At 42.2% G+C, this 115343-nt stretch carries 111 protein-coding genes, 1 other RNA gene, 12 pseudogenes and 1 other annotated feature (1 of these 125 running past the window's edge); of the genes and pseudogenes, 37 read left to right on the top strand and 87 right to left on the bottom strand.

Annotation, left to right across the window (positions count from 1 at the left end):
• The first annotated feature begins 368 nt into the window (after positions 1-368).
• From QA442_RS08615 to QA442_RS08605, 4 genes are all read left to right on the top strand, one after another.
• The gene (locus tag QA442_RS08615) at positions 369-602 is read left to right on the top strand and encodes an SMI1/KNR4 family protein (protein WP_251199139.1); all 234 of its coding nucleotides are present in this window, start codon (positions 369-371) and stop codon (positions 600-602) included.
• An 8-nt stretch (positions 603-610) separates the two neighbouring features.
• Positions 611-703: an SMI1/KNR4 family protein gene (locus QA442_RS22205; protein ID WP_375542143.1), complete on the top strand. Its 93-nt coding sequence runs from the start codon at positions 611-613 to the stop codon at positions 701-703.
• 162 nt (positions 704-865) lie between these two features.
• Positions 866-1243 (top strand): MerR family transcriptional regulator, encoded by a 378-nt coding sequence (locus QA442_RS08610; RefSeq protein WP_069839547.1) that lies wholly within the window; start codon positions 866-868, stop codon positions 1241-1243.
• 284 nt (positions 1244-1527) lie between these two features.
• Positions 1528-2271, top strand: coding sequence for an SDR family oxidoreductase (locus QA442_RS08605; protein ID WP_095432898.1), 744 nt, complete (start codon positions 1528-1530; stop codon positions 2269-2271).
• 199 nt (positions 2272-2470) lie between these two features.
• Here the strand turns inward: QA442_RS08605 and QA442_RS08600 are convergent.
• A pseudogene (locus tag QA442_RS08600) lies at positions 2471-2608 on the bottom strand (N-acetylmuramoyl-L-alanine amidase); the annotation flags it as partial.
• An 82-nt stretch (positions 2609-2690) separates the two neighbouring features.
• Positions 2691-3512, bottom strand: coding sequence for a multidrug efflux transcriptional regulator BltR (gene bltR / locus QA442_RS08595; RefSeq protein WP_095432897.1), 822 nt, complete (start codon positions 3510-3512; stop codon positions 2691-2693).
• Between the two features lie 110 nt (positions 3513-3622).
• Between bltR and blt the strand changes: the two genes are divergently transcribed.
• Together blt and QA442_RS08585 are read left to right on the top strand one after the other, a co-directional pair.
• On the top strand, positions 3623-4825 hold the full coding sequence (gene blt, locus QA442_RS08590) for a multidrug efflux MFS transporter Blt (protein WP_095432896.1): 1203 nt from the start codon (positions 3623-3625) through the stop codon (positions 4823-4825).
• Between the two features lie 199 nt (positions 4826-5024).
• Positions 5025-5483, top strand: coding sequence for a spermine/spermidine acetyltransferase (locus tag QA442_RS08585; protein ID WP_095432895.1), 459 nt, complete (start codon positions 5025-5027; stop codon positions 5481-5483).
• A gap of 203 nt (positions 5484-5686) precedes the next feature.
• Here QA442_RS08585 and QA442_RS08580 read toward each other — a convergent pair whose 3' ends face one another.
• The 6 genes and pseudogenes from QA442_RS08580 to QA442_RS08555 form a co-directional block, all read right to left on the bottom strand.
• A complete protein-coding gene (locus QA442_RS08580; RefSeq protein ID WP_040082384.1) occupies positions 5687-6151 on the bottom strand; it encodes a (2Fe-2S)-binding protein in 465 nt (154 codons plus the stop codon).
• Positions 6144-6986 carry an FAD binding domain-containing protein gene (locus QA442_RS08575; protein WP_095432894.1) on the bottom strand — a complete coding sequence of 281 codons (843 nt, stop codon included), beginning with the start codon at positions 6984-6986 and terminating at the stop codon, positions 6144-6146. The genes QA442_RS08580 and QA442_RS08575 overlap by 8 nt, the downstream gene beginning before the upstream one ends.
• A complete protein-coding gene (locus tag QA442_RS08570) occupies positions 6973-9303 on the bottom strand; it encodes a xanthine dehydrogenase family protein molybdopterin-binding subunit (protein ID WP_095432893.1) in 2331 nt (776 codons plus the stop codon). The genes QA442_RS08575 and QA442_RS08570 overlap by 14 nt, the downstream gene beginning before the upstream one ends.
• 5 nt (positions 9304-9308) lie before the next feature.
• Positions 9309-9929: an NTP transferase domain-containing protein gene (locus QA442_RS08565; RefSeq protein ID WP_095432892.1), complete on the bottom strand. Its 621-nt coding sequence runs from the start codon at positions 9927-9929 to the stop codon at positions 9309-9311.
• Positions 9926-10960 carry an XdhC family protein gene (locus QA442_RS08560; RefSeq protein ID WP_095432891.1) on the bottom strand — a complete coding sequence of 345 codons (1035 nt, stop codon included), beginning with the start codon at positions 10958-10960 and terminating at the stop codon, positions 9926-9928. Before QA442_RS08560 ends, QA442_RS08565 begins: the two co-directional genes overlap by 4 nt.
• Before the next feature lie 67 nt (positions 10961-11027).
• Positions 11028-11515 (bottom strand): annotated as a pseudogene (locus QA442_RS08555) (FUSC family protein); the annotation flags it as partial.
• A 25-nt stretch (positions 11516-11540) separates the two neighbouring features.
• On the opposite strand from QA442_RS08555, the pseudogene QA442_RS08550 reads away from it, so the two are divergent.
• Positions 11541-12233, top strand: a pseudogene (locus tag QA442_RS08550) (LppY/LpqO family protein); the annotation flags it as partial.
• 284 nt (positions 12234-12517) lie between these two features.
• Here QA442_RS08550 and QA442_RS08545 read toward each other — a convergent pair.
• The 3 genes from QA442_RS08545 to QA442_RS08535 form a co-directional block, all read right to left on the bottom strand.
• The gene (locus QA442_RS08545; RefSeq protein WP_095432890.1) at positions 12518-13555 is read right to left on the bottom strand and encodes a flavin-containing monooxygenase; all 1038 of its coding nucleotides are present in this window, start codon (positions 13553-13555) and stop codon (positions 12518-12520) included.
• Positions 13556-13642: 87 nt separating this feature from the next.
• Positions 13643-14578 carry a cation diffusion facilitator family transporter gene (locus QA442_RS08540; RefSeq protein ID WP_095432889.1) on the bottom strand — a complete coding sequence of 312 codons (936 nt, stop codon included), beginning with the start codon at positions 14576-14578 and terminating at the stop codon, positions 13643-13645.
• Between the two features lie 532 nt (positions 14579-15110).
• Positions 15111-16085 (bottom strand): LacI family DNA-binding transcriptional regulator, encoded by a 975-nt coding sequence (locus QA442_RS08535; protein ID WP_095432888.1) that lies wholly within the window; start codon positions 16083-16085, stop codon positions 15111-15113.
• 233 nt (positions 16086-16318) lie between these two features.
• On the opposite strand from QA442_RS08535, the gene QA442_RS08530 reads away from it, so the two are divergent.
• From QA442_RS08530 to QA442_RS08505, 6 genes and pseudogenes are all read left to right on the top strand, one after another.
• On the top strand, positions 16319-17623 hold the full coding sequence (locus tag QA442_RS08530) for an ABC transporter substrate-binding protein (RefSeq protein ID WP_255220426.1): 1305 nt from the start codon (positions 16319-16321) through the stop codon (positions 17621-17623).
• Between the two features lie 12 nt (positions 17624-17635).
• Positions 17636-18574, top strand: coding sequence for a carbohydrate ABC transporter permease (locus QA442_RS08525; protein WP_069149932.1), 939 nt, complete (start codon positions 17636-17638; stop codon positions 18572-18574).
• Positions 18571-19419 (top strand): carbohydrate ABC transporter permease, encoded by an 849-nt coding sequence (locus tag QA442_RS08520; protein WP_069149933.1) that lies wholly within the window; start codon positions 18571-18573, stop codon positions 19417-19419. The genes QA442_RS08525 and QA442_RS08520 overlap by 4 nt, the downstream gene beginning before the upstream one ends.
• Before the next feature lie 31 nt (positions 19420-19450).
• Positions 19451-20707: an MFS transporter gene (locus QA442_RS08515; RefSeq protein ID WP_095432887.1), complete on the top strand. Its 1257-nt coding sequence runs from the start codon at positions 19451-19453 to the stop codon at positions 20705-20707.
• Positions 20700-22199, top strand: a complete 1500-nt coding sequence (locus QA442_RS08510; RefSeq protein WP_095432886.1) for a glycoside hydrolase family 32 protein — start codon at positions 20700-20702, stop codon at positions 22197-22199. The genes QA442_RS08515 and QA442_RS08510 overlap by 8 nt, the downstream gene beginning before the upstream one ends.
• 83 nt (positions 22200-22282) lie before the next feature.
• Positions 22283-22425: pseudogene (locus QA442_RS08505) on the top strand (acetyltransferase); the annotation flags it as partial.
• A gap of 250 nt (positions 22426-22675) precedes the next feature.
• On the opposite strand, the pseudogene QA442_RS08500 reads toward QA442_RS08505, so the two are convergent.
• The 5 genes and pseudogenes from QA442_RS08500 to aadK form a co-directional block, all read right to left on the bottom strand.
• A pseudogene (locus tag QA442_RS08500) lies at positions 22676-23243 on the bottom strand (cysteine hydrolase family protein).
• A gap of 229 nt (positions 23244-23472) precedes the next feature.
• The gene (locus QA442_RS08495) at positions 23473-23844 is read right to left on the bottom strand and encodes a YrdB family protein (RefSeq protein ID WP_095432908.1); all 372 of its coding nucleotides are present in this window, start codon (positions 23842-23844) and stop codon (positions 23473-23475) included.
• A 45-nt stretch (positions 23845-23889) separates the two neighbouring features.
• Entirely contained in the window at positions 23890-24045 is a 156-nt protein-coding gene (locus QA442_RS08490; RefSeq protein ID WP_176465956.1) for a hypothetical protein, read from the bottom strand.
• A gap of 329 nt (positions 24046-24374) precedes the next feature.
• Positions 24375-24878, bottom strand: a complete 504-nt coding sequence (locus QA442_RS08485; protein ID WP_071581490.1) for a DinB family protein — start codon at positions 24876-24878, stop codon at positions 24375-24377.
• Positions 24879-25165: 287 nt separating this feature from the next.
• Positions 25166-26020: an aminoglycoside 6-adenylyltransferase AadK gene (gene aadK, locus QA442_RS08480; RefSeq protein WP_071581491.1), complete on the bottom strand. Its 855-nt coding sequence runs from the start codon at positions 26018-26020 to the stop codon at positions 25166-25168.
• Between the two features lie 242 nt (positions 26021-26262).
• Here aadK and QA442_RS08475 point away from each other — a divergent pair.
• The 4 genes and pseudogenes from QA442_RS08475 to QA442_RS08460 all read left to right on the top strand — a co-directional run.
• Positions 26263-26373: pseudogene (locus QA442_RS08475) on the top strand (LysR family transcriptional regulator); the annotation flags it as partial.
• 100 nt (positions 26374-26473) lie between these two features.
• The gene (locus tag QA442_RS08470) at positions 26474-27517 is read left to right on the top strand and encodes a nitronate monooxygenase (protein ID WP_095432885.1); all 1044 of its coding nucleotides are present in this window, start codon (positions 26474-26476) and stop codon (positions 27515-27517) included.
• Positions 27518-27848: 331 nt separating this feature from the next.
• The gene (gene murI, locus QA442_RS08465; protein ID WP_069149941.1) at positions 27849-28646 is read left to right on the top strand and encodes a glutamate racemase; all 798 of its coding nucleotides are present in this window, start codon (positions 27849-27851) and stop codon (positions 28644-28646) included.
• A gap of 396 nt (positions 28647-29042) precedes the next feature.
• Positions 29043-29750 carry a YrpD family protein gene (locus QA442_RS08460; RefSeq protein WP_041521391.1) on the top strand — a complete coding sequence of 236 codons (708 nt, stop codon included), beginning with the start codon at positions 29043-29045 and terminating at the stop codon, positions 29748-29750.
• A gap of 439 nt (positions 29751-30189) precedes the next feature.
• On the opposite strand, the gene QA442_RS08455 is transcribed toward QA442_RS08460, so the two are convergent.
• The 5 genes and pseudogenes from QA442_RS08455 to csn form a co-directional block, all read right to left on the bottom strand.
• The gene (locus tag QA442_RS08455; RefSeq protein WP_095432884.1) at positions 30190-31599 is read right to left on the bottom strand and encodes an MDR family MFS transporter; all 1410 of its coding nucleotides are present in this window, start codon (positions 31597-31599) and stop codon (positions 30190-30192) included.
• 150 nt (positions 31600-31749) lie between these two features.
• Positions 31750-32217 carry a MarR family winged helix-turn-helix transcriptional regulator gene (locus QA442_RS08450; protein WP_049141100.1) on the bottom strand — a complete coding sequence of 156 codons (468 nt, stop codon included), beginning with the start codon at positions 32215-32217 and terminating at the stop codon, positions 31750-31752.
• A 302-nt stretch (positions 32218-32519) separates the two neighbouring features.
• On the bottom strand, positions 32520-33275 hold the full coding sequence (locus tag QA442_RS08445) for a metal-binding protein ZinT (RefSeq protein ID WP_095432883.1): 756 nt from the start codon (positions 33273-33275) through the stop codon (positions 32520-32522).
• A 153-nt stretch (positions 33276-33428) separates the two neighbouring features.
• Positions 33429-33671, bottom strand: a pseudogene (locus QA442_RS08440) (sigma factor-like helix-turn-helix DNA-binding protein); the annotation flags it as partial.
• 195 nt (positions 33672-33866) lie between these two features.
• Positions 33867-34703, bottom strand: a complete 837-nt coding sequence (gene csn / locus QA442_RS08435; RefSeq protein ID WP_095432882.1) for a chitosanase — start codon at positions 34701-34703, stop codon at positions 33867-33869.
• 443 nt (positions 34704-35146) lie between these two features.
• Between csn and QA442_RS08430 the strand changes: the two genes are divergently transcribed.
• Positions 35147-35410: a CD3324 family protein gene (locus tag QA442_RS08430; protein WP_040082356.1), complete on the top strand. Its 264-nt coding sequence runs from the start codon at positions 35147-35149 to the stop codon at positions 35408-35410.
• A 136-nt stretch (positions 35411-35546) separates the two neighbouring features.
• Entirely contained in the window at positions 35547-36359 is an 813-nt protein-coding gene (locus QA442_RS08425; RefSeq protein ID WP_095432881.1) for an alpha/beta hydrolase, read from the top strand.
• A gap of 286 nt (positions 36360-36645) precedes the next feature.
• Here QA442_RS08425 and QA442_RS08420 read toward each other — a convergent pair whose 3' ends face one another.
• The 4 genes and pseudogenes from QA442_RS08420 to QA442_RS08405 form a co-directional block, all read right to left on the bottom strand.
• Positions 36646-37002 (bottom strand): SH3 domain-containing protein, encoded by a 357-nt coding sequence (locus QA442_RS08420; protein WP_069839573.1) that lies wholly within the window; start codon positions 37000-37002, stop codon positions 36646-36648.
• 51 nt (positions 37003-37053) lie between these two features.
• A complete protein-coding gene (locus QA442_RS08415; RefSeq protein ID WP_069839574.1) occupies positions 37054-37413 on the bottom strand; it encodes an SH3 domain-containing protein in 360 nt (119 codons plus the stop codon).
• 323 nt (positions 37414-37736) lie between these two features.
• Positions 37737-37847, bottom strand: a pseudogene (locus QA442_RS08410) (hypothetical protein); the annotation flags it as partial.
• Positions 37848-37995: 148 nt separating this feature from the next.
• Positions 37996-38112, bottom strand: a pseudogene (locus QA442_RS08405) (VOC family protein); the annotation flags it as partial.
• Between the two features lie 67 nt (positions 38113-38179).
• Here QA442_RS08405 and QA442_RS08400 point away from each other — a divergent pair.
• The 3 genes and pseudogenes from QA442_RS08400 to QA442_RS08390 form a co-directional block, all read left to right on the top strand.
• Entirely contained in the window at positions 38180-38377 is a 198-nt protein-coding gene (locus QA442_RS08400; protein WP_014480384.1) for a hypothetical protein, read from the top strand.
• A gap of 15 nt (positions 38378-38392) precedes the next feature.
• On the top strand, positions 38393-38692 hold the full coding sequence (locus QA442_RS08395; RefSeq protein WP_014480385.1) for a spore coat protein: 300 nt from the start codon (positions 38393-38395) through the stop codon (positions 38690-38692).
• Positions 38693-38804: 112 nt separating this feature from the next.
• Positions 38805-38997, top strand: a pseudogene (locus tag QA442_RS08390) (DJ-1/PfpI family protein); the annotation flags it as partial.
• 43 nt (positions 38998-39040) lie between these two features.
• Here the strand turns inward: QA442_RS08390 and sacC are convergent.
• The 7 genes from sacC to levR form a co-directional block, all read right to left on the bottom strand.
• Complete coding sequence (gene sacC / locus QA442_RS08385) at positions 39041-41044, bottom strand: levanase SacC (protein ID WP_255220427.1); 2004 nt, start codon at positions 41042-41044, stop codon at positions 39041-39043.
• Positions 40983-41129 carry a hypothetical protein gene (locus QA442_RS08380; RefSeq protein WP_231516504.1) on the bottom strand — a complete coding sequence of 49 codons (147 nt, stop codon included), beginning with the start codon at positions 41127-41129 and terminating at the stop codon, positions 40983-40985. Before QA442_RS08380 ends, sacC begins: the two co-directional genes overlap by 62 nt.
• Positions 41130-41230: 101 nt before the next feature.
• The gene (gene levG, locus QA442_RS08375) at positions 41231-42058 is read right to left on the bottom strand and encodes a PTS fructose transporter subunit IID (protein ID WP_040082343.1); all 828 of its coding nucleotides are present in this window, start codon (positions 42056-42058) and stop codon (positions 41231-41233) included.
• A gap of 22 nt (positions 42059-42080) precedes the next feature.
• Positions 42081-42890, bottom strand: coding sequence for a PTS fructose transporter subunit IIC (gene levF / locus QA442_RS08370; RefSeq protein ID WP_069839581.1), 810 nt, complete (start codon positions 42888-42890; stop codon positions 42081-42083).
• A 16-nt stretch (positions 42891-42906) separates the two neighbouring features.
• Positions 42907-43395: a PTS fructose transporter subunit IIB gene (gene levE / locus QA442_RS08365; RefSeq protein WP_095432879.1), complete on the bottom strand. Its 489-nt coding sequence runs from the start codon at positions 43393-43395 to the stop codon at positions 42907-42909.
• Positions 43395-43835 carry a PTS fructose transporter subunit IIA gene (gene levD, locus QA442_RS08360; protein WP_071581499.1) on the bottom strand — a complete coding sequence of 147 codons (441 nt, stop codon included), beginning with the start codon at positions 43833-43835 and terminating at the stop codon, positions 43395-43397. Before levD ends, levE begins: the two co-directional genes overlap by 1 nt.
• Positions 43836-44024: 189 nt before the next feature.
• On the bottom strand, positions 44025-46832 hold the full coding sequence (gene levR, locus QA442_RS08355) for a transcriptional regulator LevR (protein ID WP_095432878.1): 2808 nt from the start codon (positions 46830-46832) through the stop codon (positions 44025-44027).
• Between the two features lie 625 nt (positions 46833-47457).
• On the opposite strand from levR, the pseudogene QA442_RS08350 reads away from it, so the two are divergent.
• Positions 47458-47526 (top strand): annotated as a pseudogene (locus QA442_RS08350) (hypothetical protein); the annotation flags it as partial.
• A 38-nt stretch (positions 47527-47564) separates the two neighbouring features.
• A complete protein-coding gene (locus QA442_RS08345) occupies positions 47565-48953 on the top strand; it encodes an amino acid permease (protein WP_279474014.1) in 1389 nt (462 codons plus the stop codon).
• Between the two features lie 83 nt (positions 48954-49036).
• Here QA442_RS08345 and QA442_RS08340 read toward each other — a convergent pair whose 3' ends face one another.
• Complete coding sequence (locus tag QA442_RS08340; protein WP_095432877.1) at positions 49037-49669, bottom strand: LysE family transporter; 633 nt, start codon at positions 49667-49669, stop codon at positions 49037-49039.
• A 153-nt stretch (positions 49670-49822) separates the two neighbouring features.
• Here QA442_RS08340 and QA442_RS08335 point away from each other — a divergent pair, with 153 nt between their 5' ends.
• From QA442_RS08335 to QA442_RS08315, 5 genes are all read left to right on the top strand, one after another.
• A complete protein-coding gene (locus QA442_RS08335; protein WP_014664770.1) occupies positions 49823-50650 on the top strand; it encodes a TrmB family transcriptional regulator in 828 nt (275 codons plus the stop codon).
• A gap of 194 nt (positions 50651-50844) precedes the next feature.
• Positions 50845-51345, top strand: coding sequence for an RNA polymerase sigma factor SigV (sigV, locus tag QA442_RS08330; protein ID WP_095432876.1), 501 nt, complete (start codon positions 50845-50847; stop codon positions 51343-51345).
• Positions 51345-52202 (top strand): anti-sigma-V factor RsiV, encoded by an 858-nt coding sequence (rsiV, locus tag QA442_RS08325; protein WP_095432875.1) that lies wholly within the window; start codon positions 51345-51347, stop codon positions 52200-52202. The genes sigV and rsiV overlap by 1 nt, the downstream gene beginning before the upstream one ends.
• Before the next feature lie 113 nt (positions 52203-52315).
• The gene (gene oatA, locus QA442_RS08320; protein ID WP_071581502.1) at positions 52316-54220 is read left to right on the top strand and encodes a peptidoglycan O-acetyltransferase OatA; all 1905 of its coding nucleotides are present in this window, start codon (positions 52316-52318) and stop codon (positions 54218-54220) included.
• Between the two features lie 133 nt (positions 54221-54353).
• Positions 54354-54650 carry a YrhK family protein gene (locus QA442_RS08315; protein ID WP_069149956.1) on the top strand — a complete coding sequence of 99 codons (297 nt, stop codon included), beginning with the start codon at positions 54354-54356 and terminating at the stop codon, positions 54648-54650.
• Positions 54651-54890: 240 nt separating this feature from the next.
• Here QA442_RS08315 and cypB read toward each other — a convergent pair whose 3' ends face one another.
• From cypB to QA442_RS08280, 7 genes are all read right to left on the bottom strand, one after another.
• Positions 54891-58055, bottom strand: coding sequence for a bifunctional cytochrome P450/NADPH--P450 reductase CypB (gene cypB / locus QA442_RS08310; protein WP_095432874.1), 3165 nt, complete (start codon positions 58053-58055; stop codon positions 54891-54893).
• 15 nt (positions 58056-58070) lie between these two features.
• Positions 58071-58655 (bottom strand): transcriptional regulator FatR, encoded by a 585-nt coding sequence (gene fatR / locus QA442_RS08305; protein ID WP_071581504.1) that lies wholly within the window; start codon positions 58653-58655, stop codon positions 58071-58073.
• Positions 58656-58875: 220 nt separating this feature from the next.
• On the bottom strand, positions 58876-59418 hold the full coding sequence (locus QA442_RS08300) for a class I SAM-dependent methyltransferase (RefSeq protein WP_095432873.1): 543 nt from the start codon (positions 59416-59418) through the stop codon (positions 58876-58878).
• Positions 59419-59605: 187 nt separating this feature from the next.
• The gene (locus QA442_RS08295) at positions 59606-59764 is read right to left on the bottom strand and encodes a hypothetical protein (protein ID WP_134975278.1); all 159 of its coding nucleotides are present in this window, start codon (positions 59762-59764) and stop codon (positions 59606-59608) included.
• A gap of 155 nt (positions 59765-59919) precedes the next feature.
• Positions 59920-60069, bottom strand: a complete 150-nt coding sequence (locus QA442_RS08290) for a YrzI family small protein (protein ID WP_004399102.1) — start codon at positions 60067-60069, stop codon at positions 59920-59922.
• Between the two features lie 391 nt (positions 60070-60460).
• Positions 60461-61261 (bottom strand): formate/nitrite transporter family protein, encoded by an 801-nt coding sequence (locus QA442_RS08285; protein ID WP_069839591.1) that lies wholly within the window; start codon positions 61259-61261, stop codon positions 60461-60463.
• Positions 61262-61522: 261 nt separating this feature from the next.
• Complete coding sequence (locus tag QA442_RS08280; RefSeq protein WP_014664781.1) at positions 61523-61891, bottom strand: Na-translocating system protein MpsC family protein; 369 nt, start codon at positions 61889-61891, stop codon at positions 61523-61525.
• Between the two features lie 315 nt (positions 61892-62206).
• On the opposite strand from QA442_RS08280, the gene fdhF reads away from it, so the two are divergent.
• Both fdhF and QA442_RS08270 read left to right on the top strand, forming a co-directional pair.
• On the top strand, positions 62207-65149 hold the full coding sequence (fdhF, locus tag QA442_RS08275; RefSeq protein WP_095432907.1) for a formate dehydrogenase subunit alpha: 2943 nt from the start codon (positions 62207-62209) through the stop codon (positions 65147-65149).
• A gap of 20 nt (positions 65150-65169) precedes the next feature.
• Positions 65170-65652, top strand: coding sequence for a helical membrane plugin domain-containing protein (locus tag QA442_RS08270; RefSeq protein ID WP_095432872.1), 483 nt, complete (start codon positions 65170-65172; stop codon positions 65650-65652).
• 33 nt (positions 65653-65685) lie between these two features.
• Here QA442_RS08270 and QA442_RS08265 read toward each other — a convergent pair whose 3' ends face one another.
• From QA442_RS08265 to QA442_RS08245, 5 genes are all read right to left on the bottom strand, one after another.
• On the bottom strand, positions 65686-65916 hold the full coding sequence (locus tag QA442_RS08265) for a YrhC family protein (protein ID WP_095432871.1): 231 nt from the start codon (positions 65914-65916) through the stop codon (positions 65686-65688).
• 82 nt (positions 65917-65998) lie between these two features.
• A complete protein-coding gene (locus QA442_RS08260; RefSeq protein WP_095432870.1) occupies positions 65999-67138 on the bottom strand; it encodes a bifunctional cystathionine gamma-lyase/homocysteine desulfhydrase in 1140 nt (379 codons plus the stop codon).
• 1 nt (position 67139) lies between these two features.
• The gene (locus tag QA442_RS08255) at positions 67140-68063 is read right to left on the bottom strand and encodes an O-acetylserine dependent cystathionine beta-synthase (protein ID WP_103749958.1); all 924 of its coding nucleotides are present in this window, start codon (positions 68061-68063) and stop codon (positions 67140-67142) included.
• Positions 68064-68124: 61 nt separating this feature from the next.
• The gene (mtnN, locus tag QA442_RS08250) at positions 68125-68820 is read right to left on the bottom strand and encodes a 5'-methylthioadenosine/S-adenosylhomocysteine nucleosidase (RefSeq protein WP_095432338.1); all 696 of its coding nucleotides are present in this window, start codon (positions 68818-68820) and stop codon (positions 68125-68127) included.
• Between the two features lie 20 nt (positions 68821-68840).
• A complete protein-coding gene (locus QA442_RS08245; RefSeq protein WP_095432339.1) occupies positions 68841-69482 on the bottom strand; it encodes a class I SAM-dependent DNA methyltransferase in 642 nt (213 codons plus the stop codon).
• Positions 69483-69674: 192 nt separating this feature from the next.
• Between QA442_RS08245 and QA442_RS08240 the strand changes: the two genes are divergently transcribed.
• Positions 69675-69878: a YrzA family protein gene (locus QA442_RS08240; RefSeq protein ID WP_014477495.1), complete on the top strand. Its 204-nt coding sequence runs from the start codon at positions 69675-69677 to the stop codon at positions 69876-69878.
• A gap of 36 nt (positions 69879-69914) precedes the next feature.
• On the opposite strand, the gene QA442_RS08235 is transcribed toward QA442_RS08240, so the two are convergent.
• From QA442_RS08235 to QA442_RS08175, 13 genes are all read right to left on the bottom strand, one after another.
• Positions 69915-70610 (bottom strand): YrrS family protein, encoded by a 696-nt coding sequence (locus QA442_RS08235; protein WP_095432340.1) that lies wholly within the window; start codon positions 70608-70610, stop codon positions 69915-69917.
• 64 nt (positions 70611-70674) lie between these two features.
• Entirely contained in the window at positions 70675-72429 is a 1755-nt protein-coding gene (locus tag QA442_RS08230) for a peptidoglycan D,D-transpeptidase FtsI family protein (protein ID WP_095432341.1), read from the bottom strand.
• A gap of 53 nt (positions 72430-72482) precedes the next feature.
• The gene (greA, locus tag QA442_RS08225; protein WP_004399078.1) at positions 72483-72956 is read right to left on the bottom strand and encodes a transcription elongation factor GreA; all 474 of its coding nucleotides are present in this window, start codon (positions 72954-72956) and stop codon (positions 72483-72485) included.
• A gap of 250 nt (positions 72957-73206) precedes the next feature.
• Positions 73207-73842, bottom strand: a complete 636-nt coding sequence (gene udk, locus QA442_RS08220) for a uridine kinase (protein WP_003225916.1) — start codon at positions 73840-73842, stop codon at positions 73207-73209.
• Between the two features lie 6 nt (positions 73843-73848).
• Positions 73849-75117 carry a peptidase U32 family protein gene (locus QA442_RS08215; RefSeq protein ID WP_003229802.1) on the bottom strand — a complete coding sequence of 423 codons (1269 nt, stop codon included), beginning with the start codon at positions 75115-75117 and terminating at the stop codon, positions 73849-73851.
• A gap of 18 nt (positions 75118-75135) precedes the next feature.
• Positions 75136-76065: a peptidase U32 family protein gene (locus QA442_RS08210; RefSeq protein ID WP_095432342.1), complete on the bottom strand. Its 930-nt coding sequence runs from the start codon at positions 76063-76065 to the stop codon at positions 75136-75138.
• Between the two features lie 5 nt (positions 76066-76070).
• Entirely contained in the window at positions 76071-76724 is a 654-nt protein-coding gene (locus QA442_RS08205; protein WP_040082308.1) for an O-methyltransferase, read from the bottom strand.
• A gap of 151 nt (positions 76725-76875) precedes the next feature.
• Positions 76876-77958: an endolytic transglycosylase MltG gene (mltG, locus tag QA442_RS08200; protein ID WP_095432343.1), complete on the bottom strand. Its 1083-nt coding sequence runs from the start codon at positions 77956-77958 to the stop codon at positions 76876-76878.
• Positions 77959-78099: 141 nt separating this feature from the next.
• A complete protein-coding gene (locus tag QA442_RS08195; RefSeq protein ID WP_014664792.1) occupies positions 78100-78381 on the bottom strand; it encodes a DUF1292 domain-containing protein in 282 nt (93 codons plus the stop codon).
• Positions 78382-78398: 17 nt separating this feature from the next.
• The gene (gene ruvX / locus QA442_RS08190; RefSeq protein ID WP_003229795.1) at positions 78399-78815 is read right to left on the bottom strand and encodes a Holliday junction resolvase RuvX; all 417 of its coding nucleotides are present in this window, start codon (positions 78813-78815) and stop codon (positions 78399-78401) included.
• A gap of 7 nt (positions 78816-78822) precedes the next feature.
• Entirely contained in the window at positions 78823-79089 is a 267-nt protein-coding gene (locus QA442_RS08185) for an IreB family regulatory phosphoprotein (protein WP_003225903.1), read from the bottom strand.
• An 84-nt stretch (positions 79090-79173) separates the two neighbouring features.
• Positions 79174-81810 carry an alanine--tRNA ligase gene (alaS, locus tag QA442_RS08180; RefSeq protein ID WP_095432344.1) on the bottom strand — a complete coding sequence of 879 codons (2637 nt, stop codon included), beginning with the start codon at positions 81808-81810 and terminating at the stop codon, positions 79174-79176.
• A 329-nt stretch (positions 81811-82139) separates the two neighbouring features.
• Positions 82140-83201 (bottom strand): AI-2E family transporter, encoded by a 1062-nt coding sequence (locus tag QA442_RS08175; RefSeq protein WP_040082305.1) that lies wholly within the window; start codon positions 83199-83201, stop codon positions 82140-82142.
• A gap of 102 nt (positions 83202-83303) precedes the next feature.
• Between QA442_RS08175 and QA442_RS08170 the strand changes: the two are divergent.
• Positions 83304-83586: pseudogene (locus QA442_RS08170) on the top strand (amino acid ABC transporter permease); the annotation flags it as partial.
• Positions 83587-83620: 34 nt separating this feature from the next.
• Here the strand turns inward: QA442_RS08170 and QA442_RS08165 are convergent.
• The 8 genes from QA442_RS08165 to cymR all read right to left on the bottom strand — a co-directional run bounded on the left by QA442_RS08165 (position 83621) and on the right by cymR (position 90405).
• Complete coding sequence (locus QA442_RS08165) at positions 83621-83752, bottom strand: DUF3918 family protein (RefSeq protein ID WP_014664797.1); 132 nt, start codon at positions 83750-83752, stop codon at positions 83621-83623.
• A 21-nt stretch (positions 83753-83773) separates the two neighbouring features.
• Positions 83774-83965, bottom strand: coding sequence for a hypothetical protein (locus QA442_RS08160; RefSeq protein ID WP_003225893.1), 192 nt, complete (start codon positions 83963-83965; stop codon positions 83774-83776).
• Positions 83966-83976: 11 nt separating this feature from the next.
• Positions 83977-84501: a PRC-barrel domain-containing protein gene (locus QA442_RS08155; RefSeq protein ID WP_095432345.1), complete on the bottom strand. Its 525-nt coding sequence runs from the start codon at positions 84499-84501 to the stop codon at positions 83977-83979.
• 56 nt (positions 84502-84557) lie between these two features.
• Positions 84558-86954, bottom strand: coding sequence for an SF1B family DNA helicase RecD2 (gene recD2 / locus QA442_RS08150; RefSeq protein ID WP_040082303.1), 2397 nt, complete (start codon positions 86952-86954; stop codon positions 84558-84560).
• A 24-nt stretch (positions 86955-86978) separates the two neighbouring features.
• On the bottom strand, positions 86979-87599 hold the full coding sequence (locus QA442_RS08145; protein WP_231516582.1) for a tetratricopeptide repeat protein: 621 nt from the start codon (positions 87597-87599) through the stop codon (positions 86979-86981).
• Between the two features lie 85 nt (positions 87600-87684).
• On the bottom strand, positions 87685-88800 hold the full coding sequence (gene mnmA / locus QA442_RS08140) for a tRNA 2-thiouridine(34) synthase MnmA (RefSeq protein WP_004398509.1): 1116 nt from the start codon (positions 88798-88800) through the stop codon (positions 87685-87687).
• A 27-nt stretch (positions 88801-88827) separates the two neighbouring features.
• Positions 88828-89970, bottom strand: a complete 1143-nt coding sequence (locus tag QA442_RS08135; protein WP_095432347.1) for a cysteine desulfurase family protein — start codon at positions 89968-89970, stop codon at positions 88828-88830.
• Positions 89971-89988: 18 nt separating this feature from the next.
• Positions 89989-90405: a cysteine metabolism transcriptional regulator CymR gene (gene cymR, locus QA442_RS08130; protein WP_003225879.1), complete on the bottom strand. Its 417-nt coding sequence runs from the start codon at positions 90403-90405 to the stop codon at positions 89989-89991.
• A gap of 202 nt (positions 90406-90607) precedes the next feature.
• On the opposite strand from cymR, the gene QA442_RS08125 reads away from it, so the two are divergent.
• Positions 90608-91873 carry a replication-associated recombination protein A gene (locus QA442_RS08125; RefSeq protein ID WP_095432348.1) on the top strand — a complete coding sequence of 422 codons (1266 nt, stop codon included), beginning with the start codon at positions 90608-90610 and terminating at the stop codon, positions 91871-91873.
• A 39-nt stretch (positions 91874-91912) separates the two neighbouring features.
• On the opposite strand, the gene QA442_RS08120 is transcribed toward QA442_RS08125, so the two are convergent.
• The 5 genes from QA442_RS08120 to QA442_RS08100 all read right to left on the bottom strand — a co-directional run bounded on the left by QA442_RS08120 (position 91913) and on the right by QA442_RS08100 (position 96631).
• Positions 91913-92677 carry a tRNA threonylcarbamoyladenosine dehydratase gene (locus tag QA442_RS08120; protein ID WP_014664803.1) on the bottom strand — a complete coding sequence of 255 codons (765 nt, stop codon included), beginning with the start codon at positions 92675-92677 and terminating at the stop codon, positions 91913-91915.
• Between the two features lie 81 nt (positions 92678-92758).
• Positions 92759-92951, bottom strand: a non-coding RNA gene (ssrS, locus tag QA442_RS08115) — 6S RNA.
• 60 nt (positions 92952-93011) lie between these two features.
• Positions 93012-94790 (bottom strand): aspartate--tRNA ligase, encoded by a 1779-nt coding sequence (aspS, locus tag QA442_RS08110; RefSeq protein WP_069149972.1) that lies wholly within the window; start codon positions 94788-94790, stop codon positions 93012-93014.
• A 13-nt stretch (positions 94791-94803) separates the two neighbouring features.
• On the bottom strand, positions 94804-96078 hold the full coding sequence (hisS, locus tag QA442_RS08105) for a histidine--tRNA ligase (RefSeq protein ID WP_071581517.1): 1275 nt from the start codon (positions 96076-96078) through the stop codon (positions 94804-94806).
• 90 nt (positions 96079-96168) lie between these two features.
• Positions 96169-96401 (bottom strand) — a binding site (T-box leader).
• Between the two features lie 59 nt (positions 96402-96460).
• Positions 96461-96631 carry a YrzK family protein gene (locus QA442_RS08100; protein ID WP_014664807.1) on the bottom strand — a complete coding sequence of 57 codons (171 nt, stop codon included), beginning with the start codon at positions 96629-96631 and terminating at the stop codon, positions 96461-96463.
• Positions 96632-96763: 132 nt separating this feature from the next.
• Between QA442_RS08100 and QA442_RS08095 the strand changes: the two genes are divergently transcribed.
• On the top strand, positions 96764-98320 hold the full coding sequence (locus tag QA442_RS08095) for an N-acetylmuramoyl-L-alanine amidase family protein (RefSeq protein WP_095432349.1): 1557 nt from the start codon (positions 96764-96766) through the stop codon (positions 98318-98320).
• Positions 98321-98346: 26 nt separating this feature from the next.
• Here the strand turns inward: QA442_RS08095 and dtd are convergent, their stop codons facing one another.
• The 8 genes from dtd to comN form a co-directional block, all read right to left on the bottom strand.
• Positions 98347-98787 (bottom strand): D-aminoacyl-tRNA deacylase, encoded by a 441-nt coding sequence (gene dtd / locus QA442_RS08090; RefSeq protein ID WP_071581519.1) that lies wholly within the window; start codon positions 98785-98787, stop codon positions 98347-98349.
• Positions 98788-98799: 12 nt separating this feature from the next.
• The gene (gene relA, locus QA442_RS08085; RefSeq protein ID WP_003229747.1) at positions 98800-101004 is read right to left on the bottom strand and encodes a GTP diphosphokinase; all 2205 of its coding nucleotides are present in this window, start codon (positions 101002-101004) and stop codon (positions 98800-98802) included.
• A gap of 168 nt (positions 101005-101172) precedes the next feature.
• On the bottom strand, positions 101173-101685 hold the full coding sequence (locus QA442_RS08080) for an adenine phosphoribosyltransferase (protein WP_014477521.1): 513 nt from the start codon (positions 101683-101685) through the stop codon (positions 101173-101175).
• Between the two features lie 5 nt (positions 101686-101690).
• Complete coding sequence (recJ, locus tag QA442_RS08075; RefSeq protein WP_095432350.1) at positions 101691-104051, bottom strand: single-stranded-DNA-specific exonuclease RecJ; 2361 nt, start codon at positions 104049-104051, stop codon at positions 101691-101693.
• A gap of 66 nt (positions 104052-104117) precedes the next feature.
• Positions 104118-104441 carry a LapA family protein gene (locus tag QA442_RS08070; protein ID WP_095432351.1) on the bottom strand — a complete coding sequence of 108 codons (324 nt, stop codon included), beginning with the start codon at positions 104439-104441 and terminating at the stop codon, positions 104118-104120.
• A gap of 74 nt (positions 104442-104515) precedes the next feature.
• Complete coding sequence (locus tag QA442_RS08065; RefSeq protein ID WP_095432352.1) at positions 104516-105013, bottom strand: cation:proton antiporter regulatory subunit; 498 nt, start codon at positions 105011-105013, stop codon at positions 104516-104518.
• Positions 105014-105170: 157 nt separating this feature from the next.
• Positions 105171-107384 carry a protein translocase subunit SecDF gene (secDF, locus tag QA442_RS08060; protein ID WP_095432353.1) on the bottom strand — a complete coding sequence of 738 codons (2214 nt, stop codon included), beginning with the start codon at positions 107382-107384 and terminating at the stop codon, positions 105171-105173.
• Between the two features lie 38 nt (positions 107385-107422).
• Positions 107423-107719: a post-transcriptional regulator ComN gene (gene comN, locus QA442_RS08055; protein WP_014664815.1), complete on the bottom strand. Its 297-nt coding sequence runs from the start codon at positions 107717-107719 to the stop codon at positions 107423-107425.
• 115 nt (positions 107720-107834) lie between these two features.
• Between comN and spoVB the strand changes: the two genes are divergently transcribed.
• The gene (spoVB, locus tag QA442_RS08050; RefSeq protein WP_040082292.1) at positions 107835-109391 is read left to right on the top strand and encodes a stage V sporulation protein B; all 1557 of its coding nucleotides are present in this window, start codon (positions 107835-107837) and stop codon (positions 109389-109391) included.
• A gap of 3 nt (positions 109392-109394) precedes the next feature.
• Here spoVB and QA442_RS08045 read toward each other — a convergent pair whose 3' ends face one another.
• On the bottom strand, positions 109395-110051 hold the full coding sequence (locus tag QA442_RS08045) for a DUF421 domain-containing protein (protein ID WP_095432354.1): 657 nt from the start codon (positions 110049-110051) through the stop codon (positions 109395-109397).
• A 197-nt stretch (positions 110052-110248) separates the two neighbouring features.
• On the opposite strand from QA442_RS08045, the gene QA442_RS08040 reads away from it, so the two are divergent.
• On the top strand, positions 110249-110638 hold the full coding sequence (locus QA442_RS08040) for a TIGR04086 family membrane protein (RefSeq protein ID WP_168781261.1): 390 nt from the start codon (positions 110249-110251) through the stop codon (positions 110636-110638).
• 53 nt (positions 110639-110691) lie between these two features.
• Here QA442_RS08040 and yajC read toward each other — a convergent pair whose 3' ends face one another.
• The 7 genes from yajC to bofC all read right to left on the bottom strand — a co-directional run.
• Positions 110692-110958 (bottom strand): preprotein translocase subunit YajC, encoded by a 267-nt coding sequence (gene yajC, locus QA442_RS08035; protein WP_003237527.1) that lies wholly within the window; start codon positions 110956-110958, stop codon positions 110692-110694.
• 37 nt (positions 110959-110995) lie between these two features.
• Positions 110996-112141 carry a tRNA guanosine(34) transglycosylase Tgt gene (gene tgt, locus QA442_RS08030; protein WP_095432356.1) on the bottom strand — a complete coding sequence of 382 codons (1146 nt, stop codon included), beginning with the start codon at positions 112139-112141 and terminating at the stop codon, positions 110996-110998.
• A gap of 26 nt (positions 112142-112167) precedes the next feature.
• Positions 112168-113196, bottom strand: a complete 1029-nt coding sequence (queA, locus tag QA442_RS08025) for a tRNA preQ1(34) S-adenosylmethionine ribosyltransferase-isomerase QueA (RefSeq protein WP_071581523.1) — start codon at positions 113194-113196, stop codon at positions 112168-112170.
• A 29-nt stretch (positions 113197-113225) separates the two neighbouring features.
• Positions 113226-113426: a DUF2905 domain-containing protein gene (locus QA442_RS08020; RefSeq protein WP_014664822.1), complete on the bottom strand. Its 201-nt coding sequence runs from the start codon at positions 113424-113426 to the stop codon at positions 113226-113228.
• On the bottom strand, positions 113419-114423 hold the full coding sequence (gene ruvB / locus QA442_RS08015; RefSeq protein WP_040082286.1) for a Holliday junction branch migration DNA helicase RuvB: 1005 nt from the start codon (positions 114421-114423) through the stop codon (positions 113419-113421). Before ruvB ends, QA442_RS08020 begins: the two co-directional genes overlap by 8 nt.
• 10 nt (positions 114424-114433) lie before the next feature.
• A complete protein-coding gene (gene ruvA / locus QA442_RS08010; RefSeq protein WP_014664824.1) occupies positions 114434-115039 on the bottom strand; it encodes a Holliday junction branch migration protein RuvA in 606 nt (201 codons plus the stop codon).
• Positions 115040-115177: 138 nt separating this feature from the next.
• Positions 115178-115343 carry the 3' end of a sporulation cell-cell signaling protein BofC gene (gene bofC, locus QA442_RS08005; protein WP_040082284.1) on the bottom strand. It continues 347 nt past the right edge of the window, so only the last 166 of its 513 coding nucleotides appear in the window; its start codon lies off the right edge, out of view; it ends in the stop codon at positions 115178-115180.

The following is a 115343-nucleotide window of genomic DNA, read 5'->3' as shown; positions in this document are numbered from 1 at the left end:
TGAAAGATGATAACGAAGGGCAGCAAAACCCTTGGTATCATTGATACGGCCGAGAGGACTTGAACCTTCACGGATTATTCATCCACTAGGCCCTTAATAAAGTGGGAGTACATATTCAGTTACAAATGCCTGTTATTTCACGCATTTGTCGTCATTCATTACACTCATTTACATTTTTTTATTCATTTTGGGCACAAGTTCAGCAATCCATCCGAATAAAAAAGGAAGGTCTAATCACCTTCCTTTTTATGCATTAACTCGACCAGCGACAATTTTTAAAACTCCATTTGAAGCATTGTCTTCATCCACGAAGTGAGTTTTTAATAAGCCAATCTCCAAACCAAAACCACTAAATTCTCCATTGAGAGATGTACCTCACAAACAGTCAAATTGAGTATGTAGAAGAAAAATTAAAAATCAAGTTCCCGACAGATTACAGAGAGTTCATTAAAGACCAAAATGGATGTTTCCCTATAGATAAAAAGGTCGTTTTATTTCAAGATTCTCGAGAATCAATCAACAATTTACTGAGCATCGGAGATCCTACTCGACCAATTGATCTCCTTATTACAATTGATAATGTTAAAGTAAAGACCAGTTAGTTGATAAGATTATACCTTTTGCTACAGATGCAGGGGGAAACCTCTTTTGTTTTGACTACAGATATCTTCTCCATGAACCCGTAATTGTTTTTTGGATCTGAGATCGCTAATGAAAGTATAGCTTTTTATTTCGAATACCCAACAGTATACTCTTATTTAAAAGCTTGTTGAATCCGCTTAATAATCAGTAATTAATGCCAGTAATATAGAAGTGGATGAGGAAAAAAGGTTAGAGTTTACTTCGATGATTGGAGGATAAAACGATGTTCAAGATTAAAGAAATTTCGGAGAAAACCGGAATTACCCCACATACTCTTCGATTTTATGAACGAGAAGGAATACTGCCATGCGTCAAGCGCGACTCGAGTGGCAATCGATTGTATGACGAAGAGAGTATGGAATGGTTGAATTTTATTCTGGCGCTGCGAGCGACGGGCATGCCACTTGCCGAAATCAAGAAATATGTGGATTTATATCGGGAAGGCGAGAACACACTTACCATGCGTAAACAAATGATGCTTACGCACAAGGAAAAAGTGGAGAAGGAACTCTCGAAGACTATTAAATATTTGGAGCAAATCAATTACAAGCTGGCACTTTATGACATGCAGGAAAAAGAATTGAACAAGATGCTACCCTAGGATTCCGTCGTGCAACATTTCGCTCTAAAGTGGAGAGCGTTTTACGGGATGAAGACGTGTTTTTTTGATTCATACATTAGAGTGAACTCTAATGTATTTTATACATTCATTCCCTTTTTCACCCTCTTTTATTATCCTCATCACCTAAAAACCATGGATATGTGGGGATTACGCCTATGAGAAATATTTTAATTATTGAGGCTTGACTTATAGCAAACTCGAATTGATAACCTAGAATCAAGCCAGCGATGAGTGGCTAATAAAAGGACAAAGGGGAATCACACATGAATGCAAAAGTAGCAATCATTACAGGTGCAAGCAGTGGAATGGGAGCGGCTACAGCTAAACTTCTCGCTCAACACAATATTAAAGTTATGCTGGCCGCTCGCCGAGAAAACCGATTGCAGCAGTTGCAAGAAGAAATCCGTAACGCTGGGGGCGAGGCCAGCTACAAGGTGACTGATGTCACTTCGCGCGCTGACGTTGAAGCATTGGCGGATGAAACCATTAAAGTCTATGGTCAAATCGACATATTGATTAATAATGCTGGCATAATGCCTCTTTCGTTCTTCAGAAATTTGAAGGTTGACGAATGGGAGAGAATGATTGATGTGAATATTAAAGGCGTCCTCTACGGGATGGCGGCGGTATACAAACATATGGAGGACCGTAATGAGGGACATATTATTAATTTCTCGTCCATTGCGGGACACATCATCTTCCCTTCAAGCTCTATTTATAGTGCGACCAAGCATGCTGTACGGGTTTTAACAGAAGGTATGCGAATGGAATTGGGACACACGCAAAATATTCGGACGACGCTCATCTCTCCCGGCGCGGTGGAGACCGAACTGTACGATACCATAACCGATAACTCCATTTATCCGGCATTGGAGAAATTGGGGAGCCAGGAATGGAGTCAACTTGATCCAATCGACATTGCAAGAACCATACTGTTTGCTATCCAGCAGCCGAAGAAAGTAACCATTAACGAACTGATTGTTCGCCCCACGTCTCAAAGCTTATAAAAAAGAGCAGTAAGTTCAAGCTATTCCAAAACAGAGTAGATTTTTGGAGAGAGAGCCTCTGATATGAGGGTTCAAGCACCTTGCAAGTTAAACAACCAGTCATCGATAATCAATCGGTAACTGGTTGTTTTTTAAATGATTTCGAAAACACCCTGTATAGCTAGGGATTTTCGAAACCATTAAAAAAGCCCCTTACGAGTTCTTTAAGCAACTGCGCCACAAACTTGATGGCCAGATTTTCAGCAGCGTAGTATTTAGCGCCTCCTGAATCGTTATCGCATATGTCAACGCCGATAGACTTGCGGTTCCCAGTGCCGTTTGTACCGTCACCTGTATGTGGGCTCGCTTTTATGTAACCAGTTTATATTCTTCTTGGGCACACAATAGTAACAATTTTTCCATATCAACATCTCGTAATCTTACACCTCCTTAACTTGAAGGAGGATTTTGGCGTATGTATTTTCATACCCGTCAACTACCATCTCATCCAGCATATATTCCTCATATGCATTTTCCCCTATTTGCATTCCATTCTTTTCAATGAACTCAATGATTCTGCGATACGCCTCTTCAGTGTTTCCGCCTATTTCATATCCAACTGCATAAAGGCCTTTTGGCCGCACATGATAATTTATGTTCTCTATCCCATCTTTTACTTTTATATAAAAGTAACTGTAATTGTAGAAGTCTTTTTGTAATATTTGTTCCCGTGCAAAGATTCCGCCTATCGGATATCCTTCATCTAATTCATATTGCTGAACTTCATGAATGAGTTCTGAAATGGCTGCCACATATTTTCGTTCTGGTAAGTTTAATGTTTTTCGGCTTAACATGAATGTTTCTTCATGTAAATATTCAAAAGAAATTGAGGAAAAATCAGTCTCAAGTGCTTGTTCTGTAAGCGTCACTTTTGTTTGTAAGATCGTTTGCAACTGCTTAAGCTCATTTATTTTTTTATCAATCTCAACAGATTTTTCTTTTAGAACATGCAGGATCTTGTCTGGTGTTTTCCCTTTTATTAGACACTTTATTTCTTTTAACGGAACGCCAAGCTCTTTAAATAGTCTAATGACTTGAAAAATCTCAAATTGATGATAGGAATAATATCTATACCCATTTTCTTTTTTTATTTCCGGTGAGAATAGACCAATCTCATCATAATGAAATAAGGTTTGTTTTTTGACACGGCAGAGCTTTGAAAACTCCCCTGTTGTGAAATACTTCCTAACATCTTCGCCCATAAAAACCTCCTTGACTATACGGTAACCATATACCTTATGATTTGATTGTACTTGAAAAAAGCTTCAAGTGAAAAGGATAGGTAAAAGGGTTCAAGTAAAGGGGAATTCAAATGAAAAAATCAATAAGTGAGCAAAAAACGATTTTCATTATACTATTGAGCAACATCTTCGTAGCATTTCTTGGTATCGGTTTAATTATTCCGGTTATGCCTTCTTTTATGAAAATCATGCATTTATCCGGCAGCACTATGGGTTATCTTGTTGCGGCTTTTGCCATTTCTCAGTTAGTTGCGTCACCTTTTGCGGGAAGATGGGTTGACCGTTTCGGCAGAAAAAAAATGATTATTCTCGGGTTGCTTATATTCAGTTTATCTGAGTTGATTTTCGGATTAGGGACCCATGTTTCAATATTTTATTTCTCGAGGATATTGGGTGGTATAAGTGCGGCTTTTATCATGACCGCGGTAACAGCATATGTAGCTGATATGACAACCCTAAAGGAAAGGTCAAAGGCTATGGGGTATGTTTCTGCTGCAATTAGCACAGGCTTTATCATTGGGCCTGGTGCGGGAGGATTTATTGCCGGCTTTGGCATCCGCATGCCGTTTTTCTTCGCCTCCGCCATCGCATTAATAGCAGCTGTCACTTCCGTTTTTATACTAAAAGAGTCATTGTCGATAGAAGAACGCCATCAACTCTCATCTCATACAAAGGAATCAAATTTCATTAAAGACTTGAAGAAGTCCATTCATCCTGTCTATTTCATTGCATTTATTATCGTCTTTGTAATGGCTTTTGGTTTATCAGCTTATGAAACGGTATTCAGCTTGTTTTCTGATCATAAATTTGGCTTCACACCAAAAGATATTGCAACCATTATTACGATTAGTTCAATTGTGGCGGTAGTTATTCAAGTTTTACTTTTCGGGAAATTGGTCAACAAACTTGGAGAGAAAAGAATCATTCAGCTGTGCTTAATAACCGGAGCGATCTTGGCTTTCGTGTCTACTGTTATGTCAGGATTTTTAACTGTTTTGCTTGTAACTTGTTTTATTTTTCTGGCGTTCGATTTGCTACGTCCGGCCTTAACTGCTTTTTTATCCAATATGGCCGGTAACCAGCAGGGTTTCGTAGCAGGCATGAACTCCACATACACCAGCCTGGGAAATATATTTGGCCCCGCTCTAGGCGGTATCCTATTTGATCTTAACATTCATTTCCCTTTCCTATTTGCAGGTTTCGTTATGGTGATCGGCCTTGGTCTTACAATGGTTTGGAAAGAAAATAAGAATGATGCTGCAGCTTTGAATTAATTCATTCTCTATAAAGGCAAGTCATTTGGCTGCAGGGAATGCCCCTGGTTAGGCACAATAAGATAAGGTACTTAATTTGATAGGCTACATGTTGCTTGACGTGAATATAGTAATGCTGAGTTTTAGCAATATCAATTCCATCTGCCATCACCTTAAGCCGCAGCCTAACCGGGAGATAAGAAAAATAAGGAGAATGTGTATGAGTATAAAAATAAAAGCAGTAACTGATGATAATCGTGCTGCCATTCTTGATCTGCATGTCAGCCAGAATCAACTATCATATATTGAATCTGCAAAAGTGTGTTTAGAGGATGCAAACGATTGCCGCTATTATAAACCTGTCGGGCTTTACTATGAAGGAGATCTAGTCGGTTTTGCAATGTATGGATTGTTTCCCGAGTATGATGAAGGTAATAAAAATGGACGAGTTTGGCTTGACCGATTTTTTATCGACGAACACTATCAGGGAAAAGGATTAGGGAAGAAAATGCTTAAAGCTCTCATTCAGCACCTTGCTGATCTATATAAATGTAAGAGAATTTATTTAAGTATATTTGAAAATAATATTCATGCTCTTCGCCTTTATCAAAGGTTTGGTTTTCACTTTAATGGTGAACTCGATTTTAATGGCGAAAAAGTCATGGTGAAAGAGCTGTAGGTTTTCCAAGCACTTCTTCGTTTGCTAAGAAACGTTTCATCATTACAGGCAGCTGACTCATCATTGCCTATATACATTCCCCCTAGGATAAGCTATGTTATACCTAAAAAAAGCCTGGATGAAACATTCAGTTCATCTCAGGCTTTAAGGATCTCATTAGAAGAAAAAATCTTACGTGATATTTGGTAATCAGTTATGCCGGGCTAATGATTCCCTTTCTCTGTATGTAAAACAGATTTAACTGCTTCTTCAATCTCCCTATAACCAGTACATCTGCAAATATTGGACTGCAGCCAATCTTTTATCGTTTCATCGCCAGCGTTCGGCTCAGTATTCACTAAAGCATGACAATTCATTAGAAAACCTGGGGTACAATAGCCACATTGAAACGCAAATTTCTCAATAAAAGCCTTTTGGATTGGCGTATTTATAAGTCCTTCAATTGTAGTAATATCCTTACCTTCACCTTCTACTGCAAGCATCAAACAAGATTTCATCGGTACTCCATCTATTAATACCGTACAGGCACCACAATCGCCATTTAAGCAGCCTGGCTTTGAACCAGTTAATCCAAGACGAAGACGAAGGGCATATAACAAAGTATCGGCTGGTCTAACAGTAATCCGTCTTTCCTTGCCATTTATTTTTAATGTAATAGGGTTAGACATTTGGGCCTCCTTCTAATTCATGTAAGGCATCCAAGATTGCATGTTGCAAGACAAATATTCGATATTCACTTGAGCCTTCTACATCATCAAGAATGGGTTTGGGCAGATACTGTAAAGACCTGCGCACTCTGTCTTCTAATGAATAGCTTTTATCGTTGAACATTTTCTCCATTTCAATAGAACGAAAAGGAAATGGACATACGCCGCTAAAGGACATTCTAACCTCTTCATCTTTTTTTAGTGCACAAACTGTCACCAATGGATACCCAACATTCCACTGTTGTCTTCTTTTTATACTTACAAATGGCAATTCTATATACGTTCGATCTATAAGGATATGAAATAAAAAATCCCCTTTTTGTAATTGTATTTCCCTGTTAAATACTTTATTAATAGGATGGTAACGAAGCCCTGCTCTCCCTGCGACTCCTACCAAACTATCGGAAATTAACAACGGCAAGACTGCCTCACGATAATAGATGTTCCCGCAAATATTTCCACCCAGGCTGATTTTATTTCGAGCCGTCCGGTCCGCGATTTCACTTACTGTTTTACTCAATAACGGAAACGAATTTTCTTCCTCCACTTTCGTTAATGACACACCTGCTCCCATCACTAGATAATTTTCATGAAAACGGATGGTATGAAATTCCGGAAGTGCGTTAATATCTATAGCTGCATCCGTATAGATGAGATTCAACCTTCCTAAGGTTATGATTTCTGTGCCGCCGGAATAATACATTGGTGTTTTCTTTTCGGCCGCAAGAGAGTGAAACAGGCGGGTTGTTTCTTGAATGGTCTTCGGTTTAAAATAGTCGAAATCAAACGGTATCATCTTTCCACCCCTCTTGCGTCCTCCATAAATGTTCAGGAATCAGAGGAAGTTGATTCAATTGGACACCTAAAGCAGTGGAAAGGCAATTCCCCAATGCTGCCGGCATCCCCAACAGTCCGTGTTCTCCGCCGCCGCGCGCTCCATAAGGCGCAATCACATGCGGGGTTTCAACAAATTCAATGATATATTCAGGCTGCTCTCCATAGTGAAGGGGTCTGTATGTTCTAAGTTGAGGATTTAATACTCTTCCATATGGATCAAACACAAAGGTTTCTCTTCCTCCAAATGCGATTCCCATACTCATCGCCCCCATCACTTGACCCCTTGCCGCTTTTTCATTCAATACAGTTCCGATATCCACAACAGAATAGGCTTTTGTAATTCGATACGTATAATCCCGTTTATCTAATTCAACTTCAATTCCCTGAGCGCCTACAGCCCACTCGGGTCCCGGCTTTCCTTTTCCTGTTTCTTGGTCTAAATTCGTCATCCGGGTTAATGTGTAGTTGCCGCTCGCAATGATTTGGCCGCCAATGGTATTTCCATTTGGAAATGTATATCCGTAAGCAATGTCTTTTATTTCAACATTCACATTAGGATTATCTAAAAAATAAACCTTTCCATCAGCCACCTCTAATTCCTCAACAGGAACTCTTAACACACAAGATGCCACGTCCTTAAGCTTTCGAATGGCTTCCTCCGCTGCATTCAGTACAGCTCTTCCTCCCATTAAAGTCCCTCTGCTGCCTACGGTTTTCCAATGCTCAGGTGTTGTTTGGGTATCGATAAGCATTTTTACATGAATTTTGCTTATGTCCATTTTCATTCGTTCCGCTAAGATTTGGGCTAACACTGTTTTTGTCCCTGTTCCAATTTCCACTACCCCTGACATCAAATTAATGCTTCCGTCAGGATTAAAGGTTAAAATAACCCCGGATGTTGCATTTGTATCAAATGTTGACGTTTTCCAAATGCAGCTCATTCCCTTTGCCCGTATCTTCCGATCATCGATTTCAATTCTCTGTCCCTCGTCCCAATTCATTAATTCCTTCAATCTTTCAATACATTTTGGTACATTTCCGACCGTGCTTGAATTGAGAAGAACTTGAGTAGGTGTAGTATCACCAGGACGAATGGCATTTTTATAGCGAAGTTCTAATGGATCAATGTTTAGCTTTTCTGCCAATACATCCATCGTTCGTTCAAAAGCAAATAAAACTTCAGCATGACTATAGCCTCTAAATGCACTGGGATATGGATGATTCGTATACATACAATATGAATCACACCATATATGGTCGATTGCGTATGGACCCGTACAATCAACCACTCCAGCTCGACTGACGTCAACTCCTTTATCGGAGTATGCTCCGCCATCAAATAAAAACTGAATGTCTGCCGCCCTTAAGATTCCATCTTTTGTTGCTCCTAATTTTACGATGGCATCCAATCCGATATGAACAGGAGATGTGATCATATCCTCTTCTCTTGAATTAAATAATTTTACAGGCTGCCCACCAACTGCTTTTGATGCTAAAAATGCAATAACCTCTAACTGAACTGCTGCTTTTCCCCCGTACGCCCCTCCTACTAAAGGGGTTTTGACGATAACCTTTCCAGGTTCAATTCCAAAATACCACTCCATTAATTTTTTAATGGCAAAAGGAGCTTGAGAGGATGTGGTGATGATAATCTCTCCATCGGCTCGAATTTCAGCAATCGAGCATCTTGTTTCCATAGCAGCGTGATCAGAAGGATTAAAGGAAATTTGAAACTCCGCTACCACATCACTTTCCCTAAACCCGTCTTCTATATTTCCTTTTCTGATTTTATCTAGGTTTGCGATATTTGTCTTCGGAACCGGGTATACACCTTGCTTCTTCTCATAGCGGTCCAAATGTTCATGGACGAGAGGAGCATTCTTCTGGAAGGCCGCACGGGGGGAATTTACGACGGGAAGAGGTTCATAGGACACTTTGATAGCATCCGCCGCCTTTTGAGCTATGATTGGATTTTCCGCAACAACTACAGCAACTGGCTCACCATGATATCTAACTTTTTTATAAGCAATCGGCGACCTGTCTTTAATTTCTTCACCTACAAGCGGAAAAGGTTCATCACCCAATATCGCTTTCACTCCAGGAATCTTCCAAGCTTCTGAAAAGTCTATAGAAGCAATATTCGCATGAGCATACGGACTAACCAACATTTTTGCGTGTAATGTCCCTGTTTCTTGAAAATCATTTGTATATTTCGCCTTTCCTGTCACTTTTTCAAGGGCCTCTTTTCGTATAACACTTTTCCCGATATACTCCAACTCATTCACTCCCCGAAATTATTCAGTAGTAAAGTGTAATCTTCAACTGTATCTACGTCATAAAAAAGTAAAGGGTCTTGGAAGTTGATCATTTTTCCCGTATTTAAAATACGTTCACGGATGACATACCGAGCGCCTTGATCTTCCTTTAATTGATGTAACACTGGAAAACATTGCTTTGAAAATAAGATAGGGGGCATAGGCAGATGTTGATTTTCAGCAGCTATAAATGAATAGTGGTGCTCTCTTTGATAGGAATCAATTAACGTATTGATGATATCTGTGGTGACAAATGGCTGATCTGCAAGAAGAATGATAACGGCATCAGCCTCATACTCTACTGCTCTTTTTAAACCACATTGTATGGAGTGGCCCTGGCCCTTACCCGCTTGCTCACATTCCACCTGACTCCATTTATTTGACATAGGATATAAAAAGAAAAAAGCCGAAAGCCAATGCAGTGAATCTCCCTTTCTCGTGATAATGAAAATATGATCTAATTTAGATAATAAGGCATTTTTAAGAGCCATACTTCCTAGGGAGGCTCCATTAAGAAATAAACTTCGCTTATCTGTTCCCATACGTCTGCTTGTACCAGCTGCCAAGTATATGGCTGCTGTTTTCATGAGGTAGACCTTTGTTTTCGCATGTTTTTAATCATCTCGCCAATAATGCTTATAGCAATTTCCTCGGGGCCTTGTGCCCCAATGGGAAGTCCAATTGGGGAATGAATATCTTCTGGAATCTGAGCCCCGCCTAATAGTCGTTCCGTTCGCCTCCTAGGGCCTAATACACCTTTATAAAACACATCCATATTTTTGATTTTATGTAAAATGATCTGATCTTTTTGAAAGCTGTGTGTCATAATGACTATAAAATCCCTTTCTGTAATGCTCAGACCCTCCATTACTTCTTCCAGTACTCCTACAATCAAATTGTTGGCTCTAGGAAAATGGCCGTTATGACATAAAGAAGGACGCCAATCAATCACTGTGACATGAAAGCCTATACCAGCTGCCAAAGAAACTAATGGCTTAGCATCTTCCCCTGCTCCAAAGACATATAAACAAGGTTTTGGAACCATCTGATGGATAAAAAATAAATCAGACGTATGTTCATCCCTTTTGATTCCCTTTTCCGTATCATAAAGGGGATTCTGATTTCTCAGTTTTTGAATACAGCCTAGCTCCTTAACATCCCCAGTTCCAAACACGCTGCCATCTTCAACGATATACATATCTTCCCTTGGCTCTAACCTTTTAGTGAATCGTTTCATTCGAGTAACAGACTTTTTTACATCTAAGCATTTCCTTACTGTCCTAAGATTTTTTTCTAATTCCCCTTTTACAGGCTCGAGTAAAACCGTCAAAACACCATGACAGCCAACTCCCTGTCCCCACGATAAATCGTCCTCTGCACTCATATCAAAATGAACAATCAAGGGCTCTCCTGTAGCCCAAACTTGCTCTGCCCTTTCAATAAGATCTTCTTCCAAACAACCGGCAGATAACATTCCAACTCTTGTTTTGTCCCCTAAAATTAACATGGAGGCCCCTTCTTTTTTATAAGCGGACCCCTCTACTTTAATTATGGTAGCCAATACCATAGCATTCTTAGAATTGGCGACTGCATCCAAAATTCGGTGTATATCATCCATTTTACTCCCCCGCTTTTACCTCATTACATCTACATCTGTATATCCATATTCTTTTTTTAAAAAAATATTATAAGTTTTTCAGCAATTTCATTGTTTCTAAAAAAAGAGTCTTTATAGACTTTATGATTAGCGGTGGATACAGCATTTTTGAACGGAGAGATTCCAATAGCATGTTCTGTTCGTTCTGTTTCCAATCGTTTATTTCACCCTGTTGTATGTCTTTCAATTCCTAAAAAATTCACTTAACATTTTTAAATCATTGCCCAACTCAATTTTGTCACTTGAAGAAAAAGCCCCTTCTTTTTCCCATTCTTTTAACGTTTTCGCGATATTTGATACATACTCATATCCTGCAATCATCTTTTGCATCTGTATTTGATATCTTGAAATAATGATTTTATACTTTTTTCTGATAGGGTTGAATTTTAAGCTCCGAGAAGCCGTTTGTAACATTCCTTTTGTCTCATGTAACTCCTGTAGGAGATGGTTCATTTTATACTCCACTAAGTTCTCTTTTCCTTGTCCCCACTCTAATTGAACCCATTTGGACAGTTCTCAAAGTATGTCAGAAAGCTGATAAGCTTTTGAAAGCATGGATCGGAATGGCAGAGCTTTATGTTTAGGTGAGACTGTTTTACTTCAAGAAGAAGTGAACCCGTTTATGCCTGAGTTACGCGAATTTGGTATTATTGTAACTGCCGTTCATAACCATTGGCTGTTTGATAAGCCACGTCTGATGTTTATGCATTTTGAATCAATAGACAAACCTCTCACATTTGCAAGAAAAGTAAGGGAGGCTATGAAAGTTCTTATCAAGAGAACCGTCTGTGCGGAAGCAAAAGTTGATGGTGAAATGATTCAACAGCATGGTCTTTGTGACGAATTCAACGATATTTTAGGTGGAACCATGCATACTTTTGAAAATGGAATTTGCACAGTGATGAGATCACGAACGAATATACAACCAGAAGTACTGGGAAGACCAGGAAGATCATTTTTACTCATTCCTCAGTTGTTTTCATTTGAATCAATGACAAAAGATGGCCGCGCTCTTTGCAGTGGTGAAACCGTGATTCTTCAATAAGAAATCAATCCATTTATTAGTGTGCTTCGGGAACATGATCTGATTGTCACGTCACTTCATAATCACTGGTTGTTTGATAAACCAAGACTGATGTATATTCATTTCGAATCAATTGATAAACCTATCAACTTCGCATTAAAAGTAAGAGATGCTTTAAAAGTTCTTACTGATAAAGAAGTTAGAGGTTAACATGATTTTGCGCAAAAAAAGCGATTTAAAAAATTGCTTTTTACATAAACTAAATGAGCCCTTTAATATAGTGGAAGGGTATTACAACGGGCATTATCAGTCCGTCATTCTTCAGTTCATCCTACGATTTGGGAAGCAACCTTACGTGCTGCACATGTAGCACGAGAAGATTGCAAGTCAAGAGATACAACAGCGATACCTTTGCGGCTTTACACCGTAACATAACGACACTTACTCACACAAAAAATAGAGCAGTAAACTTGTGAGTTACTGCTCTACTCAATTTATTCACCGTTCATTTGTTTTACAATGTATTCAGCATCATTTCCTACGCCTTGAAGCAATGCTGAACCTCGCCTATGCTGCCAAGGCAAACCAATAAAGTACAATCCCTCTATAGGTGAAACACCTCTATGATGTATGATTCGATTTTCTTTATCCAAAATACCTTTTATTTTTATCCAACTAAGGGGATTCCTAAAACCTGTAGCCCAAATAATATTATTTACTTCTAATGAAGATGAATCATTAAAAACGATTTCATTTTGCTTTCCCCCTATGACTCTTGTTTTTAAGATGACCTCCCTCTGTTTTATGGCATGTTTTAATTCGAACCCAAATATTGGATCGCCTTTCTTTTGAATGAATTTTCCTAATATTGATGTATGACTTGCATGTAAAACTCCTAATTTATCAAACCACCAAAAGATGCTTCTTTTTCCAATCAATAAAGGGAAATAAACTGGTTTAGTACTACAAGCTAAATATGTAACTCTTTCTTTGGATAATTCAACAGCTATCTGAGCACCACTATTCCCCCCACCAACTACTAGTACATTTCCATCTACCAATTGTTTTGAATTCTTATATTGTGACGAGTGTAATTGATTAATATTACTGTCTAAATCCTTTGATATTGATGGAATATGAGGGGTATGAAAAGGACCTGTAGCAATGACAAGATTCTTCGCTTGATATTCTTCTCTATTGGTTTTTATTAAGAAATGATTCTTTGATTTTAGGACACTTATTACTTCTGTCCGTAATTGGATTGGGATTTCAAATTTTTCAACATATTTCTTTAGATAAGCAACAATTTCATTTTTTGAAGGAAGTCCATGCTTTTCTCCTTCAAGATGCATTCCAGGCAATGAGCTATACATTCGAGAAGTAAATAAAACCAATGAGTCATACCGATCTTTCCAGCTCTCCCCAACCTCATGGCTTTTATCCAAAATGAGAAACCTTTGGCCGGTCTGCTTAAGATAATACCCTATTGAGATTCCTGCTTGACCAGCCCCGATTACGATAGTGTCGTACATATTAAGCCCTCCATCAATTTTATATTATCAGTAGACAGAATCTGCAAAATGCTATTGATCTCCTCACTATATAATGAGAGAAAAAATTTAATGGTGATGGTGGTCAAGAGGCTTCTCAATTTTGGCCTGACAAAGGATCGTATTATCGTGATGATTCGCTTCGGTTTCCATTTGTATGGTTACATGCGTAATGCCTTTATGCTCAAGCTTATGTTCAATTTTGCGTAAAATATTTTCACTTTCTGAAATGGTTAGTTGATCGGCAACAACAGCGTGGCAGGAAAGAGCATTTAATCCACTTGTGATAGACCATATGTGTAAATCATGAATGTCTTGAATTCCCTCTGTCTCTTTAATTGTATGAATAATGTCAGTGACATCGATATTTTCTGGTGTTCCTTCCATTAATACGTGAATAGCATCTTTAGTCACATTGTAACCGCTTCTTAAAACAAGAATAGCCACAATGACGCTCGCCAATGGGTCTGCCCAGCCCCACCCAAAGAAGATGATAAGTACGGCAGCTAAAATGGCGCCTACAGAGCCGAGCATATCGCTTATCACATGTAAATAAGCTCCTCTTATGTTCAGGTTACCCTCTGTGTCTCCGCCTCTCAGCATAATCCATGCAACCAATACATTCACTATTAAGCCGATAATACTAATTATAAGCATGCCGGTTGTTGCTACTTCTGGTGGATGAGAGAAACGTTCGATTGCTTCATAAATGATGTAAAGGGAAATAAGAATTAATGCAACCCCGTTTATCACCGCGGCGAGAATCTCAAATCGTTTATAACCGAATGTCTTATTGTGATTCGCCTTTTTTCCAGCTAAAGTAAAAGCAATCAGGGCAACCATTAATGAGATTGAATCACTCAGCATATGGCCTGCATCTGATAAAAGCGCCAGACTATTTGTTAAAAATCCGCCTATAGCTTCTATCATCATATAACCTGTAATGATGATAAAAGAGATCAATAAAACCTTTTTATTGGCTCCTTCAGTATGATTATGACCCATGAAAATCTCCTCCTTAACGAAAGTTTGTTGATACATATGTAGTTATGATGTTACATCTGTTATTGAGCATTCTAACGTGATGCAAAATAATTATATGAATGTATGCTCATATATGAATATAAGTTGTTTACATTGAAATGTCAAAATAATTTTTATGAAAATTCCAGATTAGTCTTTAATCTTCCCCATATCGCTTCACAAGAATCATCGTTAGCATATAAAAAGAGAAGCAAACTCATGGTTTACTCCTCTAACTTGGTGATGCTATGTTTGTCTCGGGTAGCTTACACGCACACAGCATTGGGAGCATGTATGAATGCTTTTAAGAGATTCAATACATAAATAAAAACATACCAAATCAATTTGGTATGTTTTCTTCTTGATATAGATCCTCTGCGAATGATCCTTCTCAATTTCTCTTACTTCTAATTTTATGTGTATCAAATATAGAACAAGCAAATCAATTAGAAGCGTTAAAAGGCCATCTATAAAAAGAGATCATCTAACTCCTAGAACTCTTCTGCCATGTTCATTACGTCGTCCCGCCTTCGAAAAGCTGTACGGGCAAATACGTTTCAAGTGGTAAATCATCAAATTCGCCTTCAATTTGTTTTTCTAAAATCTCAATGGCTGTTTTGGAAATTAATTCAATCGGCTGTTGGATTGTAGTCAATTCCGGCAGAATAGCCTGAATGGTTTCTGTACCGTCATAACCAATCACTTTTAATTGACCTGGAACGTCTTTTTCACGTTTTTTAGCTTCTGTAATGACTCCGGCAGCTATGATATCATCACTGGCAAAAATTCCGTCAACTGCAGGCTGTTCATCAAATAGTTTTGAAATGATGTGCCGGTAGTCTTTATGAAATGGCACTTCATATGTAACAGGCTGTCTTCCGTGTTCACGCATCACATCTTCATATGCTTTTCTCCTGAGATTTGCAGGCGTTTCAAGTTCAATCGGCCCATTGATGTGAACGATATGCTGACAGTCCTTTTCTATCAGTAGTTCTGCTGCCTTTTTGCCTCCATCAAAGTTGTCTGAGCCGACAACAGGGACTGTTTCTGATAAGTAATGGTCAATCGCGACAATCGGAAGATTTTGCTGGTGATAATTGAGTATTCCCCGGTTGTAAGTGACGGCGATGACCCCATCCACTTGATTCCTAATCAGCATTTCGAGATATTTTTCTTCTTTATCTATTCGATTTAAACTATTGCAAAGCAGCAGTTTATAGCCCATGGAAGTGCAGATGCTTTCAATATAAAAGGCGAGTTCGCCGAAAAACGGATTGCTGGAGTTTGGAATGATAAGCCCTATTAAATTGGTGCGTTTTCTGAACAAAGAACGGGCCAAATCATTTGGAAAGTAATTGATTTCTTCCATCGCCTTGTAAACTTTATCTTTTGTTTTTTCGCTAATATAGCCGCGATTATTTAATACCCTTGAAACCGTTGTAGATGAGACTCCCGCTATTTTTGCAACATCATGAATGCTAGGCTTCATTCCCTTTCCCCCTGCTTTACTGAAATGGCTTACAATACTCGTCACGCACTTATTTTAGAGAATCAGATTGACATGTGCAAGGATTTTCCATAAATCAAATGGCTATACACCACATTGTTCTTTATATTTTGAATTGTACATAAATTTATGTCAACCGGTTGACACATGAAACCGGTTGACATACAATTCTTCTTGAAAGCGCTTTTACAATTTGTGCAAAAGGAGGGAAAGTAATGAATATGAAAAGATTGATGTTAGGAAGTTTGTTACTGTTGCTTATGTGTGCCATCTGGGGCTGTAACAAAAGCGAAAGTGCAAATAGCGGCGGAAAGAAAATGATTTCAATGTGGGTGCATGTATCTGATGATAACGAGGAAGGAAAGATTTACAAAAAAAGGGTGGATGCCTTTAATAAAAAGTACGCTTCAGAAAATATCGAGGCAAAAATTGAATTCATTCCTCGAAGCGGAAACGGTGGAGGTTATGAAGACAAAGTGAATGCGGCATTAACAACGAACACCCTGCCTGATGTCATCACTTTGGACGGACCAAACACTGCGGCTTATGCAAAATCTGGCGTTATTGCACCTTTGGATGAGTATGTTAAAGACCAGAAAGATTTATTGCCAAGCATTAAGCAGCAAGGCACCTATCAAGGTAAACTGTATGCCATCGGCGTCAGTGAATCGTCGGTTGGCATCTACTATAACAAAAAAATGCTTAAGGATGCCGGGGTTGATTTGAAAACGCTGCCAACAGTAAAAGACCCTTGGACATGGGAAGAATTTCTTGCGCTTTGCAAAAAGCTGAAACATAAATATGATAAACCAGCCATCGATATGCAATTACAGTCAAAAGACGAAATGTTGACTTATGCCCTCTTACCGTTTGTTTGGTCAGCTGGCGGGGATATCCTTTCAGAAAATGGGGAGAAAGCGGATGGTGTCTTTAACCAAAAACCAACCGTTGAAGCGATGACGTTTATACAAACGATGCTTAAAGAGGGCTATACAACACGCACCCCTGTCAAACAAGCGTTTGAAACGGAGAAATACCCGATGAAGATGAGCGGTGTGTGGACAATAACCGACCTGAAAACAAACTTTTCCAACGTCGATTATGGAGTCATGCCATATCCTGTATCACCAAAAAACAAAAAGCTTGTCTCTCCTTCGGGAAGCTGGCAGTTCGCCATGACACAAGCGTCTGAAAATAAAGAATGGGCAGCAAAATTAGTAGATTGGATGACTAATAAGGATTCCAATATTGAATTAAGCCGATCAATCGCCGCTCTGCCTGTACGTTATTCATCAGAGAAAGTGCTGACAAAAGAATTTTCTGATGAAATGAATGTCTTTATGCAGCAGCTGAAACAAACAGGCCATGCTCGTCCGGTAACCCCGGCATATCCGCAGGTCACTCGAGCATTTCAACAAACAATCGATGATATCAGCTTTTATGATCAAAATCAGGATATTCAAAAAGTGCTGGATACACGTGTAAAAGAAATGCAATCTGCCATTGATAAGGCAAACTAGCAGGTGGACGCCATGAATAAAACAATATTGAAAGAGACTGGACAGGCCCTTCCATTAGAAAGAAAAACAGTGAATAAAATACGCTGGCGGGAAAACGCAGTCGCATATATGTTCTTAGGACCGGCGCTGCTTATTTTATTCATGTTTCTTGTGATTCCTTCTATCATGGCTGTGTACTACGCATTTACAGATTATTATTTGTTGACGCCTGATTTGCGTCAGTTTATCGGCTTTGATAATTTCATCAAACTTTTTCAGGATCCAATATTCTTAAAAAGTTTGGGCAACACCGTTACATTTGTTGTCTTTTTGATACCGTTACAGATCGGGGCAGCGCTCGGGCTTGCCCTCCTATTGAATAAAAAGCGCAAAGCCAACGCTTTTTTCAAAGTCGCATACTTTAGTCCTGTCGTCATGTCATTGGTTGTCATCTCCGTTTTGTGGATGTACTTGCTAAATCCAAATGAAGGAATGATCAATAATGTATTGGCGCACTTCGGTCTATCACCACAGCCTTTCTTGACGAGCCCTAAGCAAGCAATCTTTACGATCGTTGCCGTTTCCGCTTGGCAGGGAGCAGGGTTTCAGATGCTGATTTTTTTAGCTGGTTTGCAAAACATTCCCGAGGATGTCTACGAGGCGGCGCAATTAGATGGCATGAATAAATGGCAGCGTTTTATTTACATTACATTACCATTGTTAAAGCCGACATCTGTTTTTATCTTTATCACCACGCTGATCAGCGCGTTTAAACTCCTTGTTCAGCCAATGGTCATGACCCAGGGCGGACCAGTCAATTCAACGATGACGGTTGTCTATTATATTTATCAAACTGGATTTACCGATCGGATGGTCGGATATGCAAGCTCGATCGCACTCTTATTTGGAACGATTATTGGATTGGTGACACTCGCACAACGCAAGCTGGTTAAGGAGGATGAAGACCAATGAGACGTAAGTTCGGGCCTTTGACAATTCTGGAGTATACGTGTCTTGTTCTGCTGGCCGTTCTATTTATCTTTCCGCTCATTTGGATGATTGCATCCTCAATGAAGCCGGAAGCGGAAATTTACAACAACATGAACAGCTTCAAAGCATTTCTGCCCTCTCTTCATCTGGCAGAATGGTTTTCGTCCTATAGGGAAGTGCTGACTCGTTTTGATTTGCTTATGTATATTGGCAACAGTCTTTTTTATGGTTTGTGCGTAGCAGCTGGATCTGTTGTAATTAACGGAATGGCAGGGTTTGCATTCGCCAAACTGCAATTCACAGGGAAAAAGTTGCTCTTTGGCATTTTGTTAGCGCTTTTAATTATACCGTTTGAAACGATTTTAATCTCACAGTTTACAATTATTCATAAAATCGGTCTGGTCGATACACGTCTTGCTGTTATTTTGCCGGCATTAGCGGGGGCATTCAATATTTATTTGTTCCGAAACTTTTTCATGGCAATTCCAGAGGAAATGATTGAATCGGCCAAGCTTGACGGGGCAAATACATGGCAAATCTTCTGGCGGATTATGATACCGATGTCTAAACCAGCTGTCGCCACTGTCGGAACCTTAGCCTTTATCGGCAGCTGGAATGATTATATTTGGCCGCTAATGGTTTTGACGGATAAGTCGAAATTTCCGATTCAAGTTGCGATTACTGCTATCAACAGCACAGAGCCTGTCTACACAAATCAAGTTATGGCTGTATTGACGATTTCCACCATCCCATTGATCTTGATTTATATTGTGGCTCAGCGCTACATTTTGGAAGGCCTTAGCGGTTCAGGGACTGGTATAAAATAGATATCAATGTCGGGTTAAAGGAGCTGTAGAAATGAAAGGCTCAAAAAGTCTGTATTGGAAACTGAGTGCTTATCTATTCTTTTTCTTTTTCACATGGTCTTCCAGCTACTCTTTGTTTGCAATTTGGTTGGGACAGGAAGTCAAATTGAATGGGTCGGCGACTGGGATTATCTTTTCTGTAAACGCTATCTTTACATTGTGCATGCAGCCTATATACGGCTTTATCTCTGATAAACTTGGGCTGAAGAAAAACATATTATTTATCATTAGTGTACTTATCGTTTTTACTGGTCCGTTTTATATCTTTATCTACGGACCTCTTTTACAATATGATGTCTTCCTTGGCGCTATTGTCGGCGGTATTTATCTAGGAACTGCTTTTCTTGCGGGAGTTGGCGCTATTGAAACCTATATTGAAAAGGTCAGCCGAAAATATCAGTTTGAATACGGCAAGACAAGGATGTGGGGTTCACTCGGCTGGGCGGTAGCAACTTTTTTTGCAGGACAGCTGTTCAATATCAATCCGAATATCAATTTCTGGATTGCTTCCCTTTCAGCAGTCATATTGGTGGCCATTATGATGTCCATAAAAATTGAGATGACGGATTATGATAAGGAAAGAGCGGATTCGATCCGGTTAAAAGACGTAGGAGGACTCTTTCTATTAAAAGACTTTTGGTTTTTAATGTTGTACGTAATCGGGGTGACATGCGTGTACGGCGTCTATGATCAGCAATTCCCGATTTACTACGCTTCTTTATTTCCCACATCGGCTATGGGGAATCAGATATTTGGATATTTAAACTCATTTCAAGTATTTATTGAGGCAGGCATGTTGTTTCTGGCCCCCTTTATCGTTAATAAACTTGGCCCTAAAAAAAGCTTGATTCTCGCGGGGCTTTTGATGTCTTTCCGTATTATTGGGTCTGGAATTGTCAACGGGCCGTTCGGAATTTCATCGATGAAACTAATTCATGCTTTAGAATTGCCAATCATGCTGATTGCGATTTTCAAATATTTAGCCGCGAATTTTGATACACGTCTTTCATCCGTTCTTTACCTTGTCGGCTTTCAATTTGCATCTCAAGTAGGTACATCGATTTTCTCTCCGATTGCGGGTGGTTTATACGATAGTATAGGTTTCCGTCACACATATCTTTTCATGGGAACTGTGGCTTTGTGCTTCACAATTATTTCAATTTTCACTTTATTAGATTCGAAGAAAGGTATTGGATATGCTTCACCTTTTCAAAAAAACAGATATAGAGAGGATGTCACAAATGGATAGAATCAAACAGGCAGAAGAAGCGTTGAAAAAAGCGGAGGAAAAGATGAACACTCGTTATCGATTAGGGTATCATATTATGCCTCGGGCAAACTGGATAAATGACCCGAACGGTCTTATACACTATAAAGGAGAATACCATGTTTTTTATCAGCATCATCCGTATGATGAAAATTGGGCACAAATGCATTGGGGCCATGTAAAAAGCAAAGATCTCATTCATTGGGAACATCTTCCGGTCGCTTTAGCTCCCGGTGACTCTTTTGATAAAAGCGGCTGTTTCTCAGGAAGCGCAGTAGATTATAACGGAAAACTGGCTTTAATTTATACAGGTCATAATGTGATAGATCAAGAGAAAGACATTTTCTATCAAAATCAAAATATCGCTGTCAGTCAAGACGGGATCGTGTTTGAAAAACTTCAGGAAAACCCTGTCATTGCGAAACCGCCGGCAGACAGCTCCCGCCATTTCCGCGACCCCAAAGTATGGAAGGATCGTAACAGCTGGTATATGGTAGTCGGAAATTCAACGAAAGAAAACGTCGGACGAGTTATTTTATACCGCTCGCCTAATTTGCGAGATTGGGAATACAAAGGTGTTCTTGCCCAAAGTGATGGAGATCTCGGCTATATGTGGGAATGTCCTGACTTCTTCGAATTGGGCGGCAAACATGTCTTGCTGATTTCTCCGCAGGGCATTGAGGCAGACGGTGATTTATATAAGAATTTGCATCAAACCGGCTATTTAATTGGAGAATATAATGATGAAACAAACAAATTTGTGTACGGTGCTTTTACAGAGCTGGATCACGGCCATGACTTCTATGCTGTACAAACGTTTTTAGATGATAAAGGACGCAGAATTGCCATAGGCTGGATGGATATGTGGGAGTCAGAGATGCCGACAAAAGCAGATGGATGGTGCGGTGCTTTGACATTACCGAGAGAATTAACATTGCGGGATGATCATAAAATTTTGATGAATCCAGTGGAAGAAACTAGGTTGTTGCGAAAATCAAAACATCTGGACTGTGCTAATCAGTTGATTTCAGAGAATTACCTGGCAAAAACAGCCGAAGAGCTTCTTGAAATTCAAGTTGTGTATGACTTAACAGATTGCAGTGCCGAATCAGTAGGGCTGAAAATTCGCGGCCTTGAAGAAGAAGAAACGGCTATCAAATACAGCATAACTGATCATAAGCTCTCACTCGATTGCTCTAAGATGGGGAAATCGCGAGACAGTGTGAGACATGCGCCGCTAGAAGCAAATGGAAAGCTGACACTGCGTCTATTTGTTGACAGATCCTCGATCGAAGTATTCGCAAACCACGGAGAAATAACGATGACTAGCCGCATTTACCCGAAAAAAGATCGATTGGGCATTGAGCTTTTTTCTGAGAAAGGCGCTGTAAGGGTTGAGGAATTCACTTATTGGACTTTAAAAGACATCTGGAAGGAAAATGAATCACTTGAAGAAAATATTTTGCATCGGTAAAACACTGATTGATTTCATTCCATAACTTTATTTCGGCTAGGAAAGAAATCAAAGAAAAATAAAAACTTAAAAATCCTTCACTCCTATGGATTGGAGGAAGTTCAGTCATGAATCCAGGAGTTACGATAGGTAACAATGTGGTTATTGTTGCTGGTTCTGTTGTTGCTAAAAATGTGTTGTAGTTGGGGGCAACCCAGCTAAATTAATTAAACATCTCGAAATATAATACACTAGCGTTTCGATCCATAAAGGAGTTTGATCCTTAAATCAGTAAGGCTTTATTTTGTTTCATCAGCTGAAACATCTAAAATGAGGTAACTGAATGTACCCCTCCCCTTCTGCTACAGAAGGGGTTTAATTGTCCCAGCCATCCCATATATCTTAATGAATGAGCCAATCAAGGCGAAGGGCAGGCTATTTGTGCAGCGCCCTTCCTATTGGAAAGGCGCCTGCCGCTTTATTGTTAAATGTTTTCATCAGTGAGTTTTTATAAAATCATTTATTAATTGATCAGTTGTTACTATTGTGGCAAATTCATTATGCAATGTAGCTAGAGATATATTATGAATAGTCGTGGCATCATAATATGTACCATTTTGGTCTCTCATTCCGAAGGCTGCTGTTGCCTCTGAAATCAGGTATGTATCAAACCCCAAATTACCACTCATTCTTGTGGTTGTTGATACACAGTGAGGCGTGGTTAAACCAGTTATTACCACAGTTGTTATTTCATTTAATTTTAAGTATTCTTCTAAATTCGTACCAATAAAGCTGCTATTTACTTTCTTGGTTATAATGACTTCCTGATCCATAGGCTTAACTATTTCCTTTATAACAAACCCTTCATTCTCTGGATGGAATAAAGAATGAGGTTTATCAGAAGTGTGTTGTATGTATATGACTGTCCATCCTTTTTCTCTCCATAATTTCAGTATTTTACTAATGTTTTCTTCCGCCTTTACGTTATTTCGTTCCCCCCCATTTTTTATCATCGAAGGCTTTTTGTACATCCACAATGATTAAAGCTTTTTTCCTTTCTTCCACAAGATACCCTCCTACGCAGAATTTCTATTTATCACTACATTTTAAATACAAATTTTACTTTTGTATAATTGTTTAATGATGAATTTCAAATGAGCGCCTTCCTTATTGGAAAATGCGTTCTAAACTGCAACTGTGTCCAAGCCATTAACCGCCAATATCTAATCTGGAAACCACTGAATCGACAGAGAATAATAAAAAGCACTCTCATAAGGAGTGCTGAAATGAAAGACTATTGATTTAGAAGCCATTTGATACGCTCAGCTGAAATGATGTAGTGCAGTATGATAAGACATAAAAAGATAATGCCAACTGGTTTTAAGTGACTAAAATAAAGCGCTGCAACAGCCATTGCAAAGATCAATAATTCAATAACTAACCTTGTTACCCCGTTTACAGGTATTACAGTTTGTCCACTTCGACTAGGATCACGAGGTACTGCAAATACAGACCAGACAATCATAACTGCAATAGGTAAAACCAAAGTGAAAACATATTTAAAATAACCATTAAAGCTTATCCAAGCAAACACTCCTATGGAGATTAGTGCAGCGATTTCAAGGATGAATCTTAAAAGTAAATTAGCCTGATTCAGTTTTTCCAACTCCTCTATTAAAAACACCCCCGTAGGAGATGCTCTTTCTCTCCTTTATTTCAGTGTATAAAAACTTTTCTGTTCTTCCTCTTTAGATTCAATTGTGGTTTTCGGCGAGGTTACCTCCATTTTTGAAGAGATGATACCGACTGCTGCAGTTACCAATGCTCCGATTAATAGAACGATGATAAGTATAATGAAATATAACAACTTTCCCCCTCCTATCCAGTTAATTATCCAAATAATCAGGAGGTTGTCTACGATTTGCAGAATTTGTCGAACGAAGTAATGACTATGTTGACCTCGCTTCTCGCTGGGAGGCTTTACTCATTGTATGAATTTAGGTGGTGACGCGGTAATAACCTGCCTTCAGCATGAGAAATCATACCTACATCATTGGTGCGGAAGGTCATTGTTATTTGAAGCGTTTGGAAAATATCGTTGATAAACGCACAAAAAAAGAACATGTTTTGAAAAGAGAATGATCAAAACATCTTCTAATATGTTGTCATAGCGTAACTTTTTTATAAAAAGTTTGATTACATTTTCGGGGCTTCCAAACCAAATTTTGTCCATTCTTCTTTTGCTGGACCATAAATACCTGGAACAGTTAAACCTGCTTGTCTCATGAGAACAGTCATTTGTCCTCGATGGTGATTTTGATGTTGAATCAAAAACATCAAAAGTGAACCGTTAGGGATTTGTTGTCCAATAAAGTTGATATTTTCTTGAAGTGTATGGTCAGTCCATTGGGTTTTTAATGCCTGTACAAATGCATTACTGGCTTGATGATAGCTGTCAGCAATAAACTGAGCAGAAGTTGGAACAGGATAATCCTCAGCTGGGGCTTGGAACGTTAAGTCTGTGTTTGAGGTAATGATGCGAATGGCAGCAACGGTATGCCAAGCAATACGGCCTAGAGTCCAATTTTGTGAAGTTATTTCTTGTTTAAGTGATTCATCAGTCAGACTATTTAATAGTTTCTGTGTAGCATCTGCTTCGAACTCCCAAGATTTCAAAAAATGCTCTAAGGTTTGAAACACAAAAATCCTCCTTTTTATTCTTTTGTTTTTTCTATATCTATAGGTTTATTATAATGCACCATTTCTTTAAAAAGAACAAAAATTTAACAAGCGTGCTGCCTAGTAAATGAATCACTGAAAACTCCATGCTTACACTAACATGCTGATAAGCTCGTGAATGCATATTATTCATTTAATAATGGAAAGTATAGTATGAGTGAAATAAAAACAGGAACTGATGATAATCATACTGCAATTCTACATATCAGCCAGAATCAAACATCATATGAAGACGATCTATATTCTTATCACTTTACTGAGCAATAAATACCTTCCGTATACTTAGTGATACCTTCATCGTAATCAGGATACTTATATTCAAGACTTTCTGATACAGCTTTTGAATACTTTCTAAATAATGCATAGCAAGTAAATAAAGACTTCCACATTTCTTGATACCTACTCATAGAATAGGTAGACATGAGTTCTTCCCATTCTTTATTTGAAAGGTAACGTTTCATAAACTTATAGTTCTTCCCCATACTAAATGAATACCCTTGCTGGGATGCGATATGCCAAGCCATCATTCTCAATAGATTAGGACGGACGATTTCATTTAAATGATCAATGGCAAAAAGGATTTCATTTCTTGCTAATCCTTTGACTACGTAAGTCGAAACCATCCAGAACTCATTACAGCAATCATCAAATTCCCTTGCAGTCGGTTTTTTCGTCCAATATTGGCGGTCATTTGGGGTCACTTCATAGCTGATGAACGTATCCTTATCGAGCAAGACCTTAACCAAACCATCGTTATTAGCAAAATAATCTTCTGCTTCACGAATTGGAATAAGGGTTAGATCTACTTTGTTGCCATCCTCAAAAAGAATAATGTATGAAAACCAATTACCTAATTCGGGAGGGAAAAGCTCCATATCTTCGGGTTTTTGCATCATAATGCGCTGCCCAAAGATCTCGAGCCACTGATCATTTTCTTTAAAAGATTCTATATCAGTTACAAAATAAGAAATGTCATAATCTTGGAAGTTGTCGGGGCGAATATGTTTGTTTGTACGTGACCCTTCTAAAGTGACCAATCGGATTCTCTCATCGTTCAAAGCAAAGTCTAAAAACATGTCCATCATTTCCTGTTCACTTCGCATCGCATGTATTCCTCCGTTTCAGACTTTTCTTTATACAGCCTAACATCTAACTCTAAAACCGAATATTGATTTTATTATGAAATAAAGATTTTTCATTATCAATGGTTGTCAGTTCCATCTTCCAATTTTATGTAAGGTGTCATCCATATATTTTTGTGCACGTCATTTACAACCTTATGTATATGAGCCACTCACGAAATGCTTTAGTCTTCTAAGCTTTAGTTTACATGAAGTTCTCTTATTATTCTTTCGTATCAACCATGTTTATCAGGCGAAAAGACACTTCCATTACCCCTGCTTTAACTGCTTTTTTAACGAATATGAGAGATCATTTTCAGAAAAACATTGGTTGACAAAAAGAAGGAAAACGATATATTTAAGCGAATACGAGTTTTTGAGGAAAATGAGAAATGACACTTTTTCAAAAGTCATGTCTTAACGGGGGGATTCGGTATGAATGAATTTATGAAGAAGCTTTCCTTAACAAAACCGATTATTCAAGCTCCAATGGCTGGCGGCATTACAAAGCCTCGACTGGCATCTGCTGTTTCAAATCAAGGGGCTCTTGGTAGTTTAGCATCGGGGTACCTTAAACCAGAACTGCTAGAACAACAAATAAAAGAAATGTTTGAGCTGACAGACGCTCCTTTTCAAATTAATGTGTTTGTTCCGCTAGGTCTAGAAATGCCGCCAGAAGACCAGGTTAAAAAGTGGAAAGCAAACATACCGTTAGCGAATCAAGCAAATCAATTCACACCTGTGCAAGAAGAGTGGGATGATTTCTATCAAAAAATTGATATGATTTTAAGATACAAGGTAAAGGCTTGCTCATTCACTTTTGATCTGCCGCCGGAAGACGCAGTCAAGGAGCTAAAAACTGCTGGATGCTGTTTAATTGGAACCGCTTCAACAGTGGAAGAAGCATTGTTAATGGAGGAACGGGGAATGGATATCGTCGTCCTTCAAGGAAGCGAAGCCGGTGGACATCGCGGAGCATTTTTACCTTCCAAAGGTGAATCTGCCATAGGTTTAATGGCTCTGATTCCACAAGCAGCAGATGCATTGAGTGTACCTATCATAGCTGCTGGGGGAATTATAGACCACAGAGGAGTAAAAGCAGCTTTAACTCTTGGAGCCCAAGGCGTTCAAATTGGGTCTGCCTTTTTAATTTGTCACGAGAGCAGCGCACATCCAGTGCATAAACAGAGAATACGAGAGGCAAACGAAGCAGATACAAAGCTTACGAAACTATTTTCAGGTAAAGAGGCCAGAGGAATCGTAAATAAATGGATGGAAGAAAAAGAACAGTATGAGACACAAACCCTTCCGTATCCCTATCAAAATACACTAACAAAGGCAATGAGACAGCAGGCTTCACTTCAAAATAACCATGATCAGATGTCTTTATGGGCAGGTCAAGGGATACGATCATTAACTGAGGAAATGTCGGTTAGGCAGCTTTTACATAAGCTTTGCCCAGAGGATATAAAAATATAGGTGCAGCTCATTGTTTGGATAGAGCCAACAAGCAAACTCCGACAGGCAGTTTGCTTTTTTTTGTGATTTCGCACCCTGAACCGTAAAATCATCCAGACTCTAGCCCAGAATCCGAAAACTTGACTGGTTGGTGCGACCTTGATGTTTTCGCCACATTTACATCACCAAGTTTTCACTATTGGTCTTCTCTCTCTTCTCAAGTTTTGCTGCCTATTCAAAAAATCGATAGCTCCCATATTTAACTCGAATATTAAAATCAGCCTTTTTCATTTGATTCAAATGATATGAAGTCATATGATAAAAAAAGATTAGATAGAAAGCGTGAAAAGTTATGAAAATAGGTTTCTTTGATTCTGGAATAGGTGGAATGACTGTATTGTATGAGGCCATAAAAGTTCTTCCTTATGAAGATTACATTTTTTATGCGGACACTTTACATGTTCCATACGGTGAAAAATCAAAGATAGAAGTGAAAGAATATATTTTTAATGCAGTTGAATTTCTAGCCAGTCAAAATATCAAAGCTCTTGTTATTGCATGTAATACAGCTACTAGCATAGCTATAGAAGATCTTCGGAGAAACTTCGACTTTCCGATAATCGGAATAGAGCCTGCTGTAAAACCTGCTATAAAAAACTGTGAGGAGGAAAGGAAAAGAGTTCTCGTAGTTGCTACTCATTTGACGCTTAAAGAAGAGAAATTTCATCATCTAGTAAAAGAAGTTGATCACCATGACCTCGTTGATTGCCTAGCTCTTCCAGGGCTAGTTGAATTTGCTGAGAACTTTGATTTTAATGAAGACAAGATCATTAAATATCTAAAGAATGAACTATCTTCTTTTGATTTGAAACAATACGGAACCATTGTGTTAGGATGCACTCATTTTCCGTTTTTCAAAAACAGTTTTGAAAAACTGTTTGGAAAAAAAGTTGATATTATTTCAGGCAGCGTCGGTACTGCAAATCAGTTGAAGAAAATACTTGCAGAGCGTAACCAGCTTGGTAAAGGATCGGGCTCAATCACCTTTTTCAATTCAGGCCATAAAGTCGATGACCACGAAATCGTATTAAAGTACAAAACATTGTTTGAAATATTAGATGAAAATCAAAGGAGTCATGTTGGGCATTGAATGTAAGGGCTCCTGGTTATAAACAATGCAAATTATGGGTTTTCAGTAAATGTACAAAATGATAGAGACAGTCTTCCGAAGGGAAATATGAACTAAGAAGTGGGCTTCAAAAGCCCACTTCATTACCCTCTTATGTTTATATTTTTCCCTCTCTTATCTCTCCCCCTTTTCTATATTGAATTTCTTTTAAGCACAAGCACCAATTGGAAATTTATAGTTCATTTTGCACTTCATAGGACATTATTTGAGATTACGAATCAACCGTTTGCCAGATCTATAAAGTCATAATGTGTAAATTCTGTGTCTATTTGCATATTTATTATGGAATTTTTTTCATAATGTTTTATAATACAAGATGATAGCGTTTTCTAATTATAATGATAGGGGGAAACAATGATGATGAAAAAAGGACTGCTTGCGGGTGTGCTTACGGCAACCGTGCTTTTTGGCACATGTGCAGTAGATGTGCCGGGTATGATTAGCCCAAAAACCGCAGAAGCTGCATCACAGCTAACTGATGGAATCGGCGGGAGGGCTTACTTGAACAGCACCGGTGCCATTCTAGTTACGAAAATCCAGCTTCCTAGCTCCGTTCAAGTTTCAAATGGGACAGCCTACATCTACTCTGGCTTTAGCGGAGGCACAGAATCCGATATCGGGCTTCAGTACAGTGAAAAATATAATGTATGGAAACCATATATGAAAGTTGGTTCAAAAGGACAGGATCAGGTTCAGTACCTCGAAGGTGGAAGCCAATTCACGAATACGAAAGGTTTCCGTCCAGGCAGCACCGTACAACTTACCATCTACAAAAATCTTAACGGCAATACCCGCGCTACCTACTGGGGCACGAACAATGCGGGATACAACGGCCGTCTCATTTCAGAAATCAGCAAAACAAATGTCGGCTCCATCTCTAAATGGAAAGCACTCGCTACAGTTGCAACAACAGGGTCACGCCAATCTATCAAATCAAATTTTTCAACATCTTTTACAAACATCACCATCGACAACAAAGCCATAACACCTGTGATTGATACTCAAGACTTTGCTAAAGTAACAGTCTCAGGCAACAGTGTCAGTTTGTCCGTTGTGAAAAACTAAAACATGTCGAGCAACCAGTGCGGCAATTGGCTTAAAAGGGGCTTTAAAAGGCCCTTTTTTCATTTCAATTTAACAGTTAGCTTTGGTAAGCAGCCCGCCCGGTAGCCAAGACAGCTAACTGTTTGTACAGCAAAAACCGCTTCAACTTATTAAGGTCGAAGGCGGTTCTTTTTAAAACGAATCACTTGTCTGTATTCTCCTTCTTTTCAGCTACTTACTACGTGATAAGCGCGAAAAATTAAGGCTCCCCTTTACATTCTCTTCATCTGTTTTTTACAGTTGTCAACTATGCATACCGCTCTCTTAAAGGATAGGGCATCTCTTCTAATATATGTTCTTTAGCTTCCCCTCTGATTTCCGCTGTACTAGTAAGCACAGAGTTTTTTAGTTCCCGATTGATACAAGTATACAAATCCAATAATCACCAATTCTCATTTGCTTATTTAGCTTTTTTATGTGTGAGGAATAGACTTGGGATGAAGATTACAGCAAGGACAATGGTGGATACTAAGAACCCAGCATGGTAACCTTTTAAGCCATTCGCAATCGTTGGTTGTAATCCTTGCATGACAGTTGCGACCACAGTGGCGATAACAGCCGTACCAAAGCTCGAACCAAGATTCTCAATAATATGAATACCGACACCTGCTTCTGGAAGTTGTTTGCTGCCAAGTCCTGTATAAGCATCACTCGTCAATGGAAGCATAATTCCTCCAAAACTGGTCCCACGGATGAATAATATGATGGAAATCCAAATCATACTCGTTTTATCGGTGATAAAGATAAGTGGAATAGACCCGATAAGCGAAAGAACAAGACTGGCCATAACGACGTATTTCGCACCGATCCGATCAATCATTTTTCCAATCATTGGCCGAGTAACAAGCATCCCGACTCCTTGAGGGATTAATGCTAGCGCAGCTTCGATTGCTGTGAAATGACGGAAGTTTTGAAAGAACAATGGAAGTATTAACATGGGTCCCATGACGGCAATATTCGCTAATAATAACCCGACGCTGGATGCTAAGAAGTTTTTGTGCGCAAACAAATTTATGGGGAGTACGGTTTGATATTTTCTGATTCGGTTATATACGATGTAAATTACAGCTAATGCGAGGCCGATGCCCGCCCATAGGATTGTTTCGCTATTGTTAAATGATGCATGGTCCGCTGCTTTCGTAATTCCGTATATCATTGCTGCACTCATTAAGGATAAATTGATAATTCCAAAAATATCAAGTTTGCTATTTTTGTTGAATGGCTCAAAGTCTGGAAGAGTTTTCATCATCAGTGGTGCAGCAATCAAAACGATGAACACGTTGATGAAGAAAATCCAATGCCATGATGTAGCTTGGACGATGAAGCCCCCGATTACAGGTCCTAAGATTGGGCCCAAAATCATTGGTGTGCTGACAATAGCCATCACCTTCCCTATATGTTCTCGGCCTGCTGTTTTAACCAATAGCGTTGACATAAGCGGGGTAATAATTCCAGCGCTAAACCCTTGAAGTAAACGGAATAAGATAAAGCTAGAAATATTCCAACTAACCCCAGCGAAAACAGAAGTTACACCAAAGGCGATGACTGCACCGATTAAGATTTTCTTTCCGTTAAATTTGTTCATAAGCCATCCGGATACAGGAACTGCAATAGCAAGGGCTAAAACATAACCTGTAATGGACCATTGAATGGTATCCAACGTCGTGCTGAAATCTTTATTTAATTTGTCAATGGCGATGTTTACCATAGTTGAATCAAGCATTGGGGCAATTGCTCCAAGTGCAATTGCCCAGGCAGCCGAGAGAATTTCTTTCGATAAGCCTGATTTCTTTATTTGATCTTTTGACATATTATTCTCCTCTCAGAAACCATTTTGTTTCCACATCAACAAAAAGATAGCACCATATTGTTTCCGTGTCAACAAAATTAAGAATAAAAAAGACAGCCCATTCACAATAGAGTTGGGCTGACTATGGTTTCTTTATTCTATTTATCCGATTTAATTAACAGCTATTCCCTGTTTCTTTATTTCAGTATCCAAATGCCTGCTGTACTTTTCCACGAAGCTAAGCATACTGTCAAATTGTTCTTCGGTAACTTGTTCAAAAACGACTTTGTCCCGTTCTCGAAACTCTTTATGGAGTTCCTCATGGATGTTATAAATTACTTTTCCTTGCGCAGTAAGCTTAAAATAAATTTCTTTTTTATTATCCGGCTTCTGGTAGCTTTCAATAAGATCTTTTTTTATCAGTTTCTTAGTTAATTTACTTATGGCACCTCTCGTCATATAAAGGGACTCCGCAAGTTTTCTCACATTGCTATCAGCATTTTTCCCAATGGATTCAATACAATGTACTTCAGAAGGTTTGTACCCCTTCAAACTTTCTTCCATCTTAGACTTATTAAGCAACACCATCTTGTTAAATAAGTCTCTGAAATTCAATATGAGTTGTTCTTCTTTGTTCATGGCCTGCCCTCCCACCAGTTGGTGCACTAGCCATATTATATTCATTTTTTGTTTCTATTTCAACAAAATGAGAAAATGATAACTAGTAACATCAGGGCAGTCCCTTGACTTTTAATTGGATGCTGTCGGGCTTATAGACCACCTTAATTTAGAAATCACCGTCGGCGGAGAGAAAAAACGCCAAAAACTAAAGAGGACAAAAAGCTGCTGGCGAAGGGTCAGCAGCTAATACAGGGGCGTATAAACATTTCATTCCATACTTTATGATAAAAGAGCACCATACTTCATAGAATAATCATCATTTAATGAGCCATCATCTCATGGGCAATATCGTGCCCATCCATTTTTGACGGGTAGTAGGTAGGCCAGTTTTTGACTTCATCAAGTAAAGCTTCACGATCATCACCCCAATAGAGATGGTAATGACTAGCTTTAGTCGGATAAATACTATGATCGCTAAACTGGATATACTGAGGAAGCCCTTCCGCTTTTTTAGCTAGTTTGAATATGTACCTTACCCCCCTATTGCCCGCATCATATGTTAGAATTTCGTACCCGTCATACGTATACTTACCAGAATATTCTTTTCCATTTTTAAAGAAGGTTACAGTTTCTTTGTGGATTACAATACGGTCAACATCTGTTTGATAACCTTTTTTATAATACTCTTTATAATCTTTAGCTGTCTTGTCGCCTTCGTGTTCTGATTTATATGAAAACACTTCGTCAAGAGTACCATCTTGCAGGTATGGATATACAGATTGCCAATCTCCTTCCCAATCAGAAAGTGGGCGATCCTTTACTTGGCTGTTTTTAAAATAGCCTTCATATATTTTTTCTGTTTCTTTATCATGCGCATGACTATGATCGTGAGAATGTTCATGTGTGTGACTTTCAGATGTGTGCTCTTGCGCTTTGGAAGAGTTTTCTTCAGCTGCTGAGGATGATGTTGTTTGATTAGACTCACCTTTAGATGAATCGGAAGTCTGACATCCTGCCAATACGAGTAATGAACCTATAGCTAATATACCTAACCTCTTTGCAAATAAAATCTTCATTCCAACACTCCTTTTTATTAAATCGAAAACATTACGATTTATATTATACATCTATCTCTTGCCGACATCAACGGGAACATCATCTTCCTATTGCAGAATCGTATCTGGCAGCAGATGGCCAATTTACTTTAGAAAACTGACTTTGTTCATCAGTTATTCCTTTAAAAAACGAAAGTCTACGATATTTCCATATCGATCCGCTTCAATATGACAGCATCCCTCAAGCAGCTGTTTTCATTTTCCCCTTCCGCGTTGTACCCTTGATTTTGCTCCCGAGTAAGAAATGCCGAGCTTTTCACTCAGCTCTTTTTGTGATAACCTCTGATATTCAGTTAACTCGAGCGCCTCTCGATACTTTTCAGGCAACCGTTTGATGGTCGATTGAATATACAAAGTATCTTTCCCGGACCTGGAGGAGAGACACCTGAAGCACACGCCTGGTGATACATTCATTACTTGATACTGACATTTTTCTAAAATATTTATGCTGAACGATCATATATAGTAAAGACAAGAGCTTTTTTGTCTCTTGTCTTTTTCACATCATGCGGAGAATGCAGCGGCAAGAAACGATGCCGCTTTATTCAATGCTTATTTGATTACGAAATGACCGTATTCCTTTGAATGAACCTGAATTGGTCCGTTTAGATTGTAGTTGTTCTCCTTGGCGATAGAGCGGAGCACGTCCACACGGGCAACCGACTCTCTCCACTCGTCACGGGTATCATGATTTGCCGGATTCATCAGATCGTCATAGCGTACGTCCAAGAATTTATTTAACCACTTCTTCTCGTCTATTCCGTCTTTTGGTGACCCGCCCGCTTTTTTGTTCGTACGTTTAATTAAGGCATAAAAGGAGTCAGGATCATCACCATCGCCATGCTGAATAACCGTATCGTACATTACAGCTCTTGCCAATGCTGTTTTTAGTCCGGCATTATCCGATCTTTTCATGGCAGGCTGATAATACAAACGGTCATTTACTTTGTCTTGGGCAGCGCGAAATTCCTTATCATTTGCAAGCGACTTCCAGGCAGAAGCGAAGCCCTTAAGATTGCTTATGTCATCGCTTTCTTCCTTGGCCAGACGGCGCAATTCAGGCAGGTACTTCTTCAATTTGTTATTCGGAACTGCCTTTGTGTATTCTTCCACTACTTCCAATGCATCCCCTGTAGCCGTTGTAAAACCTGCCCGTCCGCATGTATAGCCTCGCCCGTCACCCAATGGCTCGACATATCCATATTGGATCTCCGTCGTGCCGTTTTCAAAGATACTTGTCAGCTGTTCCGCCCGGCGCTTTTGATCTTTATTCAGTCCCGCCGCAAAAACCGTTTCGCTCATCATCAAGGTAAAAAACATGGTGAAAACAAGTAATGAAATCGCTGCCTTTTTGCAGAAGCCCGCTTTTTTCTTCAAACTGATATTCATTTTATTGCCTCCTTCTAAATATTGTAAATCCAGACTTAGTATACATGAAGAGGCTATCCTATTGTTGAAAATACATTGTTTTGTCAATATTTTGAATCCAAAGTGATATAACTTGTATCTTACTATTTTTTGCCAATCAGCCTCAGCCCTTCTTACTTGGAAGTTCCCCCTTTGATTTTCATACTGCTTCAACTTTCATTAACAAGATGCCATAAAGCTTTACTCTAATTTATAATGGAAATGATCATCGAAAATAGGTATGGAGGTGATGTAAATGGCAAGCAAGATGAGAATGCCAGATTCCGCAACGTCCCATGCAAAGCCTATTATTGGGAAGGCGATACTTTGCATGGGGTAGACTTTCTAAAAGATCGCCCAAGTAAGCTTTTCTGATATAGTGGCTTTGCACCTTATTTAACATAAAAAATAAGGAGCTGGCAGAAATGGCATATGTAAAAGCAACCGCTATTTTACCTGAAAAGCTGATATCGGAAATTCAAAAGTATGTTCAAGGAGAAACAATATATATTCCTAAACCTGAAACCTCTCATCAAAAATGGGGCGCGTGTTCAGGAACAAGAAAGCTGATCGATGACAGAAACGCTTCTATTAAAAAAGCATTTAAAAACGGCAAAACCATTCATCAATTATCTGAGGAATATCACCTCTCTGATGAAACAATAAAAAAAATTGTCTACTCTAAATAAACCAAACGGAAGCACTGATGAAATATAATCAGTGCTTTTTATATGGCGAGTTTGTTTCTTAGTTATTTCCTGCATATGATCCCATTGGCTCATTGTGTAAAGTTAAGGGAGATGAGAAGAAAGGAAGGTTTTACAAATGACGATAAACAATGGAACGTTGCAAGTACCCGGCGCCAACATCCACTATCAGGTGCGGGGCACAGGTCCAATCATTCTTTTGGTCCACGGCGGAGGCGGTGATGCCGACAAGTTCCATCATGTTGCCAATCATCTGGCTAACTGGTACACGGTTGTTACTTACGATCGCCGCGGCCATTCCCGCAGCAATCTCGCCCATCAGGTTGAGAATTACCGTGTGGAAACACACAGCGACGATGCCCACCGTCTTCTAGCTAAAATCACCAATAAGCCGGCCTATGTATTTGGAAGCAGCTCCGGTGCTGTTATAGGGCTTGATCTGTGCATACGCCACCCTGAACAAGTACGTGTCATGATCCCGCACGAACCAATCCTATTGCAGCTTCTGCATGGAAATGAGCTGAAACAAGCCGAGCAATTCATGGAGGACCTTAAGATAAATCATCGAGGTGAAGTCACGAAGTTAATAGCAAGATTAGAGACTGACGAACAATCAAAGAATGTCCTGACAAAACGGCTCCTCGGCAATTCAACGTATTTCACTGATTATGAAATTCAAGGAATTCTCAACTATACATTAGATATCGAAGCATTAAAAACTGTGTTTACATCTGCATCGGTGAAGATAATCCCAGCTGGCGGAAGTGCTTCACGGGAGCTTTTTCCTTATCGCTGCGCGAACGCCCTAGCAGAACACTTGGAAACAGAATTGGTTGAATTCCCCGGAAATCATACGGGGTACACCATGCATCATAAAGAATTTTCTGAGAGGTTACACGACATGTTAGAAAAAAATAAACATACGGGTTAAGGATTGATTAAAATTTTCATAATAGGACCAGGAGAACTTTTCAATAACGAGAACGGCAATGTGAGATGTTCCCTATCTTCATTTCGTATTTTAGAGCATTAGATACAACCCTAAAGCGGCTAGTTATTTTGTCCTCACCAACAACCAGTGTCTAACATCATGAAGCTACTTTGAAAATCACCACAAATGCAGGAATAGAAGACGCAAGCATAGCAAAAACCATACCAACTATTGTGATTGGTATGGTTTCTCTCTGATAGACCCTAAGAGGGAGATCCGTATATCGCTAGTTGCATTTGTAACCGACTGGGCCATCTGAGCCTGTGTACACATACGTGTCAGACACATATCCAATATTTACGATCCCCCGGGAATCTTTCCATTGGATTTGATCCCAAATATTACTCGTTCCATACTTCCCAGTCACTGTTGTTCCATAAGCATAACAATAATAAGGAACACGGGAGCCGCTCGGAATGGAAAGCATAATAGGATAATTTGTGCCTGGACCGCTGCGCATATTTACAGGCGCACCGCTGCTTGTTGAGACAGTAAAGTACTGAACGGCAAGCGCTTGACTGGAAAAAATGAATAATGATGCAATCATAACGGTTAACATACTGAGCTTTTTCAGTTTAGCCAATGTCATCCCTCTTTCTTCAATTTCTTCATTTTAGGAATCAATAGAACAATGCTACCAGCTGCATTTAGGAACAACCGGACCGTCTGAGCCTGTATACATATAAGTATCAGAGACAAAACCAGGAACGATCTCGCCGCTTGCAAGCGTCCGCTCTGTGTAATTCCAAATATTACTCGTCCCATACTTTCCAGTTACAGTTGTACCGGTTTTGTAGCAATAGATCGGGATGCGGGTTCCGCTCGGAATGGTCGTTACAATTCCCCAACTTGTACCTGGGCCGCTGCGCATATTTACAGGCGCACCGCTGCTTGTTGAAACCGTATAATACTGAGCCGCAAGTGCATGACTAGAAAAAATGAACAATGATGCGATCATTACCATTAGCATACCTAGTCTCTTTAGCTTATTCATCTTATACCCTCCCCTTTAAATGCCGTACGTTTGACTTACTTTAATCCAGTTACAAGATCTACTTTCAGAAACATGCCCCCTCCCCTCCCATATATGTATCAATGTACCATAAACTAGATCTTTCAAAAGTGGAATTATTCCTATGTTTTCGACAATTAAAGATACAAAATAAATGGCAGTCAGGCTTGATATTAAGGACTTGGATCATGCGGTTCATTTCCACATATGTATCAATGTACCATAAACTAGATCTTTCAAAAGTGGAATTATTCCTATGTTTTCGACAATTAAAGATACAAAATAAATGGCAGTCAGGCTTGATATTAAGGACTTGGATCATGCGGTTCATTTCCACCAATTAACTCTATCCGTGTACTGCTGCCTTGTATCCGCGCTTCTCCTCGATTCGTGGATACTTCTCCTTTTTCATCTAATCAAAAACGAACACCAAACAAACCAGCGTAAATACTGTAAGTTCAGTGTCCAAAGGGTGTGATGGCTTTGTCTTCTTTTCTAGAACGTATATAAAAAGAACAAGGTGCGTTATCAAAAGCTGATTCTATCATGTTGCAAGTCGAAAAATCATAGCATTTTATATATTTCAATCAGGTTATGATCTGGATCTCTGAAGTGAGCAACTCGGGCACCCCATTCCTTGCGATCATGCGGTTTATTCACACATTTCACTCCTTTTTTGTGTTTTGATGCAAAAATGGATGATTGTATCAAAGTTGTGTTAAAGCCTTAAAAAACGGAGGTGACAGAAATGGAATACGCCTTACACGAAGTGCTTGAGGTTCAGGAAATGACTGCTTTCAAGACACTCTGTTTGACGAAATCTAAAACAATGAAAGCACTGGTATCTGATCCGAAGCTGAAAGAAATCATGCAGCAAGACGTTGACATCACCACCCGGCAGCTGCAGGAATTTGCCTCTATTTTATCTAATGCAAAGCACGAATGAGGAGATGAATAAATCATGAATCCTATCATAGAATATCTAACTGGCATGAATGTTCTGACAGACCAAATCATTGCTATGGACTTATTAATTTCAGCAAAAAACGGAGTCAGAAATTATGCGATGGCAGCCACTGAAGCCGGAACACCTGAAGTAAAAGAGGTCCTTATCCGCCATTTGGAAGAAGCACTCGATATGCATGAACAACTCTCAAGCTATATGATGGAAAAAGGCTGGTACCATCCTTGGAATACAGACGAGCAAGTCAAGCTGAATTTACAAAATATTGATACGGCGATCCAATTGCCAACCCTTTAATAGACAATGATTGATTTGCTGAGGCACAGTCTTGATTGACCAAAACTGCTCCTCAGCTTTTTTTAGTCGCTATGAGCACTGTTTTTCATCTTTCGGGCCACATGAGTGTAAAAAGATTCACCTTGATACGGACCTTCTAAAAAGGCGAAGATATCACAGGCTATCGCAGCATCCGCAAAGATTTAATCAATACCGGGGCAAACGACAAGGATGCAGAAGTAGTCGTCAGCCACAACATTGTCACAAGCCGAACACCAGATGACTTGGAAGCATTTAACCGCGAATCATTAAATATGTTAAAATAAAACGAGAAGGCACAGACTGTTCAGGTCTGTGCCTTTTTTAAAATTAAGACTCCATCTTTACATTCTGAAAGACAGCAGTTGCGTCCCACACATTCAAGCCAAATTGGCCTTCTGAAAATGCGGAATCATTGGTATCAATCACAAGGCGATCATCTAAATAAATTTTAAAGCGATTACCGTTGGCCTCTGTTTTCAGATGATACTTTTTATTAACATCTATCGGTGTTTTGTATTCAGCAATGACAGAAGCAACACCGTTCTCAAATTTAAAGAATTTCACTAGGTCATGCTTCGCATCCACGTTGGCAAGATAACCGTTTTGGGCATCTTTGTCAGAGCGAAACATGAGTGCTCCCGCCCCTCTTCCGTTTCCATCCTTTATGGTGATATCAGATTCATAAGTGAAGTCTGACCCGGATGCTGAAGACAAGATAAAGGAATCGCCATCCGACCGCCCTTGTTTTCCCTCAATTGTGTCGGCCCACGTGCCATTTACCGTCGTCCAGCCGGTTACATTGGACATAAAAGGCGACGTTCCCCATACCTTTTTTAAAGGGTGAATCCTTAAAGATTTTACCTTTACATCTCCATTTGCAGCATATAATTCAAGTCCTTTGCTTGATCGATCTGGGAGAGTGACATCTGTTATGACCTGCTGTCCGTCATTCCCAAATACTTCAACCGAGGAGCGGTCAACAAAAATGCGCATCTTAACCTTTCCATTTACCGGCTTCAGCGGTGCTGTTTCTTTTCCGGTGTCAAAGGCCGGATTAAAGGTGACGTTGCCCGACTTGCTCCGGTCAACGAACAGTTTGGCGTTCCTTCGGTCATAGCCGACTTTCGTAAATTGCTTTTCTCCTGTTCGGACCTTAAAACCAAATTCAGCAGCTGAACCAGGGCTTACTTTAAATTCTGCATTTATTTCATAGGCATCTCCAGATAGACCCGCTAACACATTATGACTTGCAGGTGATATGGTCAGACTCTTCCACTTCTTAGAGGTCCCGCGAATGGCTTCCAGCTCTTTTACTGGTGTTTGGATAACTCTAATCCCGTCGGTAAGCGCTTTCAATTTTAACTCTCTTGGAATAGTCGTTGCACTTCTCCATGGGGATGTCGGAACATCATTCGCATATTGCCAATTGCTCATCCAACCTAACCAAAGCCTCCGGCCGTCTCTGGATGGAATATCGGACCAGGATACAGCTGCGTAAAAGTCTCTGCCGTAATCCGTCCAGAGAACTTTGTCTGATGGGTTTTCATTTTTAAAATGAGTTCCATCAAAGTCCCCTACGAAATATTGCATACCTGATCCTCCCGAAACCGCTCCGTTTCCGACACTGACTTGCAAGACCCATTTTTTTTGATTCGGTTTGCCATCTACCGGTAGCTCAAATAAATCCGGACATTCCCATACTCCCCCGTGGCTTCCTTGCCCCTGTCCAAATTCACTTGCATACGCCCACTGCTTCAGATTTTTTGATGTATACATGAGAATTCGGTCACCAGCTGCCAGTACCATCACCCACTTTTTCTCTTTCTCATACCAAAAGACTTTTGGATCGCGAAAATCTTTTTTACCCGGGTTTGGAATGGCAGGGTTGCCTGCGTATTTCGTCCATGTTCTGCCTTTGTCATTGCTATAGGCAATACTTTGCACTTGATGGCCTTCCCGATCCTGTGTATAAATGGCCACAAGCGGCTTCTCTTTGCCTGTTTGAAAACCGCTTGTGTTATTTTTATCTACAACTGCGCTTCCAGAAAAAATCGTGCCTTTTTCATCCGGATACAGCGCAACAGGAAGGTGCTCCCATGTAACCAAATCTTTGCTGACGGCATGCCCCCAATGCATGGGCCCCCACTGAAGCCCGTATGGATGGTATTGATAGAACAAGTGATATTCCCCCGCATAATATACCATTCCGTTTGGGTCATTCATCCAGTTTGCCTCCGGTGTGAAGTGATATTGAGGACGGTAATCCTCATCATAGTAGCTTGAATCGGCTGCATCCGCCGAAAATGCCATAGTCAACAGCAGGGTGAACATGATTATGACTTGAATCAGTCTCTTTTTCATTTGTTCCTTCGCTCCTCTCTTCATGTTTGAACACTTTCAAGAGAGACTGCTGCATAAGCTGGTCCGTTTTTGGAAATTCTCCTCTGTTTCGCTGTTATCCGAATCATTTATATCTCAAAAGACTGCTGCAATTTCTCTCTTCTTCCTTCACACAGCTTATGCTAAGAATCCAGCCCAATACCCGAGAATCCCGATGATAAAGATGCCGCAAATAATGAGAAGAGGGTTCACCCCTTTGCGCAGCATCCAAGCCACCAATAACGTTAATCCGAGCGGCAGCGCACCCGGCATAATGCTGTCTAACACATTTTGTACCGTTTGAACATCTACTTTTCCGCTTTCATCCTTAATTCTGGATACAACGATTGGAATGTTGATGGTGGTCCATTTGGACACGAGGGCCCCCATAACAAATAACCCGAGAATCGAAGCGCCCTCTGTAAGCTTTTGAATACGATTCCCCGCTAAATCCTGAAGAATCTCCATTCCTTTCACATAACCATACTTTAATCCGTAATATTTTGTGCTTAACCTTATGGCATTCAGCAAGAAAAAGAATAGCAAAGGGCCGGCAATGTTTCCTCCTAAAGCAAGAGAGGCTCCTAAGGCAGCTAAGACCGGGCGAATCGTTCCCCAGAAAATGGGGTCGCCTACACCCGCTATTGGCCCCATTAAACCGATTTTCATTCCGCTTATCGCTTTTCCATCAATTCCTTTATTGTTCGCCATTTCTTCTTCCATGGCTGCCGTCACGCCAAATATAGGCGCTGTCAGCCACGGATGTGTATTAAACCATTCCAAATGGCGCTGCAAGGCTTCGTTTCTTTTCGCTCCGGGAGCGTACAATTTTTTGATCGCCGGTATCATGACGTAACAATATCCCATTGCCTGCACACGTTCGAAGTTAAAGGAACCGAGCAAAAAATTTGAACGAATAAACATGCTGAAAATTTCTTTTTTCGTTAATCGTTTTTCTTTCTCCATTTTTTTCTTCCCCCCTCATCGTTTAGGCATCAAGATCATCATCATCGTCATCATAAACAGCAACACTGCCACTGTCTGATGCGGCCGCGACTGCTCCGTGAGCGCTTTGTTTTTGCATCATCTGCTGGTATAAAAGCGCCAGACAGAGACCAAGGGCTCCGAATCCCACTAAGTTAAAATCGGTAAACGCCGCTAATAAGAAACCGATATAGAAAAATGGCTTTAAGTAAGGAATATTCATCATGTTGATCACCATGGCATACCCGACAACCACAATAATGCCTCCGCCTATTTGCAGTCCTTTTGTAATGACATCAGGAATATTTCCTAGGAATGCCTGAACAGCGCTGACACTAATTAAAGCAACAATCAATGTAGGAATCATGACGCGCAAAGCTTGAAACACCATCGCGGTAATATGCATAATTTCAATTCCTTTTATATTTCCTTCTTTTGCATATTTGTCAGCGCGGTGAATGAAAAAGACAGTGATCGTCCGAACAAAAATCGTCAGCGCCTGACCCGCAGCTGCCAAAGCAACAGCGACAGCAATCCCTTCGCCAATTCCCTGATCAGCGGTAATAACTAAAATGGTTGAGATGACAGAGGCGATCGCCGTATCAGGCGCCATGGCAAGCCCGACGTTCATCCAGCCGAGCGCCATCAGCTCCAGTGTGCCTCCAAGGATAATCCCCGTTTTTAAATCCCCGAGCACCAGGCCAACTAGCGTACAGGCCACAAGCGGCCGGTGTGTCTGCCCTTCATCCAATACACTTGCGATTCCGGTGATTGCTGCAATGACTAACAACAAAATAATTTGTAATGAAGACATATTCTCATCCCCTTGATTATTTTGTTACGTTCCGTAATATCTGTACAAAATCTTCACTGGCATCTGAAGGCAGCTGCCTTAATTCCAGTTTCACGCCCTTGTCACTTAATGTTTCAAATGCCTTTATATCTCGCTCTGTGACACTGACTGATTTTGTGATTTGCCTGCGTTGATTTTCAAAACGCATTCCCCCGACGTTTACGGTCTTGATCGGTACGCCTGCTTCTATGAGGGATACGATATCGGACGGATTTTCAAACAAGAGCATGGCTGTTACTCCTTCATAGCGCGGACTATGAAAGGCTTTTGCCATTTTAGAAACAGAGACGGCACTCGCCTTTACATTTGAAGGCGCAACAGATAGGATTAGCGTTTTTCTCATTTCATCCTGAGCAATATCATCGGAGACAACGATGATTCGGTCGGCCGCATGTACTTTAATCCACCTTGTCAGGATTTGGCCGTGAATAAAGCGGTCATCAATTCTTGCTAACACAATGTTCATCATAATTCATCCTCTCTTGTATCTTGATTGGCTGTTTTTACTTTTTCTAAATGTTCACTGCACACTTGAAAGCTTTGCTGACTCATTGCTTTTAAGTTGTTCAGCAAAGCTTTGAGAGCCAGATGTTCTCTCAAGCTTAATACCTCCAGCAGAATCGGCAGGTTTACGCCGGCTGCCATATCCATTCTTTGATCCTCAGCAATGATGGAAGCTGCCGCGTTATATGGCGTCCCTCCAAAAATATCGACTAAAAAAAGCACTTCATGTTCTTCCGGAATTTCCTTGAGCGCCTGATGATATTTTTCCTGCAGCGTTTGAATCCCTTCCCCTTTAAAAAACGGCACTGCAATCAGGTTGTTTTCTTCACCGAATATCATCCCTGAAGACTCTTTTAATGCTATGGGAAAATCTCCATGACCACTGATAATAACTGAAATCATATCTATTGCTCCTTTCCTGTTTTGTACATCCATATATAATGCAAGGATCGTGCCAACACATTTGTGTTAAGCGTTTTCATTGATATTTCAGCCAATCGCAGTTTGTTGTTGAAACACTTAAAACGAAAAAAATAAACCTGTATTAAAATGGTGTTCCATTTAATACAGGTTCATATGAAAAAAATGGTTTTAAAACAGATGGCCATGCACTTCTTCAGCAAATATGGCGGCTATAAATAATTTTTCATCATCACTTATGCGAAGTCCGAGCTTTTCTTCATAAGGGGCCAGTGTCCGCTCTGTAACGTTCACCATTTCCTTCATCTGATCATTAATTTCTTCTTCCTCCGAGAAAGCGATCGGATTCTGCTTAATTACCCTTTCAAAGGCGAAAGCTGTATGCATAATGACTTTGATCAAAACGGCATTATTGAAAATGACACCCAGCTCATCTTGAACGGTTTGCAGCCACTCTACTAACATTTCGGTCACATGATGGGGATTTAAGAAGACAAGATACTTTTTCAAGCTATCCTCGCAAAGCTCCCTGACAATAATATTTGCTTCGTTTAATCCATTGCTCAAGGGAATGTTTCCTTTTGTAATCGCCTGTTGAATCATCTTCTCTCCCTCCCCTTCAATTAACACTTCTAAGGATACATGCGGAGCATTCATTTTAGGGTCTTTCGTTCCGACTGTGGCAAGGATTTCATACTCTTTTTCGATTTCTTTTATGCTGTTGGCCAGTTTAATCGATGATACGGTTAATATGTGAATCGGGGTATCGGAGGCCTTGTTTACGATCGTGGTTAAAATGTCTTCCAGCTTTTTGGCCGTTCCGCTGCCTGTCGTGCAGATGGATACCAAAGCCTTCTTTTTGCCGGCTGCCGCTGGCTGGCGCTCCCATAACTCGATAAAATCCTTCGTAACCGATTGATAGATCGCATGCAAATTCAAATTCAAATAGTTGACCTTTCTGACAGCATCCAGCACCATTGAGGTCGTAACATTGCTGATCGTTTTGATGGCAATGCCAGTCTTTTCCTCCAGCCTGCTTTCCAGCATTGCAAGCGACCCCATATCTACCAGCATTAAAACACCTTCACCTTCATCAACCTGTTTCATTTTTTCCGCTACGCATTCAAGAATGTCCGAAGGTGAAACAGAAAGCGGCATGTCAACTGCTGCAATCGGCGTGCTCCCTAGCAGTTCTGTCGCAACTTCAACCATTGAACTCGCCGTGCTGTTTCCATGAGCAGCAACGATAATACCGACTCTTTTGTTCTCCTTTAACGATTTGATGGAATGGATTAACATCGTTAAGTAGATGACTTCTATTTCAGGAATAGCCACTTTAAAATATTCCTGAATTTTATCTTTAAAAATCATCGCCACCCGATATTCTTTCACGTGCGTATCACGAATTTCATCCGTCTCCTGTGTATTTAAGACATCAATTTGCTTTCCGCGCTTTAAAAATGCGTCAATATGCATACTCAAGAAATAAATAAATTTACGGTCAAATGTGCAATCCAGCTCATGTTCAGCTATTTCTTTTAACTGTTTTGTCATTTGAATCACGTCATCTTCAACGAATGTCAGCAGGCTGTCCTTTTGAAAGGCTTGATGATGAAAAAAACTTCTGACATGCAAATGGACATCAGTCAAGATGTATTGGTTAATATCCTTTTTGGATAAACCTTCTTTCATAAGCGTTTTTACTTTTTCCTCGATCAAATGATATAAGTTAAAGGAGAGGTCTTCGTCAATTTTTGTTGTTTCATCTTCTACAATTGGAGAGATAATCGTTGTAATATTGACATATTCTGAAATGGCTTTGCTTCTTTGCATGTTTTTGCTGCTGGACATCCATTCTTGCTTGATTTCATCAGGCAGATCCCGAACCGTCAGTTCAATAACCTCATTTCTGTCAAGGTTATGCAAAAAACCGTGTGCGCAAACTAACTGGACATTTGATTTCAGCTGTCCGACATTCCCAAATTTCGCGGAATGAATAAGCGCATTATAGACATCGATGTGCACACTGAGATTCTTCTTAATCCGCTCTGCTTCTTTCCCTAATAAAAACGTTGTCAGCTCCACTCTTTCTTTAAGCGATCGCTCTTCAAGCGAAGGAATATGAATGGTCATTGGGATTCTTCGCAAAAATGTTTTCAATAGGGCAGAACTCGGATTTTCTGTAGTCGCACAAATAAACAATACGTTCGATGTTCGTTTATGTTCAGATTCTCCAAGCCTGTTATAAGAACCGCTGTCAATAAAATAAAACAACATTTCCTGTCCCTCAGGAGGGAGACGGTGGATTTCATCCATAAACAGAATGCCCCCATTGGCCTGTTCGACTAAACCTGCCTTATCCTCGGCGGCACCTGTAAATGAACCTTTTTTGTGTCCGAATAATTGAGAAAGCAATAATTGAGGGTTGTTGTAGTAATCTGCACAGTTAAATGTAATAAATGGTGCGCCGGCCTTCAAAATGTCAGAGTAAATGGCAAACTGGTAAATTCGGTTCGCAAAAAGGGATTTACCGGAACCAGTCGGCCCTAGGAGGAGCATATGCAGACCGTTAGGCGGATAAAAGACAGCTGCTTTTGCCTGGGAGATCGCTTTTTTCAAACTCCCTTTTGCCCCAATCATAAGCTCTAGAGGATTCGTGGAAATGTGTTGATGATTCTGTTTTAAATCCCCAGAAAACACCTTAAGGTCTTTCACTTCCATCATCCCTGTATCCCATTTCTTGCTGAATACCTTTTCTGCTATCTCGACTGGGATGTAGCGCACAGGAAACGTTTTAATTTTGATGACCTTTTTGGTCCGGACAAGATTGTTCAGCTCAAAGCTGACATTGGACCGCTCCATTTTCAACTGCTCAGCAATTTCCTTTGCTGAATTCCCTTGTATTTTTAAAAGATGATCTAAGGTTGAATCATGAAAATTATGCATGAGCTGATGGTATATTTTATCTATTCTTTTCACGTCTATCATCCTTTGTCCTTATTAGATAAGCCTTTAACAAGAATATTCCGAATTTTATTGTCCGCCTTGAGATGATCTGCATCGTTCAAAAAGATCTCTATAGCAGATTGACAAAGCTGACTTTTATGCGTATATATTTATATTTCGAACCATTTGCATCTCATATTAGTATGATAGATTCGCAGTTCTTGAGGGCAAGTCCCCTTCAAAAGTAATAATCAGTAAACAGTTTATCATTCTTGAGGAATGTAATGATGTCAAAATCATCAATGATAAAAAATGAACCTTATAGCTCAGGACAAATTTCCTAAATATAACCCGGGAGATTTATTCACAATTAAAAAGGGCGGTCACTCTATGTGTTCGCCGCAGTAGCACGATATGCAATAATTCTTCATTTTTACAATACATCTGGAAAGTTAATGATTCGGTAAACTTATCAGCAATGATGATGTCTTACAGCCATTCACCTAGGATAGAAAAATCTCCGATATCCCCTGCAGGCCACCATTATAGCGGGCATACAATGGTTCAAATCGATGCCTATTAAAAAATAGCCTATCAGATCGTCCAAATGACGTTCCTGTTTATTCTGTTATTCAATAGAACTGCAAGTTTTATTCATAAACTCAAAATAGTTTTAAAATTTAAAAATAAAAGCATCTCCTCTTTTAAATGTTATAATATCCGTTAAAACTTTACTCATCTTTTTATTATTGGAGGAAAATAAAATTGATAGGCAATTCTAGCAAAGACAATTTTGGCCAGCAACAGAAATTGTCTAGAGGCCTTAAAAACAGGCATATACAATTAATGGCGATTGGAGGTGCAATCGGTACAGGTTTATTTTTAGGGTCAGGTAAATCCATCCACTTTGCAGGGCCATCCATTTTATTTGCTTACTTGATCACCGGCGTATTTTGCTTTTTCATTATGCGTTCGCTCGGAGAACTGCTCTTATCAAATGCGGGATACCACTCTTTTGTGGATTTTGTAAGGGACTATTTAGGAAACATGGCAGCATTTATTACTGGGTGGACCTACTGGTTCTGCTGGATTTCCCTCGCGATGGCTGATTTAACGGCGGTCGGCATTTATACGCAATATTGGCTGCCCGATGTGCCTCAATGGCTGCCCGGCCTTCTTGCGCTTATTATCCTGCTGATCATGAATCTTGCCACCGTTAAACTTTTCGGAGAATTAGAGTTTTGGTTTGCATTGATCAAAGTCATTGCCATACTGGCCCTGATCGTAACTGGCATTTTCCTGATTGTGAAAGGTTTTTCCGCAGCTTCCGGCCCTGCCAGCCTTACCAACCTTTGGAGCCATGGCGGCATGTTCCCAAATGGATGGCATGGGTTTATCCTATCGTTCCAAATGGTCGTCTTCGCTTTCGTGGGTATTGAACTAGTTGGACTGACAGCTGGTGAAACAGAAAATCCCCAAAAAGTGATCCCTAAAGCCATCAATCAAATCCCTGTCCGGATTTTACTTTTTTATGTAGGCGCACTTTTCGTGATTATGTGTATCTATCCTTGGAATGTGTTGAATCCAAACGAAAGCCCATTTGTTCAGGTCTTCTCTGCTGTGGGCATTGTTGTGGCCGCCAGTTTGATCAATTTTGTTGTATTAACATCAGCCGCATCAGCTGCCAATAGCGCTTTATTCAGCACAAGCCGAATGGTCTATTCACTTGCAAAGGATCATCACGCACCTGGACTATTAAAGAAATTGACTTCTTCTAACGTTCCAAGCAATGCGCTGTTCTTTTCAACCATCGCCATTCTGATTGGCGTTAGTCTGAATTATTTAATGCCTGAGCAAGTCTTTACACTGATTACAAGTGTTTCTACAATATGCTTCATTTTTATTTGGGGCATCACGGTGATCTGCCATTTGAAATATCGAAAAACAAGACAGCATGAAGCGAAAGCAAACAAATTTAAAATGCCTTTTTATCCATTATCCAACTATTTAACACTTGCATTTCTTGCATTCATTCTTGTCATATTGGCACTGGCGAATGATACACGTGTTGCTTTGTTTGTCACCCCGGTCTGGTTTGTTTTATTGATTATTTTGTATAAGGCGCAGACCCGCAGAGGACATCAGATGAAATAAAAAAAGACAAGGGATACTCACTCCCTTGTCTTTTTTATGAGGCCAAACACTAAGTTTTAAATTTCGTTCACTTCATTTAAGTGTTAACTCAAACCAGTTTTGATGCCGAAACCTACTAATATTATTCCGGTAATTTTTTGAAACACTTTCTGGAACTTCGAGTTTTTCATCCATTTTTTTGCGTAATCAATAATATAAACAAGAAACAGAAACCACAACACCGCTAATAAGGTTAGGATTGAAGCTAAAATGATGAGCTGCTGGTTGATATTTCCGTTTAAATTGATAAATTGGGGCATGATTGTAACATACACCAAAACAGTTTTAGGATTGAGAATGTTACTGAGTGATCCCTGCATAAAGGAAGTTTTATAATAACGTTTCGGAGAACTTGCCATATTTTTTGTTTGAGACTGCATGTCATCTAACGAAAACATACTTTTAGCAAAAAAACTTTTTACACCTAAATAAATTAAGTACGCCGCTCCCAAATATTTGATCATTGTGAAAAGAATCACTGACTTTGCAATCACCACCGATAATCCTAAAATGGCAATCACCGTCCAAAAGGACAGTCCAGTTGCCAATCCGAGAATGTTATAACGTCCGGCTTTCGGGCCATATCGAAGCGTATTTTTCATCACAAGCATCGTATCTGCACCCGGCATGATAACCATCATGGCAGCGATCGGTATGTAAGCGAGTAAGCTGTGCATTGTTCTCTCCCCCTTTAAAAATCCCCTCAATCATATAGTGACTACAAAAGTAACTACTTATAAAAATTGTATCAATGCGTTTGGAATAAATCAATATGGTTTGTTAAAATAGCGATTACAAAGTCAGTGATTGCTTTTTAAATTGGAGGATATATGAAGGAAAATATGTTAGACATTTTGAAAAACCTCAATTTTACAGAATATGAGTCGAAAGCTTATTTGGCGTTATTGCAAGAATCACCTTTAACAGGCTACGCCGTTGCCAAAAAATCCGGAGTGCCCCGTTCTAAAATTTATGAAGTCCTGGAAAGCCTTGTGATCAGAGGAGATGTTTTTGTCAGTCATGGAAATACGCCTCAGTATGTTCCTGTCCCCGCGAAAGAATTGATTAAAAACCGCCGGCTCAAAGCGGAAGAACATTTTGATCAGGCTGAAAAATATTTTGAAAAGTTCGAGCAGACCGCAAATGACCGGGAAAACATCTGGAATATCACCGGCCGCAGTGAAATTCTTGAAAAGGTGAAGGCCTGTATCTTATCCGCCAAAAAAAGAATCCTCTTAGAAATATGGAAAGAGGATTTTGAAGAGATAGAATCAGAGCTCAAACAGGCGGCAGATCAAGGCGTCATTGTCACCATTATTGCGTACGGAGACATCGTATCTGATTTCGCTAATATTTACCTGCATGATATGAGCAGTGAAATTACAGAAGAGTATGACGGACGGTGGCTTGTCTATAGCGGAGATGATTCAGAAGTAGTTGCGGGCATTGTCTCGCTTGGCAACGACAGCCGCGCCGCATGGACGATGCACGTAGGTTTAGTCATGCCTATTACTGAAGTGATCATTCATGATCTGTACCTTATGGAAATTCTGAAAAAGCATAGAGAGCTTTTGGAAGAAAGCTTTGGGAAAAACCTCATCCAATTGCGCCGTAAATTTTCTATCCACTCAGATTTCAAAAAACATTACTTGGAATAGCGTTTGGCATCGTTCACCCCAAAAACAAGGCTTGTACGAAATAAGCCTTGTTTTTTTATGCATAAAAACTTCCCCATGCTGATTTACTTCTTTAAAAAAATGTGATTCTGCGCAAACTATTTTTCAGCCTGCCGCGTCTATCCTAGGTAACAGCCTACGATATACGTATATTCAAAAAGGAGCCCTTTATTGCAATGAAGAAAAAACAAACAACAAAAGCGTTGCTTGTCGCATGCATAACTGATCATAAGCAAGATTTCTACAGGTTGGCTTTCAGTTATGTGAAAAATCAAGATGACGCATTAGATATTGTTCAGGAATCTATAAAAAAAGCGCTGAGCTCAGTTGAAACGGTCAAAAACCCCGAGACGATAAAAAGCTGGTTTTATAAAATTTTGGTGCGGACAGCTATTGATTTTTTGCGCAAACAAAAAAAGATAAGAGTGATGGACGACGAAACGATAGAATTTTTAAGCAAGGGAAAAGAAGACCATTACAAGGATACTGATCTCCATGAAGCGCTTGACGAATTGCCTTACCGCTATAAAACCATTATTATTTTACGTTTTTTTGAAGACCTCAAATTAGAAGAAATTGCGGAAATTACAGGAGAAAACACGAATACCGTCAAAACGCGCCTATACAGAGCATTGAAGCTGATGCGCATTCAGTTGACGAAGGAGGATCTTTCTTAATGGATAAGAGATTACAGCAATTAAAAGAAGAATATAAAAATGTTCCGATTCCTAAAGAATTGGATGTCATTGTTGAAAAAGCCCTTCAGCAAGAACCAAAAAAGAAAAGAATCGTCATGTGGCCGACATCAGCAGCAATCGCTGCAGCTATTTTATTCACTGCGCTTGTGAATATCAACCCTGACGCCGCTCACGCTATGTCTAAGATCCCTGTCATCGGCAAAATCGTCAAAGCGATCACCTTTATTGAAATCAAAGAGGAAAAAGACCAATCAAGCATTGATGTCAAAACACCTGCTTTGTCCGGACTTTCTAATAAAGAGCTTGAAAACAGCATTAACGAGAAATACTTGAAAGAAAGCCAGCAGCTGTATAAAGAGTTTATACAATCCACATCCAAAAACAAAAAAGGGCATCTCAGCATCTACAGTGATTACGAGACGGTCACAGACACGCCAGATTTGCTCTCGATCCGGCGCAATATTGAAACAACACAAGCATCTTCCTACACACAAAACCGTTATATTACGATTGACAAAAAGAATGATATTTTACTTACATTAAAAAGCTTATTCAAAGATGAGCGCTATATCAAAGTCATCAGTCAAAACATCAAAGAGCAAATGAAACAGCAAATGAAGGAAGATCCTAATAAAATATATTGGCTCACTGATGAAGATGCTGAACCGTTCAAAACGATTCTTCCTGATCAAACGTTTTACATTACTGAGGACCATAAACTTATGATCTCATTTGACGAATATGAAGTCGCCCCCGGCTATATGGGCGTTACCGAGTTTAAAATTCCAACCAGCGTCATTTCAAACTTGCTCGTGGGAGAACGTTATATTCGATAAAATAAAAAAACATCCATTTTAGATTATGGATGTTTTCTCTCTTTTCTATTTGAGGTCGTAACCTCGCTATCAAAAACAAACGAGAATATTTGCATACTATTGGAGGAATACCCATGTATCACAAGACACAGCATCATCGATACATCTCTGGACTTGATGGCCTTCGGGCTTTTGCCGTCCTGTCCGTTATCGCTTATCACCTAAATTTCAATTGGGCTAACGGAGGCTTTATCGGAGTTGATATCTTTTTTGTTTTATCCGGATATTTGATTACCTCCATTCTATTGCCGGCATATGGAAATGATATCAATCTTGATTTTCGGGACTTTTGGGTGCGCCGCATTCGGCGGCTTCTGCCAGCGGCTTACCTTATGATCTTTTCCACTGTTGTTTGGGTCGTATTGTTTGACCGGGAACTATTGCACACCGTACGCGGGGATGCGATCTCTTCTCTCTTGTATATGAGCAATTGGTGGTTTATTTTTCACAAGCTATCATATTTTGATAGTTTCGGTTCCCCATCACCTCTAAAAAACCTTTGGTCGCTGGCGATTGAAGAACAATTTTATATCATATGGCCAATGTTTTTCGTTTTTGGAATGTACATATTGAAAAGCCGTGCCAGATTGGCTGCGGTAATATCGTTGCTTGCGCTTTGTTCAGCCATGATGATGAGCATACTGTATGAACCTGGCGGAGATCCGAGCCGCGTCTACTATGGCACAGACACTCGTTCGTTTGACCTTCTCATCGGATGCGCCTTGGCTTTGGTATGGCCGATGAAAAGGCTGTCTTCCAACAGGCTGCCAAGCAAACTGAAGCACACTTTGCACGCGACTGAATTTTCGGCATTTTGTATTTTAGTGTTATGTGTCTATTTCACAGATGAGTACGAACCTTTTCTTTACAGAGGCGGAATGCTATTCATTAGCATCACTGCCGCAATTCTTATCGCATGTGTTTGCCATCCGAGCAGCTTTTTAGGCAAGCTCCTTTCATGGAGGCCGCTTCGGTGGCTTGGAACAAGGTCTTACGGTATTTATCTTTGGCACTACCCTGTTATTGTGTTGGGCACACCAGTTCAAGAAATCGGAAACCCTGTGTTTTGGCATATCGTGCTAAAGATTATTGTGACATGTATACTTGCCGAGCTTTCCTATCATTTTATTGAGAAGCCGATACGGACACAGGGATTTAGAACATTTTTCAGCGGTGTTTTGATACATAGAATCAAGGAATGGAAAACGACATCTGTTATTAGCAAAATGTCAATTGGTTTCGTCATTTTCACTATACTTATTTTTGCAGGAGGGCTGTCTGGATTGGCCGGAGAGCAAAAGCACCCTACTAAATGGACCTATAGCTCACAAGAAACAAATGCTGACACCAGCCAAGCTTCTGGGGATAAAAAGGATGCTGCAGCAGATAAAAAACACAATCCTGAACAAAAAACACCAGGCTCCAAGCAAGGACACAAGGAAAATAAAAATAATGGGCAAGAGACTCATAAAAAGAAAGACACGCAATCTCAACAGTCGAAAGAACCCGCAGACACTGCGAAAGAAGTGCTAGCTATAGGCGATTCCGTCATGCTTGATATTTCTTCACACCTGCATCAGTCGCTTTCAAATGTGACGATTGATGGAAAGGTGGGAAGACAAATGTCTCAAGCTTTGGAACTCGCAAAGGAATACAAGTCTTTTAATCAGCCCAACAAGGCTGTCATCATTGAGCTTGGAACCAATGGCTACTTTACAAACAGCCAAATCGAACAACTGCTTCAATCTTTCTCAAAAGCCCATATCTATCTCGTCAATACACGGGTTCCCCGCCAATGGGAAAGCAAAGTTAATGAATCTTTACAGCACCAGGCAAGCGCACATCAAAATGTTACGTTAGTTGACTGGCATACAGTAGCCCTTCAGCATCCGGAATATTTTACCCCTGATGGTGTTCACTTGGTTCCTAAAGGGGCAAAAGCTTTGACTGCTCTTATTGTTCAGGCGATGAAATCGTAAAAAAGAGATCCTATACGAATCACTTTTTTACTTTAGTTTCTGATCGTTGATTATGTCTCCTTTCAGCAAGGCAGCCCTTATGTTTACATGCCGTTTACGTAAGGGTAAGCCAAAATTGAATGGAGGGATGATAATGAAAGGAAATGAAGAACATGACATCCAAAAAGAGCTGAAACGATATGAGCTTTTTTTCAAAAAACGATATAAGATTCTTTATACAGTAAACGATTTTATCATCGGTGCTTTGTTTCTCGTTGGAAGCTTTTTCTTTTTCTATGACCGTTTAAAGTCGGCAGGAATATGGCTGTTTGCGGTCGGAAGCTTGCTGCTGTTAATCAGGCCGACCATTCGGCTGATTCATGACCTTCATTACCGTAAACATGTGGAACGGCAATTCAAACATCAATCTTCAACAGATGACCGATCTTAAGGAATAAGAAAGAAAAAAATGCCGAAAGCCTGAGTCAAAAATCAAAAACAAGACTTTTAGACTATTTATTTTTAAAAATAAGGTAAAAAGAACTAAACTTTTGCCTCTCTATGACGATATGAATAATAAGGCCGGCGCGATACTCCCTATAACATCCTTTTCAGTAGATTTCATTATCGTGCCGGTTTTCTTACATGCAAAGCAATCCCGCCAATCTGATTGGCGGGATTTTATTTTTTATTAATTTCCTGTCCAAACGTCTTTTACATAACGTTTTTGGTCTTGCAGCTTTTGCAGCCAATCGGCGGATTCTTCCTGACTTGCCCCTTTTTCAGTTTCATATGCCCATCGCAAAGTTTTCTCTACGTCAGGAGCCATTTGCGATCCATCACCGCATACGTAAATATGGGCGCCTTTTTCAATGAGTGTCATCAATTTCTGTGAATCTTGCTTGAGCAAGTGCTGGACATATCCTTTTGATTCGTTTTCGACGCGTGAGTAGCATCGGCGGATTGTGACCAAACCTTCCTGTTCCGCTTGATCCAGCTCTTCTCTGTAAAGATCGTCATGATCCGGGCGCCGGCAGCCGAAGTATAAAAGTGCTTCACCAAGCGTGCTTCCTTCCTTATTCAAAACAGATCTTGCCTGAATAAAGCCCCTGAATGGCGCAATTCCTGTACCCGGACCAACCATAATCATAGGCGTGTCAGGGTCATCCGGCATCTGGAATCCGGACTGCGGCGTACGAATGAAGCAGGCTGCTGCATCACCTGTATTCAATTCTGCTAAATAAGTAGAGGCGACACCCCGGTATTCACCTCGGCCGCTCCAGGCTGAGGCTTTCACAACTCCTACCGTCATGCTCACGATATTTGCATGGGCTTTCGGTGAACTTGAAATGGAATAGTATCTCGGTTTTAGTGATGGCAAAAGTGCTAAAAACTGCTCAAACGGCATTTCGCAGGCAGGATAATCGTCTAAAAGATCAAGCATGGTAAGACGTTTTGCAAGCACCTGCTCTTTGTAAGTGCCATCATCTGAAACGAGCTGTTCCAGTTCTTTTTGATGCGGCGGGCAGACTGTATAAGATGCCAGCTCGCGAAGCTGAAGCCTTGAAGCCGGTTCCTGCAGCTCTACATAGGACGACAGTAAATCCGCTACTTTAATCGGCCGGTCCATCGGCAGGTGAGCCATATGAGCACTTCCGCTTATTTGTATTACATGATTGGACTGCAAACCGAATCGGCTGAGAACCCGCTGAACAAGCTCCCTGCTGTTCTTCGGAAGGATTCCGATATGATCGCCTTCTTTATATGTTTTCCCCTCCGGAATTTCCAATTCAATATGGCGGGTCGAACGCGTACTGTCAACTGACTGGAGCTCTCGATTCTCTAATACAATCCCTTCAAACGCGCCATATGCTTTGGCAACCGGCGTTTCCGTCGCTTCACTGAGAAAAGTAATCGACAATGAAGGCCTGTCTTCTTTCTGGGCGATTTCGTTAATATCAAATGCGTCCAGCGTTTCCTTCCAGAAGCGGTTTTCCCAAGACTCGCGATGGCTTTCAAAATCATCGGCGGCATCACCTTCCCCAATCGCTGTTAAACGCGTTGCCCCCTTTGCTTTCATCATGTCATCAATCAGGCGGGGAATCCGCTGATACGTGCTGGCCCAGCTCCGGTTTCCGCAGCCGAATACCGCATAGGAAACGCCTTTCAATCGGCCTTCCTCAAGCTCTTTCAGCCACTCTACAAAGCCGGCGGCATTATCAGGCGGCGCCCCATTATAAGAAGCCGTAACAATGACGACTGCCCCTTCTTCAGGAAGCTTGCCGATGTAATCATCAAGCGGAGCCGTTTCAGCTGTAAAGCCCATCTGGCGGCCTTGAGCGGCCAGTTCACCGGCTATTCCCTCAGCTGTCCCAAGGTTTGAACCGTAAAGAACGAGTAAAGGTGTGCCGTGTTTAGGTTTGGTTTCTTTTGGCTTTGTTTCTGTTTTGATGTCTGCCTGTTCTCTTCGCTGTACATTGATTGCCGCTGTTTTCCGCGGTTTCACAGTAATTTTAAAATCATCCGGCTTGATTGTTAATGCTTCTTTGATTTTTAGTTTATAGCCAGTATGGTTGAGCAAATCAAAATGCTTTAATACAAGACCAAGAACCATTGTCGCTTCTTGAAGAGCAAACTGCATGCCGATACAAGCGCGCTGGCCGTTTCCAAACGGCTTATACGCATGATGAGGGATACTTGAAGGATCTTCAAACCGTTCCGGACGGAAATCTTCCGCATCCGCTCCCCAAGCGTTTTGGTCCCGGTGCAGCTTCGGAATTAAAATGGTGACAGGCTGCCCTTTGCTGATCGGATATTCCCCGCCTAGAACAGTGTCCTCCTTCGCATATAGAGAAAAAGCCGGAGCTGTTGGATATAGTCTCAGGGTTTCGTTTAACACCATCCGAATGTATTTGAGCTGCTGGATTTGTTTATATTCAGGCGTGTCATCCGTTAACACGCGATCCGCTTCCTCCTGAGCTTTTTTCAGTTTTTCCGGATGTGTAAGCAGACAATAAATCGCAAAGGAAAGCAACCCGCTTGTTGTCTCATGTCCAGCAATTAAAAATGTGATGATTTGATACCTTATGTTTTCGTCATCCAGCGTTTCACCCGTTACTGGATCTTTGGCATAAAGCATGAGAGACAAGAGATCCTTAATGTTTTCATCCGGATTCGCCTTTCGCTCCGCTATCATTCTATCGACAAGGGAGTTCATGACTTCTATATCTTTTTGGAACTGCAGTTTCGTTTTCACCATCATTTTATCTTGCAGGCCCAGTCTTTTTGATTGATTCATCGCCTCTTTTAAGGCACGGAGCATGCTGGTGATAAACGGATGCTGCGAATCACGGTAAAAGCTGTTGAATCGATAGTTAAACCCGCATAACCCAATCGTATCAAGCGTCAGACGCGTCATATCGTCCGCTACGTCAATTTCTTCATTGGGGTTAAGGCGGCTCCATTTTTGTATAAGCTGGGTTGCGATATCCAGCATCATAGAATGATAGCCTTTCATCGCTTTTTGGCTAAAACTCGGCAGCAAAATGCGGTGGGCTTTTTGCCAGTTCGGTTCATGCGTCCAGCTTGTAAATAAGCCATCTCCGCCGAACTCGCGCACCTTTAGCAAACCTTTGCCAAGGTTCTTGTCAAAGCGGCTTTCATCACACACTTCAGTCACAAGATTGTGGCCTGAAACAAAAACACTGGATACTCCCGGAAAATCAAAACGGAAAATCGGTCCCAATTCATCAGCTAACCGCCATAAGGATTGAGAAAGCTGTTCTTTTTCCAGATGCGGAAGATTTTTTAAAGGTCCGTATGTTTTGGGCTGAGGTATTGCGCTTGCCTGTTTCATTGACATCTCCCTTTCCTATTTTTGTGATGATTGAAGCTTAATGGCATCCCAGCAGCACTGTTCCAATTCAGTAATTAAACCAGTGTCCATCTCTATATCACCTGTTTGGACGAGCTGATATAACTTGAGAAACGCCCCTAATACAATCGCAATTAACACATTAGAGGGCAGGCTGCGAATCACGCCTTCCGCTTTTCCCTTATTAAAATAGTCATCAAGCATTTGAGTCAGATTTTCTATCATTTTTTTGCTTGTATGATTTAAGTAATGAGCGTCTTTTTTGGTTTCAAGAAAAAAAAGCGCATAGTCACTCTCTTTCGTAAACTGAACGAGACAGCTAAATACGTGATGGAAGCCTTCTCTGACAGGCAGTTCCGAAATGTCTTGCTTCAGCTTTTCTGTAAATCGCTGAATGCTTTCTTGAAACAGTACGTTGACGAGTGTTTCTTTGCTGTCAAAATAACGATAGATCGTCCCTGTCCCCACATGAGCACGTTCAGCTATCATAGGAATAGTGGTAGCGTCAAAACCCCTTTCTGTAAAAAGCGAGACCGACGCTTTCATAATCATGTCGTATTTACTGCTGGATGCGGATAACATGTAATGCAACCTCCGATTCGTTTTGCGGAATGAATATTCATTCCTTTTGTTCATAAATAATATCTGCCCTATCTGATATCACCTCTTTGTTCTTTCTTCTGTTATAAGTTTATATGAAAAAAACTTTTTTTAATATAAAGTATATGCAAAAAATAAAAAATTAAGAAAATATACCCAATCCCTCATGTAAGGACCTTGGATATATTTCCCGAGAAATTTTTTATTTAATAGCCACAATACATAGACAGGAATCACGCCTGATGACAGAAAGTTCCCTGAAATGCTGGTCTTTCAACAGTTGAATATACGTTTTTTCTTTTTCACCGGTATTTGCATCAATACTGATGTAACACCGGCCGTCAATTTGAAGCACCCTGTAAATTTCTCTTAATGCAAGCCTAATATCGGTGCAGCTCTGAACCGTATGTAAAGAAAACACTTTATTAAAGATACGGTCATCAAAGGGAAGGTTCTCTGGAAAGCCATGAAAAACCTCCCCTTTCCCCATGTTTTTTCGATTCGCACGGGATATCTGCCTTACCTTTCGCTTTGAAGGATCAATGCTTTTTAAGCTCCCCTTGTCTAGTTTCTTGGCTATGCTTTTAAAAACAGTGCCATTTCCGATTCCAATTTCTAAAATTCTGTCATTTCCTTGTATATCTATAGAGTCAATCATCATATGCTCAATGGTTTTAATTTGCTTATATTTCCGAGAAAATAATTTCCAAAGATTCGATCGTTTATAGAGTCTATTTTCCAGCATTTTAAACACCTGCTTTTGGTTTCCTATGTTTATTTATTATATTCGAAAAATAAACATCATCTTCTTTTCTAAAAGGGAAGGAAGGTACCAACTAGACGGCAATGTGTCTAAAAACGTTTCGATAGAACTAAACTTTTTCATTTTTCCCGCAAAAAAAGCAGAAAACAAAATGTTTTCTGCCCTCTTTCTAATGCCAATGATAAGGGAATACATACAGCCTTTGCTGCTGCATTGCCATCAGCCTCTGCTGTCGGAACGGATTTCCATAGCCATGTTTGAAGGAATGCGGCATGGACGCATAACCATGGCCAATCGACGGCAGCCTTTTTTGATCATCGTTCATGATGCCATCACCTGCCTCACAATAACGTTGATTTACTATATGCAGGCGCGCATTTTCTTGACAGCTGTTTCGCTAAACTTGGTCCTTCTCCATTGTATAATGCATCAATAATTCCATTCTAAGCATATGCCATTCCCCCTTCAGTTTTTTTATTGCTTTTAGCGCCAGTTTGTTAAATAAAGATGCTTTAACTGAGACTCCTTCATTTCATCATAAATCTGCTCAATCTGCTGTTCTCGTTCGAATTCTTCCAGGCTCTTAAACCGTTTTTTTATCGTTAACGTTAAAAAGAATAGGTTAATCGTCATATGCTCACCCCCTTTCAAAGTCCGCACCAAGCGAAATAGCCCGCAGCATCAATCCTTCTGCCGCGGGCAAATAAAAACCGCAGACAAAAGAAGACACCAATGCCTCTACTGCCTGCGGGGAGTTGCGTATGTCCGACTATTCCGAATTTAATGCGTGCGATAAGCATCGGTTAAGGAAGGACACGAACTCTTCCACAGGCTGAATAAACCATGAACTTTTCCTTGTGTATCACGTACAGGTTGACGTCGTTGTCTCATTGTCATTTTGGTTCAGCCTCCTTTGCTCTTTTTTCTTACTTTGTAAGTATATCCACCAAATTCCATTTTGTAAACATCTTTTTCTAAAAATGGACTGAAATTGTGCAAATCATCGAATGGTTTTGCCCGTTGCTCATGATACCTGCTTCATTTCTTTTCTGGAGCGGTCTTTCTTATGATATGCAATAAAATAAATGAGTCCGACAAATACAGCTCCGCCGATGACATTGCCGATAAAAGCAGGAATGATGTTTCCGATAAACTGCCCCCACGTGAACGAGCCTGCAAAAATGGCAGCAGGGATCACAAACATGTTGGCGACAACGTGCTGAAATCCGATAGCCACAAAAGCCATAATTGGGAACCAGATGCCAAGGATTTTACCTGCTGCGTCTTGGGCGCCGAAAGAAAGCCACACTGCAAGACATACAAGCCAGTTACAGCCGATGCCGGAAATGAGAACCTTTCCAAAGCTCATATCGAGTTTTCCTTGGGCAACGGCAACCGTTTTTTCTAAATAAGGACCTGTTTCAGTCAATCCAACCAAATGCCCAAAAAAGTACGCAACAAACAATGCGCCGATTAAGTTCATAACTGTGACGATTCCCCAGTTAATCGCCAACTCTTTTACTGATATTTTTCTCGAAAATAACGCCATCGCAACTGACATCATATTTCCTGTGATCAGTTCAGCGCCAGCGAGAACAACAAGGATTAGACCAACTGGAAATACTGCTGCACCGATCAAGCTGGACAGGCTTCCCCATTCTTTCGGAAGATCACCGATCACCCTGATATCAAGCAAATACCCAAGTGCGATAAATGCACCGCCTAAAAACCCCAGCACAAGCAGTGACGGCAGCGGGAGCTTTATTTTTTTCATCCCTGCTTCTATTGCTGCTTCCGCTATTTCATCCGGTTTTCGAAAAGCCATAATAAAACGCCTCCATACTTCTTCTTTTCTAACAGTTATGCAAGAAAGGCAATAAAAAAGGCAGCACTCAAATAACCTGTGTCAAACCAGGCGTTTGAATGCTGCCTAACTTGTATGCATACCCATACAACAATATCAAGCAGTATGTAAGATATTGAAAGAGAATATATACAGTTCGTGCATACATTCCATTGCTTTAGCCTTCTATAACTGTAGCAATATCATATCAAATGTGACAAATTTGTGTCAATGGCAAATATGCTAGCTTTGCACAGCTTCTTTTTGATCATCTATTTTTCGGTCAAAAACAAATACAGATACAGCGATGTTTTCCTCAATTTTAATATCAGAAAACAAATGGACTAGCTTAGCTCCCATAAGTTCCTCCATTCCTTCCGGCGTTTGTTTGGAATAAAGGTCTTGAATCAGGCTTGTCCGGGCCGCATGTACCATCTCTCTTCCTTCAGGCGTACGGGCGATAAACTGCTCGCTTGCACTCAGATTTCCGTATAGCGTTGAAACTGCCATGTTTTCTACAAATACAGTATGAATTCGCTCAGGCCCTTTTCCGAACAATTCTTTGCGAAGCTTTCGAATGATATCATTGAATTCGTGAATTTTTTTAGACATGCTGATTACCCCTTCCGATATTGCCTTATAAAGGCTTTTCCCGGTTCCCCTTAGGACATTTCACTTGGTTAAAATTTTCCTGCCATATTGTATTATAATAAATATCACTTTATAATAAAAGCAGTGTTGATGGATTTGTAATAGGATCTTGTTATGAGTCTATCGTTTTATAAAAATCAAGGATTGGTCTGTTAGTAAGACTTGCTAGTGAACTATTCCGCCATGTGTGTTTACACCTTCTTAGAATTAAGGACAGGTGTATCTATACATGGCTTTTTTTGACTTCGTGAAAGAAAGATGGAGGGGAATATGAATATGATGGACGGTAAGTCGATCAGTATCCGTGTAGACGGAACAGAAATTCAAGCACGAGCAGGGGCCACAATTTTAGATATTTTAAATGAAAACGGAATTGAATACCCGCAGATTTGCCACGTACCAGAGGTTGATCCGATTCAAACTTGTGATACTTGCATTGTAGAAGCAAATGGCAAGCTGGTTCGTTCATGCGCGACGGTCGCAGAAAACGGAATGTCAATTGATCTTTCGGGAAATCGAGTGAAAGAAGCGCAAACCGAGGCGATGGACCGCCTTCTTGAAAACCATTTGCTGTATTGTACGGTTTGCGATAACAACAATGGGAACTGTACGCTGCACAATACAGCGGAAATGATGGGGATTGAGCATCAAAAATACCCATATACGCCAAAAGAAGATCCTTCTTGCGCGGTTGATATGTCTCATCCTTTTTACCGCTATGATCCAAACCAATGTATTGCCTGCGGCCAGTGTGTTGAAGTCTGTCAAAACCTTCAGGTAAATGAAACACTCTCAATCGATTGGGAACGCGAACGCCCTCGCGTTATTTGGGATGAGGGAGTTCCAATCAATGAATCTTCTTGTGTCAGCTGCGGTCAGTGTGTCACAGTATGTCCATGTAATGCACTGATGGAAAAATCAATGCTCGGGCAGGCTGGCTTTATGACAGGCATTAAAGAGGATGTCATGGAACCGATGATTGACCTCGTGAAAAACGTTGAACCGGGATATGGCAGCATTTTTGCCATTTCGGAAGTTGAAGCGGCAATGCGAGAAACGAGAACGAAAAAAACAAAAACTGTATGTACGTTCTGCGGTGTCGGATGTTCTTTTGAAGTATGGACAAAAGGCCGGGATATTCTAAAGATCCAGCCTGTTTCTGATGCTCCGGTTAACGCGATTTCCACATGTGTCAAAGGGAAATTCGGCTGGGATTTCGTCAATTCTGAGGAGCGGATCACAAAGCCTTTAATCCGTAAAAACGGAGCTTTTGTGGAATCTTCTTGGGAAGAGGCCCTCGATCTTGTCGCAAGCAGATTAGGATCAATTAAAGAGCAGTACGGTAAAGGCTCTGTCGGGTTTATCTCTTCATCTAAAATTACGAATGAAGAAAACTACGTCATTCAAAAGCTAGCGCGTCAGGTATTTGAAACAAACAACGTCGATAACTGTTCACGCTACTGCCAGTCTCCTGCTACAGACGGATTGTTCCGCACTGTCGGCATGGGCGGTGACGCCGGCACGATTAAAGATATCGCCAAAGCCGGTCTCGTCATCATCGTCGGCGCCAATCCGGCGGAAGGACACCCGGTGCTCGCAACACGCGTCAAACGGGCGCACAAGCTTCACGGTCAAAAACTGATTGTTGCCGACCTGCGTAAAAATGAAATGGCTGAGCGATCTGATCTGTTCATCAGTCCTAAACAAGGCACAGACCAAGTTTGGCTGATGGCTGTTACGAAATATATGATCGACCAAGGCTGGCACGATCAGGCGTTTATTGAGGAGAACGTCAATTACTTTGAAGATTATAAAGAAACCCTTAAAACGTATACGCTTGATTATGCAGAACGCATCACAGGCCTTTCAAAAGAAAACATCATTCAAATCGCTGAAATGATCCGTGATGCTGACGGCACTTGTGTCCTTTGGGGAATGGGTGTCACACAAAATACAGGCGGTTCTGATACATCAGCAGCCATATCAAACCTGCTTCTCGCTACGGGCAACTATCGCCGTCCGGGTGCAGGCGCTTATCCTCTGCGCGGTCACAATAACGTGCAAGGCGCTTGTGATATGGGAACGTTGCCTGGCTGGCTGCCGGGATATCAGCATATTACAGATGACAAAGCCCGCGCTAAATTTGAAGAGGCATATGGTGTTGAGATTGATGGAAAGCCTGGTTTAGATAATATTCAAATGCTTCATGCCATTGAAGAAGGCAAAATGAAGGCCATGTATCTTGTCGGTGAGGATATGGCATTGGTCGATTCAAACGCGAACCATGTGCATGATATTTTATCTAGCCTTGATTTCTTCGTGGTACAGGACATCTTCCTGTCAAGAACAGCTCAATATGCGGATGTCGTCTTGCCGGCCACTCCTTCACTTGAAAAAGACGGAACATTCACCAACACAGAACGCCGTGTGCAGCGATTGTATCAGGCGCTTCCGACGCTTGGTGACGCAAAGCCGGACTGGTGGATTATTCAAGAGGTCGCAAACCGTTTAGGAGCGAATTGGAATTACAGCCATCCAAGTGACATTTTCTCTGAAATGGCGAGTCTTTCTCCTCTGTTTGCCAAAGCAAGCTATGAGGTGCTAGAAGGCTGGAACAGCTTCCTATGGGGCAGCTTCACAGGTGAAAGCACACCGCTTCTGTATGAAGACGGATTTAATTTCCCTGACAAAAAAGCCCGCTTTGCCCTTTCTGATTGGACTGAGCCAGCGGCATTTCCAGAGGAATATGATCTTCATATCAATAATGGCCGTATGCTGGAGCATTTCCACGAAGGAAACATGACAAATAAATCGAAAGGCATCCAAGCTAAAGTGCCGAATGTATTCGTTGAAATCTCACCTGAGCTTGCACAAGAGCGAGGTGTTTGTGACGGTTCGCTTGTACGCCTCGTTTCTCCGTTCGGAGCAGTCAAATTGAACGCGCTGATCACAGATCGGGTACGGAAAAATGAACTCTATCTGCCAATGAACTCAACTGATAAGGAGTCAGCGATTAACTTCTTGACGGGACCTGCAGCTGATAAACGGACGAACACGCCTGCTTATAAACAGACAAAGGTCCGCATGGAAGTGCTTGGCGGCTGTGAAACAGCGCCGCTTCCGAAAACAAATCCGCGCAACAAAAAACGGCACCCGCAAAACGGAGTCGAAGCAGAAAGAAAATGGAACCGCCCGGGCTATGTCCATCTGACTGACTGATTAAACGAGGAGGAAAACGAATGGCCACTCCAATTACGACGATCAAAAAAGAAACAAAAACAGCCGAGCAAATGAAGGTTGAAAAAATAGAAGAACTGAAAGAGCTGCTGGCGGAAAACGAGGACGCCGTCTCTAAAACGATGACGATTATGAATGAACTCAATGATCTTGGAATTTTTGACGCGGCAACAAGCATGCTCAGAGCGAAGGAAGACATTGCCAAGATTGCGCTTGGCCAGGTTTCCCGTGAGCCTGTCACCAACCTCATCAACACGATGATGGCCGCCGGAGGCGCATTGACAAAAGCCGACCCTGAGTTTACAGCAAAGCTTTTAGAAAGCGTAATGGCTGGGACTGAACAGGCACAAAGCTTTTTAAAAGAAGACAAGAAAGTCGGGATTCTCGACCTGTTAAAAGCAATGAACGATCCTGACATCAACAGAGCCGTCGGCTTCGGCCTTCAGTTTTTAAAAGGCATGGGAAAAGAACTTCGAGAAAAATAACAGAAAAACAGCCATCGCGATGATGGCTGTTTTTTATTCGTCGGCTTCTTCCAAACGCTTCTTGTAAATAAGTGAACGGTCAGCGCAAAAGAAGGCACCGGCTAAAAATACGCAATCCGCTAAAAACATAGTCGATTTCTGGCCTAATGTTAAGCCTTGATCAGGGAGAACTGCGCCTATATATAAAAAAGTACTGACTGCAAGCAATGTAAAAGCAAAATGCTTGTAGTCTTCTTTTAAAGATTTTATTCTATTTTTATTCAAAAGAATCACCTGCCAGATTCATAGTATACGACTATTATAATATAATCCGGCGGCTTACAGAGAAAGTAATTCTATCCATTTGTTATATATTTTCAAGCGCTCGGCCGATATCTTCCACCAAATCTTCCGCATCTTCAATTCCCACAGAAATTCTGATCAACCCGTCCGTAATGCCGAGCTCAAGCCGGCGTTCTCTCGGAATAGAGGCATGTGTCATTCTAGCCGGAACAGAAATTAAGCTTTCAACCGCCCCCAAGCTTTCAGCAATGGTAAACAGTTTCAGATTTCCTAAAAACGCATCTACCCGTTCTTCACTGCCGATATCAAAGGAGATCATGCCGCCGAAGCCAGATCCTTGCGTTTTTGCAAGCTCATGTCCGGGATGATTTGAAGAACCGGGATAATATAACGTTTGGACAGCAGGGTGATTCTCAAGAAAGCTTGCGATTTTCCGCGCATTTTGATCAATCGCTTCCATTCTGAGACCCAACGTTTTGATTCCTCTCATCAAAAGCCAGGAATCTTGAGGGCCGAGCACACCGCCTGTGGAGTTTTGCACAAAATGCAGCTCTTCTCCAAGCTCTTTCGAGGCTGTTACAACTAAACCTCCGACGACATCACTGTGTCCGCCAAGATATTTTGTCGCACTATGAAGCACGATATCAGCGCCTAAAGTAAGCGGCTGCTGAAAATAAGGCGTGTTAAAGGTATTGTCTACGATAAGCAGAACTCCTGATTTTTTTGCGATATCCGCCATGAGCGTCAAGTCGGTGATTTTGAGCAACGGGTTTGTCGGTGTCTCAATATAAATGGCTCTTGTGTTAGGACGAATTGCTTTTTCAACTTCTTCTCTGCTGCTCGTATCGACAAATGTTGATTCAATGCCAAGACGGTTAAGCACCTTTGTCATCACGCGGTATGTTCCGCCGTACACATCATCAGTCAACACGACATGATCTCCGCTGTTAAACAGCATCATAACTGCTGTAATGGCAGCCATTCCTGAGCTGAAGGCATAACCTGCTTCCCCGCCTTCCAGTTCTGTCACAAGTGCTTCGAGAGCGGTTCGAGTCGGATTGGCCGTTCTTGAATACTCGTAGCCTGTATGCTGCCCTGCTTTCGGCTGCTTGTACGTGCTTACTTGATAAATGGGCACGGAAACTGCGCCTGTTTTCTCATCACCTGTGATTCCGCCATGTATCATCATTGTTTTTTTCTTCATATCAGATGCCTCCTTCGTATATTTGTTTGCTGATATATCGATCGCTGCTGTCAGGAAGTACAGTAACAATGTTAGTTCCCGCGGATGCTTTTTTCGCTTCCTCCAATGCTGCATAAAGCGCTGCACCTGAAGAGCTTCCGATCAGCAGGCCTTCTTTTTCTGCCGCTTCTTTCACAAGTCTAAACGCATTCTCATCTGTTACGGTGTAGATCTCGTCAAAGTGATTCTTATTCATATAATCGGGGATGAACTCCATGCCGATGCCCTCAGTTTTATGAGCATGAGGCTCTCCTCCGTTTAAAATCGAACCCTCCGGTTCAACAATCACCGTTTTGACTGCTGGATTTTTTTCTTTCAAGTAGGAAGCTGTTCCTGCAAACGTGCCCCCTGATCCTGCCCCGGCGACAAACGTATGAATATTCCCGTCAAGCGCTTCCCATATTTCAGGTCCAAGCGTCTTATAGTAAGTCGATGGATTTACTCGGTTTTTAAATTGCAAAACACAATAAGAATTTTCAATCTCAGTCTCCAGCTGCATGGCTTTTTGAATGGCGCCCTGCATTCCGTCCTCACGCGGGGTATAAATGATTGATGCTCCAAGCGCCTGCATAATTTGCTGTTTCTCTGTGCTGAAATGTTCCGGGACACAGAAAATCGCTTTCAACCCATATTTTCTGGCACTTAGCGCAAGGCCGATCCCTGTATTGCCTGCCGTCGCTTCTATAATCACTCCGCCGGGCTTCACCTTGCCTGAATCGAGCGCGTCACGAATCAGCATATCTCCCAGTCTGTCTTTGATGCTTCCGCCGGGATTCATCATTTCAAGCTTGGCATACACCGCGACTCCTTCTGGAACATCAAAGTTCTTTAAGCGGAGAAGCGGTGTATTCCCAATCAGCTCGGTAATGTCCGTAATCACTGTCATGTATGTCCTCCTCCTTATTAGAGGTTGTTTTTAGAAAAACGGAGGAGAACATGCCTCCGTTTTAATGAATTCGTTTGATCACCTTTAACACAAGCTCTGTTGAATTGACAGCCGCCTGCTCTAAAAATTGGTCAAATGAAACATGTGATTCTTTTCCTGCGATATCTGATAACGCTCTGATGACGACAAACGGCGTTTTAAATTGATGGCACACCTGAGCCACTGCCGCAGCCTCCATTTCAACCGCGTATAGATCAGAAAATCTCGCACGCACCTCTTCAACCCGCTTCGGATCGTTCATAAAAGAATCGCCTGTTGCAATCGTTCCTTTTGCAACCTGAATGCCGTCGAGTTCGGAAACCGCTTCTTCCGTGATGCTGATCAGCTTTTCATCCGCCGAATAAGCAGCCGGAAGACCTGGCACTTGCCCGTATTCATAGTCAAAAGCCGTTACGTCTACATCATGGTGGCGAACGTCAGTGGAAATGACGACATCTCCTACATTCAATGTATGATGAAATCCGCCCGCTGAGCCTGTGTTAATCACATAATCAGGCTTGTAACGGTCAAGCAAAAGCGTCGTGCTGATAGCAGCATTCACTTTTCCAATTCCTGATTTTAGAAGAATTACTTCAGTTCCTTCATATTTGCCAGTTGTAAATTCACAGTGTGCGATTGTTTCTGTTTTTGCATTTTCAAGTTTGTTTCTTAGGATGGTAACTTCCTCTTCCATTGCTCCGATGACTGCTAGTTTCATCTATTCACATTCCCTTCATTTTACCGTTTGATCGCCTCCATTATCCACACGAAGTCGTTTTGCTGAGAGAATCGGACTGCAAAACTTTCAGCTGTAAACATCTCTTTCAACGCATCCAATGTAGGATAATGTTCTGTCTCTAAATCATTTGCAAGCTGATAGAAGCCTTGAGAACGGGCTTTATCGATAGCCTGTTGATACGCTTGCGCATCTTCAAAGACGGTATCGGCAAACACTATTTTATCATGCAAATGAAGGTATTTGCCATATTGCTTTATGGCGGCCCGCTTTTCTTCGTCGGTTAAATGATGAAAAGCGTATGAACTGACAATGGTATCAGCCTGAAATGGCGGCTTAGGGAATGTCAAGAAGTCTCCGTCTACGATTTCCGTTCTGCCTGAAAGCTTGTCAGAAGCCAGTTTACGCATTGCTGGAGAAGGTTCGATTCCAAATACAGTTTTGCCCGCATCAAGCAGCTTTGCTGTCAAATTCCCGGTCCCCGGGCCAAATTCTAACACGTGCATTCCAGATTTGCTGACGATGGCATCAAGGATATGATCGTAGCCTCTGAACGCTTCTTTATACTGAATATCAAAGCCTTGTACTGTTTGATCATAAGTTGCTGCCCAATCTTCAAAGAGAGGGATAAATTCACGTCCCATATTTGTCACACTCCATATTTAATAATTCCTATAAGTATACTATGAATTAACGATGGAACAGTTCCTATCATACCACATCTTCTGAAAAGCAGGTACTAAAACACTTTGTGTATTTTATGCCATCTCATATTGCGCAAAGACTGCAAAAAAGCTTATACTTCATATGACTTGTGAAAGCTGGAGGGTCAAGACATGAATTTTCAATTAGATCTGATTAAAGACAAAGTGGAATTTTTTGAAGCGGCTTCATTGCAGGAGCTTGAAAAGAAAATCAATACACAAATTGAAAACAATAAAGCCATCATGCTCCGGGTGAAATCTGTTTCACACCAAACTGCTGTGGCAGAAGGAAGAATATTGTATAGCGCGGTGGTTCATTTCGCAGCAGAAGCCTAAAACAAAAGCAGCCGGTTGTAACCCGGCTGCTTTTGTTTATTTTAGCTTTTCTACTTTTGTCGGCTTCCAGCCTTTTTTATCAACCCATGTAATCGTGACTTGATATTTATTCCCAGTCGCCTTGTCTAAAATCTTGCCTTTGGCATCCTGAGGGCTGCCGTTATTTCCAAGCCAGAGCACCGTCATGTTATCTGTTGAGACACCGGTTGCATATGAAATGGCTTTTAGCATCTCAGCCCAGTCTTGTGAGCTTGAATCATAAGTAGCGGCATGCTCGCCTGTCTGCTCAGTTCCGACTGCTTTCCAGTCAGAATTTTCATACGTTTTTTCCACATCGCTTGATGAGCCGCCTTCTGTAACTTTTGCATCTTTAAGCCCGTCACCTGCTGAATCTGAGTCAGAGTCATCTTTTTTAGAAGAAGAATCATCTTTTTTGGAATCTGAATCAGAATCTGAAGACTTCTCAGAATCCTTTTCGCTGTCAGAAATATCTTTCTTGCTGTCTTTTATATCCTCATCCGATTTCTTTTCCGTCTTTCCTGAAGCCGGAGATTCTTGTTTTTGTGTCGTTTCAGAATCCTTGCTGACATCTTTGCTAGAAGGACTGTTAATGAAGAGATTCGCTGCTACTACGACAATTAGTATGGATACGATTGCGATTAAAATGTTAAGCACTAAATTGGCTTTTCTGCGCTTATCACGGTTTTCATAACGAGATTGATTATTGCTCAATAATTCTGCACTCCTTTATCCCTCTTGGCTCAGCATATATTTTAACATGTGCTGAGAAGTTGTTCTATTTCTGATTGATTTCAATTTCGTGTACTTTTTTAACAATATCATAAAACACTGAATTTGTCAGAGCCTTATCTCCCGGTGTATCCATGTGTAAAACAACAAGAGCGTATTTCGGCTTATCCGCGGGAAAGTATCCGGCAAACCATTTTTCATAAAGCGTTTCTTTCTCTTTTGAAAGCTTGCCTGTCTGGGCTGTGCCCGACTTCCCTGCTACAGTATACGGAAGGTCTTGAAACCTTCTGCCCGTTCCGGAAGGAGATTCTACCACCCGCCGCAGCATTTTTTGAAGCTGCTGTGACGTATATTTGTCTATCGTTTCTCCTTTAAGCTTCTGATCTTTAAACGTAACGAGCGTTGTGCCATTCTTATACTCAATTTGTTCGGCAATTTTCACCTGCCGTTTTTCTCCGCCGCGGGCGATTGTCGCCATCATATTGGCTACCTCGAGCGGCGTTACCTTTACATTTTTCTGTCCAATCGCTGTTTGCGCAATGGCTTTTTTGACTAATTTGTCTTTTTCATCCCCCCATATCACGCCGCTTTTTTCGTTATAGAACTGGCGGAAATCGGATTCGTGGTACAGTTTTCCCTCCCAGCCTGCCCGATCAGTGAGAGCGAGCTTCTCAGACATATCTTCAATAACCGAGCTGTCTTTTTTCATTAATTGTTCTGCAAGACTCGTAAATGTGTAATTGCAGCTTTGGGCAAAACTTTCATCAAAAGACAAGGTTCCTTTGTCGTCCCCCGGTTCCCCGTACAGGTTTAAATTGCAATTAAAGGTTTGGCTCGGCTTCACCGTATTATTTTCGATTGCTGCCGCTGCAATAACTGTTTTAAAAACTGATCCGGGATAGATTGGCATCAGCATATAATTTTGAAGTGTGTTTTGCCGGGACACATCCGCATTAGGTTTGCTTACAATACCCAAAACGCTGCTATTTTCGATGTCCAGCAGCACAGCTCCTCCTTTTTTCAGCCCCTGTTCATCCAATACCTCCTCCATCGCTTTTTGAATGCTTTGATCGATCGTTGTTTTGACCTGGAGCGGATAAAATGTATTGGCTTCAGCTGTATATTTGACGTCCATGCCAAACAAAGGGTTTCCCTTTCCGTCCACATGATATAAAAGCTTTGTGTCTTGTTCCGGAAGCAAAAATTCATCAAATGTCCGTTCTAAACCGGTTGTTCCAATTTCTGTCGTAATCGGAAGGTTCTCCTTGTCAGGATATTTCTTTCGGAGCAGTGCCGGATCTTGATTCGTGCTCCCTATCGTATGTGAAGCAAGGCTTGGCTTGTCTTCATTCTCCATATATACGCCGTAAATGCCGGGATATTTCAAAGAATTGATTTTTGTGATAGATTGTTTTGAAAGTGTTTTGATTTTCTTTTGCTGCAAAATGACCGGTTTTTTTGCCTTACCTAGTGTCTGGCGCAAATCGTCTTCAGACATGCCGAGGATGTCCGCAACTTTTTTGATCGGCCAATCCTGTGTCAGCAGAAAAGGGAACAAAACAACCGCAGGCTCGCTTTGGCCTGTGAGCGCCCGCCCGTTCCGATCTAAAAAAGAGCCTCTTCCATCTGAAATAAGCACTTCCTCCGTCCGCTGTTTCACACTTTCTTGAATCAAATTGATTTTCTTTTTAGAAAATGATTCTGTGAAGAACAGCTGGATTTCTGCAAGCCTCAGCAGAAGCAGAAAAAATACAATCAAAAAAGCGATGACTGCCAGCTTCATTCGTTTCGATATCTTCATAAAAAAACACCTCACCCACATTGTGGACGAGGTGTTTCGCTGCTAAACAGATATTATGAAATTTTCACAATTTTCACGAGCATTTCTCCGCCCGGTGTTTGAACTGTGACTTCTTCGTCTACTTTTTTGCCTAAAAGGCTTTTTGCGATCGGTGAATCGTTTGAGATTTTCCCTTCAAACGGATCAGCTTCAGCGCTTCCGACGATCGTATATGATTCTTCGTCGCCGTCAGGCAGCTCGACGAAAGTGACGGTTTTACCCAAGCCGACTACGTTAGAGCCGCCGTCATCTTCAATGATTTTCGCATTGCGAATCATATTTTCAAGAGTCGTCACGCGGCCTTCTACAAATGCCTGCTCTTCTTTCGCTGAATCGTATTCAGAGTTCTCGGAAAGGTCTCCGAAGCTTCTCGCAATTTTGATGCGCTCTACTACTTCTTTTCGTTTAACCGTTTTCAAATATTCTAATTCTTGTTCAAGTTTCTGTTTTCCTTCTGCAGTCATAGGAAAAACTTTCTCTTGTGCCATGTCCCTTCACTCCTTCTGGTTGTCCCTCAACATCTTCGATTATGTATGAGAGCATAAACTAAAAAATACAAGAATGAGAACACAGGGCAGTCCTCGTTCTTCTCTCCCATATAGGTACTGTTTATCTTAAACTGAATCTTGTCGTTCTGCAAATATTTCGCGTTTATAAACAGGGAAAGAAGGGAATTCGCACATTCCCTTCCTGCCTATACATAATATGGTCAGAGTTATTTATGTCTATGCTATGGTATTACAAAATCGCGTTTTGTTCAAGAATGGTTTGAATTTTTGTGACCATCAGATCAATTGCGACGTGATTCTGTCCGCCTTCCGGGATAATAATATCAGCGTATCGTTTTGTCGGCTCGACGAATTGATTATGCATCGGGCGGACCACTGACACATATTGTTCAATGACAGAATCAATAGAGCGTCCGCGCTCATTAATATCTCTCATAATCCGTCTGATGATACGCAAGTCAGCGTCCGTATCAACGTAAAGCTTGATATCCATCAGATCACGAAGCCTTTTGTCTTCAAGAACAAGAATGCCTTCAAGGATAATAACATCCTTTGGCTCTACGTGAACCGTTTCTTCTGAACGTGTGTGCAGCTTATAATCATAGATCGGCTTTTCAATCGGGCGATAATTCAATAGGTCCTGAATATGCTCGATTAAATAGTCATTATCAAACGCAAGCGGATGATCATAGTTTGTGTTCAGCCTTTCTTCAAACGGAAGATGGCTTTGGTCTTTATAATAAAGGTCCTGCTGGATCATTAAAATCGAGTGTCCTTTAAATTGTTCATAAATGGACCGTGTGACACTCGTTTTTCCTGAACCGGAACCTCCTGCGATTCCAATGACTACTGGATTCTTACCCATGGGCTGTTACTTCCCCTTTCTCATCATGTTGCTCGGATAAATCTTTTTGTCTAGTTTGAATTTGACAATTTGCAGGGGATGGCGGGCAGCATCTAGCTCATTTCCGTCTTCGTCCCAAATGGTTTCAATCGTATGTGTAAAGTTTTCGATTTCCGGACCGAAAAATTCCACTTCGTCGCCTTTTTTGAAGAAATTGCGCTGCTGAAGCGTGACCATTTGTGTGTCTTCATCATAATTCAGCACTAAGCCGACAAAATCATATGTCGTTTTTTTGGCGTGCTCGCCGAACATTTGCTCTTCATAGCCTGGCGTTCCTTCAAAGAAAGCTGTCGCAGTGTCCCGGTTGGCGCACTTATCGAGCTCTTCAAGCCATTCTTTTTGAATCACAAAGTTTTCTGGATCAGCGCAATAAGCATCGATTACTTTGCGGTATACGCTGACAACAGTTGCTACATAGTGAATAGATTTCATGCGGCCTTCAATCTTTAAGCTGTCTATTCCCATTTCAATCATTTTCGGAATGGATTCAATCAGTTTCAAATCTTTCGGGCTCATCGCAAATGGTGCATCTTCTTCACCATACAAAGCAACGGCGTTAGCACCGTCTGTTTGGTAGAGATCATAATCCCAGCGGCATGACTGGCAGCAGCCTCCACGGTTGGAATCCCGCGCTGTCATGTGATTGCTCAGCACACAGCGGCCGGAATATGCAATACACATTGCGCCGTGAATGAAGGATTCGATTTCGATATCTACCTTTTCTTTCATTTCTCTGATTTCAAGAGCGCTTGTTTCACGTGCCAGCACGACGCGGTCAAGACCTTCTTCCTTCCAGAACTGGACAGCCTTCCAGTTTGAAAGAGACTGCTGTGTGCTCAAGTGAACCTCAACATTCGGCGCCACTCTGCGGCATGTTTCGATAATAAGCGGATCCGCCACAATGATGCCGGCAACGTTGGCATCTCCAAGCGCTTTTAGATAGTCTTCAAGCCCGTCCATGTTTTCATTATGAGCGAAAATATTCGTTGTTACATAGATCTTCGCGCCATATTTCTTTGCGAATTCAACGCCTTCTGCAATTTCTTCGATCGTAAAGTTATCGGCATTCGAGCGCAGCCCGTATTCCTGTCCTCCGATAAAGACCGCGTCCGCTCCGTAATGAACAGCGATTTTCAGCTTTTCAAGATTACCCGCAGGTGCGAGAAGCTCCGGCTTTTTCGTAATCACACGCTTACCATTGACGATTGTGGATATTTTATCATTTACGGCAGTCATAGCTTAACCTCCTTTTGATTAATAAACCGTTTCCTTGAAGAAGAATCCGGTATCGATTTTTCTGTTCACTGGCTGGATGCTTTCAATGCGTTCAATCCAGTCTTCTTTTTTCGCTTCGTATTCGTCACGGTCTTCCACGCACAAATCAATTGCTTCTCTGTACATTTTGGTGACTTCTATTAAGTATTCAGGCGTTTTCAGGACACCGTCAATTTTGAAGGAATCAATTCCGGCATCTATCAATTCCTCGAGCTCATCAATGATGCACACATCGTTCGGGCTCATAATATGAGTGCCGTTTTCATCTTCGAAAATCGGATATTTATTATCACGCTCTTTATCGTGCAAAAACATACCAGATTCTTTTTTCTTTCTTTCAATGTCCATGACTTTGCCTTGATATTCAAAATAGTTTCCAATCAAAGAACGCTTCGATTGGAACATGCACGTCATTCCATGCACCTGGATTTCAATTTCGACTTCAGCATTTTCTTTCATTTCGACAATGCTATCCATGTTTAATTCTCTGGCAAGCACAGAACGCGCCGCGCCCTTGCGTCCCCAGTAGTTGCATGTATAGTAGTTGGTGCCTGTTGTTTCTGTACTCCAATGAAGCTTCAGATCAGGCGCAGATTCACGGGCAGCCATCAGCACGGCAGGATCGCCGAATACCGCTGCATCGACACCGGCTTCCGCTAAGAAAGCCAGATATTCGCCAAGCTCACCCACTTTATCGTTATGGAAAATTGCATTTACAGCAACGTATACTTTTGCCCCTTCTTTGTGGGCAATCTCTACGGCTTTCGTTACATCTTCACGAGAAAACTCTCCGGCCAATCTCAAGCCGTATCTCTGTTCCCCAACTAAAAACGCAGTTGCTCCCGCCTGTATGAGCGGCAAAATGTCAGCCGCACTTGTCGGCGTCACTAAGAGCTCTGGTTTTTTCATGACGTTCACCTCTTCTTTTTACTAATCGCAAGTCCGTCCCCGACAGGAATAATCGCAGTTTGGTAATCCGGATGATTCATCAGCCAATGATTATATTCATCAATTTTTGTTATAAGCCTGCGCCTTCTCTTCGGTTCTATTTTGCTGTAATCCTCTGCCACCAGACCTTTAAACAGCACGTTGTCCGTTAAAATCACCCCGTCCGGTGAAAGCATCGGTTCATATAAATGAAAAAAGTTTTGATACTGACCTTTTGCAGCGTCAATAAAAATGACATCGTAAGGCGCAGTTACATGAACAGCGTCAGCTAATTCAAGCGCATCTCCGTAAAAAACATGAATCCGGTCATCAAGCTGAAATTCCTTGATATTGTTTACCGCTTCTTCGTGCCGTTTCTCATTGCGTTCAATTGTATATATTTCAGCAGACGGCAGCTCCAGCGCCATTCGAATGGCAGAATAACCAATGGCCGTTCCGATTTCTAGTATTTTTTTCGGCTGTTTCAGAGACAAAATTTGAAGCAGCACCTCCATGCCCGCTTTTTCCATGATCGGGACATGATGTTCTTCTGCATATGCTTCAAGCTTCTTCACGTTATCCGGCCGAGGCTTTAATAATGCTTCTATATAGTCATTTATTTGTTCATACCGGTCAGTCACTACAAACAGCCTCCCGTTCTAAAAAGGAGTGCCCCAGTCTTATGCACAGGACACTCTCTGAATACATCATGATACATCGGTAAACAACCCGATATATTTTATCATAAAACCTTGCGGAAAGCGAACAAAAGGAGAGCTTTTTGCTCTCCTTTTATTTCTCATTTTTTGAGGAAATGTATTTTTCTTTTGCTTTATTATGCTCTTTTAGCGTTTTTGTAAATACGACCTCACCATTTGCTTTGGCCAAGAAATACAGATAGTCCGTTTTATCCGGATGCAGCGCCGCTTCCCATGACGACATGCCGGCATTGGCGATCGGCCCTGGCGTCAGTCCTGTGTTTTTATACGTATTGTATGGTGAATCGATTTCCAGATCCTTATAAAGAACCCGATCTTTATGCTTGCCTGCCGCGTACAGGACGGTCGGATCTGTTTGGAGCGGCATTTTCTTTTTCAGGCGGTTATAAAAGACGCTCGCAATTTTATGGCGGTCGGCTTTTTCTGTCGCTTCTTCTTCAATTAAAGAAGCCATCGTCAGCAGCTTATGCACAGAAAGTTTGTTTTTCTTCATTTCTGATTTATATGTTTCCACATAAGAATTTGTCTGCTTGATCATTGCCTTGATAATGTCTTCAAGTGATGTGTCCGGATCGTTAAAAGGGTATGTAGCCGGGAATAGGTACCCTTCAAGCGGGTGCTTAATGTTTTGATTGAAAACATCGTTTGTCACAGTGTCCGGGAATTCTTTCTTCAGCTGATTGATAAATGTTTCATCGTCCAGCTTCGCTATGACTTGTTTTTTCGAGTATTTCGTTTCATCAGCAATAGCAGCCGCGATTTGGGTCAGCTGTGCTCCCTCAGTCACTGTGATTTGAAAAGCGTAGCCTGTAGCCCCGCTTGTCAGCTTCTGAATAATGGCATCTAAATCCATTCCTTTATTCAGATGGTAGAATCCGGCCTGAAACCCGGAAGCACCTTTATATTTCACATAGTACTGAAATGCTTTCTCGCTTTTTATGACATCATTTTTCTTTAATATCGATGCGATGGCTGAAACAGACGAACCGCTCGGAATGTTAATATTCACTGTCGTTTTACTGTCTTTTTCAACAGGTTCAAGCAATGATTTCCCATATAAAAATGCCCCGCCAATGATGAGAAACAGCACAACAATGGAAGACAGTATGATTCTTTTTTTATTAAAAAACGATTTTTTTTGCTGATTGATATACATTAGGTCTCCTCCCATCAGCTCTTATACTACATGATTCATTGTATTTCGGCAATTTATTACAAAATAAGGGCGAAAGAGGCCTGCAACAAGCAGAAAAAAAACCGGAGCAGTATAGCTCCGGCTTTGGTTTGGCACGATGACTTATTCTTCGTCTTCGTCCGCTAGGAATGTGTTTAGTGTTTCTTCGATCATATCCCATTCTTCGTCAGTTTCAATCGGGAATAGCTCACCGTTTTCACCGTCTTCGTTTGGCGTGAAGCTGGAAGCAAGAATTTCTACTTCTTCGTCATCTTTTGATTCGATTGGGTAGTACAATACATAAGACTTTCCAAACTCTTCGTTTTCAAATGTAAACAGCACTTCACAAAGCTGTTCATTTCCTTGCTCGTCAACAATTGTAATATTTTTTTCGCCGTGTTCCATTTTTTTCACCTCTGGCTTTAATTTAAGCTGTCGAGATATCCTTGTAAAATCATGACAGCCGCCATTTTATCAATGACTTTTTTTCGTTTTTGCCTGCTGACGTCAGCTGCAATCAGCATTTTTTCAGCCGCCATTGTGGTAAGACGCTCGTCCCACAGTACAACAGGAACATTGTACGTTGTTTCAAGCACTTTAGCAAATGTTTGGCTGGCTTCACCTCTCGGGCCGACAGTTCCGTTCATGTTCTTAGGAAAGCCGAGCACGATTTTATCTATAGTATAGTCCTTTATCAGTTCAGATAAACGAGATAAACCATAATCGCCTTCCGCTTCATTTATCTTTATGGTCTCAATGCCTTGAGCAGTCCAGCCCATTTCATCGCTCAGAGCTACACCGAGTGTTTTGGTTCCTAAATCGAGTCCTAATATTCTCATTCTTTATTTACGCCTCTTTATGCTGTTCTAAATAAGACTTCACCAATTCCTCGATTAATTCGTCTCTTTCAAGTTTGCGAATTAAATTGCGAGCGTCACGATGCCTAGGAATATAAGCGGGATCACCTGACAGCAAGTATCCGACAATCTGGTTGATTGGATTGTAGCCCTTTTCCTGAAGCGCGTCATACACAGTAATCAGCACCTCATTTACGTTAGTCTCAGCAGAATCATCGGAGAAATTAAATTTCATCGTTTTATCAAACGAGCTCACCGTTTTGCACCTCTTTCCCAAATTCGCAGGCAAAGTTCAGCCTGGGGTCCTAATCTTACCATCATTCTACACTACATGGGCGAATTATAAAACGGATTTCACCCAATCTTCTACAGAAGCCAAAGCTTCTTCTAATTTTTCCGGCTGTTTGCCGCCTGCCTGCGCCATGTCCGGACGGCCTCCGCCGCCTCCGCCGCAAACTTCCGCAGCTTGTTTAACCAGCTTGCCGGCATGAAGGCCTTTCTCAATAAGGTCCTTTGTGACTCCGGCAGAAATATTTACTTTATCGTTTTGTACCGCACCAAGCACAATCACCGCAGAGCCAATCTTTGCTTTGAGTTCATCAACCATTGTGCGGAGATGGTTCATGTCTTTAGCATTAACTTTTTCTGAAAGCACGTTTACGCCGCCAACTTCTTTTACTTTCGACAGGATCGCTCCTGCTTCCACGTTGCCTAGTTTCGCAAGAAGAGATTCATTTTCTCTTTGTGCTTCCTTCAGTTCTGCCTGCAAAGCCGCGACCCGTTTCGGCACCTCTTTGATATTTGTTTTCAGCTCGTCAGCAGTCTGCTTCAATACAGAAATCTGGCTGTTCATTTCGACGTAAGCGCCTTGCCCCGTTACAGCTTCAATCCGTCTTGTGCCTGCCCCGATTCCAGATTCAGAAACGATTTTAAACAAGCCGATTTCTGCTGTATTTCTGACATGGCAGCCGCCGCACAGCTCTAAGCTGTAATCCCCAACTTGAACGACACGGACAATATCGCCATATTTTTCGCCGAACAGAGCCATCGCACCCATTTCTTTTGCCTCAGCGATCGGTTTCAAATCAATATTGACCGGGATGCTCGCCCAAATTTTTTCGTTTACGATTCTTTCAATTTGGTCAAGCTCTTCTTTTGTCACTTGGCCAAAGTGTGAGAAGTCAAAACGAAGACGGTTTTCAGTTACAAGAGAGCCCGCCTGATTGACATGAGTTCCAAGAACGTCTTTTAGAGCCTGATGCAATAAATGCGTTGCCGTGTGGTTTTTAATGACGCCGCTTCTCATATGGTCTTCAACTTCAGCAGTAACATGCAAGCCTTTTTGAACAGTACCGCTCTCCACAACACCTTCATGCACATGCTGGCCGTTCGGCGCTTTTTGGACATCTTTAATTCTCACAACTGCCTGCTCGCTGCGGAGATAGCCTTTGTCGCCGATTTGACCGCCGCTTTCTGCATAGAACGGTGTTTCATCAAGAATGAATTGAATGCTTTCGCCTTCATGAGCCTCTTCGATTAATTGGCCGTCCTGAAGAAGCACAATGACATTGGCATCAGCTTTGGTTTGAGAATAGCCGACAAATGTACTTTCATCGGTCACGTCGCGCAATGCGCCGCCCTGCACCTGCATGCTGCCGACATCCTGGCGGGCGTTTCTTGCCCGTTCTCGCTGCTGGTTCATTTCTTCCTCAAAGCCCTCATGGTCAACCGTCATGTTCTCGTCTTCTGCGTATTCTTCAGTCAATTCAACCGGGAATCCATACGTATCATACAGTTTAAACACATCAGCACCTGAGATGACGCTGCTGCCCTTGTCTTTTTCTTTTTTGATCATTTCTGACAGGATCGCAAGCCCTTCATTAAGGGTCTCATGGAACCGTTCTTCCTCAGTTTTAATGACTTTTGCGATGAAATCCGCTTTTTCTTTTACTTCAGGATAGAAATCAGCCATGATTTCTGCGACAACCGGCACTAAATCAAACATGAACGGACGGTGGATGTTGATCGTTTTGGCATAACGGACGGCACGGCGCAATAAGCGTCTTAATACATAGCCGCGGCCTTCATTTGACGGCAGCGCCCCGTCACTGACAGCAAAGGCAACTGTTCTGATATGGTCGGCAATCACTTTAAACGCAGTGTCCTTCACATTGTCTTTGCCGTATGTTTCACCAGAAATCGATTCTGTTGCTTTGATGATCGGAACAAACAAATCGGTATCAAAGTTTGTCGGAACATTCTGGATGACAGATACCATTCTTTCAAGTCCCATGCCTGTATCAATGTTCTTCTTCGGAAGCGGTGTGTACGTGCCGTCAGGGTTATGGTTGAACTCTGAGAACACAAGGTTCCATACTTCTAAGTAACGGTCGTTTTCTCCGCCTGGGTAAAGCTCCGGATCTTCTAGATCATTACCATATGCTTCACCGCGGTCGTAGAAAATCTCCGTGTTCGGTCCGCTCGGCCCTTCACCGATATCCCAGAAGTTCCCTTCCAGACGGATGATTCTTTCTTCAGGAATACCGATTTTTTTCGCCCAAAACTCATACGCCTCTTCATCCTCAGGATGAACCGTAACTGAGAGAAGTTCTTTGTCGAAGCCGATCCACTTATCGCTCGTTAAAAACTCCCAAGCCCATGTAATGGCTTCTTCTTTAAAATAATCGCCGATGGAAAAGTTTCCGAGCATTTCAAAGAAAGTGTGATGGCGCGCAGTTTTACCTACATTTTCTATATCGTTTGTTCTGATTGCTTTTTGAGCGTTTACGATTCTTGGATTTTCCGGCACGACACGGCCGTCAAAATATTTTTTCAGCGTCGCAACACCGCTGTTGATCCAAAGCAGTGAGGGATCCTCATGAGGCACTAATGACGCGCTTGGCTCTACCGCATGCCCTTTTTCTTTAAAGAAATCCAAAAACATTTGACGCACTTCCGCAGAAGTTAAGTGTTTCATTGTATTTCCTCCTCTATAAAAATCGAAATTCTCTTCAGTGACAGCAAAAAAGCCCTCCCCCTATGCAAACCAACGTTTACACAGGGACGAGAGCTGTCTCGCGGTACCACCCTGATTACGGGCTTCATTCGCCCGTCACCTTAAACCCTGTAACGCAGGATGTGCGGCAGTGATTAACTGCACTCAGGATTAGCTTCCTCCGATCTTCTGCTAAAGCTCCTTTCAGCTTATGGAGCTTCTCTCTTTAACAGGGCTTCGGCGTACTCAGATCCGTCACTCGAGATTCGTATGTATTCTACGAGAAATTATAGACAAGCGGCACGCCAATGTCAATGCTCTGTCCTCATCCGCAAAAAATGGATCATCATCACTTTTAAAACAGCCGTCGCAGGAACAGCCAGAATCATCCCGACGATTCCCGCAAGCTCCCCTCCGGCGAGGAGTGCAAGCATGATTACGACCGGATGCATTTTAAGGCTTCTGCCGACAATGAAGGGACTAAGGATATTGCCTTCCATAAACTGCAGAATAAACACCGTAATCACCACAACAAGAACCGCCTTCACTGAGATTGTCATCGCAATTAACAATGCAGGAACAGCTCCAATGAAAGGGCCAAAATACGGAATGACATTCGTGATCCCAGAGATAAGGCCGAGTATCAGCGGATACGGAAGCCCAAATACCCAGAACGTAAAGCCGGCAATCACGCCGAGAATCAGGCAGACCAAAAGCTGCCCGCGGATGTAATCTCCAAGAGAGTCATCCACATCGCGCAAAAAGGCACTGCCACGCTTTCTCCACGACTTCGGAGTCAGGTACCATACTGTCTTTTTCATTAGCTCAATGTCCTTTACCATATAAAATACAAGAAAAGGGATCGTTGCCGCAATCAAGAAATAATCAAGCACGTTTCGGATTCCGCTGATCGCACCCTCGATCGTTCCAGCAAAAAACGCCTCCGTCTGGCTGATCATTTTATCTATACGGTGATGCATACCATCAGGCCAATCATCCGTATGATTATGCACATGAAGAAGGAGCCCGTTATACGTTTCGGCAAACATCGGTATATTTTCTGACAACTCCGTCAGCTGCACGATGAGAACAGGCACCCCCTTATACAGCGCCCAGCCAATCCCGCCAAAAAAAAGAACATAAATCACCAAGATGCTCAAAGTCCTAGGCAATCCTTTGCCATGCAGCCATTCCGTGACCGGAAGCAATAAATAAGATATAAAAATGGAAATAATCAAAGGAATAAAGATCGTTTTTATGACGTACCAAAAAGGTGTCCATAACATATCAAGCATAAAAAAGACGTAGACTGTTAACAGAACCAGCAAACAAATGGCCACCCATAACAAAAGCTGCACCGGTTTTTGAAGCATCTGCTTTCACCTCACCTATATCTTTTGAGGTTTACACAGAATTATTCTTTTATGTTTTCAGCCAGTCATAAGTCGTGGACATTTTTTCAGATCGTTTAGTGTGTTTTTAAATCCGCTATGCTATCTGAAATTACCCGAAGCGGCTGATAGAAGCGTCGTGCTCCACCGGGCTGAGCTACACTGACTTTGTTATTTTCATGCCGCAAGCGCTTCGCTGCATGGTTCCGCCCATTAGATACATCGCTTGCTATTGTGATTGCTCTGCCCGAACTGATCAGACGGCGATTATTTTTTTCGATCTTTTTACTTACAGCACCTTATGTATGTGGCAGTCAATTACTCCCTTTCACTCGCAGCAAGGCGCCTTGAGGCACGGCAAACATAGAAAAGGATACTCTTTAGAGAGTATCCTTTTTGCATTAAAACATTTTCATCATTCTTCTTCTCATCCGCTTCATGCTTCGATTATTCAGCATGTCAGATTGAGTCGCCATTCGGTACACGAGAGCTCCGGCTCCCATTGCCAAAAGAGAAGTCATCGTCCGATTCATCCTGCGCATCTCCTTTCATGATTAAAAATTGATGCTGCGTTCATCCTCAGAAAACAAATCATCCAAGCTGCTTAACGTTCCGTCTTCTTCCACCTGATGAGTTGCAATCTTCCCTTTCGCCACTGTCAGTTCAATAAAACAGCCCCAGCAATAATATTGGTTCACGCCGATTTTCCCGATATCCTTACTTTTGCAATTCGGGCATATAAGCATATCTCACACCTCTATCCGTTCAGAACGATCTCGTCTTTCCGCACCTCGACAAGCGAATCCGCTCTTTGGATCTGGCGCTTGCTTCCCGCCAGGTCAGAAAAGAAACCGTCCGAGAGTTCATATGCTACGATTATGCCCCTGTCCAAACAAAAGTATACATCTTCCAGCATCCCCAATATATCGCCCTCTTGCGATTTCACAAGCTTCATTTTCATCTGTTCGTATGTGAAGCATGATTTCGGAAGAGGCAGAAGCTGTTCTGAACTGACCGAAGCCAATATGCGGTCATCAAGAACGGAAGAGATATCACACGCCCGTAATAGCGCATGATGATGATGCAAAAAGCGTTTTTGTGCAAGAATAAACCCGAGACAATCTCCCTGCAGAGAAAAACAAATATCAGAAATTGCCCCGAGATAACAAGAAGTTCGTTCTGAGTATACTGGGAATCCTTCTACTTCATGGCATGTTCTCAAAGTGTGATCAACCACCTTTTGTTGAACAAGCTTAGGTTTTGCTTTGCGCCTTAGACTCATACGATGAAATCAATTCCACTGCAAATGAAAAAACTCCCGCTTACACGGGAGCATGTTTACAACTGTTCTTCTTTCATAAAGTCAAATGGTGTAATGCCTTCCATGCCAATGTTGGCGTCGTGTACGCTGAATGGGAGCTCTTTTTGGAGAGCCTCAAGCTCGGCATCCATTTCCTCAACTTGTACGGACAGCCTGTTTTTTAAGGAGGTCTGTCTGACAGTTGCATCATTATTTTTAACGCCCCACTCCAGCGCCTCCTCTTCCCCGCATAAAATGAGAAATTTCTTCGCTCTTGTAATCGCGGTATAAAGAAGGTTTCTTCTGAGCATTCTATAGTAGCCTTTCACAACAGGCAAAACCACAATCGGAAATTCACTTCCCTGCGATTTATGAATAGAACAGCAATACGCATGGGTAAATTGATTAAAATCTTTTTTCGTAAACGTCATTTCATTGCCATCAAAAGAAACGACGGCCATGTCTTCTTTTTCTGTATTTTCCTTTGCATAAAATATCGACGTAATTTCGCCAATATCTCCGTTGAATACATTGTTTTCCGGCTGATTGACAAGCTGCAAAATTTTATCTCCGGTTCTGTAGACAACATCCCCGAACTTCAATTCTCTCCGTTTTTCTTTCGGAGGATTTAAAATATCCTGCAGCATCACATTCAACTCATTGATGCCGGCTTTTCCTCTGTACATCGGAGCGAGGACCTGAATGTCCTTTGCCGTATAGCCTTTTTTCAATGCATTGGCGACAACCTTTTCAACAACTTCTTTAATTTGCGACCCGCCGCAGCGAATAAAGGAACGGTCCTTTGTCGGGGCAGTCAAATTGTTCGGCAGCAATCCATTTTTCATCTGGTGGGCAAGCTCGACGATTGATGACCCCTCAGCCTGGCGGTAGATGTCTGTCAGTCTCACCGTGGGAATCACCTGGGATGCCAGTAGGTCTCTCAGCACTTGGCCCGGACCTACAGAAGGCAGCTGGTCTTCGTCTCCGACAATGATGATTTGGATATGATCAGGGATCGCCTTGAATAGATGGTTCGCCAGCCATATATCAAGCATGCTGGCTTCATCAATTATTAACAGCTTCCCTTCAATCGGCTCATCCTCTGTATGGGAAAAGCCTTCAGCGCCGTTCCAGCCAAGCAGCCTGTGTATCGTGACTGCAGGAAGTCCCGTTGATTCACTCATTCGTTTTGCTGCTCTCCCTGTCGGAGCGGCCAAAACAATCGGAAAAGCTTCATCCTTTTTATAAGCTGACGGGTCTAGTGACACACCGTGAAGCTCTCCGTAGAGCTCGACAATCCCTCTGATAACCGTCGTTTTCCCTGTTCCCGGGCCGCCTGTTAAAAGAAGCATCGGCGAGGAAAGGGCTTTTTGAATCGCTTCTTTCTGGCTGGGGGCATACTGAACGTTCATCCGTTCTTCCAATTCCCCCAAAGCGAGCAGAAATTCTGATTCGGGAAACTGGTCATCATATTCAGTTTGGCTTGCGATATGTTTCACTCGCTTAGCAACATTTTGTTCAGCGTAAAACAACGATGGAAAATAACAGCGTCCATCTTCTATGACAATGTCTTTATTTTCTCCAAGAGCAATAATCGCGTTAGCGGCATCCATTTCTGTGATGCGCTGATCTTCCTTTGCTGACTGGTTTAACAGTGATTGGGTATCGATGATCAGCTGCTCCGTTTCTATGTACGTGTGCCCCTCTGACAGACAAGTCGTTTCAAGCGTGTACAGAATCGCAGCTTTTACCCGCTCAGGATGGTTACCCGAAAGACCCATTCTGCCGCCCAGCTCATCCGCTTTTCCAAACCCGATGCCTTCTACGTCCTTCACAAGCTGATAAGGATTTTCTTGAATCTTTTCAAGCGTCTCGGATTCATAGGCTTGATAGATTTTCATAGACAGCTGCGGGCCAAAGCCGAACTGGTTCAGGGAAATCATGATTTGCTCCAGCCCCTGATGCCGCTGCAAGGCACCTGCCAGCGTGTCTGCTTTCTTTTTTGACAGCCTCGGAACATCATAAAGCACTGAAGCGTCAGCCAATATTTTGTTAATGGCGCTGTCGCCCAGCTTTTTCACAATTTCTTCAGCTGTTTTTTTGCCGATTCCCTCGAATAAGTCACTCGATAAATATTGTATTATGCCTTCCTTAGTCGTCGGTATCTCTTTTTTAAAATGCTCCGCTTGAAATTGGAGCCCGAATTTCGGGTGTGTTACGATCTTTCCGTAAAACGTGTAGGTCTCTTCTTCTTGAAGCGCAGGGAAGTAGCCCGTCACGGATACGGCTTTATCTTCTATGGCTTCGGAGGTCTCTGTTACTTTCACTTTCAGAACCGTATATAAATTGGTGTCATTATGATAGATGACTGTGTTAACTGTCCCTTTTAAATAGGGCTCTTCCTCCAGTTTAAGCTGATCCGGATGCTGCTGCACGAGCTGTCCCTCCTCCTGTGCCTGTTATGATGGGTCGATCAGTTTTTTAGCATGAAGCGCAAGCATATGGTCTGGCTGGATATCGATCGCCTTGTCCAGCATTTCCAGCGCTTTTTCTCGATTTTCTTTATAAGCATAAGCGACACCGGCATTATAAAATGCATCTGCATGCCCGGGATCTTGCTCTGTTACAGCTGCGAACTGGCTGAGCGCTTCGTCCAGCATGCCCTCATTGGCTAAGCACATCCCGAATTGAAAGCGTGCTTCCGTATCGTTTTCATTCAGCTCAACCGCTCTTTGTAAATATGGCAGTGCAAGCTTAGGCTGTTCGAGCTTGACAAGAACCGTTCCGAGCATGTAAAACAGGTCGCCGTTTTCCATCCCCGCACGAAGCGCTTTTTCAAACATGTCTTTCGCTTCTTTGTACATTTCTTTTACAACATAGACATTTCCTGCTCCATAATAAGCAGTGGCTGCGCTATTGTCTAATTCAAGCGCTTTATCATAAAACGCAAGCGCACGTTCCAGCTCGTTTACGGATGAAAGCAGGTTGGCAAAATTGATATACGGCATCGCGTCTTCTTTATTTTCTTCAATCGCTTTTGTAAATGCCTCTGCCGCTTTCTCGTAATCGCCTTCCTGCATCGCCTCTATACCGAGTTGATTATAATCCACCGATCATCTTCCTTTCACTAAAAAACCCCAACTCAGTGTTGAGGTTTTTCATCTTTTATACGTACCACAATTTTGTTCCGTCTTTGTACACATCATCAATTGTCCCGCCGCCAAGGCATTCTTCACCGTCATAGAAGACAACGGCTTGTCCCGGCGTTACAGCTCTGACTTGTTCATCAAAGATGACTTCCGCTTCACCTTCGCCAGTCATGCGCACCGTCACTTTATGATCTTCTTGGCGGTAACGGAATTTAGCCGTGCAGGAAATCTCTTCACCCTTCATGATATCCGAACGTACCCAGCTGATATTTGTTGCTGTGATTTTGTCGGAATATAAAAGCGGGTTATGGAACCCTTGATCTACGTAGAGGATGTTCTTTTCAAGATCTTTCCCTACCGCAAACCACGGCTCGCCGCTTCCGCCGATGCCAAGGCCGTGACGCTGTCCGATCGTGTAGTACATCAACCCGTCGTGGCGGCCTTTAACTTCGCCGTCCATCGTCATCATATCGCCCGGCTGTGCAGGGAGATATTGGCTGAGAAACGTTTTAAAGTTACGCTCGCCGATAAAGCAGATGCCTGTACTGTCTTTTTTCGTCGCCGTTGCAAGTTCTGCTTCTTTGGCGATTTCACGCACACGGCTTTTTTGAAGCTCGCCAATCGGGAACATGACTTTGCTCAGCGTATCTTCTGTCAGCTGATTCAAAAAGTACGTTTGATCCTTGTTTTCATCAATGCCGCGCAGCATTCTGACTTTTCCGCCGCTTCTGTCTACTCTTGCATAGTGGCCAGTCGCTAAATAGTCGGCGCCAAGTGACAATGCATGCTCCAAAAAGGCCTTGAATTTAATTTCTTTGTTGCACAGTACATCCGGGTTTGGTGTTCTGCCTGCTTTATATTCATCAAGGAAGTATTGGAATACCTTCTCATAATATTGCTTTTCAAAGTTTACGGCATAATACGGGATTCCGATTTGGTTGCAGACGCGGATCACATCTTCATAATCCTCTGTCGCCGTGCAAAAACCGTTTTCGTCCGTGTCATCCCAGTTTTTCATAAAGATTCCGATTACATCATAGCCCTGTTCTTTTAACAGCAGGGCCGCCACAGATGAGTCTACTCCGCCGGACATGCCGACGACGACTCTTGTATCCTCCGGCCGTTTTTCCATTTCATTCACTCCAATAACTAAGCCGCCTTATTGTGTCAGTCGTTTGACAACGTCGGCCACATGTTTGGCAGCAGTTTTCACTTGCTCAGCCGTATTGCCGAGGCCGAAGCTGATTCGAATAGAGGACGTCAGCCTGTCACTCTCTTCTCCAAACATAGCAGTCAGAACATGTGACGGCAGGACTGAACCGGCCGTGCACGCTGAACCGCTTGAGACAGCGACACCCGCCATATCAAGATTGACCAGCAGCGCTTCCACTGACACACCGGGGAAATAAAGATTCAGAACATGCGGCAGACTATGCTCTTTGTCCCCGTTGATCTCGAATGCCACGCCTGCATCTTTAAGCGTGTCGGCAAAAATTGTTTTAAACGATTGATACTTCTCGTTTTTTTCGTCCCGTTCTTCACTTGACAGCTTAATCGCTTCTTTCAGCCCGACAATGCCCGGAACATTTTCTGTTCCGGCACGGCGTTTTCTTTCTTGCTCTCCTCCGAATAATAGCGGTGAAAGCTTCACATCTTTACTCGCATATAAAAAGCCTGTCCCTTTTGGCCCGTTGAGCTTGTGCCCGGAAACAGACAGAAGATCAATATGGCTGTTTTTCACATCAATTGGCAGCAACCCGAACGCCTGAACAGCATCGGTATGAAAATACGCTTTGTGTTCCTTCAGCAGCTCACCGATTTCATCGATCGGCTGCACTGTTCCGACTTCATTATTTCCATACATCACTGTCACAAGGATTGTATCATCACGCAGTGCTTCTTTCACCTGTTTTGCACTGACTCTTCCATTTTGGTCAACGTCCAGATACGTTATGTCAAATCCGTCTTCCTCAAGTTTTTCACATGTGTGAAGCACAGCATGATGTTCAATTTTTGTCGTGATGATATGTCTGCCCAGATCTTTACGTGCAAGCGCGGTTCCCATAATCGCCAAGTTATCAGCTTCCGTGCCCCCGCTTGTAAAAATGATCTCCTGCTCTGCCGCTCCGATTTCTGCTGCAATCTGCGCTCTTGCTTCATCCACCCATTTTCGAGATTCTCTGCCAAATGAGTGAATACTGGATGGATTACCGAAACTTCCTGAAAAATGCGGTATCATTTTTTCCAGCACGCGCTCATCCATCGGAGATGTTGCGGCATGATCTAAATAAATCCGTTCCATAATGTTTACACCTCTGATCTAAATATAGAACATATAAGCTTCTTGCTCTCCGTCTGTATAGCTGGCAAGATCCTCTAATGTTGTACTGTCTAAAACCTCTTTTACAGCGTCTCGGATGCGAATCCAAAGTTCACGCTTGGCAGGCTCCTCATCTTCCAGCACTTCAACAGGGCTGATCGGCCCCTCTAGCACACGGATAATATCTCCCGCCGTAATGGCATCCGGTTCACTGCCTAATACATATCCGCCATATGCGCCTCTGATGCTTTTCACTAAACCGGCATTACGGAGCGGCGATACCAGCTGCTCCAAATAATGTTCGGACAAATTATTCGTCTGTGCGATGCTTTTTAATGAAGTCGGGCCCTCACCATGCTTTTTTGCAAGCTCGATCATAATGGTGAGCCCGTATCTTCCCTTAGTTGATATTTTCAACATGAACACCTCTGTTATTTCATGATTTTCCACATTTATAATGGTAATTACTATATGTTTCGTCCGTTTATTATCTAATAGACCAACTGTTATTATAACATACCTTCAGCGAATTTTCATTGAGGCAAAAGGAAACGGGCCTTTCCCCTTTTCTAATGTACGGTTTTCCGTTACCCTGTAATTAAGTAAGGAGAGATGATAGATGAAGCCATTGGCATATCGGATGCGTCCGACAAAAATAGAGGATATTATCGGCCAGCAGCATCTGGTGGCTGAAGATAAAATTATCGGCAGAATGGTCCAGGCAAAACATTTGTCACCCATGATTTTGTACGGGCCGCCCGGAATTGGAAAAACATCAATCGCCACAGCAATCGCCGGTTCGACAAGTATAGCTTTTCGAAAGCTGAATGCTGTCATTAACAATAAAAAAGATATGGAAATCGTCGCCCAGGAAGCCAAAATGTCAGGCCAGGTGATTTTGATTCTGGATGAAGTCCACAGGCTGGATAAAGGAAAACAAGATTTTCTATTGCCCTATTTAGAAAATGGGATGATCATTTTGATCGGAGCAACCACGGCTAACCCGTATCATGCCATTAATCCGGCGATCAGAAGCCGGACCCAGATTTTTGAGCTTGAGCCGTTAACACCTGAACTGATCAAACAAGCGCTGGAAAGGGCCCTTCATGATGAACATCGAGGCCTCGGCACATATTCTGTATCCATTGATGATCAGGCGATGGAGCATTTTGCTCACGGATGCGGAGGAGATGTCCGCTCCGCTTTAAATGCACTTGAGCTGGCCGTGTTGTCAACGAAGGAGTCAGCAGACGGTGTGATTCATATTACATTAGACACTGCGGAAGAATGTCTGCAGAAAAAGAGCTTTTCTCACGCTAAAGATGGTGACGCGCATTATGATGTGCTGTCCGCTTTTCAAAAATCGATCCGCGGCTCTGATGCCAACGCTGCTCTTCACTATTTGGCAAGATTAATTGAAGCCGGTGATCTGGAGAGCATCGCAAGACGCCTGCTCGTCATCGCCTATGAAGATATCGGCTTAGCAAGCCCGCAAGCCGGTCCGAGAGTGCTCCACGCTATTCAGACCGCTGAGCGAGTCGGTTTTCCCGAAGCGCGAATCCCGCTGGCCAACGCAGTCATTGAGCTTTGCCTCTCACCGAAATCAAACTCAGCCATTCTGGCAATCGATGAAGCTCTGGCTGATATCAGAGCCGGAAAAATCGGTGATGTACCGAAGCATTTAAAGGACGCGCATTATAAAGGAGCTCAGGAATTAGGAAGAGGAATCGACTATAAATACCCGCACAATTACGACAATGGATGGGTCGAACAGCAATATCTCCCTGATCCTTTAAAGAATAAGCAATACTACAAGCCGAAACAGACAGGCAAGTTCGAATCCGCCTTAAAGCAGGTGTACGACAAATTAATGAAAAGAAAATAAAACAAAAACAGCCTTGCTCTTCAAGGCTGTTTTCATGCGTTATTTATCCTTTACGCGTTTGATTTCAATGTCTTTCAAAAGATCCATGACAACATGTCCACCCATAATCAAGCCTGCGACTGACGGCACAAACGCATTAGAGGATGGCGGCATTTTCGCTTTACGGATTTTCGCTTCGTCATTTCCCACTTCTTTTCTGACATCTTCCCGAATGACAATCGGGCTTTCATCAGAAAAAATCACTTGAACGCCTTTTTTGATGCCCTCTTTGCGTAATCTCGTACGGACGACCTTCGCAATTGGATCAGTGTGCGTCTTTGAAATATCTGCGATTTGGAAGCGTGTCGGGTCCGTTTTGTTCGCGGCACCCATGCTGGAAATGAGCGGAATATCCCGTTTCAGACATTCTTTCATTAAATGGATTTTATAATGAATCGTGTCTGACGCGTCAATGACATAGTCGAGATTATAGTCAAAAAATTGCTCATACGTTTCTTCCGTATAGAACATTTTTAACGCGATCACTTCGCACTCCGGGTTAATGTCAGCGATCCGCTCCTTCATTAAATCAACTTTCGGCTGTCCGACAGTTGAAAGCAGCGCGTGAAGCTGACGGTTTACATTTGTAATGTCCACATCATCTTTGTCGACAAGCAGAATGCGGCCGACGCCTGACCGCGCGAGCGCTTCCGCCGCGAACGACCCGACTCCGCCAACCCCAAGCACAGCCACCGTGCTGTTTTTCAGCGTTTCAAGGCCTTCTTTTCCGATAGCTAATTCATTGCGTGAAAACTGGTGTAACAAGAACCTCACTCCACATTCGTATTCTGGTTTCATCTATAAAATGGCTGATCCATGAGCAGCCGTTTTTCTGCGCACAAAAAATAAAGTCCCAATAGTGCCGTTGCAGCTTTCCTTTGTTTTGAACCCGCTCTCAGCAGGTGGGTGCCCTCTTTTAAATCTTGTAAGTCCTCTTTACCGAATGAAAAGAGGCATGTACGCCATTTAAAAATGCGGGCTCCCAAATCAAAAAAATGTTCGGTCAAAACTAGGTGTACAACTAACACATCAGGACTTTATTTAACTTGTCAAAATCATATCACAGACGATTTTGATTTTCAAGAATCGAACTGCACATTCAGTTCTTAACTTTTTTCTTGATAGAAAGATGAAGCTCATCAAGCTGAGCATCGCTTACTTCGCCTGGCGCTTCTGTCATCAAGCAGCTTGCGCTTGCCGTTTTCGGAAATGCAATCGTATCTCTCAGGTTCGTACGTCCAGCTAGAAGCATAACGAGACGGTCTAAGCCGAGTGCGATTCCGCCGTGCGGAGGAGCGCCGTATTCAAATGCTTCCAGCAGGAATCCGAACTGTTCAGCCGCTTCTTCTGGTGAGAAGCCGAGAAGCGCAAACATTTTTTCCTGAATATCCTTTTCGAAAATACGGATTGAACCGCCGCCAAGCTCATAGCCGTTTAAAACGAGGTCATAGGCTTGTGCTTTCATGTCTTCAGGCGCTGTTTCAATCAGCTCAAGGTCTTCGCGGACAGGCATTGTGAACGGATGGTGCGCTGCGTAAAAACGGCCTTCTTCCGGATCATGCTCTAATAGCGGCCAGTCGATGACCCATAAGAAATTGAACAATTTTTCATCAATCAATCCGCGTTCTTTCCCAAGCTTTAAGCGCAGGGCGCCGAGTGATGCGGCCACAACTTCAAATTGATCCGCTCCGAACAGCAGCAAATCACCTTCAGCAGCATCAAGTGCTTCAATCAGCTTAGACTGCTTTTCTTCATCAAAGAATTTAGCGATCGGGCCTTTCACTCCGTCTGCCTCAACTTTCACCCAGGCAAGCCCTTTTGCCCCGTAGTTTGCAGCAAAAGCGCCAAGAGCGTCGATGTCTTTTCGTGAGTAGTCGCCGGCACCGTCTTTTACGTTGATGGCTTTGACCACGCCGCCGTTTGCTACAGCTGATGAGAACACTTTAAATTCCGTATCCTTTACAATGTCAGACACATCCGTCAATAGCATGTTAAAACGCGTATCCGGTTTATCAGAACCGTACTTGTTCATTGCTTCGTCATACGTCATTCGAGGGAGAGGAAGCTTAAGTTCCACACCTTTTGTTTCACGCATAACCTTTGCCATCATCTCCTCAGCCAATGACATAATGTCTTCCTGGCTCATAAAGGACATTTCAATATCAATTTGCGTAAACTCAGGCTGGCGGTCCGCACGCAAGTCTTCATCGCGGAAACAGCGGGCAATTTGATAATATCGTTCAATGCCTGATACCATCAGAAGCTGTTTAAATAGCTGCGGGGACTGCGGCAGCGCGTAGAACTCACCTTCATGCACACGGCTCGGCACCAAGTAGTCACGTGCGCCTTCAGGCGTGCTTCCTGTTAAAATCGGCGTTTCAATATCAAGAAACCCGTTTTCATCTAAAAAGCTGCGAACAGCTTTCGTCACGTTATGGCGCAGCTGCATCGTCTGGAACATAGCCGGTCTGCGCAAATCTAAGTAACGGTGTTTTAAACGAACGTCCTCTGATACGTCTTCTGCTTGATCAGAAATCGCAAATGGAGGTGTCTTTGCAGCATTTAATACGTTCACTCCATCAGCATGTATTTCGATCGCGCCTGTTTTCAAATTCGGATTAACTGTTCCCTCTTCACGCGCCACCACTTTTCCTTGAATATCAAGCACGTATTCATTTCTGATACCTTCCGCAATAGCAAGCGCTTCTTTTGACACATCAGGGTTAAAAACGACTTGAACAATTCCCGTACGGTCACGCAAGTCAATAAAAATCAATCCGCCGAGGTCCCGTCTTTTTTGGACCCAGCCTTTCAGCGTTACAGATTCACCGATTGCTTGTTCAGTTATTTCACCGCAATAATATGTTCTACCAAACAATGTGTTCCACTCCTTATCCCTTTTGATTTGCCTTCATTACATGTATAAATTCATCAAGTGCCACTTCAATCTGTTCGCCCGTCTGTGCATCCTTTACATTGATTTTGTTTTGGGCTAGCTCATCTTCACCCAAAATCGCAATAAATCTCGCATTCAAGCGGTCAGCTGTCTTAAACTGGCCTTTCATTTTCTTATTCTCATAATCGATTTCACTGGAAATGCCTGCTTCTCTCAGTTTGTACACCAATGAAACAGAATAATCCTTTGCTTTTTCGCCGAGTGTGACGATATAGCAATCGATTCCCTTATCAACAGGCAGCTCTCTTTTTTCAGCGTCAATTGCGGCAAGCAAGCGTTCGATGCTCATCGCAAATCCGATGCCCGGTGCTTCAGGTCCGCCGATCTGTTCGACAAGCCCGTCGTAGCGTCCGCCGCCGGCAAGTGTCGTAATCGCGCCGAAGCCCTCCGCATTGCTCATAATTTCAAATGCGGTGTGGTTGTAATAGTCCAGCCCCCTCACAAGGTTCGGATCAATTTCATACGAAATGCCAAGATCGTTTAAGTATTGTTTCACTTTCTCAAAATAAGCAGCTGATTCTTCATTTAAATAAGTCAAAATCGAAGGTGCCGATTTCATCAGCTCATGATCACGGTCTTTTTTGCAGTCCAAAATTCTAAGCGGATTTGTGTGCAGCCGTGACTGGCAGTCTGAACAAAATTCTTCGATGCGAGGCTCGAAGTGTTTCACGAGCGCTTCTCTGTAGCTTTTGCGGCTAGCTTGATCGCCGAGGCTGTTTATGACAAGCTTTACGTTTTCTAAACCTGCTTTTTCATAAATACTCATCGCAAGCGCCATCACTTCAGCGTCTATTGCTGGGTCTTTCGAGCCAATCGCTTCAATTCCAAACTGATAAAACTGGCGGTAACGGCCCGTCTGAGGACGTTCATAACGGAACATCGGCCCTACATAATAAAGCTTTGTCGGCTGTACAGGATTCGCGAACAGCTTGTTTTCATTAAAAGCGCGAACCGCCGCAGCTGTTCCCTCCGGACGAAGCGTCAGGCTTCTGCCTTTGCGGTCCTCAAAGGTATACATTTCTTTTTGTACGATATCCGTTGATTCTCCGACGCCTCTGGCAAACAGTTCTGTATGCTCAAAAATCGGTGTGCGGATTTCTTTATATTGATAAGTGCGGCAAGTGTCTCTCATAATTTGTTCAACAAACTGCCAGCGATCTGATTCTCCAGGCAGAATATCCTGTGTTCCTCTTGGAATGTTATATCCCATAAGTAGAACCTCCTTATGTATTCCTTTTAAAATATACAATTATCGTTCATGATGAAAATGAAAAAAACTCCCGCCCCTACTATACATGATAGTAGGGACGAGAGTTATACCCGTGGTGCCACCCTAGTTGGAATATGTTCATATTCCCGCTCGATCCTTTAACGCAGGTTCACGTTCACTGCCTAATGACGTTATTCACGCGTTCAGCAGGAAACCTCCGGAGTGTTGTTTCGAGAAAGACGCAATGGGATCCGCTTTCAGCCTGGGGCGGGTTCCTCTCTAGCCATGCAATCTGACCTACTCTTCTCCATTATTGGTTCAAATCTTTCATCATTTGCTATGTACTCAATTTCTATTATAATAATGGGATTGGGGTTCTCTGTCAAGCTTTATTCCGGTTGTTTTTCCTAAGTGCTGCTTCTTTGGACATAAGACCAAATTCAGATGCTGTTTCCGTTAGATAACCAGTTGTATCGGGATCTGCGTGATCGCTGTAATGCAGATTTGCTTCACCGTCTTGAAATGCCCGTCCCATTTTTGGATGATATTTCATGATTTGCACACCTTTTTGATTGTATTTACGCTTAGTATAAACAAATCATTTTATTTTTATTTAAAAATCAGAAAGGACTTTACGATATTAAACAAGAATGCTTTTTTAATGATCATCTGAAAGGAGGACACAATGAGCAAGAAAAACTTTGTCCTTATTGTATGTATTATTTTCACCGGAGCGCTTTTCCCGACATTTTCATCCGTTACAGCCGCTCAAGGAGAAGCAGTCATCGCAACAGATGAAATGAATGTCAGAAGCGGCCCGGGGCTTAGCTACGGCATTACAGCGGAAGTAAAAAAGGGAGAACACTATCCGATTTTAAAGGAAGATGGAGACTGGGTGCAGATCCAGCTTGGTTCCGGAGAAAAGGGCTGGGTAGTCTCCTGGCTAATTACAAAGGAAGACCAAGCCAGCACAAGCTCCTCAGGAAGCAGTGACACTGTGACATCAACCGACCCCGATCTGCGGATGAGAAGCGGTCCGGGCACTTCATACGAAGTTATCGGCAAATTCCCGCAAGGCAGCCAAGCATCTGTCATTGATAAAGATTCGGGCTGGATCAAGATATCCTATCAAAGTGCCACCGGATGGGTATCATCTGAGTATGTCACGTCAGGAGGCAGCAGTTCAGCATCTAATGAGAGTGACCAAACCGAGGATTCCGGTGCGTCAACGACGGGCACAGTCGGTGTTTCTTCACTAAATGTAAGAGCCTCCGCCTCACATGACGCGGCAATTATAACAAAACTTGATCGCGGAACGAAACTGACAGTTCTCAACGAGAAAGATGGCTGGGCTCACATTGAGGTGAATGGGCTGAAAGGCTGGGTTGCAAGCCATTACCTTTTGACTAATTCTGATCCAGCTGAGAATTCAGCAAATGCAGGCAGTTCGTCCCCCGCTAAAAAAGCCTATATTATGTACGGAGGAACGAATTTAAGAAGCGATGCGTCAACATCAGCTTCGATCGTTGAGCGTGCTGCCAAAGGAGATTCATACACCATTACCGGTTCAAAAGGAAGCTGGTATGAAATCAAGCTTGATAACGGGCAGACTGCTTATGTAGCCAATTGGGTAGTCCAAACATCTAAAAGCGCAGAAGAAGCAGGTGAACCGCCAGTCTCTGATTCCCCGGCTGGAAACGGCTCTCTCAACAATAAAACGATTATTGTTGACCCGGGACACGGAGGAAAAGACAGCGGAACAATCGGGTATTCGGGGAAATTCGAGAAAAACCTGACGATCAAAACGGCAAAACTGCTCGCCAGCAAACTTAGATCGGCTGGGGCAGATGTGTATGTGACACGTCAGGATGATACCTTTGTCAGCCTGCAGTCACGGGTCTCCACGTCTCACTATCGCAACGCTGACGCCTTTATCAGCATTCACTATGACAGCTATGCGGATACCTCCACAAGAGGCAGTACTGCTTACTACTACAGCCCTGCCAAAGATCAGGAACTCGCATCAGATGTACACTCTGAAGTGGTAAAGCGGTCTTCCATTCCAGACCGCGGCGTATTATTCGGGGATTATTATGTACTCCGGGAAAACAGACAGCCCGCTATGCTGTATGAGCTGGGATATGTAAGCCATCCGCAGGAAGAAGCCATTGTACATAGCAATTCATACCAAGAAAAAGTAACAGATGGGATCGAAAGCGGATTAGAGAAATACTTCCAATAAAAAAAGCTGCCTCTTGGCAGCTTTTTTTATTTTGAATCCATTATAAGCGTGACCGGTCCGGAATTTGTAAGCTGAACATCCATCATGGCTCCAAACGTTCCGGTCTCTACTTTGATTCCTTTTTCACGAAGCAGGTCATTCCATTTTTCATAAAGACCTAAAGCTTTATCAGGTTTGGCCGCATTCATGTAGTTCGGCCGGCGCCCTTTTTTCGTATCTCCATAAAGCGTAAATTGTGAGACAGATAAAATTTCTCCTCCTATATCTAAAAGAGACAGATTCATTTTTCCTTCACTGTCATCGAAAATACGGAGATTGACAACTTTATCGGCTAAATAAGCTGCATCCTCTTCTGTGTCATCGTGAGTGATGCCGACCAGCACCATGAGGCCTTGTCCAATTTTGCCGACGACCTCTTCGTCCACTGTAACGCTTGCTTCTGTTACTCGCTGAACAACTAATCTCATTTTCTAACCCCTTTAGTTCATGACGCGGCGCACAGAGTAGATATCTCTAATCTGTTTAATACGCTCGACGACTTTGTGCAAGTGATTGATGTTCTGAATAAAAATCGCCATATGAATGGTTGCCACTTTATTGCGATCCGATTTGCCAGAGACAGATGAAATATTTGTTTTCGTTTCGTTCACTGCCTGAAGCACCTCGTTCAGCAATCCGCGACGGTCGTACCCAAGAATCTCTATCTCAACATTGTATTCCTTGCGCTTTTGAACCTGTGACTCATGTTCCCACTCTACCGGGATCAGCCGCTCTTGGGCTTCATTCGTTTTGACATTCGGACAGTCTTCGCGATGGACCGAAACCCCTCTGCCTTTTGTGATAAAGCCGACAATATCATCACCCGGCACAGGATTGCAGCATTTTGATAAACGGACAAGGAGGTTGTCGATGCCCTTGACGCGAACACCAGCTTCCCGTTTTCTTCCTTGAGGGTATGGCTTAGGTTCCCCAGTGACTTCCTGAACGATCTTTTCCTGTTCTTCCTGATCGCGCTGTTTTCTCTCTTTTTCTGTTAGGCGGTTTGCCACCTGGAGAGCTGTAATGCCGTTGTAGCCGACCGCTGCGTACATATCTTCTTCATTTGAGAAATTAAATTTGTCAGCAACCTTTTGAATATTCTCCGGTGTTAAGACATCCTTCAATTCAAAATCCAGGTTTTTTATTTCTTTTTCGACCAGTTCACGGCCTTTTTCGACATTTTCTTCACGTCGCTGTTTCTTAAAGAATTGACGGATCTTATGCTTCGCTTGGGATGTTTGGGCAAGCTTCACCCAATCCTGGCTCGGACCATAGGAATGCTTAGAAGTGAGAATTTCAACGATATCACCTGTCCGAAGCTTATGGTCAAGCGTAACCATTTTTCCGTTCACTTTGGCACCGATTGTTTTATTGCCGATTTCAGAGTGAATCCGGTAAGAAAAATCAATCGGAACAGAACCGGACGGAAGCTCGATTACATCTCCTTTTGGCGTAAAGACATACACCATGTCAGAAAACAAATCAATTTTGAGCGATTCCATAAATTCTTCTGCATCTGTCGATTCATTTTGAAATTCTAAAATTTCACGGAACCAAGAAAGCTTTTTCTCAAAGGTTGCGCCTTCATTGGCTGCTTTCCCTTCTTTATAAGCCCAGTGAGCCGCAACACCGTATTCAGCGATTTCATGCATTTCGAAGGTGCGGATCTGCACTTCCAGCGGATCGCCTTTAGGCCCGATAACCGTTGTATGAAGCGATTGATACATATTCGGCTTCGGCATTGCGATATAATCTTTGAATCTGCCGGGCATCGGTTTCCAGCATGTGTGAATGATGCCGAGCACCGCGTAGCAGTCCTTTATGCTATTCACAAGAATACGGACAGCCAGCAAATCGTAAATTTCATTGAATTGCTTATTTTGCAGCACCATTTTTCGATAAATGCTGTAAATATGTTTCGGACGTCCCGAGAAGTCAGCCTTGATATTCACTTCTTCGACACGTTTCTTCACTTCATTGACAACCTCATCGACATAGAGCTCACGTTCTGCGCGTTTCTTCTTCATGAGGTTGACAATTCTGTAATATTGCTGAGGATTCAAATAACGGAGCGCCGTATCTTCCAATTCCCATTTAATTTTTGAAATCCCGAGACGATGCGCCAAAGGAGCAAAAATTTCCAGTGTTTCATTGGAGATTCTTCGCTGTTTTTCTTGAGGCAGATGTTTCAATGTCCGCATATTGTGAAGACGATCCGCCAGCTTGATCAATATGACCCTGATATCTTGAGCCATAGCGACAAACATTTTGCGATGATTTTCCGCCTGCTGTTCCTCTTGAGATTTATATTTAATTTTGCCGAGTTTTGTTACGCCGTCTACAAGCATTGCCACTTCTTCGGAAAATGCTTCTTTCAGGTCATCGAGCGTCACATCTGTATCTTCCACGACATCGTGCAAAAATCCGCCCGCAATTGTGGAAGGGTCCATTTCAAGATCGACGAGAATCCCCGCAACCTGAATCGGATGAATAATATATGGCTCGCCCGATTTGCGGTATTGCTCGCGGTGAGCATCTTCAGCGTACAGATATGCTTTTTCGACAAATGCGATATGCTCATCAGATAGATAACTTCGCGCTTTATCAATAACTTGCTCGGCAGTCAATACTTGTTCGTTCGCCATGGAATCACCTTTTTTAAAATGTAAACTGTATTGTAGTTTATTATCAAGAAAAAAACGAAAGATGTAAAGAGCAGAAGTTCAAATAGCCAAATATTATATAAAATAAATGCAAAACAATAGGAAAAAAGCACCCTGACATGGAGTGCTTTTTTCGTTATGCGATTATCCTTAGTATTTCATTAATGTTAAGATGTCATAATCTTCCAACTTATCTCTGCCGTCAAGGTAAGAAAGCTCGATTAAGAAAGCGATACCAGCAACAACGCCGCCAAGTTCTTCAACAAGTTTGATTGTCGCTTCAATTGTGCCGCCTGTCGCAAGCAGGTCATCTGTAATAAGCACACGCTGACCAGGCTTAATCGCATCTTTGTGGATCGTTAATACGTCTTTTCCGTATTCCAAGCCATAATCCACTTTAATTACTTCACGAGGCAATTTGCCTTCTTTGCGGACCGGCGCAAAACCTACGCCAAGCGCGTAAGCAACGGGACAGCCGATAATAAAGCCGCGCGCTTCAGGGCCAACGACCAAATCGATTTGCTTTTCTTTCGCATATTCAACAATTTGATCTGTGGCATAGCGGTATACATCGCCTTTATCCATCAGTGTTGTAATATCTTTAAATTGCACGCCCTCTTTCGGGTAATCCGGTACAATTGTTACGTATTGTTTTAAATCCATCTGTTTTATGTCCTCCTCGTACTTTCATAAGCCTCTGAATCTTGTTTCATCAGCTTATTCAGCCATTCCTTCAGCTCTTCAGCAGAAGAATAATTCAGCTTTTGATCCAGTTCCATCAGCTGCTGTTTCGCCTGATATGTTTGTGAGTCTGTTAAGTCACGTTTCTTTGCTCCGCTCACAACAGACAGCACACCATTCTCTATTTTAACAAAACCGAGATCAAAAAACACCTTTGTCATGAAATTGATTGTTTCAACGGACCAGCCTTTATGTTTTGCAAGCTCTGAACCGTGTTTTTTCACATCAAAAGCGCCTCTTTTCAGCAAGAACGCATAATACCATTTAAAGTGGTCTCTTGCGGGAAAAGTCGATAAAAAGTGGTCCTCATGATTGAGAAAAATAAAATATATCCGCTCAGGCGCCTTTCCTTCCAGCAAACGTGCGAGCATGTCCAACGAAGGCGGCGGATCCAGCAATACAATATATGCACCATCGAGGTCAAACGCCTTTGCTTGATCTTCTGAGCTGATGACCTGCACTTCTTGACGAAGGCCTTCAGTTTGAAGAAGTGTTGTTGAGTCTTCTTTGAAAGAGACAATGGCCCGTTTAGCAGATGGAAGGGCGGAAACTGTATCTTCCCACGTCCGTTTTCCCCTTAAATCAAATAGCTGCCATTCAGAAACAGCGGCGTCCTTTATCATAAGCTGCGGTTTTTTCCGATTGTTCCATTCGTTGATTGACATCTCACCGACAATGGAAATTCTTGATCCCGGTACGATGCCTTCTTCGAGCTCACCTTTATTAAAACCGACGCAATCAAGCTGAGACGACTCATTTTTGATCGTCATTTTGACATGAGTTTTATTTGCCCCTATCTTGCGGACATCTTCCAGTACTACGTTTTCTACGAGAACGTGCGGTTTCGGGTTCAGCATGCCAAAAGGAGAAAGCATGTTCATTTCTGTGATGCTTTCAACTGTAATGTCCTCGACGCTGCAGACAAGGTCTACTTCCTGTACAGGAACAAAATCCTCCTCCGTAAGCGTATTGTCCGCTATTTCATTCAGCCTGCTTCGCAAATTCGGCACATCCTCGGCTTTGAGCGTCATCCCCGCTGCCATTGGATGGCCGCCGAAATGAGGAAGAATATCTCTGCATTCAGAAAGGCTCTCAAATAAATTAAACCCCCTGATGCTTCGGGCCGAACCTTTAGCGATCCCCTTTTCTTCATCAATGCCAAGCACAATAGCAGGGCGATAGAAACGGTCCACAAGCTTTGAGGCCACAATCCCGACGACTCCCGGGTTCCATCCGGCTTTTGCCACGACAATTGCAGTTTGATCGAGCCCTTGCCGTTCAACCATTTCAATCGCTTCATCCGTCATTTTGCTGACCATTTTTTGGCGCTCTTTGTTCAGCTGGTCAATTTCTGCGGCAAGCTCTTCCGCTTCAAACGAATCCTCTGACATGAGCAAATGAACAGCTGGGTCCGCCTGTTCGATTCTTCCGACGGCATTCAGCCTTGGAGCGAGCTGAAATCCGACAGTTTCTTCGTTCGCTTCTCCGATGTCTCCGCCTGACAGCTTAATCAGTTCTTTTAAGCCGAGCCGGTTTGTCCGCCGGAGCCTTTCAAGTCCTAGTGTTGCAATTAATCTGTTTTCGTCATGCAGCGGGACAAGGTCAGCAATGGTGCCGATTGCCGCCAGGTCAAGCAGTTCATCCGGAAGTTCACCCAATAAAGCATGGGCCAGCTTAAACGCGACTCCGACCCCTGCAAGCTCTTTAAACGGGTAAGTGCAGCCCGGCTGCTTCGGGTGGACGATCGCATGGACATCCGGAAGCTCCGGTCCCGGTTCATGATGATCTGTAATGATGACATCCAGTCCGAGTTCTTTTGCCACCTTCGCTTCATGCACAGCGGCAATTCCTGTATCAACCGTAATGATCAAAGAGAAGCCCCGTTCTTTAATCGAACGAAACGCCTGTTCATTAGGTCCATATCCTTCTTTAAAACGGTCAGGTATATAAAAATCAACTTGAGCCGATAGTTTTTGCAGCGTGTGAAGCATCACTGACGTACTGGTAACCCCATCGGCGTCATAATCGCCATATATCATAATCTGTTCTTGTTGTGAAATCGCCTGTTTTATTCGATCTGCCGCTTCTTTCATGCCTTTCATTTCAAAAGGATCATAAAAATCGGCATCCTTTGTATGTAAAAACAGCCTAGCGCTTTCTGCCGTATCAAAGCCTCTTTTTACAAGCAGGGACGCAACAAGAGGTGTTATATGCAATTGTTCTGTGAGTGATTTGACCTTATCCTGATCTGGTCGCTGGATTTCCCATCGCATTTTTGACGCTAACATAAATTCACCCCTCAACCACCCTATTATACTAGAGCAGGCTGAAGGGTTTCAAATAATATTCGAAAACTAGTCTTTTTTCTCAATCATGGCTGAAGCATCCTGTGTGTCGGTCTGATCAGCAAGCTGGGTATCCTCTTGTTTATGGATTGCAGTTCTATTTTCTTTCCGCAGCGTTTTGATTTCCCGCTTTAATTTCATCACCTGAAAAACGCCGACAGAAAATACAATGAGCGCTCCCATTAAAACCGAGCCTAAAATAACAAGAATAAGCGGCCATTCTGACCTGCCAAACAGGTAATCAACTTCTACGGATCGAACATTAATAACTGCAAAAATAGCGACAATTAAGGTGAAAATAAGTGCGAAAATAATGGTCCATTGTTTATTCATTCTCTTTCCCCCAAACTTCTTATTGAGGTAACTTTCCCTATCAAGACTGGTTTTAAACATGGCTTAATACTATGTTAAGCCATGTTTGCGGTCAATTTTTCCCGGATCAGCCTCTTCAGTCCGCTTCCCTCACCGGACATGACAAGTGTATCGCCTTCATCAATGACTGTTTCAGAGCTCGGATTTAGTTGTTTATCCTGATTCTTCTTAATCATTGCAATGACCGTCACATGATATTCCTGCCCCACATCCAAATCACCAATCGTCTGATGAATGGCAGGCGCTCCCGCTTCTGCTTTACACCACTCTATCATGAAATCATCAAGGGCTGACTCGACCTGTTCTATTGCTTTCGGTTTATATGCCATTCCGCCAAGAATTGCAGAAATCTGCCTTGCTTCAGCGTCATCAAGCTGCATGGAGGCAACACATTCTTCATGGTCGTTTTCGTCAAAATAGTAAAGCTCTCTCCGTCCGTCATGATGAATGATAATTGAAATTTTATCACGGTTTCTAGTAACCATTTCAACTTTTTGTCCTATGCCCGGCAGCTCTGATTCGCGAACCCTCATATATAAACCCTCCTACATATCTGAAAACCAGTCACAAACACGTTTAACACCATATATATGTTTAAATGTAAGCGTATGTCATTATAGCAAATGCCTGTTTTAAGTTCAATGAAACTTCAAAAAACAGGCTGTCCTGCAGAGGACAGCCTGATATGTTTTATTGAGCCGAGTCTTTTTTCAATTCTTTCCCTTTCCATGCAAGCCAAATTTGTGCGGCAATGTATAGAGAGGAATAAACGCCTGTTAACAGCCCGATCAATAAAGCAATTGAGAAGTTTGTAATAGAAGATGCTCCAAAGATCAGCAAAGTGATAACAACGATCACGACAGTTAATACAGTGTTAATAGATCGTGTAAAGGTTTGCTGCAGGCTCAGGTTTACAATATGGTTCAGGTCGGCAAATGTTTTCGGCTTGCGCTTTTTCATATGCTCGCGAATCCTGTCAAATGTAACAATTGTATCGTTAATCGAATACCCGATAATCGTCAGGACGGCCGCGATGAACGTAACATCAATCTCCAGCCTTGTAATACTGAAGAACGTGACGATAAAGAATGCGTCATAAAGCAGTGAAGCGATTGCGGCAATCGCCATTTTGTATTCGAATCGGATTGAAACGTAAATAATGATGCCAATAGAAGCTATTGCAACTGCGTACAGCGCATTTCTTGCCAGCTCTTTTCCGACTGTCGGTGAAACTGTGCTGACATTCGGCTCTGTTCCGTATTTGTCTTTAAAGTGCGTTTTTACTTTGGCAATCGTTTCTTTATCAGGCACTCCAACAAAACGGGCAACACCGATATTGCTCTTTTCACCCGACAGAACAACAGTATCAGGGTCCATACCCAGAGATTCAAAATCCTTCTCAACTTGCTCTGTCGTCAGCTTATGGTCACTTTGCACTTCAATCCGTGCGCCGCTTGCGAAGTCAATGCCAAGATTCAGCTTGAACACAAGCAGGATAATAATCCCGGCAATCGTGACCGCAGTGGAGAAAATAAAGAAATATTTGCGTTTGCTCGTGAAATCCCATTTTTGGAACGGCGTATGCGGCTCTGTATTTTCGTCCGTATCCTGAATATCCATAATATGCTTCTTATTAACGCCGAACCAGCCTTTTTTCCGGTCAAGCCATCTGCTTTCCACAAGGAGAGAAAGGAGAAATCTTGATAGGAAAACGGCAGTGATAAAGCTTGTCAAAATCGACAGAATCAGCATTGTTGCAAACCCTTTAACAGAGCTTGTTCCAAAGATAAAGAGCACAACCGCTGCAATAATGGTTGTAATATTCGCGTCAAAAATCGTCGCAAATGATCGTCTGTTTCCTGAACGGAAGGCAGAACGGACTGACTTGCCTAGCTTAAGCTCTTCTTTAATCCGCTCATAGGTGATGATGTTGGCGTCAACCGCCATCCCTACCCCTAAAATGAGGGCGGCAATCCCCGGAAGCGTAAGTACAGCATTCATCCAGTCAAAGACCTGGAGTGTAATGTAGATATAAACGGATAGCGTAATCACCGCGATAAATCCCGGCAGACGATAATAGAAAAGCATAAATAAGAAAATAATTGCGATACCGACAATACCGGCAAACACTGTATCATGGAGAGCCTGCTGTCCAAATTGTGCGCCTACTGATGTTGAATATTTTTCAGTCAGTTTTACAGGAAGCGCGCCGGCGTTTAAAATGTTTGCTAAATCTTTCGCTTTTTGAACGGTAAATTGTCCTTCAATCGTAACGTCTTTTGTGTTCAATTCCTTACTTACATTTGGAGCTGATACATATTTAGGATGCTCTTTTTGAACTTCTTTTTTAAAGGAGTCCCCTTTTTCGTAATCCAGCCAAATGACAAGCTGGTTGTTTGGCGCCATCTTCATGACCTTTTTGGTCACTTCACCAAATTTATCAGCATCTTTTAATTTAATACTAACAATAGGTTCGTTTGTTCTAGCATCATATGTTTGTTTAGCCCCATTTTCGACGAGGTCAGAGCCATTCAGCAATTCTTTGTCATTCGTATCTCTGAAAGAAAGCTGCGCTTCAGTTGCCAGAATTTCACGCGCTCTGTTTTGGTTTGTCACCCCAGCGAGCTGAACGCGAATCCGGTTATTTCCTTCAATTTGGATGTTCGGTTCGCTGACACCGAGAACATTGGCCCGGCGGTTCAACGCCTCTACTGTGCTGACCAGAACGTCTTTTGTGATTTTGTCACCTTTTTTTACAGGCTGTACATCATACAGCACCTCAAATCCGCCTTGCAAATCCAATCCTAACGTAATATTGTTCGCGGCAGGCTTCGTAAAGTAGCCCAAGCCCGTGCCGATCAATAAAACGAAAAGGAAAAACGCAATCAAGCGTCCTTTTTTCATTATGTATATCCTCCCTTAAACCTGTGCGAATCAATCTGCTATCTCAGCAGTTCTTCCAATGCTTCCTGTCCTTCTTCACTGCCCAGCCAATTAGACGTTTTGAATGACTCAACGGTTGCATAATTCATAAATTCGCCAATTTTCACTGATAAAATATCACTCGCCAGTTCATAAATGTTCAGTTCCATTTTCTTTTTCCACTTCTTATTTGTTAAGTATGACCACAAACTTTCAAGTTCAACATCATCATACCCGAGAATCTTAAACTCTTCCAGTTTGCTGTAAAGAAACGGCCTGACGTGGTCTTTATATAGATCGGCGGGATGCTTCTCCATGAATTCCACGCTCCTTTTTTATTGTTTTTCATGAAGACTTGTCATGCTTGGACGATATATACGCATATCTTTATTGTATATGATTCCAGGTAGTTTGAGAAGGCAGGGGGTAAAAATGGCGAAACAGACGTTTTTAAAGGGCACTCTTATTCTTATCGCAGCAGGAATGGTTACAAGAATGCTCGGGTTTGTCAACCGGGTGGTTATCGCCCGTTTTATCGGTGAAGAAGGGGTCGGGCTTTACATGATGGCGGCGCCTACCTTTTTCTTGGCCACTACATTAACTCAATTCGGTCTGCCGGTCGCGATCAGCAAGCTTGTCGCTGAAGCCAGTGCGCGCGGAGATCATCAAAAAACTAAAAACATTTTAGTCATGTCTCTGACCATCACGGGAGTACTCAGCCTCATTTTTACACCGCTGTTTCTGTTTTTCGCCCCGGTTATGGCTGAAACGATGCTGACAGATAAGCGAACACTGTACCCGCTTCTGGCCATTACGCCGGTTGTGCCGATTATTGCTATTTCGAGTGTGCTGAGGGGGTACTTTCAAGGAAAACAGAATATGAACCCGCTCGCTATGTCACAAGTCCTTGAACAGGTCGTCCGTATTTCACTCGTAGCTGTCTGCACGACGATTTTTCTCCCTTACGGAATTGAATATGCTGCAGCGGGGGCCATGCTATCCTCAGTGGCAGGTGAGCTGGCATCCCTTCTTTATTTATTCGTTTGCTTTAAGTATAAAAAAACAATTAAAATCAGAAAGCATTTTTTCCAGTCAATTAAAAACGGAAAACAAACCTTTACCCAATTAATGAGCGTGTCCCTTCCAACTACGGGGAGCCGCTTTATCGGAAACCTCTCTTGGTTTTTCGAGCCGATTGTCGTCGCTCAAAGCCTTGCCATTGCAGGTGTGGCGACAATTTCCGCAACAAAGCAATACGGTGAACTGACCGGCTTTGCCATGACCCTGCTGACTCTGCCCAGCTTTATTACATATTCTTTGTCGACCGCGCTTGTTCCTGCGATCAGTGAAGGAATGGAACAGAAAAAATTGCAGGTGGTGGAATACCGCTTGGAACAGGCGATGCGTCTCTGTCTGCTCAGCGGAGGCATTTCAGTTGTTATTTTATTTGTATTTGCGGATGAGCTGATGAGAGTGATGTACGGTTCCTCAAGCGCAGCTGTATTTATAAAAGTGATGGCCCCGTTTTTTCTGCTTTATTATTTCCAAGGCCCGCTTCAAGCTGTGCTGCAGGCGCTTAATTTGGCAGGAGCTGCGATGATGAACAGCTTAATCGGAGCGCTTGTCAAAACAGGTCTTATTTTTGTCCTAGCCACAAGGCCGTCTCTTGGCATTATGGGGGCGGCATTGGCCATTGTTACAGGCATGGTGCTCGTCACGCTATTGCATGCAGCAACCGTAAGCAAAGTGCTGCCGATCAGCATTAAAATTAAGGAGTACGCACTCAGCTTCGCTGTTATTGTGATTAGCGGATTCATCAGCTCCGCCATCAAACAATATATTCGTTTTGGAGCATCCGAGGCTGTGAATCTCGCCGGATGGATTGCGGTGAGCGCCGCTATTTACATTGCCCTCCTGCTCGTTTTCCGTTTAATTAAAAAAGATGAGCTTCGCCGCATTCCTATTATCGGACGTTTGATCATCCGATAATGGTCACGTACGGTGCCCATCTTTTTCATCAATAAATAATTCTCCGTCTGTAAACGAGCAAAATGAAATATCTGAAGGGTCTGTGTACCCGTGTTTTTGCAAATTTCCAAGCAGCCATTGTTTATCTTTACCGATTCTGGACAGGTTTTCGGTTTGAATGGAGCCGTCAAGGATGAGCGGCAAGTCGAGCTGCCGATGCTCTCCGCTATTTTCTTTCTTTACAATAGTCAGTTTGCCCGACGGTTCTAAAATCGCAAATGATACATCAGCTACTCTGTCGATACTATTTTCTCTGAGCTGAACCATTAAATCATCAAAATTATACCGCTGTGATCTCATCGCGTCTTCGTCAATTTTCCCATATTTAATAATTATGGTCGGCTTACCGTCAAGAAGCTGGCGGACTTTTCGGTTTTTTAAAGATAAGTATGCGAATGTCACTTGAATAACCATTAATACAAGCATTGGCAAAATGGTGTGAAACAAATGATCTTCTACGTTTTCTATGGCCAAAACGGCAATTTCAGCCATCATGACAAAGACAACGAGGTCTAAAATGCTAAGCTCCCCGATCTCCCGTTTGCCCATGAAACGAAAAATGATCAGTATCACAAAATACAATACGATTGTGCGAAACGCAATAGTGAGAAGCTCTTCCATCATGCACCTCCGACTCATCATAGGATGCAACAAAACGAACAATTTATGTAAGAAAAACCGATTGTATTTCATAAAGCTTTTACGTCTAATTCAAGGGTTAAGGGAATACATTTTTACAAAGACGAGCCATCAGCATGTCTGACGGTTTTGCACAAAAAGAACAGAAGCCTTTTAATACAGGCAGAGAGGAGACAATCATGGAGGAAACGAAACAAATTGGAAAAGGCATTCTTTACGGCTTAATCGCCATATTTTCAGCCATGCTCCTGACAAGTTTAGCGGTTTCACTTTTATTGACCGCAACCTCGCTGGAAGAGTCATCATTTAACTGGCTGATCACCGCTATCTCATTTCTCTCTTTATTTATTGGCGGATTCATTTCAGGCGGGAAAGGCAAGGAAAGAGGCTGGATGATTGGCGCATTGACTGCTTTAAGTTTTTCACTGATTATTTTATTGTTTCAGTATTTAGGATTTGGAAAGACATTTACGGCAGAACAGCTGCTCTTCCATCTGGGGTTTTTAGGGGTGTGCATGCTGGGCGGGATTTTCGGTGTAAACATAAGGGGAAACAGGTCTTCCACATAAAAAAGAGCGGGCTCACCCGCTCTTTTTTTGTTTGCTATGTATAGCTCCTGCTGTTATTCAGCAGCAGAAACTTCTCTGATCGCACGGCGGTCGAACGTAAGACGTGTGTTTTCACCAGTCTTAATTACGACTTTGCTCTCATCGATAGAGTCAACAGTACCGTGCAATCCCCCGATTGTCACTACTGAATCGCCTTTTTTCAGTTCCTCCTGCATTTGGCGTACAGCCTTTTGCTGCTTTTGCTGAGGACGAATCAGCAAGAAGTAAAGGACCGCAAACATTAAAATAATAGGAACCAATGTGCCTAAAGTGCCAGTCATCATTTTCACCCCTTTCTGTAAGCCTGTTATTGTTTATTTAGAAGCTTTTCGCATTTGGCTTGTTGTAGCCGTAACGCTCAAAGAACTCTTCTCTGAAATCACCCAGACGATCCTCGCGAATAGCCTGTCTTACCTGCTCCATTAAGTGTAACAGAAAATGAAGGTTATGGTAAGTTGTTAATCGAAGGCCAAATGTTTCATTGCAGCGAATCAAGTGCCTAATATACGCGCGAGTGTAGTTTTTACATGTATGGCAATCACACTCTTCATCAATCGGACGGAAGTCTCTTTCGAATTTCGCATTTTTCATATTGAGTCGTCCTTCAGCTGTAAACACTGTGCCATTTCTTGCAATCCGAGTAGGCAGCACACAGTCAAACATGTCGACCCCGCGGATTGCTCCGTCGATCAGCGCGTCCGGAGAACCGACTCCCATCAAATATCTCGGTTTATCCTTCGGCAAGAGCGGTGTTGTAAACTCGAGTACACGGTTCATCACATCCTTCGGTTCACCGACAGACAATCCGCCTATAGCATATCCCGGAAAATCAAGGGAAATCAAGTCCTTCGCACTTTGTGTGCGCAGATCTTCATATTCTCCGCCTTGAACAATACCAAACAGTCCTTGTTCATCCTGACGGTTGTGAGCATTCAGACAGCGTTCCGCCCAGCGGCTTGTCCGCTCAACTGACCGTTTCATGTAATCGTACTCTGCCGGGTATGGCGGGCATTCGTCAAACGCCATCATAATATCGGAGCCGAGTGCGTTTTGGATCTCCATCGCTTTTTCCGGAGATAAAAACAGCTTGTCCCCATTTAGGTGGTTGCGAAAATGGACGCCCTCTTCCTCTATATTACGAAACTTGCTTAAAGAAAAGACCTGAAAACCGCCTGAATCTGTTAAAATGGCGCGGTCCCAGTTCATAAACTTATGAAGCCCGCCCGCTTCTTTGACAATATCGTGACCCGGTCGCAGCCATAGGTGATAGGTATTGCTTAAAATGATGCCCGCATCCATTGCTTTCAGCTCTTCAGGCGCCATTGTTTTGACTGTCGCCAGTGTGCCGACCGGCATAAAAACCGGCGTTTCAAAGGAGCCGTGAGGCGTATGCACTTTGCCCAGCCGCGCTCCTGTTTGTTTGCATTCTTTTATAAATTCATAGCGTATTGGTTGTTCAGCCACTTTTAATGAGGCCTCCTGTTCTCAAATTAGATAATCAGCATCGCGTCTCCGAAGCTGAAGAAACGGTATTCCTCTTCCACCGCATGGTTATAGGCACGCAGAATGTTTTCTCTTCCAGCAAGCGCGCTGACCAGCATAATCAATGACGATTTCGGCAAATGGAAGTTTGTAATCATTCCGTCAATGGCTTTAAATTCATAGCCTGGATAAATAAAAATAGATGTCCAGCCGCTCGATGCTTTAAATTGCCCGTCATGTTCCCCGGCAATCGTTTCAAGTGTGCGTGTCGAGGTCGTGCCGACAGAAATGATCCTGCCGCCATTTTCTCTTACTTTGTTTAAAGCCGCAGCCGTTTCTTCCGACATTTGATAAAACTCTGCATGCATATTATGCTCTTCCACTTCATCGGCACTCACAGGGCGAAATGTTCCAAGGCCAACGTGGAGTGTGATGAACTCAATTTGCACACCTTTATCTTTCAGCTGCTGTAAAATTTCTTCCGTGAAGTGAAGGCCTGCTGTAGGCGCAGCGGCAGAGCCGATTTCTTTTGAATACACGGTCTGGTAGCGCTCTTTGTCATCAAGCTGTTCTTTGATATATGGCGGAAGCGGCATCTCTCCAAGGGATTCCAGCACCTCGTAGAAAATACCGTCATATTGAAATTCCATTTTTCTGCCGCCGTGCTCCAGCTCTTCCGTGCAAACTGCCTTCAATCTTCCGTCTCCAAATGTGACAACGGTTCCTTTTTTCACCCGTTTCGCCGGTTTGGCAAGCGTTTCCCATTTATCGCCAGTTTCTTGTTTCAGCAAAAGAAGCTCCACTTTCGCACCGGTATCCTCTTTTGTGCCGAATAACCGCGCAGGCAGCACACGGGTATTGTTCAGCACAAGACAATCACCTTCGTTAAAAAAGCTGATAATGTGTTTAAACGAGCTGTCAGTCAGCTCTCCTGTATGTTTATCAAGCACCATCAGCCTTGAAGCATCGCGCTGCTTCAACGGTACTTGTGCAATTAAACGTTCCGGTAGTTCAAAATCAAATAAATCGACTTTCATGATAACTTCACCTTTATTCTAGTCTTTTGTTATTTCATTCTGCCGAAAAGATTAAGCAAAATTGATAATACCACACTTATGATAATACAAGTGACAACCGGGAAGAAAAACGTGACATTTCCTTTTTTCACAAAAATATCTCCCGGCAGCTTGCCGACAAAATGTAAAACTGCTCCGATGATAAGCAAAACAGCACCAAGAATCATCATGATCTTAGGAAACTCAGTCATATCGGGGAGCCTCCATTTGGAAATGTTGATAAACGGCCGGTGTCACGATCCTTCCACGCGGCGTTCTTTGGATAAATCCAATTTGCAGCAGATATGGTTCATATACGTCTTCAATCGTATGCGATTCCTCGCCGATCGTAGCGGAAATCGTATCAAGGCCCACTGGCCCGCCGTTAAATTTTTCGATCATGCCCATCAACAGCTTATGATCAATATGATCCAAACCGAGACGGTCAACCTGAAGCCGCTCCAGCGCATCCTGAGAAATGTCTTCCGTAATCCGGCTGTCACCCAGGACTTGGGCGAAATCGCGCACCCTTCTCAGCAGGCGGTTCGCCACGCGCGGCGTACCTCTAGATCTCCTTGCAATTTCAAGAGCAGACGGTTTATCAATCTCAACCTCAAATACATCCGCAGTTCTCGTGACAATATCGGCCAGTTCTTCTTGTGTATAGTACTCAAGGCGTGACATGACGCCGAATCTGTCTCTCAAAGGAGCCGTCAATAGTCCTACCCTCGTCGTAGCTCCCACCAGCGTAAACGGCGGCAGGTCAAGCCGCACTGAGCGGGCAGAAGGGCCTTTGCCGATCACAATATCCAGGCAAAAGTCTTCCATTGCAGGATAAAGCACCTCTTCAATCGATCTGTGCAGCCTATGTATTTCATCAATAAATAATACATCTCCCGGTTCAAGCGCCGTTAATATAGCAGCCAAATCACCAGGCCTTTCAATCGCAGGCCCTGATGTCGTCCGCAATTCCACTCCCATTTCATTTGCAACAATGGAAGCCAGCGTTGTTTTTCCAAGTCCGGGCGGTCCGTACAGAAGAACATGATCCAGCGTCTCCTGTCTCATTTTCGCCGCATCTATAAACACGCGTAAATTTTCTTTCACTTTATGCTGTCCGATATACTGTGCCAGATTTTGCGGCCTCAGGCTTTGCTCTATCACTGATTCATGGTTGTCTGCTTCACTTGAGACGAGCCGTTCATCCATGAACATCACCTTACTTTAATAGTTTTTGTAATGCTTTTTTCACATATTGGTCTGTTGTCAGCCCAATTTCTTCTTTAAGGTGAGGAAGCACCTTTTTGATTTCTTTTTCAGCATATCCGAGAACCCTGAGGGCTTCAAGTGCTTCTTCGAGAGCCGTTTCAGCTGTTTGCTTTTCAAGCCTTTCTTCATGATTAAACAGATTTTCAATCATTTCAGGCACAACATCTGCCAGCTTTCCTTTTAAATCTAGAATAATCTGGCGTGCGGTTTTCTTTCCTACTCCAGGAAACTTGACCAAAAAAGCTTCATCCTCATTTTCAATTGCTTGGATGACCGCTCCCGGATCACCCGAGCCCAAGATGGCAAGTGCTCCTTTCGGCCCAATTCCGGTCACGTTTAACAGCTTTGTAAAGAGCGCCTTCTCCTCTCTCGTTGAAAAACCGTAAAGCGAAAAAGCATCCTCTCTGATATGATGATATGTAAAAATCGTTTCTTGGTTTCTCTCCTTATATATAAACGGATTCGGCGTGAAAATCTGATAGCCGATGCCTCCGTTCTCTATGACGATATATTGGGGAGATACATAATCAATCGTCCCTTTAACAAATTCAATCACGCACATTCACCTCTTTGACTGTTCTTCATTGTACCATAAAAACAGCCAAAGTCTTATAGAAAAGTTAACATACGTTCGCTTCTCTCTCATTCTTTCACGAAAAAAAAGACATGAATACATGTCTTCAATCAGATGACGTTACCCGCTGTATGTCTTAATATGTTCGATGACATCCTCGAACTCCGCTTTTGTCCGAAATGGAATGCCTTTCAACAGATTTTTTTGCATGTGGCTTTCCAGCCTTTCTAAATCAATTTGAAAAAAAGACTGAATGGGTTCGGAAGCTGGCTCAGGCCGCCCATGA

Source organism: Bacillus stercoris (assembly GCF_029772985.1).
GTDB classification, from domain to species: domain Bacteria; phylum Bacillota; class Bacilli; order Bacillales; family Bacillaceae; genus Bacillus; species Bacillus stercoris.
Note: the sequence above shows the minus strand (reverse complement) of the source record. Positions and strands in the feature narration are given on the sequence as shown.

Excerpts from the sequence above, each read along its gene's own strand:
- QA442_RS08615 (WP_251199139.1), top strand. The coding sequence starts at position 369 with ATGTACCTCACAAACAGTCAAATTGAGTATGTAGAAGAAAAATTAAAA.
- QA442_RS08610 (WP_069839547.1), top strand. The coding sequence starts at position 866 with ATGTTCAAGATTAAAGAAATTTCGGAGAAAACCGGAATTACCCCACAT.
- QA442_RS08605 (WP_095432898.1), top strand. The coding sequence starts at position 1,528 with ATGAATGCAAAAGTAGCAATCATTACAGGTGCAAGCAGTGGAATGGGA.
- bltR (WP_095432897.1), bottom strand. The coding sequence starts at position 3,512 with ATGGGCGAAGATGTTAGGAAGTATTTCACAACAGGGGAGTTTTCAAAG.
- blt (WP_095432896.1), top strand. The coding sequence starts at position 3,623 with ATGAAAAAATCAATAAGTGAGCAAAAAACGATTTTCATTATACTATTG.
- QA442_RS08585 (WP_095432895.1), top strand. The coding sequence starts at position 5,025 with ATGAGTATAAAAATAAAAGCAGTAACTGATGATAATCGTGCTGCCATT.
- QA442_RS08580 (WP_040082384.1), bottom strand. The coding sequence starts at position 6,151 with ATGTCTAACCCTATTACATTAAAAATAAATGGCAAGGAAAGACGGATT.
- QA442_RS08575 (WP_095432894.1), bottom strand. The coding sequence starts at position 6,986 with ATGATACCGTTTGATTTCGACTATTTTAAACCGAAGACCATTCAAGAA.
- QA442_RS08565 (WP_095432892.1), bottom strand. The coding sequence starts at position 9,929 with ATGAAAACAGCAGCCATATACTTGGCAGCTGGTACAAGCAGACGTATG.
- QA442_RS08560 (WP_095432891.1), bottom strand. The coding sequence starts at position 10,960 with ATGGATGATATACACCGAATTTTGGATGCAGTCGCCAATTCTAAGAAT.
- QA442_RS08545 (WP_095432890.1), bottom strand. The coding sequence starts at position 13,555 with ATGTACGACACTATCGTAATCGGGGCTGGTCAAGCAGGAATCTCAATA.
- QA442_RS08540 (WP_095432889.1), bottom strand. The coding sequence starts at position 14,578 with ATGGGTCATAATCATACTGAAGGAGCCAATAAAAAGGTTTTATTGATC.
- QA442_RS08535 (WP_095432888.1), bottom strand. The coding sequence starts at position 16,085 with ATGAAGCCTAGCATTCATGATGTTGCAAAAATAGCGGGAGTCTCATCT.
- QA442_RS08530 (WP_255220426.1), top strand. The coding sequence starts at position 16,319 with ATGAATATGAAAAGATTGATGTTAGGAAGTTTGTTACTGTTGCTTATG.
- QA442_RS08525 (WP_069149932.1), top strand. The coding sequence starts at position 17,636 with ATGAATAAAACAATATTGAAAGAGACTGGACAGGCCCTTCCATTAGAA.
- QA442_RS08520 (WP_069149933.1), top strand. The coding sequence starts at position 18,571 with ATGAGACGTAAGTTCGGGCCTTTGACAATTCTGGAGTATACGTGTCTT.
- QA442_RS08515 (WP_095432887.1), top strand. The coding sequence starts at position 19,451 with ATGAAAGGCTCAAAAAGTCTGTATTGGAAACTGAGTGCTTATCTATTC.
- QA442_RS08510 (WP_095432886.1), top strand. The coding sequence starts at position 20,700 with ATGGATAGAATCAAACAGGCAGAAGAAGCGTTGAAAAAAGCGGAGGAA.
- aadK (WP_071581491.1), bottom strand. The coding sequence starts at position 26,020 with ATGCGAAGTGAACAGGAAATGATGGACATGTTTTTAGACTTTGCTTTG.
- QA442_RS08470 (WP_095432885.1), top strand. The coding sequence starts at position 26,474 with ATGAATGAATTTATGAAGAAGCTTTCCTTAACAAAACCGATTATTCAA.
- murI (WP_069149941.1), top strand. The coding sequence starts at position 27,849 with ATGAAAATAGGTTTCTTTGATTCTGGAATAGGTGGAATGACTGTATTG.
- QA442_RS08460 (WP_041521391.1), top strand. The coding sequence starts at position 29,043 with ATGATGAAAAAAGGACTGCTTGCGGGTGTGCTTACGGCAACCGTGCTT.
- QA442_RS08455 (WP_095432884.1), bottom strand. The coding sequence starts at position 31,599 with ATGTCAAAAGATCAAATAAAGAAATCAGGCTTATCGAAAGAAATTCTC.
- QA442_RS08450 (WP_049141100.1), bottom strand. The coding sequence starts at position 32,217 with ATGAACAAAGAAGAACAACTCATATTGAATTTCAGAGACTTATTTAAC.
- QA442_RS08445 (WP_095432883.1), bottom strand. The coding sequence starts at position 33,275 with ATGAAGATTTTATTTGCAAAGAGGTTAGGTATATTAGCTATAGGTTCA.
- csn (WP_095432882.1), bottom strand. The coding sequence starts at position 34,703 with ATGAATATCAGTTTGAAGAAAAAAGCGGGCTTCTGCAAAAAGGCAGCG.
- QA442_RS08430 (WP_040082356.1), top strand. The coding sequence starts at position 35,147 with ATGGCATATGTAAAAGCAACCGCTATTTTACCTGAAAAGCTGATATCG.
- QA442_RS08425 (WP_095432881.1), top strand. The coding sequence starts at position 35,547 with ATGACGATAAACAATGGAACGTTGCAAGTACCCGGCGCCAACATCCAC.
- QA442_RS08415 (WP_069839574.1), bottom strand. The coding sequence starts at position 37,413 with ATGAATAAGCTAAAGAGACTAGGTATGCTAATGGTAATGATCGCATCA.
- QA442_RS08400 (WP_014480384.1), top strand. The coding sequence starts at position 38,180 with ATGGAATACGCCTTACACGAAGTGCTTGAGGTTCAGGAAATGACTGCT.
- QA442_RS08395 (WP_014480385.1), top strand. The coding sequence starts at position 38,393 with ATGAATCCTATCATAGAATATCTAACTGGCATGAATGTTCTGACAGAC.
- sacC (WP_255220427.1), bottom strand. The coding sequence starts at position 41,044 with ATGTTCACCCTGCTGTTGACTATGGCATTTTCGGCGGATGCAGCCGAT.
- QA442_RS08380 (WP_231516504.1), bottom strand. The coding sequence starts at position 41,129 with ATGCAGCAGTCTCTCTTGAAAGTGTTCAAACATGAAGAGAGGAGCGAA.
- levG (WP_040082343.1), bottom strand. The coding sequence starts at position 42,058 with ATGGAGAAAGAAAAACGATTAACGAAAAAAGAAATTTTCAGCATGTTT.
- levF (WP_069839581.1), bottom strand. The coding sequence starts at position 42,890 with ATGTCTTCATTACAAATTATTTTGTTGTTAGTCATTGCAGCAATCACC.
- levE (WP_095432879.1), bottom strand. The coding sequence starts at position 43,395 with ATGAACATTGTGTTAGCAAGAATTGATGACCGCTTTATTCACGGCCAA.
- levD (WP_071581499.1), bottom strand. The coding sequence starts at position 43,835 with ATGATTTCAGTTATTATCAGTGGTCATGGAGATTTTCCCATAGCATTA.
- QA442_RS08340 (WP_095432877.1), bottom strand. The coding sequence starts at position 49,669 with ATGCACAGCTTACTCGCTTACATACCGATCGCTGCCATGATGGTTATC.
- QA442_RS08335 (WP_014664770.1), top strand. The coding sequence starts at position 49,823 with ATGAAGGAAAATATGTTAGACATTTTGAAAAACCTCAATTTTACAGAA.
- sigV (WP_095432876.1), top strand. The coding sequence starts at position 50,845 with ATGAAGAAAAAACAAACAACAAAAGCGTTGCTTGTCGCATGCATAACT.
- rsiV (WP_095432875.1), top strand. The coding sequence starts at position 51,345 with ATGGATAAGAGATTACAGCAATTAAAAGAAGAATATAAAAATGTTCCG.
- oatA (WP_071581502.1), top strand. The coding sequence starts at position 52,316 with ATGTATCACAAGACACAGCATCATCGATACATCTCTGGACTTGATGGC.
- QA442_RS08315 (WP_069149956.1), top strand. The coding sequence starts at position 54,354 with ATGAAAGGAAATGAAGAACATGACATCCAAAAAGAGCTGAAACGATAT.
- cypB (WP_095432874.1), bottom strand. The coding sequence starts at position 58,055 with ATGAAACAGGCAAGCGCAATACCTCAGCCCAAAACATACGGACCTTTA.
- fatR (WP_071581504.1), bottom strand. The coding sequence starts at position 58,655 with ATGTTATCCGCATCCAGCAGTAAATACGACATGATTATGAAAGCGTCG.
- QA442_RS08300 (WP_095432873.1), bottom strand. The coding sequence starts at position 59,418 with ATGCTGGAAAATAGACTCTATAAACGATCGAATCTTTGGAAATTATTT.
- QA442_RS08290 (WP_004399102.1), bottom strand. The coding sequence starts at position 60,069 with ATGACGATTAACCTATTCTTTTTAACGTTAACGATAAAAAAACGGTTT.
- QA442_RS08285 (WP_069839591.1), bottom strand. The coding sequence starts at position 61,261 with ATGGCTTTTCGAAAACCGGATGAAATAGCGGAAGCAGCAATAGAAGCA.
- QA442_RS08280 (WP_014664781.1), bottom strand. The coding sequence starts at position 61,891 with ATGTCTAAAAAAATTCACGAATTCAATGATATCATTCGAAAGCTTCGC.
- fdhF (WP_095432907.1), top strand. The coding sequence starts at position 62,207 with ATGATGGACGGTAAGTCGATCAGTATCCGTGTAGACGGAACAGAAATT.
- QA442_RS08270 (WP_095432872.1), top strand. The coding sequence starts at position 65,170 with ATGGCCACTCCAATTACGACGATCAAAAAAGAAACAAAAACAGCCGAG.
- QA442_RS08260 (WP_095432870.1), bottom strand. The coding sequence starts at position 67,138 with ATGAAGAAAAAAACAATGATGATACATGGCGGAATCACAGGTGATGAG.
- QA442_RS08255 (WP_103749958.1), bottom strand. The coding sequence starts at position 68,063 with ATGACAGTGATTACGGACATTACCGAGCTGATTGGGAATACACCGCTT.
- mtnN (WP_095432338.1), bottom strand. The coding sequence starts at position 68,820 with ATGAAACTAGCAGTCATCGGAGCAATGGAAGAGGAAGTTACCATCCTA.
- QA442_RS08245 (WP_095432339.1), bottom strand. The coding sequence starts at position 69,482 with ATGGGACGTGAATTTATCCCTCTCTTTGAAGATTGGGCAGCAACTTAT.
- QA442_RS08240 (WP_014477495.1), top strand. The coding sequence starts at position 69,675 with ATGAATTTTCAATTAGATCTGATTAAAGACAAAGTGGAATTTTTTGAA.
- QA442_RS08230 (WP_095432341.1), bottom strand. The coding sequence starts at position 72,429 with ATGAAGATATCGAAACGAATGAAGCTGGCAGTCATCGCTTTTTTGATT.
- greA (WP_004399078.1), bottom strand. The coding sequence starts at position 72,956 with ATGGCACAAGAGAAAGTTTTTCCTATGACTGCAGAAGGAAAACAGAAA.
- udk (WP_003225916.1), bottom strand. The coding sequence starts at position 73,842 with ATGGGTAAGAATCCAGTAGTCATTGGAATCGCAGGAGGTTCCGGTTCA.
- QA442_RS08215 (WP_003229802.1), bottom strand. The coding sequence starts at position 75,117 with ATGACTGCCGTAAATGATAAAATATCCACAATCGTCAATGGTAAGCGT.
- QA442_RS08210 (WP_095432342.1), bottom strand. The coding sequence starts at position 76,065 with ATGAAAAAACCAGAGCTCTTAGTGACGCCGACAAGTGCGGCTGACATT.
- mltG (WP_095432343.1), bottom strand. The coding sequence starts at position 77,958 with ATGTATATCAATCAGCAAAAAAAATCGTTTTTTAATAAAAAAAGAATC.
- QA442_RS08195 (WP_014664792.1), bottom strand. The coding sequence starts at position 78,381 with ATGGAACACGGCGAAAAAAATATTACAATTGTTGACGAGCAAGGAAAT.
- ruvX (WP_003229795.1), bottom strand. The coding sequence starts at position 78,815 with ATGAGAATATTAGGACTCGATTTAGGAACCAAAACACTCGGTGTAGCT.
- alaS (WP_095432344.1), bottom strand. The coding sequence starts at position 81,810 with ATGAAACACTTAACTTCTGCGGAAGTGCGTCAAATGTTTTTGGATTTC.
- QA442_RS08175 (WP_040082305.1), bottom strand. The coding sequence starts at position 83,201 with ATGCTTCAAAAACCGGTGCAGCTTTTGTTATGGGTGGCCATTTGTTTG.
- QA442_RS08165 (WP_014664797.1), bottom strand. The coding sequence starts at position 83,752 with ATGAATCGGACGATGACTTCTCTTTTGGCAATGGGAGCCGGAGCTCTC.
- QA442_RS08160 (WP_003225893.1), bottom strand. The coding sequence starts at position 83,965 with ATGCTTATATGCCCGAATTGCAAAAGTAAGGATATCGGGAAAATCGGC.
- QA442_RS08155 (WP_095432345.1), bottom strand. The coding sequence starts at position 84,501 with ATGAGTCTAAGGCGCAAAGCAAAACCTAAGCTTGTTCAACAAAAGGTG.
- QA442_RS08145 (WP_231516582.1), bottom strand. The coding sequence starts at position 87,599 with ATGCAGGAAGGCGATTACGAGAAAGCGGCAGAGGCATTTACAAAAGCG.
- mnmA (WP_004398509.1), bottom strand. The coding sequence starts at position 88,800 with ATGGAAAAACGGCCGGAGGATACAAGAGTCGTCGTCGGCATGTCCGGC.
- QA442_RS08135 (WP_095432347.1), bottom strand. The coding sequence starts at position 89,970 with ATGGAACGGATTTATTTAGATCATGCCGCAACATCTCCGATGGATGAG.
- QA442_RS08125 (WP_095432348.1), top strand. The coding sequence starts at position 90,608 with ATGAAGCCATTGGCATATCGGATGCGTCCGACAAAAATAGAGGATATT.
- hisS (WP_071581517.1), bottom strand. The coding sequence starts at position 96,078 with ATGGGATATAACATTCCAAGAGGAACACAGGATATTCTGCCTGGAGAA.
- QA442_RS08100 (WP_014664807.1), bottom strand. The coding sequence starts at position 96,631 with ATGAAATATCATCCAAAAATGGGACGGGCATTTCAAGACGGTGAAGCA.
- QA442_RS08095 (WP_095432349.1), top strand. The coding sequence starts at position 96,764 with ATGAGCAAGAAAAACTTTGTCCTTATTGTATGTATTATTTTCACCGGA.
- dtd (WP_071581519.1), bottom strand. The coding sequence starts at position 98,787 with ATGAGATTAGTTGTTCAGCGAGTAACAGAAGCAAGCGTTACAGTGGAC.
- relA (WP_003229747.1), bottom strand. The coding sequence starts at position 101,004 with ATGGCGAACGAACAAGTATTGACTGCCGAGCAAGTTATTGATAAAGCG.
- QA442_RS08080 (WP_014477521.1), bottom strand. The coding sequence starts at position 101,685 with ATGGATTTAAAACAATACGTAACAATTGTACCGGATTACCCGAAAGAG.
- recJ (WP_095432350.1), bottom strand. The coding sequence starts at position 104,051 with ATGTTAGCGTCAAAAATGCGATGGGAAATCCAGCGACCAGATCAGGAT.
- QA442_RS08070 (WP_095432351.1), bottom strand. The coding sequence starts at position 104,441 with ATGAATAAACAATGGACCATTATTTTCGCACTTATTTTCACCTTAATT.
- QA442_RS08065 (WP_095432352.1), bottom strand. The coding sequence starts at position 105,013 with ATGAGGGTTCGCGAATCAGAGCTGCCGGGCATAGGACAAAAAGTTGAA.
- secDF (WP_095432353.1), bottom strand. The coding sequence starts at position 107,384 with ATGAAAAAAGGACGCTTGATTGCGTTTTTCCTTTTCGTTTTATTGATC.
- comN (WP_014664815.1), bottom strand. The coding sequence starts at position 107,719 with ATGGAGAAGCATCCCGCCGATCTATATAAAGACCACGTCAGGCCGTTT.
- spoVB (WP_040082292.1), top strand. The coding sequence starts at position 107,835 with ATGGCGAAACAGACGTTTTTAAAGGGCACTCTTATTCTTATCGCAGCA.
- QA442_RS08045 (WP_095432354.1), bottom strand. The coding sequence starts at position 110,051 with ATGGAAGAGCTTCTCACTATTGCGTTTCGCACAATCGTATTGTATTTT.
- QA442_RS08040 (WP_168781261.1), top strand. The coding sequence starts at position 110,249 with ATGGAGGAAACGAAACAAATTGGAAAAGGCATTCTTTACGGCTTAATC.
- yajC (WP_003237527.1), bottom strand. The coding sequence starts at position 110,958 with ATGACTGGCACTTTAGGCACATTGGTTCCTATTATTTTAATGTTTGCG.
- queA (WP_071581523.1), bottom strand. The coding sequence starts at position 113,196 with ATGAAAGTCGATTTATTTGATTTTGAACTACCGGAACGTTTAATTGCA.
- QA442_RS08020 (WP_014664822.1), bottom strand. The coding sequence starts at position 113,426 with ATGACTGAGTTTCCTAAGATCATGATGATTCTTGGTGCTGTTTTGCTT.
- ruvB (WP_040082286.1), bottom strand. The coding sequence starts at position 114,423 with ATGGATGAACGGCTCGTCTCAAGTGAAGCAGACAACCATGAATCAGTG.